At 70.5% G+C, this 113,961-nt stretch carries 108 protein-coding genes, 2 tRNA genes, 2 pseudogenes and 1 riboswitch (2 of these 113 cut by a window edge); of the genes and pseudogenes, 49 read left to right on the forward strand and 63 right to left on the reverse strand.

What is annotated here, in order from left to right; all coding sequences use genetic code 11:
• A protein-coding gene (mqnP, locus tag OHA72_RS07410) for a menaquinone biosynthesis prenyltransferase MqnP (protein ID WP_442788528.1) crosses the window boundary here: on the forward strand, positions 1-253 show its end. Its footprint begins 659 nt before the window's first position; only the last 253 of its 912 coding nucleotides appear in the window; its start codon lies off the left edge, out of view; its stop codon occupies positions 251-253.
• A 1,330-nt stretch (positions 254-1,583) separates the two neighbouring features.
• On the opposite strand, the gene ccsB is transcribed toward mqnP, so the two are convergent.
• Genes ccsB through hemL form a run of 6 tightly spaced genes read right to left on the reverse strand, consistent with a single transcriptional unit; the run spans position 1,584 to position 7,401 of the window.
• Positions 1,584-2,579 (reverse strand): c-type cytochrome biogenesis protein CcsB, encoded by a 996-nt coding sequence (ccsB, locus tag OHA72_RS07415; RefSeq protein ID WP_327007100.1) that lies wholly within the window; start codon positions 2,577-2,579, stop codon positions 1,584-1,586.
• Entirely contained in the window at positions 2,579-4,126 is a 1,548-nt protein-coding gene (gene resB / locus OHA72_RS07420; protein WP_327007101.1) for a cytochrome c biogenesis protein ResB, read from the reverse strand. Before resB ends, ccsB begins: the two co-directional genes overlap by 1 nt.
• The gene (locus OHA72_RS07425) at positions 4,126-4,878 is read right to left on the reverse strand and encodes a cytochrome c biogenesis CcdA family protein (RefSeq protein WP_327007102.1); all 753 of its coding nucleotides are present in this window, start codon (positions 4,876-4,878) and stop codon (positions 4,126-4,128) included. The genes resB and OHA72_RS07425 overlap by 1 nt, the downstream gene beginning before the upstream one ends.
• The gene (locus tag OHA72_RS07430; RefSeq protein ID WP_327007103.1) at positions 4,878-5,414 is read right to left on the reverse strand and encodes a TlpA family protein disulfide reductase; all 537 of its coding nucleotides are present in this window, start codon (positions 5,412-5,414) and stop codon (positions 4,878-4,880) included. The genes OHA72_RS07425 and OHA72_RS07430 overlap by 1 nt, the downstream gene beginning before the upstream one ends.
• On the reverse strand, positions 5,414-6,064 hold the full coding sequence (locus OHA72_RS07435) for a histidine phosphatase family protein (RefSeq protein ID WP_327007104.1): 651 nt from the start codon (positions 6,062-6,064) through the stop codon (positions 5,414-5,416). Before OHA72_RS07435 ends, OHA72_RS07430 begins: the two co-directional genes overlap by 1 nt.
• Positions 6,061-7,401 (reverse strand): glutamate-1-semialdehyde 2,1-aminomutase, encoded by a 1,341-nt coding sequence (hemL, locus tag OHA72_RS07440; protein WP_327007105.1) that lies wholly within the window; start codon positions 7,399-7,401, stop codon positions 6,061-6,063. The genes OHA72_RS07435 and hemL overlap by 4 nt, the downstream gene beginning before the upstream one ends.
• Before the next feature lie 101 nt (positions 7,402-7,502).
• On the opposite strand from hemL, the gene OHA72_RS07445 reads away from it, so the two are divergent.
• Positions 7,503-7,835 (forward strand): STAS domain-containing protein, encoded by a 333-nt coding sequence (locus OHA72_RS07445; RefSeq protein WP_327007106.1) that lies wholly within the window; start codon positions 7,503-7,505, stop codon positions 7,833-7,835.
• Here the strand turns inward: OHA72_RS07445 and OHA72_RS07450 are convergent.
• Both OHA72_RS07450 and OHA72_RS07455 read right to left on the reverse strand, forming a co-directional pair.
• Positions 7,810-8,400 carry a response regulator gene (locus OHA72_RS07450; RefSeq protein WP_327007107.1) on the reverse strand — a complete coding sequence of 197 codons (591 nt, stop codon included), beginning with the start codon at positions 8,398-8,400 and terminating at the stop codon, positions 7,810-7,812. The two genes, OHA72_RS07445 and OHA72_RS07450, sit on opposite strands and share 26 nt — an antisense overlap.
• A 33-nt stretch (positions 8,401-8,433) precedes the next feature.
• Entirely contained in the window at positions 8,434-12,801 is a 4,368-nt protein-coding gene (locus OHA72_RS07455) for a HAMP domain-containing protein (protein ID WP_327007108.1), read from the reverse strand.
• 175 nt (positions 12,802-12,976) lie between these two features.
• Here OHA72_RS07455 and OHA72_RS07460 point away from each other — a divergent pair, with 175 nt between their 5' ends.
• On the forward strand, positions 12,977-14,854 hold the full coding sequence (locus OHA72_RS07460; protein WP_327007109.1) for a SpoIIE family protein phosphatase: 1,878 nt from the start codon (positions 12,977-12,979) through the stop codon (positions 14,852-14,854).
• Between the two features lie 5 nt (positions 14,855-14,859).
• Here the strand turns inward: OHA72_RS07460 and OHA72_RS07465 are convergent, their stop codons facing one another.
• From OHA72_RS07465 to OHA72_RS07500, 8 genes are all read right to left on the reverse strand, one after another.
• Positions 14,860-15,327: a PH domain-containing protein gene (locus OHA72_RS07465; RefSeq protein ID WP_327007110.1), complete on the reverse strand. Its 468-nt coding sequence runs from the start codon at positions 15,325-15,327 to the stop codon at positions 14,860-14,862.
• A 14-nt stretch (positions 15,328-15,341) separates the two neighbouring features.
• Entirely contained in the window at positions 15,342-15,896 is a 555-nt protein-coding gene (locus OHA72_RS07470) for a hypothetical protein (RefSeq protein ID WP_327007111.1), read from the reverse strand.
• Positions 15,897-16,034: 138 nt separating this feature from the next.
• Positions 16,035-17,249, reverse strand: coding sequence for an ABC transporter permease (locus OHA72_RS07475; RefSeq protein ID WP_327007112.1), 1,215 nt, complete (start codon positions 17,247-17,249; stop codon positions 16,035-16,037).
• The gene (locus tag OHA72_RS07480; RefSeq protein ID WP_327007113.1) at positions 17,246-17,932 is read right to left on the reverse strand and encodes an ABC transporter ATP-binding protein; all 687 of its coding nucleotides are present in this window, start codon (positions 17,930-17,932) and stop codon (positions 17,246-17,248) included. The genes OHA72_RS07475 and OHA72_RS07480 overlap by 4 nt, the downstream gene beginning before the upstream one ends.
• 102 nt (positions 17,933-18,034) lie before the next feature.
• Positions 18,035-19,189, reverse strand: a complete 1,155-nt coding sequence (locus tag OHA72_RS07485; RefSeq protein ID WP_327007114.1) for an efflux RND transporter periplasmic adaptor subunit — start codon at positions 19,187-19,189, stop codon at positions 18,035-18,037.
• A gap of 81 nt (positions 19,190-19,270) precedes the next feature.
• Entirely contained in the window at positions 19,271-20,884 is a 1,614-nt protein-coding gene (locus OHA72_RS07490) for a sensor histidine kinase (protein WP_327007115.1), read from the reverse strand.
• A complete protein-coding gene (locus OHA72_RS07495; RefSeq protein ID WP_327007116.1) occupies positions 20,874-21,602 on the reverse strand; it encodes a response regulator transcription factor in 729 nt (242 codons plus the stop codon). Before OHA72_RS07495 ends, OHA72_RS07490 begins: the two co-directional genes overlap by 11 nt.
• A gap of 11 nt (positions 21,603-21,613) precedes the next feature.
• Positions 21,614-22,693, reverse strand: coding sequence for an efflux RND transporter periplasmic adaptor subunit (locus OHA72_RS07500; protein ID WP_327007117.1), 1,080 nt, complete (start codon positions 22,691-22,693; stop codon positions 21,614-21,616).
• A 121-nt stretch (positions 22,694-22,814) separates the two neighbouring features.
• Here OHA72_RS07500 and OHA72_RS07505 point away from each other — a divergent pair, with 121 nt between their 5' ends.
• From OHA72_RS07505 to OHA72_RS07525, 5 genes are all read left to right on the forward strand, one after another.
• Positions 22,815-23,390 (forward strand): hypothetical protein, encoded by a 576-nt coding sequence (locus OHA72_RS07505; RefSeq protein WP_327007118.1) that lies wholly within the window; start codon positions 22,815-22,817, stop codon positions 23,388-23,390.
• 153 nt (positions 23,391-23,543) lie between these two features.
• Positions 23,544-24,041: a hypothetical protein gene (locus OHA72_RS07510; RefSeq protein ID WP_327007119.1), complete on the forward strand. Its 498-nt coding sequence runs from the start codon at positions 23,544-23,546 to the stop codon at positions 24,039-24,041.
• Between the two features lie 237 nt (positions 24,042-24,278).
• On the forward strand, positions 24,279-24,896 hold the full coding sequence (locus tag OHA72_RS07515) for a response regulator transcription factor (RefSeq protein WP_327011492.1): 618 nt from the start codon (positions 24,279-24,281) through the stop codon (positions 24,894-24,896).
• Positions 24,889-26,232, forward strand: a complete 1,344-nt coding sequence (locus tag OHA72_RS07520; RefSeq protein ID WP_327007120.1) for a sensor histidine kinase — start codon at positions 24,889-24,891, stop codon at positions 26,230-26,232. The genes OHA72_RS07515 and OHA72_RS07520 overlap by 8 nt, the downstream gene beginning before the upstream one ends.
• Before the next feature lie 60 nt (positions 26,233-26,292).
• Entirely contained in the window at positions 26,293-26,757 is a 465-nt protein-coding gene (locus OHA72_RS07525; protein ID WP_327007121.1) for a hypothetical protein, read from the forward strand.
• 4 nt (positions 26,758-26,761) lie between these two features.
• Here OHA72_RS07525 and ddaH read toward each other — a convergent pair whose 3' ends face one another.
• Positions 26,762-27,553, reverse strand: coding sequence for a dimethylargininase (ddaH, locus tag OHA72_RS07530; RefSeq protein WP_327011493.1), 792 nt, complete (start codon positions 27,551-27,553; stop codon positions 26,762-26,764).
• Between the two features lie 110 nt (positions 27,554-27,663).
• Here ddaH and OHA72_RS07535 point away from each other — a divergent pair, with 110 nt between their 5' ends.
• Together OHA72_RS07535 and OHA72_RS07540 are read left to right on the forward strand one after the other, a co-directional pair.
• Positions 27,664-28,152, forward strand: coding sequence for an Lrp/AsnC family transcriptional regulator (locus tag OHA72_RS07535; RefSeq protein ID WP_327007122.1), 489 nt, complete (start codon positions 27,664-27,666; stop codon positions 28,150-28,152).
• 137 nt (positions 28,153-28,289) lie between these two features.
• Positions 28,290-30,062 (forward strand): beta-propeller domain-containing protein, encoded by a 1,773-nt coding sequence (locus OHA72_RS07540; protein ID WP_327007123.1) that lies wholly within the window; start codon positions 28,290-28,292, stop codon positions 30,060-30,062.
• Between the two features lie 31 nt (positions 30,063-30,093).
• On the opposite strand, the gene OHA72_RS07545 is transcribed toward OHA72_RS07540, so the two are convergent.
• Both OHA72_RS07545 and OHA72_RS07550 read right to left on the reverse strand, forming a co-directional pair.
• The gene (locus OHA72_RS07545; protein WP_327007124.1) at positions 30,094-30,270 is read right to left on the reverse strand and encodes a DUF397 domain-containing protein; all 177 of its coding nucleotides are present in this window, start codon (positions 30,268-30,270) and stop codon (positions 30,094-30,096) included.
• A 38-nt stretch (positions 30,271-30,308) separates the two neighbouring features.
• Positions 30,309-31,166: a helix-turn-helix domain-containing protein gene (locus OHA72_RS07550; RefSeq protein WP_327007125.1), complete on the reverse strand. Its 858-nt coding sequence runs from the start codon at positions 31,164-31,166 to the stop codon at positions 30,309-30,311.
• A gap of 303 nt (positions 31,167-31,469) precedes the next feature.
• Here OHA72_RS07550 and OHA72_RS07555 point away from each other — a divergent pair, with 303 nt between their 5' ends.
• Positions 31,470-31,907: a DUF6232 family protein gene (locus OHA72_RS07555; RefSeq protein ID WP_327007126.1), complete on the forward strand. Its 438-nt coding sequence runs from the start codon at positions 31,470-31,472 to the stop codon at positions 31,905-31,907.
• Here the strand turns inward: OHA72_RS07555 and OHA72_RS07560 are convergent.
• From OHA72_RS07560 to mobA, 3 genes and pseudogenes are all read right to left on the reverse strand, one after another.
• A complete protein-coding gene (locus tag OHA72_RS07560; RefSeq protein WP_327007127.1) occupies positions 31,904-32,965 on the reverse strand; it encodes a T3SS (YopN, CesT) and YbjN peptide-binding chaperone 1 in 1,062 nt (353 codons plus the stop codon). The genes OHA72_RS07555 and OHA72_RS07560 overlap by 4 nt on opposite strands.
• A 54-nt stretch (positions 32,966-33,019) precedes the next feature.
• Entirely contained in the window at positions 33,020-33,265 is a 246-nt protein-coding gene (locus tag OHA72_RS07565; protein ID WP_327007128.1) for a DUF6457 domain-containing protein, read from the reverse strand.
• 231 nt (positions 33,266-33,496) lie between these two features.
• Positions 33,497-34,081, reverse strand: a pseudogene (gene mobA / locus OHA72_RS07570) (molybdenum cofactor guanylyltransferase); the annotation flags it as partial.
• A gap of 1,715 nt (positions 34,082-35,796) precedes the next feature.
• Here mobA and fdhD point away from each other — a divergent pair.
• A complete protein-coding gene (gene fdhD / locus OHA72_RS07575) occupies positions 35,797-36,738 on the forward strand; it encodes a formate dehydrogenase accessory sulfurtransferase FdhD (RefSeq protein WP_327007129.1) in 942 nt (313 codons plus the stop codon).
• Here the strand turns inward: fdhD and OHA72_RS07580 are convergent.
• The 4 genes from OHA72_RS07580 to OHA72_RS07595 form a co-directional block, all read right to left on the reverse strand.
• Positions 36,620-37,660 (reverse strand): DUF4192 domain-containing protein, encoded by a 1,041-nt coding sequence (locus OHA72_RS07580; RefSeq protein ID WP_327007130.1) that lies wholly within the window; start codon positions 37,658-37,660, stop codon positions 36,620-36,622. The two genes, fdhD and OHA72_RS07580, sit on opposite strands and share 119 nt — an antisense overlap.
• A 149-nt stretch (positions 37,661-37,809) precedes the next feature.
• Positions 37,810-38,364, reverse strand: coding sequence for a GNAT family N-acetyltransferase (locus OHA72_RS07585; RefSeq protein WP_327007131.1), 555 nt, complete (start codon positions 38,362-38,364; stop codon positions 37,810-37,812).
• A gap of 231 nt (positions 38,365-38,595) precedes the next feature.
• Positions 38,596-38,796, reverse strand: a complete 201-nt coding sequence (locus OHA72_RS07590) for a DUF397 domain-containing protein (RefSeq protein WP_033359839.1) — start codon at positions 38,794-38,796, stop codon at positions 38,596-38,598.
• An 18-nt stretch (positions 38,797-38,814) separates the two neighbouring features.
• Positions 38,815-39,669, reverse strand: coding sequence for a helix-turn-helix domain-containing protein (locus OHA72_RS07595; RefSeq protein WP_327007132.1), 855 nt, complete (start codon positions 39,667-39,669; stop codon positions 38,815-38,817).
• A 175-nt stretch (positions 39,670-39,844) separates the two neighbouring features.
• Between OHA72_RS07595 and OHA72_RS07600 the strand changes: the two genes are divergently transcribed.
• Positions 39,845-40,102: a hypothetical protein gene (locus OHA72_RS07600; RefSeq protein WP_327007133.1), complete on the forward strand. Its 258-nt coding sequence runs from the start codon at positions 39,845-39,847 to the stop codon at positions 40,100-40,102.
• Positions 40,102-40,281, forward strand: a complete 180-nt coding sequence (locus tag OHA72_RS07605; RefSeq protein ID WP_327007134.1) for a hypothetical protein — start codon at positions 40,102-40,104, stop codon at positions 40,279-40,281. The genes OHA72_RS07600 and OHA72_RS07605 overlap by 1 nt, the downstream gene beginning before the upstream one ends.
• A gap of 27 nt (positions 40,282-40,308) precedes the next feature.
• On the opposite strand, the gene OHA72_RS07610 is transcribed toward OHA72_RS07605, so the two are convergent.
• Complete coding sequence (locus OHA72_RS07610) at positions 40,309-40,935, reverse strand: hypothetical protein (protein WP_327007135.1); 627 nt, start codon at positions 40,933-40,935, stop codon at positions 40,309-40,311.
• Between the two features lie 308 nt (positions 40,936-41,243).
• Here OHA72_RS07610 and pdhA point away from each other — a divergent pair, with 308 nt between their 5' ends.
• The 7 genes from pdhA to OHA72_RS07645 all read left to right on the forward strand — a co-directional run bounded on the left by pdhA (position 41,244) and on the right by OHA72_RS07645 (position 49,250).
• The gene (pdhA, locus tag OHA72_RS07615; protein WP_327007136.1) at positions 41,244-42,377 is read left to right on the forward strand and encodes a pyruvate dehydrogenase (acetyl-transferring) E1 component subunit alpha; all 1,134 of its coding nucleotides are present in this window, start codon (positions 41,244-41,246) and stop codon (positions 42,375-42,377) included.
• Entirely contained in the window at positions 42,374-43,354 is a 981-nt protein-coding gene (locus OHA72_RS07620) for an alpha-ketoacid dehydrogenase subunit beta (RefSeq protein ID WP_327011494.1), read from the forward strand. The genes pdhA and OHA72_RS07620 overlap by 4 nt, the downstream gene beginning before the upstream one ends.
• Positions 43,355-43,365: 11 nt before the next feature.
• On the forward strand, positions 43,366-44,772 hold the full coding sequence (locus tag OHA72_RS07625) for a dihydrolipoamide acetyltransferase family protein (RefSeq protein ID WP_327007137.1): 1,407 nt from the start codon (positions 43,366-43,368) through the stop codon (positions 44,770-44,772).
• 230 nt (positions 44,773-45,002) lie between these two features.
• Positions 45,003-45,137 (forward strand): hypothetical protein, encoded by a 135-nt coding sequence (locus OHA72_RS07630; protein ID WP_327007138.1) that lies wholly within the window; start codon positions 45,003-45,005, stop codon positions 45,135-45,137.
• A 182-nt stretch (positions 45,138-45,319) separates the two neighbouring features.
• Complete coding sequence (locus OHA72_RS07635) at positions 45,320-46,777, forward strand: hypothetical protein (protein WP_327007139.1); 1,458 nt, start codon at positions 45,320-45,322, stop codon at positions 46,775-46,777.
• Positions 46,774-47,340, forward strand: a complete 567-nt coding sequence (locus OHA72_RS07640) for an LppU/SCO3897 family protein (RefSeq protein WP_327007140.1) — start codon at positions 46,774-46,776, stop codon at positions 47,338-47,340. The genes OHA72_RS07635 and OHA72_RS07640 overlap by 4 nt, the downstream gene beginning before the upstream one ends.
• Before the next feature lie 62 nt (positions 47,341-47,402).
• Entirely contained in the window at positions 47,403-49,250 is a 1,848-nt protein-coding gene (locus tag OHA72_RS07645) for an NHL domain-containing thioredoxin family protein (RefSeq protein WP_327007141.1), read from the forward strand.
• Positions 49,251-49,326: 76 nt separating this feature from the next.
• Here OHA72_RS07645 and OHA72_RS07650 read toward each other — a convergent pair whose 3' ends face one another.
• The 3 genes from OHA72_RS07650 to OHA72_RS07660 are packed head-to-tail and all read right to left on the reverse strand — an operon-like array spanning position 49,327 to position 51,483.
• A complete protein-coding gene (locus tag OHA72_RS07650) occupies positions 49,327-50,055 on the reverse strand; it encodes a LamB/YcsF family protein (protein WP_327007142.1) in 729 nt (242 codons plus the stop codon).
• Positions 50,039-50,992 carry a 5-oxoprolinase subunit C family protein gene (locus OHA72_RS07655; RefSeq protein ID WP_442788531.1) on the reverse strand — a complete coding sequence of 318 codons (954 nt, stop codon included), beginning with the start codon at positions 50,990-50,992 and terminating at the stop codon, positions 50,039-50,041. Before OHA72_RS07655 ends, OHA72_RS07650 begins: the two co-directional genes overlap by 17 nt.
• Positions 50,890-51,483, reverse strand: coding sequence for a 5-oxoprolinase subunit B family protein (locus tag OHA72_RS07660; RefSeq protein WP_327007144.1), 594 nt, complete (start codon positions 51,481-51,483; stop codon positions 50,890-50,892). The genes OHA72_RS07655 and OHA72_RS07660 overlap by 103 nt, the downstream gene beginning before the upstream one ends.
• A 125-nt stretch (positions 51,484-51,608) precedes the next feature.
• Between OHA72_RS07660 and trhA the strand changes: the two genes are divergently transcribed.
• Positions 51,609-52,235, forward strand: coding sequence for a PAQR family membrane homeostasis protein TrhA (gene trhA / locus OHA72_RS07665; RefSeq protein ID WP_442788702.1), 627 nt, complete (start codon positions 51,609-51,611; stop codon positions 52,233-52,235).
• A gap of 20 nt (positions 52,236-52,255) precedes the next feature.
• On the opposite strand, the gene OHA72_RS07670 is transcribed toward trhA, so the two are convergent.
• The gene (locus tag OHA72_RS07670; RefSeq protein ID WP_327007146.1) at positions 52,256-52,528 is read right to left on the reverse strand and encodes a DUF6458 family protein; all 273 of its coding nucleotides are present in this window, start codon (positions 52,526-52,528) and stop codon (positions 52,256-52,258) included.
• Between the two features lie 90 nt (positions 52,529-52,618).
• Here OHA72_RS07670 and OHA72_RS07675 point away from each other — a divergent pair, with 90 nt between their 5' ends.
• Positions 52,619-53,098: a SixA phosphatase family protein gene (locus tag OHA72_RS07675; RefSeq protein WP_327007147.1), complete on the forward strand. Its 480-nt coding sequence runs from the start codon at positions 52,619-52,621 to the stop codon at positions 53,096-53,098.
• 161 nt (positions 53,099-53,259) lie between these two features.
• Here the strand turns inward: OHA72_RS07675 and OHA72_RS07680 are convergent, their stop codons facing one another.
• The 4 genes from OHA72_RS07680 to OHA72_RS07695 form a co-directional block, all read right to left on the reverse strand.
• Positions 53,260-55,107: an acyl-CoA dehydrogenase gene (locus tag OHA72_RS07680; protein WP_327007148.1), complete on the reverse strand. Its 1,848-nt coding sequence runs from the start codon at positions 55,105-55,107 to the stop codon at positions 53,260-53,262.
• 421 nt (positions 55,108-55,528) lie between these two features.
• Positions 55,529-56,638, reverse strand: coding sequence for a PP2C family protein-serine/threonine phosphatase (locus OHA72_RS07685; RefSeq protein ID WP_442788532.1), 1,110 nt, complete (start codon positions 56,636-56,638; stop codon positions 55,529-55,531).
• 66 nt (positions 56,639-56,704) lie between these two features.
• Positions 56,705-57,322: a septal ring lytic transglycosylase RlpA family protein gene (locus OHA72_RS07690; RefSeq protein ID WP_327011495.1), complete on the reverse strand. Its 618-nt coding sequence runs from the start codon at positions 57,320-57,322 to the stop codon at positions 56,705-56,707.
• A gap of 160 nt (positions 57,323-57,482) precedes the next feature.
• Positions 57,483-59,255, reverse strand: a complete 1,773-nt coding sequence (locus tag OHA72_RS07695; RefSeq protein ID WP_327007150.1) for a proline--tRNA ligase — start codon at positions 59,253-59,255, stop codon at positions 57,483-57,485.
• A gap of 75 nt (positions 59,256-59,330) precedes the next feature.
• Between OHA72_RS07695 and OHA72_RS07700 the strand changes: the two genes are divergently transcribed.
• Positions 59,331-59,498 carry a hypothetical protein gene (locus OHA72_RS07700; protein ID WP_327007151.1) on the forward strand — a complete coding sequence of 56 codons (168 nt, stop codon included), beginning with the start codon at positions 59,331-59,333 and terminating at the stop codon, positions 59,496-59,498.
• An 83-nt stretch (positions 59,499-59,581) separates the two neighbouring features.
• Here the strand turns inward: OHA72_RS07700 and OHA72_RS07705 are convergent, their stop codons facing one another.
• Positions 59,582-60,520, reverse strand: coding sequence for a hypothetical protein (locus OHA72_RS07705; RefSeq protein ID WP_327007152.1), 939 nt, complete (start codon positions 60,518-60,520; stop codon positions 59,582-59,584).
• Between the two features lie 421 nt (positions 60,521-60,941).
• Between OHA72_RS07705 and OHA72_RS07710 the strand changes: the two genes are divergently transcribed.
• The 4 genes from OHA72_RS07710 (at position 60,942) to OHA72_RS07725 (ending at position 69,075) form a co-directional block, all read left to right on the forward strand.
• Complete coding sequence (locus tag OHA72_RS07710; protein WP_327007153.1) at positions 60,942-62,939, forward strand: IPT/TIG domain-containing protein; 1,998 nt, start codon at positions 60,942-60,944, stop codon at positions 62,937-62,939.
• A gap of 195 nt (positions 62,940-63,134) precedes the next feature.
• Entirely contained in the window at positions 63,135-64,262 is a 1,128-nt protein-coding gene (locus OHA72_RS07715; RefSeq protein ID WP_327007154.1) for a hypothetical protein, read from the forward strand.
• 128 nt (positions 64,263-64,390) lie between these two features.
• Positions 64,391-66,142, forward strand: a complete 1,752-nt coding sequence (locus OHA72_RS07720; RefSeq protein WP_327007155.1) for a glycosyltransferase family 4 protein — start codon at positions 64,391-64,393, stop codon at positions 66,140-66,142.
• 155 nt (positions 66,143-66,297) lie between these two features.
• Positions 66,298-69,075 (forward strand): AfsR/SARP family transcriptional regulator, encoded by a 2,778-nt coding sequence (locus tag OHA72_RS07725; protein ID WP_327007156.1) that lies wholly within the window; start codon positions 66,298-66,300, stop codon positions 69,073-69,075.
• On the opposite strand, the gene OHA72_RS07730 is transcribed toward OHA72_RS07725, so the two are convergent.
• Positions 69,001-69,507 (reverse strand): alpha/beta hydrolase, encoded by a 507-nt coding sequence (locus tag OHA72_RS07730; protein ID WP_327007157.1) that lies wholly within the window; start codon positions 69,505-69,507, stop codon positions 69,001-69,003. The two genes, OHA72_RS07725 and OHA72_RS07730, sit on opposite strands and share 75 nt — an antisense overlap.
• Before the next feature lie 188 nt (positions 69,508-69,695).
• Between OHA72_RS07730 and OHA72_RS07735 the strand changes: the two genes are divergently transcribed.
• The 8 genes and pseudogenes from OHA72_RS07735 to OHA72_RS07770 all read left to right on the forward strand — a co-directional run bounded on the left by OHA72_RS07735 (position 69,696) and on the right by OHA72_RS07770 (position 78,292).
• The gene (locus tag OHA72_RS07735; protein WP_327007158.1) at positions 69,696-70,601 is read left to right on the forward strand and encodes an SDR family oxidoreductase; all 906 of its coding nucleotides are present in this window, start codon (positions 69,696-69,698) and stop codon (positions 70,599-70,601) included.
• 39 nt (positions 70,602-70,640) lie between these two features.
• Positions 70,641-73,853: an ATP-binding protein gene (locus OHA72_RS07740; protein ID WP_327007159.1), complete on the forward strand. Its 3,213-nt coding sequence runs from the start codon at positions 70,641-70,643 to the stop codon at positions 73,851-73,853.
• A gap of 143 nt (positions 73,854-73,996) precedes the next feature.
• On the forward strand, positions 73,997-74,887 hold the full coding sequence (locus OHA72_RS07745) for a CPBP family intramembrane glutamic endopeptidase (RefSeq protein ID WP_327007160.1): 891 nt from the start codon (positions 73,997-73,999) through the stop codon (positions 74,885-74,887).
• Positions 74,888-74,914: 27 nt separating this feature from the next.
• On the forward strand, positions 74,915-75,562 hold the full coding sequence (locus OHA72_RS07750) for a hypothetical protein (RefSeq protein WP_327007161.1): 648 nt from the start codon (positions 74,915-74,917) through the stop codon (positions 75,560-75,562).
• Positions 75,563-75,610: 48 nt separating this feature from the next.
• Entirely contained in the window at positions 75,611-76,543 is a 933-nt protein-coding gene (locus OHA72_RS07755) for a hypothetical protein (RefSeq protein WP_327007162.1), read from the forward strand.
• 32 nt (positions 76,544-76,575) lie between these two features.
• A complete protein-coding gene (locus OHA72_RS07760) occupies positions 76,576-77,007 on the forward strand; it encodes a VOC family protein (RefSeq protein WP_327007163.1) in 432 nt (143 codons plus the stop codon).
• A 342-nt stretch (positions 77,008-77,349) separates the two neighbouring features.
• Positions 77,350-77,610, forward strand: coding sequence for a hypothetical protein (locus OHA72_RS07765; RefSeq protein WP_327007164.1), 261 nt, complete (start codon positions 77,350-77,352; stop codon positions 77,608-77,610).
• Positions 77,611-78,292: pseudogene (locus tag OHA72_RS07770) on the forward strand (nucleotidyl transferase AbiEii/AbiGii toxin family protein). It begins immediately after the preceding gene.
• A 249-nt stretch (positions 78,293-78,541) separates the two neighbouring features.
• Here OHA72_RS07770 and OHA72_RS07775 read toward each other — a convergent pair.
• The 4 genes from OHA72_RS07775 to OHA72_RS07790 all read right to left on the reverse strand — a co-directional run bounded on the left by OHA72_RS07775 (position 78,542) and on the right by OHA72_RS07790 (position 79,972).
• Positions 78,542-78,841, reverse strand: a complete 300-nt coding sequence (locus tag OHA72_RS07775) for a helix-turn-helix domain-containing protein (protein ID WP_327007165.1) — start codon at positions 78,839-78,841, stop codon at positions 78,542-78,544.
• Complete coding sequence (locus tag OHA72_RS07780) at positions 78,838-79,215, reverse strand: type II toxin-antitoxin system RelE/ParE family toxin (RefSeq protein ID WP_327007166.1); 378 nt, start codon at positions 79,213-79,215, stop codon at positions 78,838-78,840. Before OHA72_RS07780 ends, OHA72_RS07775 begins: the two co-directional genes overlap by 4 nt.
• 170 nt (positions 79,216-79,385) lie before the next feature.
• Positions 79,386-79,456, reverse strand: a tRNA-Gly gene (locus OHA72_RS07785).
• Between the two features lie 9 nt (positions 79,457-79,465).
• A complete protein-coding gene (locus tag OHA72_RS07790) occupies positions 79,466-79,972 on the reverse strand; it encodes a pyridoxamine 5'-phosphate oxidase family protein (RefSeq protein WP_327007167.1) in 507 nt (168 codons plus the stop codon).
• 21 nt (positions 79,973-79,993) lie between these two features.
• On the opposite strand from OHA72_RS07790, the gene OHA72_RS07795 reads away from it, so the two are divergent.
• Complete coding sequence (locus OHA72_RS07795) at positions 79,994-80,500, forward strand: MarR family winged helix-turn-helix transcriptional regulator (RefSeq protein ID WP_327007168.1); 507 nt, start codon at positions 79,994-79,996, stop codon at positions 80,498-80,500.
• Between the two features lie 13 nt (positions 80,501-80,513).
• Positions 80,514-81,095, forward strand: a complete 582-nt coding sequence (gene dcd, locus OHA72_RS07800; RefSeq protein ID WP_327007169.1) for a dCTP deaminase — start codon at positions 80,514-80,516, stop codon at positions 81,093-81,095.
• Between the two features lie 43 nt (positions 81,096-81,138).
• On the opposite strand, the gene OHA72_RS07805 is transcribed toward dcd, so the two are convergent.
• The 4 genes from OHA72_RS07805 to OHA72_RS07820 all read right to left on the reverse strand — a co-directional run bounded on the left by OHA72_RS07805 (position 81,139) and on the right by OHA72_RS07820 (position 85,670).
• Positions 81,139-82,125 (reverse strand): C40 family peptidase, encoded by a 987-nt coding sequence (locus tag OHA72_RS07805; RefSeq protein WP_327007170.1) that lies wholly within the window; start codon positions 82,123-82,125, stop codon positions 81,139-81,141.
• An 8-nt stretch (positions 82,126-82,133) separates the two neighbouring features.
• A riboswitch (cyclic di-AMP (ydaO/yuaA leader) is annotated at positions 82,134-82,272 on the reverse strand.
• Between the two features lie 108 nt (positions 82,273-82,380).
• The gene (locus OHA72_RS07810) at positions 82,381-83,214 is read right to left on the reverse strand and encodes a LamG-like jellyroll fold domain-containing protein (RefSeq protein WP_327007171.1); all 834 of its coding nucleotides are present in this window, start codon (positions 83,212-83,214) and stop codon (positions 82,381-82,383) included.
• A 91-nt stretch (positions 83,215-83,305) separates the two neighbouring features.
• Positions 83,306-84,349 carry a hemolysin family protein gene (locus tag OHA72_RS07815; RefSeq protein ID WP_327007172.1) on the reverse strand — a complete coding sequence of 348 codons (1,044 nt, stop codon included), beginning with the start codon at positions 84,347-84,349 and terminating at the stop codon, positions 83,306-83,308.
• Complete coding sequence (locus OHA72_RS07820; RefSeq protein WP_327007173.1) at positions 84,342-85,670, reverse strand: hemolysin family protein; 1,329 nt, start codon at positions 85,668-85,670, stop codon at positions 84,342-84,344. The genes OHA72_RS07815 and OHA72_RS07820 overlap by 8 nt, the downstream gene beginning before the upstream one ends.
• A 170-nt stretch (positions 85,671-85,840) precedes the next feature.
• Between OHA72_RS07820 and OHA72_RS07825 the strand changes: the two genes are divergently transcribed.
• Positions 85,841-86,074 carry a hypothetical protein gene (locus OHA72_RS07825; protein ID WP_327007174.1) on the forward strand — a complete coding sequence of 78 codons (234 nt, stop codon included), beginning with the start codon at positions 85,841-85,843 and terminating at the stop codon, positions 86,072-86,074.
• Between the two features lie 49 nt (positions 86,075-86,123).
• Here the strand turns inward: OHA72_RS07825 and OHA72_RS07830 are convergent, their stop codons facing one another.
• The gene (locus tag OHA72_RS07830) at positions 86,124-88,268 is read right to left on the reverse strand and encodes a (Fe-S)-binding protein (protein WP_327007175.1); all 2,145 of its coding nucleotides are present in this window, start codon (positions 88,266-88,268) and stop codon (positions 86,124-86,126) included.
• 228 nt (positions 88,269-88,496) lie between these two features.
• A complete protein-coding gene (locus OHA72_RS07835) occupies positions 88,497-88,781 on the reverse strand; it encodes a cell division protein CrgA (RefSeq protein WP_203849388.1) in 285 nt (94 codons plus the stop codon).
• 130 nt (positions 88,782-88,911) lie between these two features.
• Between OHA72_RS07835 and OHA72_RS07840 the strand changes: the two genes are divergently transcribed.
• The 4 genes from OHA72_RS07840 (at position 88,912) to OHA72_RS07855 (ending at position 91,874) form a co-directional block, all read left to right on the forward strand.
• Positions 88,912-89,721 carry a DUF881 domain-containing protein gene (locus OHA72_RS07840; RefSeq protein WP_327007176.1) on the forward strand — a complete coding sequence of 270 codons (810 nt, stop codon included), beginning with the start codon at positions 88,912-88,914 and terminating at the stop codon, positions 89,719-89,721.
• A gap of 79 nt (positions 89,722-89,800) precedes the next feature.
• Positions 89,801-90,934 (forward strand): class E sortase, encoded by a 1,134-nt coding sequence (locus OHA72_RS07845; RefSeq protein WP_327007177.1) that lies wholly within the window; start codon positions 89,801-89,803, stop codon positions 90,932-90,934.
• 4 nt (positions 90,935-90,938) lie between these two features.
• Entirely contained in the window at positions 90,939-91,220 is a 282-nt protein-coding gene (locus OHA72_RS07850; RefSeq protein WP_327007178.1) for a hypothetical protein, read from the forward strand.
• Positions 91,221-91,229: 9 nt separating this feature from the next.
• The gene (locus tag OHA72_RS07855) at positions 91,230-91,874 is read left to right on the forward strand and encodes an aminodeoxychorismate/anthranilate synthase component II (RefSeq protein ID WP_327007179.1); all 645 of its coding nucleotides are present in this window, start codon (positions 91,230-91,232) and stop codon (positions 91,872-91,874) included.
• 573 nt (positions 91,875-92,447) lie between these two features.
• Here the strand turns inward: OHA72_RS07855 and pknB are convergent.
• The 7 genes from pknB to OHA72_RS07890 all read right to left on the reverse strand — a co-directional run bounded on the left by pknB (position 92,448) and on the right by OHA72_RS07890 (position 101,780).
• Positions 92,448-94,172 carry a Stk1 family PASTA domain-containing Ser/Thr kinase gene (gene pknB, locus OHA72_RS07860; protein WP_327011496.1) on the reverse strand — a complete coding sequence of 575 codons (1,725 nt, stop codon included), beginning with the start codon at positions 94,170-94,172 and terminating at the stop codon, positions 92,448-92,450.
• A gap of 65 nt (positions 94,173-94,237) precedes the next feature.
• Positions 94,238-95,962 carry a serine/threonine-protein kinase gene (locus OHA72_RS07865; protein ID WP_327007180.1) on the reverse strand — a complete coding sequence of 575 codons (1,725 nt, stop codon included), beginning with the start codon at positions 95,960-95,962 and terminating at the stop codon, positions 94,238-94,240.
• A 13-nt stretch (positions 95,963-95,975) separates the two neighbouring features.
• A complete protein-coding gene (locus OHA72_RS07870; protein ID WP_327007181.1) occupies positions 95,976-97,493 on the reverse strand; it encodes a peptidoglycan D,D-transpeptidase FtsI family protein in 1,518 nt (505 codons plus the stop codon).
• Entirely contained in the window at positions 97,490-98,992 is a 1,503-nt protein-coding gene (locus tag OHA72_RS07875; protein ID WP_442788533.1) for an FtsW/RodA/SpoVE family cell cycle protein, read from the reverse strand. The genes OHA72_RS07870 and OHA72_RS07875 overlap by 4 nt, the downstream gene beginning before the upstream one ends.
• Positions 98,993-99,034: 42 nt before the next feature.
• A complete protein-coding gene (locus OHA72_RS07880; RefSeq protein WP_327007182.1) occupies positions 99,035-100,438 on the reverse strand; it encodes a BofC C-terminal domain-containing protein in 1,404 nt (467 codons plus the stop codon).
• Positions 100,435-100,914 carry an FHA domain-containing protein FhaB/FipA gene (locus OHA72_RS07885; RefSeq protein WP_327007183.1) on the reverse strand — a complete coding sequence of 160 codons (480 nt, stop codon included), beginning with the start codon at positions 100,912-100,914 and terminating at the stop codon, positions 100,435-100,437. The genes OHA72_RS07880 and OHA72_RS07885 overlap by 4 nt, the downstream gene beginning before the upstream one ends.
• Before the next feature lie 89 nt (positions 100,915-101,003).
• A complete protein-coding gene (locus OHA72_RS07890; protein ID WP_033359881.1) occupies positions 101,004-101,780 on the reverse strand; it encodes an FHA domain-containing protein in 777 nt (258 codons plus the stop codon).
• A gap of 159 nt (positions 101,781-101,939) precedes the next feature.
• Between OHA72_RS07890 and OHA72_RS07895 the strand changes: the two genes are divergently transcribed.
• The 3 genes from OHA72_RS07895 (at position 101,940) to OHA72_RS07905 (ending at position 104,159) form a co-directional block, all read left to right on the forward strand.
• Positions 101,940-102,025: transfer RNA gene (locus tag OHA72_RS07895), tRNA-Leu, on the forward strand.
• 250 nt (positions 102,026-102,275) lie between these two features.
• The gene (locus tag OHA72_RS07900) at positions 102,276-103,349 is read left to right on the forward strand and encodes an NAD-dependent epimerase/dehydratase family protein (protein WP_327007184.1); all 1,074 of its coding nucleotides are present in this window, start codon (positions 102,276-102,278) and stop codon (positions 103,347-103,349) included.
• A 3-nt stretch (positions 103,350-103,352) separates the two neighbouring features.
• Positions 103,353-104,159, forward strand: a complete 807-nt coding sequence (locus OHA72_RS07905; RefSeq protein WP_327007185.1) for a WecB/TagA/CpsF family glycosyltransferase — start codon at positions 103,353-103,355, stop codon at positions 104,157-104,159.
• Between the two features lie 90 nt (positions 104,160-104,249).
• On the opposite strand, the gene OHA72_RS07910 is transcribed toward OHA72_RS07905, so the two are convergent.
• The 5 genes from OHA72_RS07910 to OHA72_RS07930 form a co-directional block, all read right to left on the reverse strand.
• On the reverse strand, positions 104,250-104,546 hold the full coding sequence (locus tag OHA72_RS07910) for a hypothetical protein (RefSeq protein ID WP_327007186.1): 297 nt from the start codon (positions 104,544-104,546) through the stop codon (positions 104,250-104,252).
• Between the two features lie 123 nt (positions 104,547-104,669).
• Positions 104,670-105,671, reverse strand: a complete 1,002-nt coding sequence (gene add, locus OHA72_RS07915; RefSeq protein WP_327007187.1) for an adenosine deaminase — start codon at positions 105,669-105,671, stop codon at positions 104,670-104,672.
• 113 nt (positions 105,672-105,784) lie between these two features.
• Entirely contained in the window at positions 105,785-106,273 is a 489-nt protein-coding gene (locus OHA72_RS07920; RefSeq protein ID WP_327007188.1) for a hypothetical protein, read from the reverse strand.
• Positions 106,274-106,423: 150 nt separating this feature from the next.
• The gene (locus tag OHA72_RS07925; RefSeq protein ID WP_327007189.1) at positions 106,424-106,651 is read right to left on the reverse strand and encodes a DUF397 domain-containing protein; all 228 of its coding nucleotides are present in this window, start codon (positions 106,649-106,651) and stop codon (positions 106,424-106,426) included.
• Positions 106,651-107,451, reverse strand: coding sequence for a helix-turn-helix domain-containing protein (locus tag OHA72_RS07930; protein ID WP_442788534.1), 801 nt, complete (start codon positions 107,449-107,451; stop codon positions 106,651-106,653). The genes OHA72_RS07925 and OHA72_RS07930 overlap by 1 nt, the downstream gene beginning before the upstream one ends.
• A 395-nt stretch (positions 107,452-107,846) precedes the next feature.
• Between OHA72_RS07930 and OHA72_RS07935 the strand changes: the two genes are divergently transcribed.
• The gene (locus OHA72_RS07935; protein WP_327011498.1) at positions 107,847-108,104 is read left to right on the forward strand and encodes a hypothetical protein; all 258 of its coding nucleotides are present in this window, start codon (positions 107,847-107,849) and stop codon (positions 108,102-108,104) included.
• Between the two features lie 155 nt (positions 108,105-108,259).
• Here OHA72_RS07935 and OHA72_RS07940 read toward each other — a convergent pair whose 3' ends face one another.
• Positions 108,260-109,045 carry a PASTA domain-containing protein gene (locus OHA72_RS07940; protein WP_327007191.1) on the reverse strand — a complete coding sequence of 262 codons (786 nt, stop codon included), beginning with the start codon at positions 109,043-109,045 and terminating at the stop codon, positions 108,260-108,262.
• A 307-nt stretch (positions 109,046-109,352) separates the two neighbouring features.
• Between OHA72_RS07940 and OHA72_RS07945 the strand changes: the two genes are divergently transcribed.
• Positions 109,353-110,696, forward strand: a complete 1,344-nt coding sequence (locus tag OHA72_RS07945) for a hypothetical protein (protein WP_327007192.1) — start codon at positions 109,353-109,355, stop codon at positions 110,694-110,696.
• Positions 110,697-110,728: 32 nt separating this feature from the next.
• Here OHA72_RS07945 and OHA72_RS07950 read toward each other — a convergent pair whose 3' ends face one another.
• Positions 110,729-112,204, reverse strand: a complete 1,476-nt coding sequence (locus OHA72_RS07950; RefSeq protein WP_327007193.1) for a glutamate-cysteine ligase family protein — start codon at positions 112,202-112,204, stop codon at positions 110,729-110,731.
• Between the two features lie 222 nt (positions 112,205-112,426).
• Positions 112,427-113,002, reverse strand: coding sequence for a YceI family protein (locus OHA72_RS07955; RefSeq protein ID WP_327007194.1), 576 nt, complete (start codon positions 113,000-113,002; stop codon positions 112,427-112,429).
• 96 nt (positions 113,003-113,098) lie between these two features.
• On the opposite strand from OHA72_RS07955, the gene OHA72_RS07960 reads away from it, so the two are divergent.
• Complete coding sequence (locus OHA72_RS07960; protein WP_442788535.1) at positions 113,099-113,596, forward strand: MarR family winged helix-turn-helix transcriptional regulator; 498 nt, start codon at positions 113,099-113,101, stop codon at positions 113,594-113,596.
• Positions 113,597-113,916: 320 nt separating this feature from the next.
• Here the strand turns inward: OHA72_RS07960 and OHA72_RS07965 are convergent, their stop codons facing one another.
• A protein-coding gene (locus OHA72_RS07965; RefSeq protein ID WP_327007195.1) for an ATP-binding protein crosses the window boundary here: on the reverse strand, positions 113,917-113,961 show its end. It continues 2,307 nt past the right edge of the window; the window shows 45 of its 2,352 coding nt (coding positions 2,308-2,352); the start codon falls outside the window, past its right edge — the gene reads right to left on this strand; its stop codon occupies positions 113,917-113,919.

Below are 113,961 nucleotides of genomic sequence, written 5' to 3' on the forward strand. Positions count from 1 at the left end.
CCTGTCGACCGCCGCCCACGTGGTGACGTTCGGCCTGTTCGTCTGGTTCGGCGAGCTCGTCGACCTCGGCTGGCTCTGGTGGATCGGCCTGGTCGTCACGGCCGTCGCCTTCATCTACGAGCACGCCATCGTCCGCCCCGACGACCTTTCCCGCGTGAACCGCGCCTTCTTTACGGCGAACGGGTTTGTGGGGATCGCTTTGTTCGTCTTCGCCCTCCTCGACCTGACCATCCTGGGCGGCCTCCGCCCCTGACCTCCTGCCCTTGACCTCCTGCCCTTTGACCACCTGCCTCTGGCTCTCGCGGGCGAGCGGCGCACCGCCCGCGGGGCGTCTTCGTCCCGCGTGGCGCCTTCGTCCCGCGTGGCGCCTTCGTCCCGCGTGGCGCCTTCGTCCCGCGTGGCGCCTCGTCCCGCGTGGCGTCAACACGGCACCGTGTCCGGCGCTCTCGCTTGTTGGGGCCGGGCGATCGAGGCGACCAACTGCGGACGACTTGGCGGATCCGCACCGGGGCGACCCATCTCTGGCTCCTACCGGCGGGCGGCGCACCTCGCCCACCCGGCTCCTCCGTCCACAGGACCCCCCACAGATCCGGCGCCCCGCCCGCCGGGCACCTTGGCCCACAAGGCGCCAACACGGCGCCTTGTCCGGCGCTCTCGCCCATTGAGGCCCGGGCGATCCGGCGCAACCAACTGCGGACAACTTGGCGGATCAGCGCCGGGCGACCCTCCGCATGATCCGACGACCCACCTCTGGCTCACCGGCGAGCGGCGCACCTCGCCCACCCGACTCCTCCGTCCACAGGACCCCCCCACAGATCCGGCGCCCCGCCCGCCGGGCACCTTGGCCCACAAGATGCCAACACGGCGCCTTGTCCGGCGCTGGTCCGACCCACCACGGCCCGACGACCCACCACGGCCCGACGACCCACCACGGCCCGACGACCCACCACGGCCCGACGACCCACCACGGCCCGACGACCCACCACGGCCCGACGACCCACCACGGCCCGACGACCCACCACGGCCCGACGACCCACCACGGCCCGACGACCCACCACGGCCCGACGACCCACCACGGCCCGACGACCCACCACGGCCCGACGACCCACCACGGCCCGACGACCCACCACGGCCCGACGACCCACCACGGCCCGCCACCTGCGGCGGCGTCGCCGTGTAAGAGGGTGGTAGATGGTCGGGCGATTCACTGGTCACTGCCGGCCGCTCGTCGGCGCGGGCGTTGCACACGAGCGCCGGCCTGACATCGTTGCTGAACGGTCTCGTGGGCGAGTTGCGTGATCACGGAACTTGGGTGGGCCTGGCGCACTACTGGAGAGCGACCGAAATGGACGCGCATGTCGTGAAGGGGTCCCCGACGTGACCCGGTCGCAGCCTGAACGGCCGGGTGCGAGGTTGGCGCGATCCTGTGCCGATGGTCGCCGTCTGGCGCGTGGCACTTCTCGGGACGGGCGATAGCCGCCATCGGGGTGCCTTAAATCAGCAAAGAACATCCGTGGGCGGGGCACAGCGAACCCCGGCGCCCGAGGAGTGGGGGCCGGGGTTCGGGGGTGCCGAAGCGGGGGTTAGACGCCGGCGTAGGAGTGGAGGCCGCTGGCGACGAGGTTGACGCCGAAGAGGTTGACCAGCATGGTCAGCCAGCCGACGATCGCGATCCAGGAGGTGATGCGGCGGCTGACGCTTGGGGTGGAGCGGGCGTGCAGGTAGCAGGCGTACACGACCCAGGCGATGAAGGACCAGACCTCTTTGGGGTCCCAGTTCCAGTAGCGGCCCCATGCGGCCTCGGCCCAGATGGCGCCGGCGATGACGCCGAAGGTCCAGATCGGGAAGGCGAAGGCGTGGACGCGGAACGTGACGCGCTCGAGCACGTCGGCCTGCGGGAGGCGTTCGCCGAGGCTGTAGGGGAAGTTGCGCTTGCCCTGGTTGTGGCCGAGGCGGATGAGGTGCATGGCGGCGGCCACGAAGCCGACGAGGAAGATGCCGGAGGCGATCGAGGCGGCGCCGACGTGGATGACCAGCCAGTAGGACTGCAGGGCTGGCACGAGGGGGCCGACCGGGACGTACAGCGTCATGCCGGCGATCGCGAGCAGGATCGAGGCGACGAGCGTGACGAAGAGGCCGAGGTGCCGCAGGTTGCGCCACTTGGCGAGGACGACCAGCCAGGCGGAGACGCCGACGAGGGTGGCGGTCATGACGAACTCGTACATGTTGCCCCACGGGGCGCGGTCGGCGGCGATGCCGCGGGTGACCAGTGCGCCGAGGTGGCCGAGGTAGCCGAGGACGGTGAGCGCGACGGCGGCGACGCCCGCCCAGCGCGCGCCGGAAGCATCCGGCGAAGGCGAACTATCGGAAAAGTCCGAAATGTCGGAAGGAGGGGAAGCCAGGGAAGCGGAGGAAGAGGCAGCGCCGACCGAGGCGAGGGCCGGGTCGTCGGCACCGACGAGGACCCGCTGGCCTACTAGGCTTCGGGCGCCGAACGCGTATTCAACGGCATACGCCAGCATCGCCAGCACGTAGCTGAAGATGGTGACGACCAGCAGCTGATTGGACAATCCACCCATCAAACGACCTCCTTCACGTCAGTCTGCGCCACCTGCTCGGGCACCTGCGCGGCAGGGGCCACCGCGGCGACGATGGATGCGAACTCCTCGGCAAAGCCCGGGTAGTCGCCTCGCGGCAGCCCGCCCGCCGACATGCCCGTCGGGGTGATGCGGAAGAACACCCGGCGGCGCTTGCCGGTGAGCGAGCCCAGCAGGCCGACCAGCAGCGCGGCCGCGCCGACCAGGACGATCGGCTGGCCGGGGTCGTGCCGGATCGACATGCTGATCCACTGCGCGGTGCCGACGAACTCGACGGTCGTGCCGTCGGGCAGGGTGCCCTTCTCGCCGGGCTTGAGCATGAACGGGTCGCCGAACTTGCTGAGGCGCTTGGCGTCGATCTGGCGCTGGTCCAGGGTGTACACCGACAGCGGCGCGCCGGCGTCGAAGCCGAGGACCCCACGGTAGGGCTGGAGCATGAGCCGTGGGTCCTTCTCGGCGGGGAAGGCCGAGGAGCTCACCGACGGGTCGGACGGCAGGGTCGGCAGGTACACGCCGGAGAAGCCGATCTGGGACTTCTCGTCGCGGGTGCCTGTGTCGGGGTTGAGGTTGACGTCCGGGAACGTCGCGACGCCGTCGCTGGTGAGCATCCCGTCCTTGGGCAGGAATGCCGACACGTTCTCGTGCGTCCGGCCGTACTTGTCGGTGTACCGCAGGATCGGCGCGTAGCCGTGGCCGAGCAGCGACACGTTGGCGCCGTCGAGCCGCAGCGGGTCGTTGACCTGCAGGACGTGCCGCGACGACCGGCCGTGCTGGGTGACCGTCACGTCGGCCTTGTAGGTGACCGGCTGGCCGTTGTCGAGGTAGGTCGCGGCGAACTTGTCCATGCGCACGCAGAAGCGGGGCAGGTCGCCCTCGCCGACCTGGGCGCCGAGGGCGTGCTCGTCGTAATTGAGCAGGGTGTTGCAGAACGCGAAGTCGTCGCCCTCGACCAGCAGCCGGTTGCCGTGCCACCCGAACCACGACCCGAAGGCGACGCCGAGCAGCAGCGACAGCAGGGCGAAGTGGAAGACGAGGTTGCCGGTCTCCTTCAGGTAGCCCTTCTCGGCGCTGATCTCGGTGACGTCGCCGTCCGTGCGCACGACGGTGCGGAACCGCCGGCGCCGCAGCACCGCGACGACATCATCAGGCGACCTGACGGGCAATTCGCCAGAAAACGCGGGCAAGCGGGAGAACCGTGCAGGGGCCACAGGCGGCTTGCGCAGCATCGCCGTGAAGTGGCCCCGGAAGCGGGGCACCAGGCAGCCCACGAGAGACGTGAACAGCAGCAGGTAGATCGCGGAGAACCAGGGCGAGGCGTACACGTCGAAGAAGAAGAACCGGTCGAGGGTGGGGCCCCACTCGGTGTTCTCCTGCAGGTACTGGCGGACCTTCTCCGGTGACACGTTGCGCTGCGGCAGCACTGAGCCCGGGATCGCGGCCACGGCGAGCAGGAACAGCAGCACCAACGCGGTGCGCATCGAGGTGAGCTGCCGCCAGGCACGCCGGCACACGGAGACGATCCAGCGCATCAGATCGGCACCGATCCGGGCCCGACGTTGGTGGTAAGGGCGATCATGAGGTCACTCCAGACGCCGGTGACGAGCGCGAGCCCGACGAGGACGAGCAGCGCACCGCCGATGCGGGTCACCCATCGGCTGTTGCGCCGGATGAACTTGATGACGCCGATGAGTCGCTGGAAGCCCAGCCCGACGGCGATGAACGGCAGCCCGATGCCGAGGGAGTACGCGACGGCGAGGGTCACCGCCCTGGCCTGGGAGCCGCTGGTGGAGCCGAGCGCGATCATCGCGGCGAGGGTCGGGCCGGTGCACGGCGCCCAGGACAGCGCGAAGACGACGCCGAACACGGGGGCGCCGATGAGCCCGGCGGCGGGCAGCTTCTGCACCCGCCATTGCCGCTCCAGCCCCGGCACCAGGCCCATGAAGGCCAGACCGAGGACGATGACGATCGCACCCGCAACGATCTCGACCGTCCGCCGGTGGACCATGAGCTGCATCGCGGCGCTGGTGGCGAGCACGATGAGGGTGACGAAGACGGCCGTGAACCCGGCGATGAAGAGCGAGATGCCGGCGACGACCCGGCCGCGGCGGTGCCCGGAGTCGAGGTCGGCGCCCGCGAGGCCGGTGACGTAGGAGAGGTATCCGGGCACGAGCGGCAGGATGCACGGCGACAGGAAGCTGGCCAGGCCGGCCAGGACGGCGACGGCCACGGCACCGAGCAGCGGTCCGCTGGTGGCGTAGTCGAAGGGCCCGGCGAGGAGCATCAGGCCTGCTCGGCGAGCAGCTCGCGCACGATCGGCTCGAGAAGCTTCTGGTCGACCTGCATGCGGATCACGGCGGCGATGCGGCCGGCGCGGTCGATGACCAGGGTCGCCGGGATCGAGTTGGGCGGCACCGCGAAGTCCTGCGCGATCGACGCGGAGGGGTCGAAGATGCTGCCGTAGGCCGGCTTGATGTCGGCCAGGAACGCCTTGGCCGGGTCGCGCTGGTCGTGGACGTTGACCCCGAGGAACGTCACGCCGTCCGCCTTGGTGGCGGCGTACACCTTCTCCAGCTCCGGGGCCTCGGTGCGGCACGGCGCGCAGTAGGAGGCCCAGAAGTTGACCACGACGACCTTGCCCTTCTGCTGGGCGAGGTCGAACGAGCCGCCGATGTCCATGTAGTCGCCGCGCACCACGGGCGCGGCGACCCGGTCGGAGACGGAGATCTTGCGGCTGCCGAGGGCGTTCTGCGGGGTGGTGCTGTCGCAGGCGGCCAGCAAGGCGAAAGCGACCAGAACCCCTACAATCCGGTACAACATCAGGCGCCCTTGGCGTTGCGCGCGCCTGGCGACATGGCGACCAGGTGTGCGGCGGGTTCGCTGTACGCCACTCCGACGATCTTCGTGTCCTCGAAGTGGAAGCTGGTGTAGCTGGCGAGATTGCACTCGCGCTTGCGGGGGTCGTGCCACAGGCGCTTGCGCTCCACGTGCCGGCGCAGCGTCCAGATCGGCAGCTGGTGCGAGACGCAGACGGCCTCGTGGCCCTCGGCGGCCTCCCGGGCGGCGAGCAGGGCGGCGAACATCCGCGCGGCGATCGCCGTGTAGGGCTCGCCCCACGACGGGGTCACCGGGTCGCGGAGCACCCACCAGTTGCGCGGGTCGCGCAGCGCGCCGTCGCCGGCGCCGACCCGCTTGCCCTCGAAGAAGTTGCCGCTCTCGATGAGCCGCTCGTCGACGGCGATCGGCAGGCCGAACTGGTCCGCGATCGGCGACGCGGTCTGCTGCGCGCGCTCCAGCGGGCTGGCCACCACGTAGGTGATGTCCTTCTCGGCGACGGCCTGCGCGGCGGCCTTGGCCATCTGCACACCGAGCTCGGAGAGGCGGTAGCCGGGCAGGCGGCCGTAGAGGACCTTCTCCGGGTTGTACACCTCACCGTGCCGCAGGACGTGCACGATGGTCTTGACAGTCATGACAGCCCGGCCGAGGCGACGGCCGCGGCGCGGGCGGCGTGCGGCAGCGCGGCCGAGATGACGTCCAGGGCCTCCGCGTTGATCGCGGTCGAGACGAACCACGACTCGTAGGCGCTGGGCGGCAGGTAGACCCCGCGGGACAGCATGCTGTGGAAGAACGCCTTGAACGCCGCGACGTCCTGGGTGCGCGCGTCGTCGTAGTTGTGCACCGGATCGTGCGTGAAGAAGATCGAGAACATGCTGCCGGCGGTGGCGAGCGTGTGCGGTACCCCCGCGGCGGCCAGCGCGTCCGAGGACAACTTGCCGATCGTGGCGGCGGTCGCGTCGAGCTGCGCATAGACCTCCGGGGTCGCCAGGCGCAGGGTCGCGAGGCCGGCCGCGCAGGCGAGCGGATTGCCCGACAACGTGCCGGCCTGGTAGACCGGGCCGGCCGGAGCCAGCTGCGCCATGATCTCGGCGCGGCCACCGAACGCGGCGGCGGGCAGGCCGCCGCCCATGACCTTGCCGAAGGTCCACAGGTCGGCGTCGACGGGCTCGATGCCCGCCCAGCCGGCGCTGCTGACCCGGAACCCGGTCATCACCTCGTCGAGGATGAGCAGCGCACCGTGCCGGTGGGCGATCTCGGCGAGCTTGCCGTTGAACCCGTCGCGGGGGGCGACGACGCCCATGTTGCCGCAGGCGGCCTCGGTGATGACGGCGGCGATCCGCGGGCCCTCGGCGGCGAAGGCCGCTTCGACGGCGGCGACGTCGTTGTACGGCAGGACGATGGTGTCCCCGGCGGCCGCCCCGGTGACCCCTGGCGAGTCGGGCAGCGCGAGCGTCGCGACCCCGGAGCCGGCGGCGGCGAGCAGCGCGTCGACGTGACCGTGGTAGCAGCCGGCGAACTTGACCACCTTGGGCCGGCCGGTGAAGCCCCGGGCGAGCCGCAGCGCGCTCATCGTGGCCTCGGTGCCGGAGTTGACCAGGCGGACCTGCTCGACCGGGGTGCGGGCGACGATCTCCTCGCCGAGTGCCACCTCGCCCGGTGTCGGGGTGCCGAAGCTGGTGCCGTGCGCGGCCGCGGCGGTGATCGCACCGATCACCTCGGGATGCGCGTGGCCGAGGATCAGCGGGCCCCACGAGCAGACGAGGTCGACATAGCGTCGCCCGTCGGCGTCGGTGAGCCAGCAGCCCTCGCCACTGACCATGAACCGGGGGGTGCCACCGACCGCGCGGAATGCGCGGACAGGTGAATTCACCCCACCCGGCACGATGGCCTGGGCGCGGTCGAACAGTGCCTGCGAAGCCGGAGCGTCACCCGCGTAGGGGCCGAGGCCGGCGGAGTCAATAGCTGTCACAGCCTGCCCATTCTGACAGCCTGCCCGCGACGGCGCCGAGCACCCCCGGGCGCCCTGTGCCCGACGCCACTACCGGCGCTGATCCACGTTAGGCTGTGCGGGTGGATCGACCGGATCTTTCCGTCACCGTGCGCCGTGCCCCGACCGAGACTGTGGTGGCGCTCGCCGGCGAGATCGACATGTCCACGGTCCAGCGCCTGGCGAGCGCCGTCGATGAGATCCTCGGCGGCGACACCCCGACCCGGGTCGTCCTCGACATGGGCGGCGTGACGTTCTGTGACTCGCAGGGCCTCGGCACGCTGGTCGTGCTCAGTCGCAAGGCGACCATGGCGCAGAGCTACCTGGTGCTGGTCAATGTGGGCGCGTTCCTGATCCGTGTCCTGGACATCACCGGCCTCAGGGGCGCGCTCATGATCCAGGAGACCGCTCCTTGACCAGCCTGGTCAACACGGTGATCGCCTTCTCCACCTGAGAGCGGCCGACCTCACCGCCCGCGGCGAGTCCCGCTTTGAGCAGCGCGGTGGCCTCGTCGACGGCGACGCCCACGGCCCGCATCTCGCCGTCCCGGACCTTGACCAGGTCCGACTGCGCCGCCAGTTGCTGCGTCTTCGTCCACAGCTCCACGAACACCGACACCTTCGCCCGCAGCACCCACGGGTCGAACGGCTTCGTGAGGTAGTCGACGGCGCCGGCGGCGTAACCCCGCAGCGCCAGGTGCGAGTCACGGTCCGCCGCGGTCAGGAAGATGATCGGCACGTGCCGGGTCCGCTCCCGGCGCTTGATGTGCCGGGCGGTCTCGAACCCGTCCATGGTCGGCATCTGCGCATCGAGCAGGATGAGGGCGAAGTCGTCCACCAGCAGGTGCTTGAGGGCGTCCTCGCCGCTGTCGGCGCCGACGGTCTGGACCGGCAGCCCCTGGAGGATGGCCTCCAGCGCGAGGAGGTTGTCCCTTCGGTCGTCGACGAGCAGCACCTTCGCCGGCCGGTCCGGTCCAGTCAAGGATGCGGCCCCTTTCTGACGTCATCGATCAACTTACACTGCACGGCCTTCCCCGTTTACCCAGGCGGCCATCACGTCAAGCAGCTCGTCGAGATCGACCGGCTTGGTGATGTAGTCGCTGGCCCCGGCGGCCAGGGACGACTCGCGGTCGCCGGGCATCGCCTTGGCGGTCAGGAACACCACCGGCAGCTTCGCGAAGCGCCGGTTGCGCCGGATCGCACGGGTCGTCTCGTTGCCGTCCTGATCCGGCATCATCGCGTCCATCAGCACGATGTCGACGCCGGGGTGCTCCGACAGCACGCGGACCCCGTCGGTGCCGTTGTCGGCGTACAGGACCGTCATGCCGTGCAGCTCCAGCGCGCTGGTGAGGGCGAAGACGTTGCGCACGTCGTCGTCGACGATGAGCACGGTGGCGCCGTCGAGCTGGTGCGCGGCCGCGGTCGGGTGGCGCTCCGGGGTCGGCAGCGCGCGCAGCATCGCCGGGCCCGGCGGCAGGCTACGCACCGGCGGCAAGGGCTGTGCCGGCACCGCGTGGACGGTCTGGGTGACCTCGGTCGCGATGACATCCGGCAGGTACAGGGTGAAGACGGCACCCCGCCCGACCTCCGAGGTGACACCGATCGCGCCGCCGAGCAGCCGGGCGAGCTCGCGGCTGATCGACAGGCCGAGGCCGGTGCCGCCGTACTTGCGGCTGGTCGTGCCGTCGGCCTGCTGGAACGCCTCGAAGATCAGCGCGACCTTGTCGTCGGAGATGCCGATGCCGGTGTCGCGGACCGCGAACGCGATCACCCGCCGCGCGCCCGCGAGGGTCGGCGCGGTGAACTGCAGGTCGGGCGTGGCGACGCTGATGGACAGCGTGACCGCGCCCTTCTCGGTGAACTTCACCGCGTTGGAGATCAGGTTGCGCAGGATCTGCTGGAGGCGCTGCGGGTCGGTGACGATCGCGGGCGGCAGCTCGGCGGCGGTGCTGACCGTGAAGTCCAGCCCCTTGTCGTCGGCCTGCGGCGCGAACGCCTGCTCGACGTAGGAGCGGATCTCGTCGAAGGAGACCTCGCCGGGCTCCACGTCCATGCGGCCGGCCTCGATCTTGGACAGATCGAGGATGTCGTCGATGAGTGCGAGGAGGTCGGAGCCCGCGTTGTGGATCGTCGCGGCGAACTCGATCTGCTTCGCGGTGAGGTTGGTGTCAGGGTTGTCGGCGAGCAGCCGTGACAGCAGGAGCATCGAGTTGAGCGGCGTGCGCAGCTCATGGCTCATGTTGGCGAGGAACTCCGACTTGTACTGCGAGGCCTGCGCCAGCTGCTGCGCCTTCTCCTCCAGGCCGAGGCGGGCCATCTCGATCTCGCGGTTCTGCTTCTCGATGTTGCCCTTCTGCTCCGACAGCAGCGTCGCCTTCTCCTCCAGCTCGGCGTTGGTGCGCTGCAGCTCGGCCGACTGGTCCTGCAGCTCCAGGGCGAGGCGCTGCGACTGCGACAGCAGCTCCTCGGTCCGCCGGTTGGCCAGGATCGTCTTCAGCGCGACGCCGATGGTGACCACCAGCCGGTCGAGGAACGCCAGGTGCAGCTCGGAGAACGAGGCGACGCCGGCGAACTCGATGACACCGAGCGGCTCGCCCTCGAACAGCACGGGAAGGACGACCAGGTCGGCCGGGGGTGTCGCGGCGAGCCCGGAGCGCACCTGGAGCCGGCCGTCCTGCGGGGCGGTGACCCGGATCGCGCGCCGCGACAGCGACGCCTGCCCGATCAGGCCCTCGCCGGGCGCGAAGCTGACCTCGGTGCCGGGCGCCATGTAGCCGTAGGACGCCTCCAGCCGCAGCCGCAGGCCGTTGTCGGCGTCGGTGCCGGCGAGGAAGAAGGCGCCGATCTGCGCGTCGACCAGCGGCGTCACCTCGGCCATGATCATGCGGCAGACCTCGCCGAGGTCGCGCTGGCCCTGCAGGAGACCGCCGACGCGGGCCAGGTTGGAGTCGAGCCAGCCCTGCTCGGCGTTCTTCTTCGTCGTCTCGCGCAGCGTGACGATCATCTGGTTGATGTTGTCCTTGAGCTCGGCGACCTCGCCGAGTGCCTCGACCGCGATGCGCTGGGTCAGGTCGCCGCGGGTCACGGCGGTGGACACCTGCGAGATGGCCCGCAGCTGCGTCGTCAGCGTCGAGGCGAGCTGGTTGACGTTCTCCGTCAGGTCGCGCCAGGTGCCGGAGACGCCCCGCACCTGGGCCTGGCCGCCCAGCTTGCCCTCGGAGCCGACCTCGCGGGCAACCCGCGTGACCTCGTCGGCGAACGAGGACAGCTGATCGACCATCGTGTTGACCGTCGACTTCAGCTCCAGGATCTCGCCGTGTGCGTCGACGGTGATCTTCTGCGACAGGTCACCCCGAGCCACGGCGGTGGTGACCTGGGCGATGTTGCGGACCTGGGACGTCAGGTTGGACGCCATCGAGTTGACGTTGTCGGTCAGGTCGCGCCAGGTGCCGGAGATGCCCTTCACCTGGGCCTGGCCGCCGAGCTTGCCCTCGGTGCCGACCTCGCGGGCGACACGCGTGACCTCGTCGGCGAACGACGACAGCTGATCGACCATCGTGTTGACCGTCGACTTCAGGGCCAGGATCTCACCCTGGGCGTCGACGGTGATCTTCTGCGACAGGTCACCACGGGCCACCGCCGTCGCCACCTGCGCGATGTTGCGGACCTGTGCGGTGAGGTTCGAGGCCATGAAGTTGACGTTGTCGGTCAGGTCGCGCCAGGTGCCGGCGACGCCGCGCACCTGGGCCTGGCCACCCAGCTTGCCCTCGGTGCCGACCTCACGGGCGACACGCGTGACCTCGTCGGCGAACGACGACAACTGATCCACCATCGTGTTCACCGTCGACTTCAGCTCCAGGATCTCGCCCCGGGCATCGACGGTGATCTTCTGCGACAGGTCACCACGGGCCACCGCCGTCGCCACCTGCGCGATGTTGCGGACCTGCGACGTCAGGTTCGACGCCATGAAGTTCACGTTGTCCGTCAGGTCCCGCCACGTCCCGGCGACGCCGCGCACCTGCGCCTGACCACCCAGCTTGCCCTCCGTGCCGACCTCACGGGCCACACGCGTGACCTCGTCGGCGAACGACGACAACTGATCCACCATCGTGTTCACCGTCGACTTCAGCTCCAGGATCTCGCCCCGGGCATCGACGGTGATCTTCTGCGACAGGTCACCACGGGCCACCGCCGTCGCCACCTGCGCGATGTTGCGGACCTGCGACGTCAGGTTCGACGCCATGAAGTTCACGTTGTCCGTCAGGTCCCGCCACGTCCCGGCGACGCCGGTCACCTGCGCCTGGCCACCCAGCTTGCCCTCGGTGCCGACCTCACGGGCGACACGCGTGACCTCGTCGGCGAACGACGACAGCTGATCCACCATCGTGTTGACGGTGTCCTTCAGCTCCAGGATCTCGCCCTGCGCGACAACCGTGATCTTCTGCGACAGGTCACCACGGGCCACGGCGGTGGCCACCTGCGCGATGTTGCGGACCTGGCCGGTGAGGTTGGACGCCATCGAGTTGACGTTGTCGGTGAGGTCCTTCCAGGTGCCGGCCACGCCGGGCACGTCGGCCTGGCCGCCGAGCTTGCCCTCGGTGCCGACCTCACGGGCCACGCGGGTCACCTGCTCAGCGAAGACCCGCAGCGTGTCGACGAGCGAGTTGATCGTCTCGGCGAGCTCGGCGACCTCGCCCTTCGCCGCGACGGTGATCTTCTGCGACAGGTCACCACGGGCCACGGCGGTCGCGGCGGTGGAGATCGAGCGGACCTGGCCGGTGAGGTTCGCGGCCATCGAGTTGACCGAGTCGGTGAGGTCGCGCCAGGTGCCGGCGACCCCAGTCACCTGCGCCTGACCGCCCAGTTTGCCCTCCGTGCCGACCTCACGGGCCACACGCGTGACCTCATCGGCGAACGACGACAGCTGGTCGACCATCGTGTTGACCGTGCGGCCGATGGTGAGGAACTCGCCACGCAGCGGCCGGCCGTCGATCTCCAGCGCGAGCTGCTGCGACAGGTCGCCCTCGGCGACGGCGACGATGACCCGGGCGATCTCCGTCGTGGGCCGCCCCAGGTCGTCGATCAGCGAGTTGACCGCGTGGATGCGGTCCAGCCACGCCCCCTCGAAGCCCTCTTCGTCGAGGCGCTCGGTCATGCGGCCCTCACGGCCGACGACCCGGCTGATCCGCATCACCTCGCGGGTGTGCCGCAGCTTGAGCTCGGCGAGCCGGTTGAACCGCTCGACCACCTCGCCCGGCAGCCCGTCGCGGCGGCTCAGCCGGTGCTTCAGGTCACCTGCGGCCAACCGGTCCAGTCCGACGGAGAGCTCCTCGAGCAGCAACGTCTCGGGACTCTTCTGGGTGACTTCTTCGACTGTGGTCATGGCGTCTCCACCGGTCTCGGGGGCAGGCGGCGTCCACCCATCGTCGTCTCCAGGTTGGATTGTTACCACCGTTCGGTAGAGACTGCGAGGTGTGAACGCCCCGACCGTCCGGAGGATCCGACTCCCGGCCGACCATAGCTCTCCTGGTCTGGCGCGCGAAGCGATCCGGACGATCGTGCACGAACGGGACCTGGGTGGGATCCTCGACGAGGCACTGCTCCTGGTGACGGAGCTGACGACCAACAGCGTCGTGCACGCCGGCACCGAGGTCGACGTGGAGATCACCGCCGCCGACGCCTCCCTCACGGTCACGGTGCTCGACTTCCGCCCCGGCACCGTCGTGCCCAACATCCCCACACCCGGTGCCACCACCGCCGACCTGGACGAGCGCGGCCGTGGCCTGCTGCTCGTCGACCAGCTGGCCTCGTCGTGGGGCACCCTGCACTTCGGCGGCGGCAAGGGCGTGTGGTTCCGCCTGGACCGGCCCGGCGCCGCCACCCAGGTCGCACCGCCCGCCTTCGAGGTTCCCATCGCGCCGGCGCCCGAGGCGCTCAGCGCGCTGGGCTGGTCGGGCACCGGCACCTCGCTGACCGAGGTCGCGGAGGAGCTGCTGCAGCGGCTCGTCGGAGTGATCGGCGCGGCCGGCGCCGCGCTGACCCTGGACGAGGGCGACGGCCCGCACACGATCGCCGCGGTCGGCCGCCTCACCGGATCGGTCGACAGCGGGTGGCGGGTGCCGCTGCGGGTCACCAAGCCGTGGCGGGCGGAGCTGCTGGTCGCCGGCGGTGGCGGCAATCCGTACGCGCGGCCGCTGACGTCACTGGCCGCCGACCGGCTGATGCTGCTGGTGGAGAACCACCGGCTGCGCCGCGCGGACTCGGAGCGGCGCACCTGGCTGACGTTCCTCGCCGACGCCAGCGAGCTGCTCGCCCAGTCCCTCGACGTCGAGCTGACGCTGGCGCTGATCCCCCGGCTGGTGGTGCCCCGCCTCGGCACCTGGTGCGCGATCCACGCCGCGGACGCCGGCGGGGAGCTGCGGCTGGCCGCGGCCGCGCACGCCGACGAGTCGATGCTCACCGAGCTGCTCGACGAGCTCGGGCAGGCGGCACCGCAGCTGAAGGAGGCGATGAGCACCGACGCCGTCGTCCCGCTCGGCCCGCCCCTGGAGGGGTACGTGGTCGCCCTGATCGCCCGCGGGCAGCACCTGGGCACCCTCACCGTCGGTGGCGGCCGTGACACCTGGCAGCGCAGCGAAGAGGTCGCCGTCGTCGAGGACGTCGCCCGGCGCGCCGCGCTCGCGATCGACAACGCCAACATCCACGCCGAGCGCCGCAGCATCGCCCAGGCCCTGCAGCGCTCACTGCTGCCGCCGCAGCTGCCGAAGGCCGAAGGCGTGGAGTTCGGCGCGGAATACGTACCCACCGGCGAAGGGGTCGACGTCGGCGGCGACTTCTACGACGTGGTGCCGCTGTCCGGCCGCCGCTGGCTGGTCGTCGTCGGCGACGTGTCCGGCAAGGGCGTGCAGGCCGCGACGGTCACCGGCCTGGTCCGCGACGTCACCCGCGTCCTGGTCCGCGACGGCAGGCCGCTGCCGGAGACCCTGAAGCGGATCAACGAGACGCTGCTGGAGCGCGGCGCCGGCCGCTTCTGCACGCTGTGCCTCGCGGAGATCCTGCGCCGCGCCGACGGCACCCTGGACGTGGCGCTGCACCTGGCCGGGCACGACCAGCCGGTCCTGCTGCGCGCCGACGGCCGCACCGAGCTGGCGGGCCGGTGCGGCACCGCGCTCGGCCTGCTCGACACCATCAACACCCCGCGCACGCAGATCACCCTGTATCCGGGCGACACCCTGATCTTCTACACCGACGGCGTCACCGAGCGCCGCCGCGGCACGGAGCTGTTCGGCGTCGACCGGCTGCGCGAGGAGGCGGGCCTGCTGGCCGGCTTCCCCGCCGACGTGGTGGTCGCCCGCCTGCGCGCGACGACGCTGAACTTCTCGCCCGAGTCCCCCCGCGACGACATCGCCATCTTCGCCGTCCGCAACGACGCCTGAACGCCTCAGAAGCCGCGCAGGCGCAGCAGTTCCTCGTAGACGTCGGCCGGGTGGGCGTTGAGGTCGTAGCGGCTGAGCAGGAACAGGTGCTCGCCGGCGTCGATCTCCAGCAGTTCGCTGCGCATCCCGCCGCGGGAGCGGGCGTCGACCCGCATCCGCTCCACCTGCGCCCAGGCGATCCGGCGGTGCCCTGCGTACCCGCTGACGACGGTGACCCCGTCGAGGTCGGCGGCGAGCCGGACCGGTGCGATGACGTCCCGCAACGCGTAGACGCCCAGGATGGCGGCGGCGACCAGCGCGGCGGTGAGCGTCCGGCTGTCCTCGGCGGCGAAGATGCCGGCCAGCAGGAGGCCGATCGCCGCACAGCCCTTCAGCACCGCGAAGCCGGTCGACACCCGCCAGCGCAGGCTGGTCGGCGCCGGGGTCAGGTCCGGCGCTGATGAGCTCGAGAAGGCACCGCTGCGGATGTCCATCCCACCAGCATGCGCTATTTCGTCTTCGTGATCGAGGTGGCGGTGACCGTACCGTCGGCGTTCTGTCCGACGATCGTCACGCTGGAGCCGGCGGTGAGGTCCTTCAGCGCGCCGGGCGCGGAGACGGTGGTCGTGCCGCTGGTCTTGACGATCAGCGTCTGACCGTCGGCGGTTTCCACGTAGACGGTGGTGCCGTCGACGAGCTTGACCGTGCCCGTGATCCCGCCGCGGGTCCCGGTCTGGCCGCCGGTGCCGGTGTTGCCGCCGGGGAGGGCGCCCTGCTGGCCGCGGCCGGCGAACTGGCTCGCGAGCGCGGCCGGGTTCGCGCCCGGCGCGTTCGCGGCGGCCGGCGCGGTGCCGTAGCTCTTCTGCACCTGGGCGCCGCCGACGAAGCCCGCGACCAGCAGTGCCAGGCCGGCCAGGACGAACGTGGCACGGTTGGCCAGGCGGCGCGGTGCCGCCTTCGAGATCCGCTCGTTCAGGTCGTCGTCGAGCGGCTGGGCGAGCAGATCGTCCGGCTCGGGCTCCGCAGGCACCGGATCGAGCAGCACCGTCTCCGAATTGTCCACCTCATCGAGCGATGCCGACGGTCGGCGAAAGGCGTGGCTCACTGGAATCTCCTCGTCGACTGCCGTGCGGGGTGGACCGGGTTGCGGTGCCCACGGGGGGATCGGCACCGCAACCCGGACCAGCCCGCACGAAATGACCTACTCATAACGCAGCGCTTCGATCGGGCGCAGGCCGGCGGCCCGGCTGGCCGGGTAGCTGCCGAAGAACAGCCCGATCGCGACCGAGAATCCCAGCGCCAGGAAGACCGAGCTGGGCACGATGACGGGCTTGATACTGACGATGGTGAACCGGCTGCCGATGACCGCCGCGGCGACCCCGAGCAGGCCACCGATCAGGCTCAGCACGGTCGCCTCGACCAGGAACTGGGTGAGGATCGTGCGCTTCGGCGCGCCCAGCGCCTTGCGGATGCCGATCTCGCGGGTCCGCTCGGTGACCGTGACCATCATGATGTTGGTGATGCCGATCCCGCCGACCAGCAGGCTGATCCCGGCAACCGCGCCGAGCAGCAGGGTGAAGGTCTCGGCGGTGTTCGCCCGGGTCTCCAGCAGCTGCGAGGCGTTCTGGATGCGGTACGCCGTGGTGCTCGACCCGGTGATGTTGAGCTTGGCGTTGAGGATGGCGGTCACCTCGCTCTGCGCGTCGGTGACGTCCTCCGGCGAGGTGGCCTGGATGAGCAACTGGTTGAGCGACCCGTAGCCGGTCAGCGACTCCTGCACCGCGGTGACGGGTGCGATGGCGACGTCGTTGGGGTCGGTGAAGCCGGTGCCGCCCTTGTCGGCCAGGACCCCGATGACGGTGAAGAGCCTGCCCGCGACGTTGATCTGCTTGGACAGCGGGTCGACGGTGCCGAACAGCTCCTCGGCGACGGTCTTGCCGATCACGACGACCTTGCGCGAGTCGGTGACGTCCTCGGCGGTGAAGAGCGCGCCCTTGTCGACCTTGAAGTTCGAGGCGCCGACCCAGCCCGGGTACGTACCGACGAACTGCGCGATCGTGTGGTTGGTCCCCTCGTAGGTGGCCGCCTGCGATCCGGTGACGACCGGCGAGACGCTGCGCACGTGCGGCGCCTCGTTCTTGTCCTCCAGCGCCGGCACCAGGTCCATGTTGAGCGCGGTGCTCGTCGTGGCCGCCGCGCCGCGTGCGCCGCCGCCACCGCCGGCCGTGACCGTCAGCGTGTTGGTGCCCAACGCCTCGATCTGCTGCTGGACCGCCTGCGCCGAGCCGTTGCCGACCGCGACGAGCAGGATGACCGCGGCGACGCCGATGAGGATGCCCAGCACGGTGAGGCCGGAGCGCAGCTTGTTGGCGGTGATCGCGCGCAGCGCGAAGCGGATGGTCTCGAAGAGGTTCACTTCAGCCGCTCATCCTGGACGATGTGTCCGTCGACGAGCCGGATCAGGCGCCGCGCCCGTTCGGCGACGTCCGGCTCGTGGGTGATCAGCACGATCGTCCGGCCCGACGCGCTGAGCCGGTCGAAGACGGCGAGGACGTCGTTGGTGGACTGCGTGTCGAGGTTGCCGGTGGGCTCGTCGGCCAGGACCAGGGCCGGCGCGGTGACCAGCGCCCGGGCGACCGCGACGCGCTGCTGCTGGCCGCCGGAGAGCTGGTTGGGCTCGTGGTCGGCGCGGTCGGCGAGGCCGACCATCGACAGGGCGAGGTTGGCCCGGCGGCGGCGTTCGGCGCCCTTGACCCCGGCGTAGGCGAGCGGGAGCTCGACGTTGGCGAGCGCCGTGGTCCGGGCGATGAGGTTGAACGCCTGGAACACGAAGCCGATCCGCCGGTTGCGCACCAGCGCGAGCTGCCGGTCGTTGAGGCGGCTCACGTCCACGCCGTCGAGCAGGTACTTGCCGGTGGTCGGGATGTCGAGGCAGCCGAGGATGTTCATCAGGGTCGACTTGCCGGAGCCCGACGAGCCCATGATGGCCACGTAGTCGCCGCGCTCGACGGTGAGCGACACCCCGCGCAGGGCCTGGACCTCGGTCTCGCCCTGCCCGTAGATCTTCTTGACCCGCTGAACATCCAGTACCGGGCTCATGCCGCCACCTCCGCTTCGCTCCGGCGTCGGCCTGAGCTCAACCTGCCATCCCGATGAGCGGCTTCTCCGCTCCGCTCCGGACCGCTCATGGCCGGGGCTCCATCAGTTGCCCGGGCGGGCGCCGCCGCCACCGCCGGTGAAGCCGCCGCCACCTGTGAAGCCGCCACCGCCGCCGGGGAACTGGTTGGTGGTGCCGGTCGTCGAGTTCGACGTGGTCGTGGTGATCACGACCTGCTCGCCGGCCTTGAGCCCGGACCTGATCTCCACGAACGAGCCGCCGCTGATGCCGACCTCGACCGTGCGGGTCTCCACCTGCCCGTTGACCTGCACCTGGACGGTGCGCTGCCCGCCGGCCGTGCGCAGCGCCGCGCTCGGGATGCGCACCACGTTCTGCGCCTCGGCGATCGTCACGACCGCGGTGGTGCTCTGCCCGAGCCGCACCCCCTCCGGCAGCGTGTCCAGCCCGATGACCACCGCGTAGGAGTTGACGTTGTTGCTGGTCGTCGCGGTCGGCGAGATCGTGCTGACCTTGCCCGTGGCTCGGGTGCCGCTCAGCGCGCTCCAGCTGACCTCCGCGGCCTGGCCGGCCTTGAGCTTGGTCGCGTCGGCCTCGGCGAAGCTGGCGTTGATCTGCAGCTTCGTCAGGTCGGCGAGCTGGATGAAACCGGATGAGCTGCTGCTGGTCGAGCCGGTGGCGCCGGTACTGCCGTTGCCACTGGACGAGGAGCCCGACGACGAGGAGCCGACCGCGCCGTTCACCGCGGTGACCGTGCCGGCGATCGGGGCGGTCAGGACCGTGCCGTTGACCGTCGTCTGCGCCGAGGTGACGCTGGCCTGCGCGGTGGCGACCTGCGCCTCGGCGGAGGCGATCGTGGCGTCGTCGGCGCTGTTGTTCTCCGCCCGGGTGAGCGCCGCCTTCGCCGCGGTCAGGTTGGCCTTCGCCGTGTTCAGCGACGCGTTCGCGGCGGTCGGGTCGACCTTGGCCAGGACCTGGCCCTTGGTGACCACGTCGCCGACCTTCACGCCGACCTCGGTGACGGTGCCGGAGGTGGTGAAGTTGGCGTTCGCCGTCGCCGAGCTGGCCACGGAGCCCGACGCGGACACCGTCTGCGACACCGTGCCCTGCGTGACCGCGACAGCCCGGGTCCGGGTGTTGGTCTGCGAGGCCTCGGCGACCGCCGGCCCGGAGACGATCTGGTAGGCCCAGAACGCACCGCCGACCGCGGCGACCGCGAGCGCGGCGTTGATCAGGCCCACGGAGTTCAACCGTGGTCGGCGTGGAGACGGCAGCGACAAACGCATGAGGGGAATCGTGGTGGGCGCCGCTCGGAGCGACCCTCAGCTTCCCTCGGAGTTACCTCGGAATCCGGGTTCATCGGAATCGTCGCAAAAATCGGGCTCGGGCATCGCCGGCAGCAGGACCCGGAACCGCGCGCCCTCGCCGGGGCCGGTCCACAGCTCGACCCGCCCGCCGTGCGCCTGCACGATCGCGGCCACGATGGCCAGCCCGAGCCCGGCGCCACCGTGGCGGCGTGACCGGGAGCCCTCGGCGCGGTACAGCCGCTCGAACACGCGGGCGGCGTCGCCGGGGTTCATGCCGGGCCCGGTGTCGCTGACCTCGATCGCGGCCAGGGGCACCCCGTCGGGCAGCGGTTCGCCGATGACCGCGGTCGGCGGCGGCCCGACGTCGGTGGCCCGGCCGACCCGCACGACCACCCGGGTGTCCTCCGGCGTGTGCTGCAACGCGTTGCTGACCAGGTTTGCCACGACCTGCCGGATGCGGGCCTCGTCGCCCTCGACGGTGACCGGCTCGAACGTCACCGACCGCTCGTCAAGCGCAGACAGCTGCACGAACCGCGTCGGCACCCGCACGTGGGCGTCACGCACCGAGTCGGCGGCGACGGCGAGCAGGTCCACGGGGGCCAGCTGCAGCGGCCGCTCCTCGTCCATGCGGGCGAGCGTGAGCAGGTCGTTGACGAGCAGCCGCATCCGGCTGACCTCGGCCTCGATGCACTCCATCGCCTCGTCCAGGGCCGGTCCCGGTGGCGCGCCGCCGCGCCGGTACAGCTCGGCGAAGCCCTGCACGGACGTCAGCGGGGTGCGCAGCTCGTGCGCGGCGTCGGCGAGGAACTGCCGGAGCCGCTGCTCGGACTCGGCGCTGTCGTCGACGGCCTCCTCGATGCGGGTGAGCATCGTGTTCAGCGCGATGCCGAGGCGCCCGGACTCGGTGTGCGGGTCGGCGTCCACGATGCGCCGGGACAGGTTGCCGGCGGCGATCTCGGCCGCGGCCTCCTCCATGTGGGTCAGCGGGCTCAGCCCGAGCCGCACCAGCGTCGCCGTCGCGAGCCCCACGAACCCGAGCAGCACAAGGCTGACCAGCAGCGAGTACTGCAGCATCCGGTCCCGGGTGTCCTGGATGTCGATGAGGGAGACCGCGTTCGCCCCGTACGCCGCCCCCGTCTGGGCGGGCACCGGGAACACGATCACCCGCCAGTCCTCGCCGTCCGGCGTGGTGACCGTGAACGGCTTCGGCTGCTCGGCCCGCTGCCGGATGTCCCCGAAGAGGGCGGGGTCCAGCACCACCGACAGCGGCTCCTTCAGCTTGCCGGTGCTGTCGAACCGGTAGATCTGGTACAGCGGTCCAGGCGCGAACTCGCCGTTGTACCTGTCGCGCCGGGTGCCGCTCACCGTCGCGCTCGGGTTCGGCACCGGACCGATGTTCGAGCTGGCACTCGGATTCGGGCTGGCACCCAGATTGGGGTTACGGCCGCCGAACACCCCTGGCGGGCGCACCGAATGCTCCAGCTGGTCGTCGATGCGCTGCATCAGGTACCAGTTGAGCAGCCCGACACCGATCGCGTTCGCGGCGATGAGGGCGACCCCGGCAAGGGTCACCACGGAGACGACGATCCTGGCGCGGACCGTCCAGTGGCGCCAGGGCCTAGGTCTCACTTCTGGGCAGCCTCAGCGCGTAGCCGACCCCTCGCACGGTGTGGATCAGCGGCGGGTCCCACTTGTCGACCTTGCGGCGCAGGTAGTAGACGTAGGACTCGACGATCCGGCCGTCGCCGCCGAAGTCGTAGTTCCACACCCGGTCCAGGATCTGCGCCTTGCTCACCACCCGGCCGGCGTTGGTCAGCAGGTAGCGCAGGAGATTGAACTCCGTCGGCGACAGGTCGACCCGGTGGCCGCCGCGGCGCACCTCGTGCGCGTCCTCGTCCATTTCCAGGTCCGCGTAGCGCAGCACGCCGCCGTCCACCAGTTGCTGCTGCTCGCCGAGGCTGCGCCGCAGGATCGCCCGGATCCGCAGCACGACCTCCTCGAGGCTGAACGGCTTGGCCACGTAGTCGTCGGCGCCGACCGTGAGGCCGGAGATGCGGTCCTCGACCGAGTCGCGGGCGGTCAGGAACAGCACCGGCACCGGCCGGCCGCTCGTCCGCAGCCGCTGCGCCACCTCGAAGCCGTCCAGGTCGGGCATCATCACGTCGAGCACGACCAGGTCCGGCGCGAAGTCGGCGGCGGCGGCGAGCGCTTCCCGCCCACCCCCGGCGACCTTCACGTCGAACCCGGTGAGGCGCAGCGTCGCCGACAACAGGGCGCGGATGCTCGCCTCGTCGTCCACGACGAGGACCTTGGGCTGCGGCTGCCCGCTCGCGACTTGTCCGGTCATCGGCTCCATCGTCACCGACCCGCCGTCAGGATCTCGTCGCCTTCGGCAAGTCCGCTCTTGATCTCGGTGTTGACGTCGCCGCGCAGACCCGTCTCGACGGTGCGCTCCTCGTCCCGGCCGTTGACTCTCACCACGACCTTGCCGTCGTGAACGGCGGTGGAGGGCACCGACAGCACGTCGTCCGCGGATGCGGTGACGACTGCGACAGTAGCGCTCTGCCCGTACAGCAGCGTGTCGGGCACCTTGTCGAACGAGATCAGCGCCGCGTACCGCACCAGCCGGTTCGACACGGTGCCGGCCGGGTCGATCTGGATGACCTTGCCGTCGTACCTGGCACTCGCGTTGTCCGGCAGCGTGATCCTCGCGACCTGGGCAAGCTTCAGGTGCGCCACCTCGGCCTCCGTGAACTGCGCCTTCACCACCACGTCACCGGTGCCGGCGAGCGTGACGACACCGGAGCCGGCGTTGGACCCGACGGTGCCGTTGACGGCGAGCACCTTGCCGGCGACCGGCGCGGTGATCACGGTGCCGGCGAGCTTGGCGTTGGCCTGGACGAGGCTGAGCTTGGCGTTGTTGAGCCGCTGCTGCGCGGAGAACAGGTTGTCGCTGGCGTTCTGGACGCTGCCGCCGTTCGCACCGGTGTTGGCACCGGTGTTCGTGCCGCCCTGCTGGCCGGTCTGCGCCCCGGCCGACCTGCTGGCGGTCGCCGTCGGGGTGCTGGTCGCGGCGGCCTGGGCGGTCTCGGCGCGGTCCAGGGCATCCTGCGCGCTGTCGACGCTCTCCGCGGCGGCGTCCACCGACTCCTGCGCGGCGGTCGCGTCGATCCTGGCCAGCACCGCGCCCGCGGCGACCTCGTCGCCGGGCTTCACGTTGAGCTCGGTCAGCGTGCCGCTGCCGGTGAAGCCGAGCGTGCGGCTCTGCTGCGCCTGCACCGTCCCCGACGCCGAGATCGTCGTCGTGACCGAGCCGCGGGTCACCTTCGAGGTCGCCGCCTTCGCCGGCGCGACCTTGTCGCCACCCGTCAACAGGACACCCACGACGACCGCGACCGCGAGTACGGCAGCACCTCCGGCCAGCCACCAGACCTTCATGCCTGCAAGTGGACCGGTCGCGGCTCCCCATTCGCTCGACCGGACCTCAAAGTTCCCTGGGAAGGCGTTATTACCGAATTTTGAGGTTCACCCCACGGGGCGTCGAGGTTGGCGCCGTTCCATGACGCTCGTGATGAACAAGAGGATCGGTGGCGCCGCGCTCGCGTTCGCCGCAGTGGCAATCTTCGCCACGGCCTGCGGATCGTCGGACCCCTCGACGCCGACCTCGGCCGGCTGGGCCTCCGGCGGCACCGACTACGCGTCGTGCCTGCGCGACAACGGCGTCAACCTGCCGCAGATGAACGCGTCGGGCCGCCCCACGAGCCGCCCGTCCGGCAACGCCTCGGGCCGCCCGACCGCGTTCCCGTCCGGCCAGCCGCGCCCGTCCGGCAGCGGCGGCTTCCGTGGCGGTGGCGGCGGCTTCTTCGGTACCGCGGCGCCCGACGGCGTCGACCAGCAGACGTGGGAGAAGGCGCAGAAGGCGTGCGAGTCGCTGCGCCCCACCGCGTTCCCCAACGGCGGCAACGGCAACGGCGGGGGCGGCGGCCGGGACGCGGCGTACCGCAACTGCCTCACCGAACACGGCGTCACCGTCAGCGGCCCGGTCGACCAGCTCGACACCGCCGACGCGAAGGTCGCCGCCGCCGTGACCGCCTGCGCCCCCCTCAAGCCCAGCCCTCGCCCTTCCGCGTCCTGACCGACCTTCCGGCGACGCACAGGGTGTGCGCCGATCTTGCCGGCGTGGTGGTGGCAAAAGGGACGCCATGGGAGCGTCCCGGGCACTACGCCCGCAAGATCGGCGCACGTTTACGTCAAAGGCGCGTGTCGCTGAGCAATACCCGTCGTTGGCTTGAGTATGGAGACGCTGGACACCTTCTCGTGCACCTTCCTGCCGGCCACGACACTGGCGAAGCTGTCCGCGGCGACCATCCGCCGCCACGTGCAGGTCCTGCGCGGCTGCGCCGGTGACCGAGACACCGTCGCCGTCGTCGCCCGCTGCACGTCCCGCGCCTCCCGACACAGCGTGCTGATGCTGACCCGCAACCGCCTCGTGATCACCACCGAGTCGCCCCTGCTGCGCCGCGTCTCCCTGCACCTCAACGCCGACCTGCACCAGCTCGCCGACGTCACCTGGACCCCCGAGCCGGGCCGCACCGGCATCCAGCTCGGGGCGACCGCCATCGACGGCGAGCGCGAGAACCTGTGGGTACGCCTGCCGAACAAGACCGAGATGTGGCGCCTCGACGAGGCCCTCAAGCAGGCCTTCCGCACCCCCTGGGGCGTGATCGCCCCGGCCTGCACCCCGACCGTCCCCAGGCTCGCGAAGGCAGTGCTCCGCTTCGCGTAGCCGGCTGTGCCAGCTGTTCTTCCGCGGCGGGCGCAGGCGTGATCGGTCCACCCCGCGCAGGCGCTGGCAGCCGCGGCAGGGGTGGACCGATCGATGTTCTTGTATCCGGGAAGCGCGTTCCCAAACATCACCCGAACACCGCGCCGGGGCGGGTGGCGGCAGAATGGGGCGGTGGATCAGGGCAAGGGGTTGGTGCTGGTCGTCGAGGACGAGCGGCCGATCGCCGACCTGCTGCGCATGTATCTGGCGCGCGAGGGTTTCGGGGTGCACGTCGAGCATGACGGCACGGCCGGGCTGGTCGCGGCGCGGAAGCTGCGGCCGGTCGCCTGCGTGCTGGACATCGCGCTGCCGGGGATGGACGGCACGGAGATCTGCCGGCGGTTGCGGGAGTCGGGTGACTGGACGCCGGTGCTGTTCCTGACCGCGCGGGACGACGAGGTCGACCGGATCCTCGGGCTGGAGCTGGGCGGCGACGACTACATCACCAAACCGTTCAGCCCCCGTGAGCTGGTGTCGCGGGTCAAGGCGGTGCTGCGGCGCACGCAGGGGCCGCCGGACGTCGAGCAGGTCCGCACCGTCGGGCCGGTCACGCTCGATCCGGCCAGGCGGGAGTGCCGGGTGGACGGCATACCGGTGGCGTTGACCTCGACGGAGTTCGCGCTGCTGGCGCACCTGATGAACCGGCCGGGCCGGGTCTTCACCCGGGAGGAGCTGCTCGGCTCGGTGTGGGGGTACGCGGCGCATTCGGGCACCCGGACGGTCGACGTACACGTGGCGCAGGTGCGCGGCAAGCTGGGCGACGCTGCGGTGGTGCTGCGGACGGTGCGCGGCGTCGGGTACACCGCTGATGCTTAGGTCCATCCTCGGCCGCAGTGCGCTGGTGACCTGCGTGGTCGCCGTGATCTCGGTGCTGGTGACCGCGCTCGTCGGGGCGCCGCTGGCGATCCAGGAGCAGAACAGGACCGCGAAGGCGCAGCTCGCCGACGAGGCGACGCTGACCGCGGAGCTGCTGCGGCCGCGGTTCAACACGGCCAAGAGCGAAGACGAGCAGGTGATCGTCAAGCGGCTGCGGGCCCGTGGGATCGAGGTGTACCTGATCCGGGCCGGTCAGGCGGATCGGGAAGGGCTGCCGGACGGGGTGGTCAAGACGGTCGGGGCGGGGCGGCAGGTACCGGTCCGCCGGGCGGTGATCAACAAAGAGGTGCGGCTGCTGGTGGGCCGGCCGATCGGCAACGCGGGCAACGGGGTGGTGCTGACCGAGGAGCCGCCGAGCGGGACGCTGACGCGGCTGTGGGGGCAGCTGTGGATCGCGCTGCTGGCCGGGCTCGCCGCAGGGCTGTTGGCGGGCGTGCTGCTGGCGAGGCGGATCGCGCTTCCCATTCGTACCGTGGCGGCAGCGGCGAACCGGCTCAGCGCCGGCGACCGGACGGTCACCCTCGATCCTCGCGGGCCGACGGAGGTCGCGGACCTGGCGCACGCGGTCAATGCGCTGACCGCGGCTCTTGCCACGAGCGAGGGGCGGGAGCGCGACTTCCTGCTGTCGGTGTCGCACGAGCTGCGGACCCCGCTGACGACGATCCGTGGCTACGCGGAGGCGCTCGCGGACGGGGTCGTGGGTCCCGACGGGGCGCAGCGGGCCGGGCAGACGGTGCTCGACGAGGCGGAGCGGCTGGACCGGTTGATCGCCGATCTGCTGGTGCTGGCCCGGCTGGAGGCCGCGGACCTGCCGGTCGAGGTGATCGACGTGGACCTGACGCAGTTGGTGGCCACGACCGCCGAGGCGTGGGGCGGGCGGCTGGCGGCGGCGGGATTGCTGCTGCGCACGGAGCTGCCGCCGATGCCGATCCCGGCCCGCACCGATCCCGGCCGGCTCCGGCAGATCGTCGACGGCCTGCTGGAGAACGCGCTGCGGGTCGTGCCGTCGGGTGCGCCGGTGGTGCTGGCGCTGGTGTGGCAGCAGGCGTCGGCGTCGATCGAGGTCCGTGACGGCGGGCCGGGGTTCACCGACGACGACCTGGCGGTGGCATTCGAGCGGGGCGCGTTGTCGCGCCGGTATCAGGGGGCCCGCAAGGTCGGCAGCGGGCTGGGGCTGGCGCTGGCGGCGCGGCTGGCCCGGCGGCTCGGTGGCGGGATCGCGGCGGGGCACGCACCAGAGGGTGGCGCGAGGTTCACGGTCACGGTACCCCTCTGAGTTTGGGTCGGGTGATCCGAGGTAGAGCACCCGTCAGCCCAGTTCCGAGGAGGTACCCCGATGCGACACTCACGGATTGGCTTGCTGTTCTGTGCCGTGATCCTGGTGGTGGTCGGCTCCCTGCCGGGGATCGCCCTGGCGGATCCGACGCCGTCGGGCCAGACCAGCAAGCAGGACATGCTCGCGGGTGTGCTGCACGGTGAGGGCATCGTGCAGACGAAGAAAGGCCCGGTCCGGGTCGCGATGCAGAACGGCACCGCGACGGCGGCGACGGACACGGCGCTGACGGTCCGGTCGACGGACGGCTATACGAAGACGTGGACCTTGGCCAAGAACGTCAAGGTGTTCGAAAACCACAAGAGTGTGCAGCCGGATGCGCTGCAGGCAGGCACCAGCGTGGTGGTGGGCGGCCCGATCACGGTCAACGGCGGCGCCGCGACCCCGGCGGCGACCCCCAGCACGACCTACACAGCGCAGATCGTGCTGATCCAGTCGTCACCGCCCGGCGCGCCAACCCCTTCGTAGGTCGCTACGGACGCAGCTCGGCGATACAGCACTTCACACTGCCGCCGCCCTTCTTGAGTTCGGTGAGTTCCACCGGGACCGGCACGTAGCCGGCCTGGCGGAGCTTGGCCGCGAGGGCGGTGGCATCGCTGTTGAGGACCACGTTGCGGCCGTCCGAGACGAGGTTGAGCCCGAAGGACAGCGCGTCCTGCTCGTCGGCGACGACCGCGTCCGGGAACAGCTGCGCCAGCACCGCCTGCGACGCGGCGGAGAACGCGCCCGGGTAGTAGACGATCGTGCGGTCGTCGAGGGACGCCAGGGCCACGTCCAGGTGGTAAAAGCGCGGGTCGACCAGCCGCAGCGAGATCACCGGCCGGCCGAGCACCTCCTGCGCCTCGGAGTGCGCGGCGACCTCGGTCCGGAACCCGTGCCCGGCGAGGATCACGCCGCCGCCGAGGGCGTCGGGCAGGTAGGCGAAGTCGCCCTCGCCCTCGTTGGTCTCCCCCGGCGCGACGAACGTCCAGCCCTGCTGCTGCTCGTAGAACCGCCGGTGCTCGGCGGCCTCGGCGATGCGCTGCGCGTACTTGAACCGGGCGCCGTAGACGACGCCGTCGACGCAGAACGCGCCGTTGGCCGCGTAGACCATGTCCGGCAGGCCGGGCTGCGGCGGCAGCACGTGCACCTGGTGGCCGAGCCGCACGAGCGTCTCGCGCAGGCCCTCCCACTGCTTCACGGCGAGCTCGGTGTCGACCGGCGTGGAGACGTCCATCCACGGGTTGATCGCGTACTCCACCACGAAATGCTCGGGTGGCGACATCAGGTAGGTGCGCTCTCGCGGCAGCCGCTCGACGTGGGTCACGAGATCAAACGGTAGATTTGCCGGGTCGCACAAAACAGCGAGAACAGTTGCTTTCGAGGAGGGAATCGTTGCGCCTCGACCCGATCGACCAGCAGATCATTGCGTTACTGCAGGAGGACGCCCGCTCGTCGTATGCCGACATCGGATCCGTGGTGGCGCTGTCCGCCCCGGCCGTCAAGCGCCGGGTCGACCGCCTTCGATCCAACGGAGTGATCCGCGGCTATACGGCCCTGATCGACCCCGACGCACTGGGCTGGACGACGGAGGCGTTCGTCGAGCTGTTCTGCACCGGGCGCACCTCGCCGCAGCAGATCCGGGCGGCCGCGAAGCGGCATCCGGCGGTGGTCGGGGCGTACACGATCTCCGGTGAGGCCGACGCCCTGGTCCACCTGCGGGCGCTGGACATGGCGGGCCTGGAGGAGGCGCTGGAGAAGCTGCGCGCCGAGCCGTTCGTGACGTCGACCCGCAGCATGATCGTGCTGTCCAGGCTGGTCGAACGCCTGGCGCCGAAAGTCGTCACCGAGCCGGGAACCGGATTGACACCCGCCACGTCCTAGCCTGCATGAGACGCTCGCTTGTCGCGCTGAGTGCACTGTGCGTCGCGCTTTCCGGGTGTACGGGTGGCAAGGCGCCCGCCACCGGTTCCTCCTCTGCGCAGCCGGTCGCTCCGGGTCCGGCGCCCGCGTTCAAGCTGGTGGCTTTCGACTCGTGCGAGCAGTTGCTGTCCTCGCTGCGCGACGCCGCGGCGAACGTGGTGGGGCCGTGGGGGTTCGCCAACTTCGGCGGGATGTGGCGCGGCGGCGGGGTCGTCACGGACAGCAATGCGCTGGGCCGCAGCGACCTCACCAGCGGCGGCAAGGCGGCGGCGCCGCCCGGGCAGGAGTTCTCGGGCACCAACAACCACGAGGCCGGCGTCGACGAGCCGGACCTGGTGAAGACCGACGGCAAGCGGATCGTCACGCTCGCGCACGGGTCGCTGAAGGTGGTCGACGTCGCCAGCCGCACGATCTCCGGCTCGCTCACCCTCAGCTCCGCCGACGACCCTTCGGGCAAGAGCGCCGTCAACGTCACGGAGTTGCTCCTGGCCGGCGATCGGGCGCTGGTGCTCGGGTATGACTACAAGGCCGGCATCGACGGGGTGCCCGGCGTCTCCGGCGCGCAGATGACGCTGGTCGATCTTGCCGGCGCGCCGAAGGTGATCGGCCGGTTCACGATCGAGGGCGGCCTGCTCGACGCCCGCCAGATCGGCGGCACCGCCCGGGTCGTCGTGGTGTCCCGCCCGACGGTGAAGTTCCCGGACACGTCGAAGTTCGGCAACGACGACGCCCGGATCGCGGCGAACCGCTCTGCGGTGATGGCGGCGCCGGTCGAGGCGTGGCTGCCGCACTGGACGGCGGTCGACGGCGCCGGCAAGCGCACCGAGGGGCGCGTCGACTGCGGCGCGGTGAGCCGCCCCACCACCTACTCGGCCACCTCGATGCTGACGGTGCTGACGTTCGACCTGGCCGGGGCGGCGCTCGGCGGCGGCGACCCGGTGTCGGTCGTGGCCGACGGTGACACCGTCTACGCCAACGGGCCCAGCCTGTATGTCGCAAACGACCAGCGCTGGCGGATGGCCGTCGACATGGTGCGGACCAAGAAGGCCGTCTCGCCGCCCCCGCCCCTGACGCAGGTGTTCAAGTTCGACATCAGCGGCGCCGGCCGGCCCCGGTTCGTGGCGTCGGGTGAGGTGCCCGGCTGGCTGCTCAACCAGTACTCGATGTCGGAGTGGGACGGTCACCTGCGCATCGCGACGACCACGTCGCTGGAGAACACGACGTCCTCGGCGGTGTACGTGCTACGGCTGAACGGCGGCCAGCTGACCGCCGTGGGACACGTCGACGGGCTCGGCAAGGGCGAGCGGATCTACTCGGTGCGGTTCATCGGCACCACCGGCTACGTGGTGACCTTCCGCCAGACCGATCCGCTCTACACGCTCGACCTGCGCGATCCCTCCTCGCCGAAGGTCGTCGGGGAGCTGAAGATCCCTGGGTATTCGGCGTACCTGCACCCGGCGGGCGACGGGAAGCTGCTGGGTCTGGGGCAGGACGCCAACGCGCAGGGCCGCGTGCAGGGCATGCAGGTGTCACTGTTCGACGTGCGGGACCCGGCGCATCCGGCGCGGGTGGCGCAGCATCAGGAGAAGGGCGGCCACTCGGAGGCCGAGTATGACCCGCACGCGTTCCTGTACTGGGCGCCGCTGGGCCTGCTCGCGGTGCCCGTGTGGGACGACCGGCAGCCGAGCGTGGTGGTGCTGAAGGTGAGCGACACGGCGATCACCGAGGCGGGTGCGATCACCCACCCCGGTCGCTACACGACGATTCGCCGCTCGCTGATCGTCGGTGGCACCCTGTGGACCCTCTCGGAGCAGGGACTGAAGGCCACCGACGCGTCGACCCTGGCAGAACAGGCCTGGATCGCGCTTTAAGCCGATTTTTCGGCTTCATGCTTTTCTTCGTCTAGCGCTGGATTTCGGTCACGTGCTGCACGAACGCGCGCCACGCGGCGGCGTCGACGAAGATCTCGGGGCTGTGGGAGTCCTTCGAGTCACGGATGCCCACGGCCCTGGGGTCCAGCAGCACCTCGACGCAGCCGTTTGCGCCGCTACGCGTGCTCTTACGCCACACAATACTCATGACAGATCCTTTTCTTTTCGCGGAATCTACCTTTCGGGCTATTCGTATTCGCGAATAGCCCGCTGAATGTATTCGAGCGTTTCGACGTGATTCAGCGCCACCGTGCGCAACGACTCGAACGCCATCAGGTAGCGCCGGACCTCTTCCGGGCGGGTGCGGAACACCCCGCCGGTCATCCCATCGCAATACACCAGTGGCTGCTCGGTCTCGTTGGCAAACTCCAGAATGCTGAACACGCCGTCGATCCCACGGTGCGCACCGCGCTCGAACGGGACCATCTGCAGGGTGACCGTCGGCCGGTCGGCGATCTCCAGCAGCCTCATGAGCTGCCGTTTCATCACGCTTGGGCCGCCCACCGGTCGCTTGAGGACCGCCTCGTCCAGCACGGCCCAGATCTTCGGCGGAGGGTCGCGGGTGAGCACCGCCTGCCGTGCCATCCGGACGGACACCCGCTGATTCACCACATCGGGCCGCTCGCCGGCGGAGACCGAGTTGATGATTGCACCGGCATATTCCACGGTCTGCATCAGGCCATTGAGAATGACCGCGTCATACAGGAACACGTCGGACGCCTCGGCCTCGAAACCGATGTAGGTCTCATAGGCGCCGAGTAGTGCCTCGCCATACACTTCCCACCACGCGCGCTGGCGCGATTGCGCCGCGAGCGCGGTGATGCGGCCGCGATCGACTTCAGAGGTCTTGTAAAGGTCGAAAAGCTTTGTCAGGTCCGGGTTACGGACGCTGCTGTTGGCGGTCTCGATCCGGCTGACCTTGGACTCCGACCACTTCAGCTCGGAGGCGACCTCGGCCGCCGTCTTCCGGGCAGCCTCACGCAACCGTCGCAGCTCGGCCCCGAGCTGACGGCGGAGCAGAGTCGGGCTCGGCTTCGACGACATCATGCACACCGTACCGCATCCACGCACAAATACTGAGAACTTTCGGCACAGAGTTGCACTTGCATCTCCGACAGTCTTGATGCGCAATAGAGACAGAAGCTTAGTGGTGAGGTTGCATGATCCGCCTCACCCAGCGACGGCGACGCTTGGGCTTCAACGTCCCTCTTCCCCAGAGGGCATCTGTCCCTCTTCCCCAGAGGGCATCGGACGGCGGCCGTCACCGTGGCCGGTTGCCGCCTCCTTCCTTCGTCGCGTCCGTGCCCGCGACCCGGGCGCCGACACCAGCATCAAAGGAGCGCACCCATGAGTTCCTTCGCACCCCAGTCGTTCGAGTCCCGACCGGTCGTGCACTACAACCAGCACGGGATCCTGGTGACCGACCGGGTCTTCGCCACTGACGGCGGCCGCTACGAGATCGCCGAGCTGACCCACCCGACGCACGGCACCGGCACGCTCCACCCGGGGGTGCGGGCGTGCGTGGCGGTCGGGATCGCGAACGCTGTCGTGCTCGGCGTGGCCGCGACCACCGGCTCGATCGCCGTCGTGCTGGTGGCGCTGTCCGCGCTGCTGATCAGCTGGGCCGTCGGGCTCTTCTACGCCAGGCGGTGGCCCCGGCAGCACACGCTGTGCGCCGACTACCGCGGCCAGCAGGTCACGCTGCTGCACACCCGGGACCTGGACCTGTTCGGCCGGGTGTCCCGGGCGCTGCAGCGATCGGTCGAGACCGCCCGCGGACGCTAGAGGTACATCCCGGTGCGTTCGCCTTCGACCTGCTTGGGGACGTCGTTCTCCCCGAAGAAACGCTTCCCGCCGAACTCGCCCTGCAGGCGGTCATCGAGCTCGTCCGCGAGCCCGGTCATCACCTGCACGGCGAGCATCAGGTGGGTCGCCTGGAAGTCCCTGCCGAACACGGGCACCGACGCCCACACCGTGTCGTTGGTGCAATACAGCCGGCCGATCGGCATCCGGTTGGTCAGCTCGGACAGCTTCACGTAGAGCCGCTCGGTCGGCTCGATCTCGGTCAGAATCGGCGAGAACACGTCGACCAGCGGCGGGTTGTCCCGCACCCGCACGAACACCATCGCCGACCCGGACCGGATGCCGATGTCACCGTCCGGGTCGATCGTGAGCTCCTCCGGCGTCGTCTTCATCAGCCGCGCCACGACCGTGATCACCTTGTCCTGCAGCGGCAGATCCTCGCCCTGCTCCTCATGGTTGTGCTTGACGCGCACCACGGCAACCGGCCCGTCTTCGTCGGTGTCGACGATCGACGCCAGCGACCGGGCGACCCCGAGCGACGGCAACGCCGCCACGAGCCCCTGCGCGTCATGCGCGAGATACGTCAGGAACGCGGGGTGCGGCGTGCCGTAGATGTCCCGCAACGTCCGCATAATCAGCCGGCTGAGCTGCACCGCGTCGCTCTTCGGCACCCGCAGCCCGAACGCTTCACCCGACCCCGCCACCACACCCGGCGGCGACCACCCGAGCGCCACGATCTCCGCGATCACCGTCCGCCCCAGCCGATAAGCCGGAGGCAGGTCCGCGTTGCCGACCGCAGTCGCGGCGAGCATGTCGCCGTCCTCGCCGGTCACCTGCACCGAATAGATGGCGTCACCGGTCCCGGACGCCGTCGGGTCGAGCGTCAGATCGAGCGTCGTGCCCGGGTCGAGCCGGCGCAGCGCGTCGACCAGGTGCCGCGCGAAGTCGCGCCACGCCTCGGCAACCTTCTCCTTGAGGTCCCCTCCGATGGGATCCTCATCGTCGAACAGCGCTGCCTCGTAGTCCTGATCATCCGCCATGACCGCCTCCAATCCCCCCGGGCCTCACCCTATCCAGACGATGCACCTCCTGGGTCAGCGCCCACTCACCAAAGCGACCAGCCGCGACCGCGCCTCCTCCAGATCGGCACCCCGCCCCACCGCCACCCCCAGCAGGAACGCCGTCACCGGCGCCCCCGGCCGCGCCACGTTGTGCGCCACCTCCCGGGCGAGGTCGAGGATCGCGTCCTGCTCCCCCACACTCAACGGCGCGAGCCCGAGCTCCGCACACGCCCGCACCACCCAGGCCGCCAGCTCCTCATCCGCCGAACTCCCACTCATCACCGCTCCGCTCTGTGCCGCTCGCCTGGTTGCTGCCCTGTTTGTTCACTGCTCTGCCGCTTGCGGCTCCGCCGCTTGCGGCTCTCCCGGTTGCCGCTCCGCCGGTTGCTGCTATCCCTGTTGCTGCTGTCCCCGTTGCTGCTGTCCCCGTTGCTGCTGTCCCCGTTGCTGCTCCGCCCTTTGCTGCTCCGCCCTTTGCCGCTCCGCCCTTTGCTGCTCTGCCGGTTGCTGCTCCGCCCGGCGCAGGTCCTCGTCCGTGTCGCAGTCGAAGTATGGAGCCGGCCCGTCACCCTCCCACCTGACTTCGGCCACGACCAGCCCGTCGAACACCGCCCGCATCGACTTCCCCACCGGGTCCCCGAGCCGCCCGACCCCTTCCCGCAGCGCAGCCTCCCGCCACACCCCGCACAGCAGCTGCCGCTTCCCCCGCTCGTCGACGTACACCGCCCCGTCCACCCTGGCTGCCCCAACCGCCCCGACCAGCACCCCGACCGCCTCGCCCGTGAGATACGGCAGGTCAGCCGCAAACACCCCAACCAGCCCCGCCCCGACCGCCGCAGACCCACCGCCCTCCCCGGACGTCGTCATCACGCCGAGCGCGGCCGCGGTCGCCGCGGCCGGCCCCGCACCCGGCGGATCTTCCCGAACGGTCCACACCCCCGCAGCCACCCCCGACCGCGCAGGCCCGACCACAATCCGAAGACCCGCCCCGGCAAGCGCAGCAAGCACCCGGTCCAGCATGGGCACACCACCAACGGCCAACATCGGCTTGTCCCTGCCCCCGAGCCGCGTGCCCCCACCCCCGGCAAGAACCACGGCCGTCAACCCCGGCCACCTGCTGGCTACCTGCATGCCCCGAACGGTAACCGCCCGCCCCACCGCCGTCGTGATCGAAGCCGCACGCCGGTCGCCCGGACGACCACCGGACGACTTGGATCACGACGACAGGGCAAACGACAGCCCGAACGGACCCCGCCAACCAGCACCTACGCCGGGAACTGGAGCCGGAGCCGGCCGGAGCCGGAGTCCAAGCCCGGGGCGGAAGCCGCACCTTCGGACCGGAGCGCCAGAGGTTCGCTGTGCCTGCGGAGTGGTCAGCGATTCCCGGCACGACGCACCGCGTCAAGCAGCAGGCGACCTCGGACGTGATCGAAGCACGGATCCGGCCGCACCGCCGTCGTGATCGAAGGCGCATGCCGGTCGCCCGGACGACCACCAGACGACTTGGATCACGACCACAGGGGCAAACGACAGCCCGGACAGGACCCGCGAACCGGCACCCACGCCCACGCCCGAGCCCCGAATCGGAGCGCACGCCAGAGCCCGAGCCGGAAGCTCCCGTCCGCGCCGCGAGCCCGAGCCCGAGCCGGAAGTTCGCGCCCGAGCCGCGAGCCCGAGCCGGGAGCCGGGAGCCGCACCTTCGGACCGGAGCGGCCAAAGGTGCGCCGTGCCTGCGGAGCAGGCGGCGATTCCCGGACACGACGCACCGCGTCAAGCAGGCGACCTCGCGGACGCGATCGAAGCACGGATCCCCCGCACCGCCGTCATGATCAAAGGCGCATGCCGGTCGCCCAAACGACCACCAGACGACCTTGATCACGACGACAGGGGCAAACGACAGCCCGCACAGGACCCGCCAACCAGCACCCACGCCGGGAGCCGTTGCCGTGCCTGCGGAGCGGGCGGCGATTCCCGGACACGACGCACCGCGTCAAGCAGGCGACCTCGCGGACGCGATCGAAGCACGGATCCCCCGCACCGCCGTCATGATCGAAGGCCCACGCCGGTCGCCCGGACGACCACCAGACGACTTGGATCACGACCACAGGGGCAAACGACAGCTCCGGACAGGGCCAGCGAACCGGCACCCACGCCCACGCCCGAGCCCCGAATCGGAGCGCACGCCAGAGCCCGGGCCGGAAGCTCCTGGCCGAGCCGCGAGCCCGAACCGGGAGCCCGAGTCCGGGCCGGGAGCCGCACCTTCGAAACGGAACAGGCATGGGTTCGCGGCGCCTGCGGAGCGGTCGGCGATCCCGGACACGACGCGCCGCGTCAAGCAGCAGGCGACCTCGCGGACGCGATCGGAGAACGGATCCCCCGCACCGCCGTCATGATCGAAGGCGCATGCCGGTCGCCCGGACGACCACCAGACGACTTGGATCACGACCACAGCGGCAAACGACAGCACCGGACAGGGCCAGCGAACCGGCACCCACGCCCACGCCCGAGCCCCGAATCGGAGCGCACGCCAGAGCCCGAGCTGGAAGCTCCCGGCCGAGCCGCGAACCCGAGCCCTTGCCCCAGGCCCCTTGCCCCAAGCCCCAAGCCCCGAGCCGGGAGCCGGGAGCCGGGAGCCGCAGCTTCGGCACGGAGCGGAAATGGCCGGAGGCGGGGGGAACGTCGGGCGAAGGTGAACGTGGCGCGCGGGGACGTCGGGGGCCTTGGGCGGATCGCGGAATACTTGAGCGGCGGCGCGGGACGTACCGTCGAGCGGGCAACGACCGGAACACGCTCGCATCTGGAGGTCGACCATGGGACGCGTCACGCAACGGCGGACGATTGCCCGGGTGGACGTCGGGCCGGCGGCGGCGGGTGAGGTGCGGGTTGAGGTGAAGGTTGGGCCTGACACGCTGGTGGCGGAGGAGCCGCTGGAGATCAGGGTGGGTGTGGCTGGGGCGCCGCGGCCGCCGCTGGCGGTCACGATGCGCACGCCTGGGGATGACCTGGATCTGGCGATCGGGTTTTTGTTGACCGAGGGGATCATCAGGTCGGCCGGTGATGTGCGGACGGCGCAGTTGTGCGCGGGGGATCAGGAGCCGAACACGTACAACGTCGTTGACGTGGCGCTTGCGGCCGGGGTGCCGGCGCCGGAGGTTGATCCGGCCAGGAACTTCTACACGACCTCCTCGTGTGGGGTGTGCGGGAAGGCGAGCATCGACGCGGTGCGGACGCGGTCGCTCTTCGACGTGGGTGGGGACGGGGTCCGGGTGGCGCCGGCGGTGCTGGCCGGGATGCCCGACGCGCTGCGGGAGGGGCAGCGGGCCTTCCGGACGACGGGTGGGTTGCACGCGGCGGGGCTCTTCACGGCCGGTGGGGAGCTGGTCTGCCTGCGGGAGGACGTGGGGCGGCACAACGCCGTGGACAAGATCGTGGGGTGGGCGGTGCGGCAGGGGAGGCTCCCGCTCGCCGGTCATGTGCTGATGGTGAGTGGACGGGCCAGCTTCGAGCTGTGCCAGAAGGCGTGGATGGCCGGCATCCCGGTGCTCGCGGCGGTGTCGGCGCCGAGCACGCTTGCCGTGGATCTGGCCGCGGAGGCAGGGCTGACGCTGGTGGGCTTCCTGCGGGGGCGGACCTTCAACGTCTACGCCGGCGCGCAACGCGTCGTCGGGTTGGAGCAGGCTCCCGTCGGGCCCGTCGCACGATCGGCGGGAGCGACTGCGGTGACAGGCCCCGGTCCAGGATCTCGGCCATGAGCCTGGCGGCGCTGTAGCCCGGGTCGGCGTCCAGGGCGCGCTCGACGGCGATGCGGGAGCGCACCCCGTTGCCGGAGCGCCATGCCGCATAGGCGACCAGCATCGCGGCGGGCGCGGCGAACGTCGGGGCGCAGCGGCGCAGCACGTCGCTCCACAGGCGGTCGTGCACGTCGAGGGCGGGCTCGCCGTCGCGGTCGATGCGCATCCAGGCCTCGTCGCGCAGGCGCAGGCTGTGGATGAGGAACGCGAGCCAGGCGATCTCCTCGTCGGCGAGGCGGTCGCCGTCGCGGGTGCGGCGCAGCGCCGCGTCGAGGTCGGCGATGCCGTCGGCCGGGGTGCCGGCGGAGCGGGCGAGCCGTGCCTGGGCGTGCCGGGCGGCGCGCTCGGCCGTGTCGAGGGCGGGGCCGGTCGGTGCGGCGAGGCTGCGGACGAGGGTGGCCCGGTCGGGCAGCGCGACCATGCCGATGAGCGTGGCGGTCGCCGCGACCGCCGTCGCGGTGACGTCATAGGGCAGGCCCTCCGCCGGGCAGCAGTCGGCCGAGTCGCAGATGAGGGACCGATACCGCCCCTTGTGCGCCCAGAGCATCTCGTGCACCGCGATGCCGTGGCGGCGCATCCCGGCGGTGGTGGCGCGCAGGAGCGGCTCGACGTGCTCGGGTGCGCCGTAGCCGATCAGCACGACGTGGTCGACGTGCTGGCGGCGGAACATGTCGGCATAGCTCTCGGCGAGGGCGTCGATGTCCTCACCCGGGTCGCGCAGGTCGTCGCGCATGTGGAAGCGGAGCATCCGGCCACGCACGCCGAGCGCCACGATGCTGTCGGACGGGTGGAATCCGAACAGGTAGGGCGTGCCGGCCAGGATGTCTTCGGGGGTGCGCAGCCGCAACTTGGGCTGGGCGAGGGTGGAGGTCGCGGTCGTCATGCACCCGAGCCTGGCGGTCGCCGCCGCGCACGGGAACTAGCGGTTTTCGGCTGTGGACAACGTCCGTTTCGATCCACAGCCGCGAACCGTCACTTGACAGACCGCCCACAACACGAGCGGGCACGAACGCAAGCGCGACAAGCCCCCCGCTAGTACCGGAACCGCTGCGCGTGCAGATCGATGCCGTCCTGCCAGTCCTGCCCGTCGGGGTGCAGGTCGATGGCGAGCGTGACCCTGGCAAGCGCGTCGTAACCGGCCGCGTGCAAGCACCGGATGGCGTCCACGTTGCGCGCCGCCGGCGAGATGCTCAGCTGCCCGAGCCCGCGCCGCCTGGCCTGGTCGGCGACGTGCTCCAGCAGCCCCCGGCCGATCCCCTCGCCGCGCCGGGCCGACGCCACGACCAGCGGCTCGACCTGACCGCCACGGCCGTCGAGGATGAGCCCGACCATGCCGACCGCACCGACGCCGAGGATGTCCGCGACCCACATGCCGGACAGGTCGAGCCGGGTGAGGTACTCCTCGAACGCGGCACCCGGATCACCGCTCACGGGTGACGCGGCGGGATAGAGGTGGTGATGCTCCTCGGTCAGCTCCGCCCACAGCTGGCGGCACTCTCGATGGTCCGTCGGTCGGTACGCTCGGATCGTCGGCTGCAGCGTCGCGACGCCGCCACCCACGCCGCCATCTGCGCGAACAGTCGCCATGTATCCATGCTTACTCCGGTGCGAGGCTCCGCGACACCCACATCGCGGTATTGCACCCTGGGCGGCCGAACCCTGACCGTTTCACGCCTTTTGTAGCATCACGCGGATCGCGACCAGACGGTTACTGAGCGAGCCGGTTGGCGATAACATCAGGAACGGCTCGCAGCCAGCTGAACAACGACGAAGGGACCGTCGGGTCGGGACGGTCCCTTCGCTGTTGCTGCAGACTTGTTACGGCAGGCGGAATTCGCCGTCGGTGTCGACGGCCGCGATGAAGGTCTCCCATTCGGCGCGGGTGAAGCGCACCGATCCAGCGTCGGGGGCGTTGGAGTTGCGGACCTCGACGACGCCGTCGACGAACCGCGCTTCGACGCACTGTCCGTTGTTACCGCTTCGGGTGGGCTTGTGCCACCGCTCGTTCAGCGCAGCCATCTGCGCACTCCTTCGTTGTCAGGCCGTCTCAGCGACCACGGACTCGATCAACCTGACCGACTCGAATGGGCTGAGTGCGGCGGCTCGCAGACTTTCGAACACGTCGTGATACCGCTGGACGTCTCCGGCTTCCTGGTAGATGTCGCCGGCCATGGCTTCGGCATACACGACACTTGGTGCACCTTGGAACTTGAGGATCGCGAATGATCCAGCCATGCCGGCATAGGCCCCACCGCTGAACGGAAGGATCTGGACCGTCACGTTCCTCGCCCGGCCCATCTCGGCCAGGTGCTTGAGCTGCGACCGCATGACGTCGGCACCACCGATGAGGCGCCGGATGACGCTCTCGTCGAGGACCGCGATGAACTGCAATGGATCTTCGGCCTTGGTGAGCAGCTCCTGGCGCTCACGGCGGGCGCTGACGTGCGCCTGGACGGCGTCCTCCGACTCACCCGACGGAGAGGCGGCGGCGAGCAGCGCTCGCGTGTATTCCTCCGTCTGGAGCAGCCCGGGCACCACCAGCGCCTCGTAGTCACGCATCTCGATCGCGTTGGACTCGAGGCCGATGTAACGGGAGTAGTGGCTGGGCAGGTCTCCGAAGCGGGCGAACCAGCCCCGGGTCTTGCCCTCCTTGGCGAGCGCGATCAATGTCTCCGTCAGATCGCGATCATCAACGTCGTAAATCTTGAGCAACTGTTCGAGGGTGCTCCGGCGGATGCCGACCTTCCCGCCTTCCATGCGGCTGATCGTGCTGGGTGAGCAGTCCAGTTGCAGGCCGACGTCCTCGGTGGTGAGCCTTGCCTGCTCGCGCAGTCGACGCAGTTGTTTGCCCAACTGGAAGCGGGGGAACGTGGGGCTGTGCGCGTGGGACACCGCTCACCTCCATTACTCAAGACGAGTGTGTCCGTTACCAGGTTGTCGCGCAAGCACGTCCGTCAGTGAGCGATTGGGTTGCTCTACTCAAGTTCGACGGAACGTATTGCCCCTGGAAACCTGCACATGCATTCTGAGGCGGTCAGATGGTTCCTCTGCCGGAGGGAGATCCGTCGTGATCGAAGACGACGTGATACTGCTCGAAGGCGCGCCGCGACTCTTCGGCATTGTCGCCGATCCCTTCGACGACGACCATCCGCAGGTCGTTGCCTGGGGTCATGAGCTGCCGGATCAGGCCGTGCTCACGTGGCGCCTGGGTAATGGGAAGTCCGAGATCGCCGTGTTCCGCTCCGCGGAGGCCGCGCTCGCAACCGCTCAGCAGCTGTATCCCGCCTGGATCCTGTGGACCGCACCGGCGGAGCAGGGGTTCTGATGGCCGTCATCTACGACCACGCCGTGACCGACGCCCGCCGCCTGGTGTCACGTCACCAGCCGCTGCGGATCCAGCACGTCACACGCTGCGCGGCCGGCTGCGCGCACTGGCCCTGCAAGCCGTTCTCCACCGCCTGGGCTGTGGTGACCCGCAACTCCAACACGCGCGCCGGCCGCTGACCCGCCCACACAGTGACGCGCGCCGGACTAGCAGTCCGGCAGTTCTGACTGATCGGCCGACCCCGTTCGGGACCGCTGACCGCCGGGGCGCCTGATCGCCTCCGGCTTGCCCTTGAGCTTGCCGTCCCAACCCGGCCACGCCTTGTTCTGAATGGGCGCCGCCGTCGGCGTCGGCGTCGGCTTCACAGGCGTCGGCTTCACAACAACCGGCGCCGTGACCACGGGCGCCTGGACCTCGGGAGCGGGGGTCGAGACCGGCGCTTTGCTCCCCGTACCAAGTGGAAGACCGCCACCCGATCCGCCGGAGGTGTGGGCGGTGGCGCGCGGCTTGACCACCGTGGCGGGCGGCAGCGGAGCGGTCGGCTCGGCCGCGAGCGGCGGCGCGCCGGAGCCGTGCAGCCCACTGCTGGGCGTCGGATCGAGCACCAGCGGGCCGGGCCGCGGCTCGGCGACGATCGGCGTCCGGACGGACGGCGCCGTGTCCAGCGAGGCGCTGCCGGCGGCGACCACGATCAAGGTCGGCACCGAGGTCAGCGCCACGAGCAGCGCGGAGATCAGCAGCGGCCGGCGGTTCGGCGAGAACATGCGGTGGGTACGGACGTCGGATTCCAACTTGAGCGCTCCAGTGTGCGGGGAATGCAGTACGAAGCTCATAGGACTAACTGCCACGCACCGGGCGAGGATCTGCCCGTTCCGGAGGGATTTTTCGACCTTGCGACCCGGCGGAACCCCAACTCCATGGTGTCGATCCACACGCCTTCTGCGATGCTGGACACACACCGGCAACGGGGCTGTAGCGTCCGCATACCCTGCGACTGAGCCCCAGGGCCGGCTCCCGGGCGTGATCCACTCACACCCACCGCGACGCGCCGGCCTCAACAGGGCCGCCGCGTAGCAGCCACCCCCGCTGCGCGGCAGGGTTACCCCCGCTGCCGACGCGAGACACCGACAGGGAGATACGGATGGCGAAGGGCGACGCAAAGGCCCGGACGCACACAACACGGGCCACGCCTGAACCCGCGTTCGTGCAGCTGCTCACCCCTGAGGGAGACCGGGTCGAACACCCCGACTACACGGTCGACTTCACCGATGACGAATACCGCTCGCTGTACCACGACCTCGTCGTGGTCCGGAAGCTCGACGCCGAGGCGACCGCCCTGCAGCGCCAGGGTGAGCTGGGCATCTGGGCGAGCCTGCTCGGCCAGGAGGCCGCGCAGGTCGGCTCGGGCCGGGCGCTGCGCACGCAGGACATGGCATTTCCGACCTACCGCGAGCACGGCGTGCTCTACTGCCGCGGCGTCGACCCGATCGCGCCGCTGACCTTGTTCCGCGGGGTCGACCAGGGTGCATGGGACCCGAACGAGTTCAAGTTCGGCATGTACACGATCGTCATCGGCGCGCAGACCCTGCACGCGACCGGATACGCGATGGGCGTCAGCAAGGACGGCAAGGTCGGCTCCGACGACGGCGAGGCCGTCATCGCCTACTTCGGCGACGGCGCCACCAGCCAGGGCGACGTCAACGAGGCGTTCATCTGGGCCTCGGTCTTCAACGCCCCGCTGGTGTTCTTCTGCCAGAACAACCAGTATGCGATCTCCGAGCCGCTCGAGCGGCAGACGCGCGTTCCGCTGTACCACCGCGCCAGTGGCTTCGGCTTCCCCGGCCTGCGGGTCGACGGCAACGACGTGCTCGCCTGCTACGCGGTCACCCGCAAGGCCCTCGACGACGCCCGTCACGGGCAGGGCCCCTCGCTGATCGAGGCCTACACGTACCGGATGGGCGCCCACACCACGTCGGACGACCCGACGCGCTACCGCATCGCCAGCGAGGTCGAGGCCTGGCAGGCGAAGGACCCGATCAAGCGGCTGCGGGCGTTCCTGGAGAAGCAGGGCATCGCCGGCGACGACTTCTTCGCCGCGGTCGACGAGGAGGCCCGCGTCTCCGCCGCCGAGCTGCGCGAACGCGTCCTCACCATGCCCGACCCGGACCCGCGGACCCTGTTCGACCATGTCTATCCGCACGGCTCGCCCGAGCTCGACCAGCAGCGGGAGCAGTTCAGCAAGTACATGGCGTCGTTCGAGGGGAGTGGGCACTGATGGCCGAGACCCTGACGATCGGCAAGGCGCTCAACACCGGCCTGCGCCGGTCGATGGAGCGCGACCCGAAGGTCCTCATCATGGGCGAGGACGTCGGCAAGCTCGGCGGCGTCTTCCGCATCACCGACGGCCTGCAGAAGGACTTCGGCGACGAGCGCGTCATCGACACCCCCCTGGCGGAGTCCGGCATCATCGGCACCGCCGTCGGCCTCGCGATCCGTGGCTACCGCCCGGTGTGCGAGATCCAGTTCGACGGGTTCGTCTACCCGGCCTACGACCAGATCGTGTCGCAGGTCGCGAAGATGCACTACCGCTCCCAGGGCAAGGTCCGGCTGCCGATCGTCATCCGGATCCCGTTCGGCGGCGGCATCGGCGCGGTCGAGCACCACTCCGAGTCGCCCGAGGCCTACTTCGCGCACACCGCGGGGCTGAAGGTCGTCTCGTGCTCCAACCCCGACGACGCGTACTGGATGATCCAGCAGTCGATCGAGTCCGACGACCCGATCATCTTCATGGAGCCCAAGCGCCGCTACTGGGAGAAGGGCCAGGTCAACGTCGACGCCGCGAGCGCACCGCTGCACGTCTCGCGGGTCGCGCGGGCCGGCACCGACGCCACGCTGCTCGCCTACGGGCCGATGGTCCGCACGGCGCTGGACGCCGCGACCGCCGCCGCCGAGGACGGGCGCGAGCTGGAGGTCATCGACCTGCGCACGCTCTCCCCGCTGGACATGGCTCCGGTGTACGAGTCGGTGCGCCGCACCGGCCGCGCGATCGTCGTCCACGAGGCACCCGGCAACCTGGGTCTCGGTTCGGAGATCGCCGCCCGGATCACGGAGGAGTGCTTCTACTCCCTCGAGGCGCCGGTCCTGCGCGTCACCGGGTTCGACACGCCCTACCCGGCCGCCCGCGTCGAGGAGGAGTACCTGCCCGATCTGGATCGGGTGCTCGACGCCGTCGACCGCTCGTTCGGGTTCTAGGGGGACGCGCAGTGACGGTCAAAGAGTTCAACCTTCCCGATCTCGGCGAGGGCCTCACCGAGGGCGAAATCCTGAAGTGGCTGGTCAACGTCGGCGACACCATCGAGCTCAACCAGCCGATCGTGGAGGTCGAGACCGCGAAGGCGGCGGTCGAGATCCCCGCCAAGTGGGCCGGCAAGGTCGCCACGATCTTCCACCCCGAGGGCACCATGGTCGAGGTCGGCGCCCCGATCATCGCGATCGACACCGACCCCTCAGGCAGTGCTGCCATGCCGGTGCCTTCGGCAGCATCGCTGGCCGCGGTCGACATCGCCGGCGACGCGCCGGTCGAGCCCGGCATGATCGGCGGTCCCGCGCCCGGTGGCCGCACCGCCGTGCTCGTCGGCTACGGCCCGAAGACCGCCGCCGCGAAGCGCCGGCCAAGAACAACGACAAATGCAACTGCGGCCTTGGTACAACCGGAGCCTCCCGCTCCGCCCGTAGCGCCGGCCGCGATCACGGTCGAGTCCCCGGGCGGGACGCGCCCCACGCCAGGGTCCGTGTTGGCGAAGCCCCCGGTCCGCAAGCTCGCCCGGGACCTGGGCGTGGACCTGGTCGGCATCGCCGGCAGCGGCCCCAACGGCTCGATCACGCGCGACGACGTGCTGTCCGTGTCGTCGCCCGCCGGCGCCGCGACGGCGCCGGCGGCGCCGGTCAGGGTCGGCCGCGAGGAGCGGATCCCCGTCAAGGGCGTGCGGAAGCTGACCGCCGAGAACATGGTGGCCAGCGCCTTTACCGCGCCGCGCGTCACCGAGTTCCTGACGGTCGACGTCACCCGCTCGATGAAGGCGCTCGAACGGCTCAAGGGCAAGCGCGACTGGCGCGACGTGCGGGTGTCCCCGCTGCTCATGGTCGCCAAGGCAGCCCTGGTCGCGCTCAAGCGCCACCCGATGGTCAACTCGTCGTGGCGCTCGTCCGACGGCGGCGCCCCCGCCGAGATCCTGGTCAAGCACTACGTCAACCTCGGCATCGCCGCGGCGACGGAGCGCGGCCTGATCGTGCCCAACGTGAAGGACGCCGACGCGCTCACCACCCGGGAGCTCGCCGACGCGCTCAACGCACTGGTCGCCACCGCCCGCGAGGGCAAGACGTCCCCGGCGGCGATGAGCGGCGGCACGTTCACGATCACCAGCGTCGGTGTGTTCGGCATCGACACCGGCACTCCGATCCTGCCCCCGGGCGAGTCGGCCATCCTGGTGTTCGGCGCCATCCGCGACACGCCCTGGGTCCACAAGGGCAAGATCAAGATCCGGCAGGTGACGACGCTCGGCCTGTCGTTCGACCACCGGATCATCGACGGCGAGCTGGGCTCGAAGTTCCTGCGCGACGTCGGCGCCTTCCTGGAGGACCCGGAGGGTTCGCTGCTCGCCTGGAGCTAGTTCAGACAGCAGTCCAATTCACGGCAAGTGGCCCGGCGCTGGTGCGCCGGGCCACTGTCATATGGCCGACGAACAGGGCGTTTACCCAGGCAGAACGCCTACGAATCGTCGGCGGGTGCGCCGCATCACTTGCTATTCGCTGGCTATGGATCTTCCAGTAGGCGTGTAATGAACGGGAAGCAAGTCAAGCCCTTACACGCAGTCAAGTCCCCTACACCGAGGAGCCAGCCGTGAGCACCTTCATGGAGCGTTACCGCGCCCGCCGCAACGCCGCCCGCCGCCTCGACGCGATCGAGCGCGCCATCGCCAAGAACCCGTCGAGCGCCCTGCGCGACGAACTCCACGCCATGCTCAGCCGAAGTTGAGCCTGCGCTCCACAGCCCCGGCCATCACTCTCAGCCGCCCTGGTCCGAACCCTCCCCGGACCGGGGCGGCTGCTCGTTGTTCACCTATTCTGGGGGCGCTCACCGGCGAACCTGAGCCTCCGCTCTGCCATGTACGGTTCGGGTCGACTACGGTCGCAAGGGTCTGACCCACAGGAGGCACGATGACGTCCGACCAGCCCCACCCGTCCGAAGCGGACGAGGGTGCGGCGAGCGCGCCGAGCTCACCCCCGCCCGGCACGCCACCGGCCGGCACCGTGCGAGCCACCGCGTCGGTCCCCATGCCGACCAGGCCTCCTGCCCAACCGACGTCGCCGGCCGCACCGCCCACGCCCGCGACGTACGGCACGCCCGTCCCGCCCGCGGAGCCCGCCGCCGCGCCGCCCTTCACGCCGGCCGCGGCGCCGCCGCCTCCTGCTGTTCCGTCGAACGGGGAAGCCTCCGAGGACGGCGAGCAGCCGGCCCGCCCTGGGCCGTTCCCGCCGGCCGGGCCGTTCGCGCCGCCGCTTCCGGCCCGCGTGCCGCCGCCGCCGAACACGCCGCCCGGCCCGCCCGGCAGCTTCCCCGGTTTCACCCCTGCCGCACCGGCCGCGGACACGCCACCCACGCCGCCGACCGGCAGCGCCCAGGTTCCCGTCCCGGGCACCCCACCGAGCGCGAGCAGCCCGTCCGGCTCGGCGCAGGTTCCGGTGTCCGGCGCTCCGTCCTCCGGCGCCGCCCAGGTGCCCGTCTCCGGTATGCCCTCGTCCGGCTCGGCACAGATCCCCGGCGCACAGATCCCCGGCTCGGCACAGGTCCCCGGCTCGCAGGTCCCCGGTGCCGCGCAGGTTCCCGGCTCGCAGGTTCCTGGCTCCGCGCAGGTTTCCGGCGCGCAGTACGGCAACGCCCCGGTCTCCGCAGCCCCCGTCTCCGGCAGTGCGCGGACCTACGGCACCGCCCAGGTCTCCGGCAGCGCCCAGGTCCCCGGGGGCATCCAGCCACCCCCGCCCGGCGCGCCGCAGTCACCCGGCCAGCCGTCCCCCTACGGCACCGCCCAGGTCCCCACCTCGCCCCCACCGGTGCCCGGCGTCCCGTCCTCCGCTCCCCCGGCCACCTACGGCACGCCGCAGGCGTCCACCCCGCCGGCCACGTACGGCGCCCCGACCTCGGCGCCGCCCGCCACCTACGGCGCACCGACCTCTGCACCGCCGACCTCGGCGCCACCTGCCACCTACGGCGCACCGACCTCTGCACCGCCGACCTCGGCGCCGCCCGCCACCTACGGCGCACCGACCTCTGCACCGCCGACCTCGGCGCCACCTGCCACCTACGGCGCACCGACCTCCGCGCCCCCGGCCACGTACGGCACGCCGACCTCGGCGCCGCCGGCCGGCTATGGTTCGCCGCCCGCCTCCGCGCCCCCGGCGACCTACGGCGCGCCGACCTCGGCCACGCCCGGCGGCGAGGTCCCCGCCCCGCCCAACCTGGGCAAGATCCCGCCCGCGGCGTCGTACGCGGCCCGGGCCCAGGTCCCCCGGCGAGCGCACCGCCCGCGGCCGGCCCGACCTCGGCCCCGCCCGCCACCGGTGTCTACCAGGCGTCGGCGCCGCCGGCCACGTACCCGACGTCGGCTCCACCGGTGACCGGCTTCTACCAGGCCTCCGCACCGCCCGCCTCGAACGCTCCGGCGTCGGCGCCCCCCGCGTCCGGCCCGCCCGCGACCGGCATCTACCAGGCGGCGCCGCCACCGGCGACCGGCGTGTACCAGGCCTCGGTGCCCAGTGCCGCCGCCGGACCGCACTACAGCGACCTCGTCACCATGCCGGGCGACCCTCCGCCGCAGGCGGCGGCACCGGTGGGCGGGGATCCGGCCGTACCGACGCCGCCGGCCGCTCCCAAGAGCAAGCGCGGGCTCGTCCTCGGGCTCGTCGTGGTCGTCGTCGTCTTCCTGCTCGCGGTCGCCGGCACGGGCATCGTCGTGGCGCTCAACAACGCCGGCAGCACCAGTTTCGCGGTCAACTCGTGCGTCAAGCAGGACGGCGACTCGGCGAAGAAGGCCAGTTGCTCGGACAAGGACGCGTTCACCGTCGTGCAGAAGGTCGAGAAGCCGGAGAGCTGCTCGGACGCCAGCCAGCCGTACGTGGTGCTGCAGCACAAGGGCCAGAAGGACGAGGTCCTCTGCCTGCGCCCGGCCGCCCAGAAGTGACGTAGGCGCCCCGGTCCTTCCCGGGCCGGGGCCCTCGGAGGCACTCGGGCAGACTTGGGGTCATGACCGACCCGGCGCAGTCGCCACTGCTCAAAGCCCGCGTCCGTGCTCCCGAACTCCGCGGGCGAGGATGGCTCAACACCGACGGACTCACCCTGTCCGACCTGCGGGGCAAGATCGTCGTGCTCGACTTCTGGACCTTCTGCTGCATCAACTGCCTGCACGTGCTCGACGAGCTGCGGCCGTTGGAGGAGCGCTTCGCCGACGTGCTGGTGACCATCGGCGTGCACTCGCCGAAGTTCGAGCACGAGAAGGACGCCGCGGCGCTCGCGGCGGCCGTCGAGCGGTACGGGGTCGACCACCCCGTGCTCGACGACCCCGAGATGGACATGTGGCAGCAGTACGCGGCGAAGGCCTGGCCGACGCTCACCGTCATCGACCCCGAGGGCTACGTCGTGGCGACGATGGCCGGCGAGGGCCACGCCGAAGGGCTGGCGCGGCTGGTCGAGGAGCTGGTGCGCGTCCACGACGCGAGGGGCACGCTGCGTCGCGGCGACTCGCCGCACGTCGCGCCGAAGGGCGGCGACGAGACCGTGCTGCGGTTCCCCGGCAAGGCGCTCGCCCTCGCCGACGGGCACTTCCTGGTCTCGGACTCGACGCATCAGTCGCTGGTCGAGCTCGACGCCGACAACGAGACCCTGGTCCGCCGGATCGGCACGGGGCAGCGCGGCCGCAAGGACGGCACGGACCCGGAGTTCTCCGAGCCCGGCGGGCTGTGCCTGCTGCCGCCGCACGTCGCCGGGATCGCGGGGTACGACGTCGTCGTCGCCGACACGGTCAACCATCTGCTGCGCGGCCTGAAGCTCTCCACCGGCGAGGTCACCACGGTCGCCGGCAGCGGGCGTCAGTGGCGCGGCTCCGTCGACTTCGACGCGCACGACTCTCTCGCGGTCGACCTGTCCTCGCCGTGGGACGTGGCGTGGTTCGACGACCGGGTCGTGATCGCGATGGCCGGCATCCACCAGCTGTGGTGGTTCAACCCGGTGCAGCGCACCGCCGGCATGTACGCGGGCACCACCGTCGAGGCGCTGCGCGACGGCCCCCTGCACGAGGTGTGGATGGCGCAGCCGTCCGGGCTGTCCGCGGCTCCCGACGGCACGAAGCTGTGGATCGCCGACAGCGAGTCCAGCGCGATCCGCTGGATCGAGGACGGCCACCTGTCGACCGCGGCCGGACAGGGGCTGTTCGACTTCGGCCACGTGGACGGCCCGGCCGACCAGGCGCTGCTGCAGCACCCGCTGGGCCTGCTCGCCCTCGCCGACGGCAGTGTGCTCGTCGCCGACACGTACAACGGCGCCATCCGGAAGATCGCGAACAGCGTCGTGACCACGGTCGTCGACGGCCTCAAGGAGCCGAGCGACCTGGTGCTCACCACGACGGGTGACGTCGTGGTCGTCGAGTCCGGGGCGCACCGGCTCGTCCGCCTCGCGCCCGGCACCCTCGCCGCGGCGGGTGTCGACGTCGCGGGCGTGCGGCACCGCACCGAGCGCCCGTCGACGATGCTCGCACCCGGGGAGGTCGAGCTCGACCTGATCTTCGAGCCGGCGCCGGGGCAGAAACTCGACGAGTCGTTCGGCCCGTCGACCCGTCTCGAGGTGTCGGCCTCACCGCCGGAGCTGCTGCTCGAAGGCGCGGGGGTGACGCAGAGCCTGCAGCGCCGGCTGGTCCTGTCCCCCGATGTCACCGAGGGTGTCCTGCAGGTCGTCGCCCAGGCCGCGACGTGCGACATCGACGCGGAGTTCCCCGCCTGCCACCTGACCCGGCAGGACTGGGGCGTCCCGATCCGGGTCGTCAAGGACGGCGCCGCCCGCCTGCCGCTGGTGCTGCGCGGGCTGGACAAGACCCCCTGACAGACCTGCGTGATCACGGAACTCCACGGGGCCCGGGGCACCACGGAAGTTCCGTGATCACACGCGGAGGCGGGCCTCAGGCGAACGGGGTCGGGGAGACGCCGGCGGCCAGCAGCGCCGCCCGGACCGCTGACGCCATGGCCACCGCGCCCGGGGTGTCGCCGTGCACGCACAGCGACTCGAACGGCAGCGACAGCACGGAGCCGTCCACGGCGACGACCTCGCCGTCGACGGCCATGCGGACCGCGCGTGCGGCCACCGCCTCGACATCGGTCAGGACCGCACCTTCGGCGCTGCGCGGGACGAGGCGGCCGTCGGGAAGGTAGCCGCGGTCCACGAAGCCCTCGCCGACCACCCGCAGGCCGGCCTCGTCCGCCAGCCGGGCCAGGACCGAGCCGGGTTGGCACAGCACCGGAAGCTCCCGCAGGCGGGCGGCGGCGACGACGGCCGAGGCGTGGGCGGGGTCGACGGCGGCGGTGTTGTACAGGGCGCCGTGCGGCTTGACGTAGGAGATCGGGCCGAAGGCCGACAGGGCCCCGATCTGGTAGCGCAGCTCGTCGGTCAGCGTGGCGGGGTCGACGTCGATGCGGCGGCGGCCGAAGCCGGCCAGGTCGCGGTAGCTGACCTGGGCGCCGATCCGCACGCCGAGGTCGACGGCGCGGGCGCAGACCCGGCGCATCGTGCTCGGGTCGCCGGCGTGGAAGCCGCAGGCCACGTTGGCGCTGGTGACGATCTCCAGGAGGGCGTCGTCGTCGCCGAGGGTCCAGATGCCGAAGCCTTCGCCGAGGTCACTGTTGAGGTCCACGGAAACGAACGGTATCGCCCGGGCGCGCCTGGGCGAGCAGTGGCAGATCGGCCGGGTCGACGACGGCGACGACCGGGTATCCCCCGGTGGTGGGATGGTCGGCGAGGAAGACCAGTGGCTGGCCGGAGGCGGGGACCTGCACGGCGCCGAGGACGATGCCTTCGCTCGGCAGTTCGCGCTGGTGGCCGCGGGTGAGTGCCGGGCCGCACAGGCGGGCACCGACCCGATTGCTGTCGTTGCTGATGGTGTACGAGCCGGCGAGCAGCGCCGTCACGCCGGTGAAGTAGTCGTCGCGAGGACCCCAGGTGAGGCCGAGCGTGACGGGTCCGCCGATCGCGGGACGGGGTGCCACGTCCACAGTGGACGGGTCGCCGCCCGCAGCACCGATCGCGAGCACGTCGCCGGCGCGGACGACGGGTGGACCGAGCGCTGAAAGGGTGTCGGTGGCGCGGCTTCCCAGTACCGGCGGCGCAGCGAACCCACCGGAGACGGCAAGATAGCCACGCAGGCCCGCGACCGCGCGCCCGACCTCGACGCGGTCGCCTGGGCGGAACGCGACAGGAGCGTTGATCGGCGCGGGCCGTCCACCGACGCGCAGCGGCGCCGCGGCCCCGGTGAGCGCCAGGGTGCCGGCGAACGGCAGCGTCGCGGCGAACGGGCCGAGCGTGATCTCCAGGCCGGCGCAGGTCGCGGGGTTGCCGACGAGCCGGTTGCCGAGCTGGAGGGCGGGCTGGTCGAGGGCGCCGGAGCGGGGCACGCCGAGGTGCGCGAACCCTGGCCGCCCGAGGTCCTGCAGGGTCGTCAACGGCCCGGCGACCTCGACTCGCAGTGCCCTCACGCGGCCACGAACCTGACGGTGCGGCCCGGGGTCAGCAGCGCCGGCGGGGTGCGGTCGATGTCGAACAGGACGGTGTCGGTGCGGCCGACGAGCTGCCACCCGCCGGGTGACGCGGTGGGGTAGATCCCGGCGAACTCGGCGGCGAGCGCGACCGACCCTGCCGGGACGCGGGGGCGGGGGCTGTCCAGGCGCGGCACGGACCAGGGCAGGCCGCTGAGGTAGGCGAACCCCGGTGCGAACCCGCCGAACGCCACCCGGAACGCCACGCTGGTCAGGGTGGCGACGACGGCCTCTTCGGAGGCACCGACCAGCGTCGCGACCTGGCCGAGGTCCGGCCCGTCGAAGGCGACCGGGATGTCCAGGTCGTCCGCGGCGGCGGGTACCTCTGACGGGGGTGGCCAGGAGCGCAGCGTCGCGGCCAGGCTGGTGACTGAGGACACCCCGTCGAGCAGCACGGTGTGTGCGCCGGGGACGATGTCAGTGACGTCGAGCCGGCCGGCGGTCCGCTCGGCGTCCAGCGCGGCGAACCACGCCAACGGGTCATCGACCTCGATCATCAGGGCCGACGTCCCGACGGTGCGGATCTCCATGACCGCCACCATAGACAACGGACACCATTTCTATACTTGCGAGTAACCTACGGTACCGTAACCTGGAGGGCGTGACAGTGAACACCGAGACCCGCCTGCGCCCGGTCGACCTCGGCAAACCCAGAATGCGTGGCTGGCTGCACACCTACGCGTTCGGCGTCGCCATCGTCTGTGGCATCGTGCTGTGTTCCCTCGCCGCCGCGCGGCCGGGCTGGTCGCCGTTCGTGAGCTGCCTCGTGTACAGCCTCACGGTGTGCGCCCTGTTCGGCACCAGCGCCCTCTACCACCGTCGCGTCTGGTCGCCCAAGGGCTACAAGCTGATGCGACGTCTCGACCACTCGATGATTTTCGTCTTCATCGCCGGTACGTACACGCCCTTCAGTGTGCTGCTCCTGGAAGGTCACACCGGCGACATCATCCTCGCCGTCGTGTGGGGCGGCGCCCTGCTCGGCGTCGGCATGAAGATGATCTGGCCGCACGCGCCGCGGTGGCTGTCCGCCCCGCTCTACATCGCGCTCGGATGGGTCGCCGTCGTCGTGCTGCCGGACATCCTGCACTCCGGCGGGGTCACGGCGCTGGTCCTGACGATCGTCGGCGGCGCGTTCTACACCATCGGCGCGGTCTTCTACGCGCTGCGCCGGCCCAACCCGTGGCCGACCGTGTTCGGCCACCACGAGTTCTTCCACGCGTGCACGCTGGTCGCCGCGATCCTGCACCACATCGCCATCTACTTCGCGGTGTATGCGAAATAGATGGCGATGTGGGAAGCACGTCAGTAGGTCCGGCGGCGGCGCTCCTCGATGACTTCCTCCCCCGACGGGGGGATCATCGTGCCACCGGCCGGGGGCGGCGGCGGCACCTGCCGCACCACGGTGCGCCGGCGCGAGTTCCAGAAGTACAGCGTCAGGAGCAGGCCGACCAGACCCGCGAGCTGGAAGATCCAGCCAATGGTGTCGAGGTTGAACGGCCCGAGGTCGGTGTCGTCCAGGCCGAACGTAAGGATCGCTCCGACAACGATCAGAAGGATGCTTCCGCCGATACCCATCGAGGGCCTCCAGGGCGTTGGGTTGGTAACCGTCTCTGCATGTCGGGGTTACCCACCTATGACGCGGCTCAATCGGGCACCCTGGACGGCATGACCGAGCGCACGCTGATCCTGCTCCGCCACGCCAAGTCCGTGGACCCGGATCCGTACCCGACCGATCTCGAGCGTCCCCTGAGCCCCCGCGGCCGCCGCGACGCCGCCGCGGCCGGTTCGTGGCTGCGCGACCAGGGCCTCCTGCCCGACCTGGTGCTCTGCTCGACGGCGGTGCGCACCCGGGAAACGCTGGAAGGCCTGGCGCTGGCCGAGGCTCCCGTGGTCTTCGAGCACCGCCTGTATCTGGGGCCCGCCCACGACACCCTCGACCTCCTGCGCAACGGCGCGCCGGACGTGTCGACGCTGCTGGTCATCGGCCACAACCCGACGCTGTCGATGCTGTCGGACCTGCTGGACCCGGATGCGCTGCCCGATGAGGGGCTGGCGACGAGCGGGATCGCGGTTCATTCGGTGCATGGCGCCTGGCGCGACCTGGAGACCGCCGCGCTGAAGACACACCACACTTCCCGGGGCTGATGCGGCACGGACGATGACCGCGCTACCCGGTCGCGCCGCCGAAGACTGCGCGGAACCACCAAGGCCGCAGCCGTGTCGGATTTTCTATTACGGGCATGACAAACGGGCACAGAAAAGCGGGAGGGCGCCATTGCCCTCCCGCCAGCTTCTGTTCGAAACAGCTAGAACGAGTCCTCGGACAGATCCATCGCGTCCAGGGTGGTGGCCTCGATGACCCGGCGGTCCGAGCCGGTCCGCGGCAGCACCTCGCGGGCGAAGAACTTCGCGGCCGCGATCTTGCCCTCGTAGAAGGCGGTCTCGGTGGTGCCGGCGGCCAGGGCCTTGAGCGCCACCTCGGCCTGGCGCTGCAGGAGCCAGCCGACGACGACGTCGCCGAGGGCGAGCAGGAAGCGGCGGCTGTTGAGGCCGACCTTGTACAGCGCCTGCTGGTCGCCGGCCTGGGCCTCGCCGAGCCAGCCGGTGAAGATGCCCAGCATGCTCTGCACCTCGGTGAGCGCCTTGCCCAGCGCGACCCGCTCCACCTTGAGCTGGCCGTTGCCGCCCTCGGCCTCCAGGAACTGCTGGATCTCGGCGGCGACGGTGAGCAGCGCCTTGCCCTGGTCCTTCACGATCTTGCGGAAGACCAGGTCGAGGCTCTGGATCGCGGTGGTGCCCTCGTAGAGAGTGTCGATCTTCGAGTCGCGGACGTACTGCTCCAGCGGGTAGTCCTGCAGGAAGCCGGAGCCGCCGAAGGTCTGCAGTGACTCGTGGCCGAGCAGCTCGTAGGCGCGCTCGGAGCCGACGCCCTTGACCAGGGGCAGCAGCAGGTCGTTGACCCGCTTGGCGATCTTCGCGGCGGCGGCGTCGCCGGACGCCTCGGCCAGGGCGACCTTGTCCTGCCAGGACGCCGTGTACAGCACGAGGGCGCGCAGGCCCTCGGCGTAGGACTTCTGCAGCAGCAGCGAGCGGCGCACGTCGGGGTGGTGCATGATCGTGACCCGCGGCGCGGCCTTGTCGGTGCTGGCGAGGTCGGCGCCCTGGACGCGGCTCTTGGCGTAGTCCAGCGCGTTGAGGTAGCCGGTCGAGAGGGTGGCGATGGCTTTCGTGCCGACCATCATCCGGGCGTACTCGATGATGAGGAACATCTGACGGATGCCCTCGTGCACGTCGCCGAGCAGCCAGCCCTTGGCCGGGACGCCATGGCCGCCGAAGGTGACCTCGCAGGTCGTGGAGACCTTGAGGCCCATCTTGTGCTCGACGTTGGTGACGAAGGCGCCGTTGCGGTCCTTGAGCTCGCCGGTGTCGCCGTCGAAGTGGTACTTCGGCACGACGAAGAGCGAGAGCCCCTTGGTGCCGGGGCCGCCGACGCCGGGCGTGTCGACCGGGCGGGCCAGGACGTAGTGGACGATGTTCTCGGCGAGGTCGTGCTCACCGCTGGTGATGAAGCGCTTGACGCCCTCGATGTGCCAGGAGCCGTCGGCCTGCGGGATCGCGCGGGTGCGGCCGGCGCCGACGTCGGAGCCGGCGTCGGGCTCGGTGAGCACCATCGTGGAGCCCCACTGGCGCTCGACGAAGAGCTTCGCCCACTTCTTCTGCTCCTCGGTGCCCTCGATCCGCAGCGTGTTGGCGAAGGAGGGGCCGGATGCGTACATCCAGATGGGGGCGTTGGAGCCCAGGACCATCTCGGCGAGGGCCCACCACAGCGCGCGGGGCGCGGCGGTGCCGTCGAGCTCCGGCGGCAGGTCGAGGCGCCAGAATTCGGCGGCCATGAACGCCTCGTACGACTTGCGGAACAACTCGGGCATCTTCACCGAGTAGGTCGCGGGGTCGTACACGGGCGGGTTGCGGTCGGCATCCGTGTAGCTCGCGGCGAGGTCCTCGCGGGCGAGCCGGTCGACCTCCGCGAGGATGCTGCGGGCGGTGTCGACGTCCAGGTCGCCGTAGGGGCCCTGGCCCATGACCTTGTCGACGCCGAACACCTCGAAGAGGTTGAACTCGAGGTCCCGCAGGTTGCTCTTGTAATGGCTCATCGCGGAGTGGCCCCCGTCTCTGGGTCGCTTTTGTAGATCGAGCATGGACGACCGAGGTTACCAGTCGGTAACAGGAATCTTATTACTCGACAGTAACCTCCGGCAACCCGCCCGGATGGGTGACAGCGATCACATGTCGGCTCACCTGGGCGCACGCTATCTCGGCAGGTCAGGGTGACCCGTGAGTAGCAGAGGGTGGCAGATGAGTAGCACGAGGGGAGCACGTGCGCACGACACGCCGTCACCCGCGGGTGATGTGATCGTTGACCGGTTACTCGCAGTCAGAAGGAGGGCACCGCGATGATCGTCCGGATGATGGGCTCTCTGTTCGCTCCCAAGTACCCGCGGTTCTACACCGGCCGGCACCGCGCCCCGATGCGGCGCTTCGTCCCGCGCCCGCGCGCCGTCACCGAATAGGGCCTCAGCCCACGGTCGTCGCTCCGGCGCCGCCGATCTCCCAGCTGGGGACCGTCGCCGGAGCCTTCACACCCTGGTATTCCACCAGCACCAGCGCGATGTCGTCGTCGAGCCGGCCGCGCACCCACTCCAGCAGCGCGCTCTCCAGCGAGGCCAGCCCGTCGCCGACGGTGCCGTGCCCCAGTAACCGCTGCGCCCGCTCCGCCGTCGGGAAGAACTGCCCGTCGCGGCGCGCCTCGGCCAGCCCGTCGGTGAAGAACAGCAGCCGGTCGCCCGGCTCCAGCCGCTCGACGCGCGGCTTGACCACCGGCATGAAGCCCAGCGGCGGCGCGTTGGACGGCGGGTCGAGCGGAATGACCTGGCCGCGGCGCAGCAGCAGCGGCGCGGGATGCCCGCAGTTGACGATCGTCAGCGTGCCGCCGCGCTCCTCGATCAGCGCCGCGGTCACGAAGTCCTCGTCGCCGACCGACCGGGCCACGGCGCGGTCCAGGTCCGCCACGATCGCGCGCAGGTCGGCGCGCTCGAAGGCCACGTGCCGATATGAGCCGAGGACGATGCTGGCGAGGCGGACCGCGTCCAGACCCTTGCCCCGCACGTCACCGATGATCATGCGGACGCCGTACGGGGTGTCCAGCGCCTCGTACAGGTCGCCGCCGATGTCTGCGGCGGCGCTGGCCGAGATGTAGCGGGCGGCAATCGTCAGCGGCCCAAGCTGCGGCCCGAGCGGGCGCAGGACGGCCTGCTGCGCCACGGAGGCCAGCTTCGACAGCTCCGCATACCGGGCGATCTGGCGCTGCCGGATGGCGCCGACGGCGGAGGCGATGCCGGCGGCGAGGACGACCGCGCCGAGGTTCAGCAGCATGACCAGGGTGCGGTCGCGGTGGTGCATGAGCTCGATGGAGCAGAACACCAGGGCGAGGACGGTCGAGGCGCTGCCGACCGCGAGGACCTCCGGCCACGACGCGAACGCGGCCGCGAGGAACGGGGCGGCGGCGAGGAGCCCGACGTAGTTGGCGTCGGTGCCGTCGGCGACCTCAGCGGCCAGGACCAGGCAGAGCAGCACGAAGGCCGCGCCGACTCCGGCGCGGGCTTCGGGAAGCAACGGTCGTTTCATAGGTCCGATCGACAGCATGCCACCAACGAGCCGCCGAACCGCTCAAACAAACGGCCGGGATCGCCCTTACTTGAGTACCTCGTACCGAGCGTTGATCACTCCGGCACTCACCGAAGCGATCGTGACGAACGCGCCACGGGCAAGGTCGAGGCACCGCCCGCTGACGAACGGTCCGCGGTCATTGATCCGCACGACGACGGATTTCCCGTTGGCCAGGCTGGTGACCCGGACGCGGGTGTTGAACGGCAGCTCTTTGTGCGCGGCCGTCAGTCCGTTGGGGTCGAAGCTCTCGCCGTTGGCGGTGCGCGACCCGGTGTCGTAATAGGAGGCCTTGCAGGTGCCGGTGCTCGTCACGGCGCCACCCGTGGCACCCGGCGTCTTGCTCGTCGATGGCTTCTTCGTCGGCGACTTGGTCGCCTCCGGGGACTTGCTGACCTGCGGCGATGCCGAAGGCGAGGCAGACGGGGAGGCCGACGCCGAGGTCGAGGGCCGGTCGCCGCGGTCCGCACGGTCGGCCGGGCTGCGACTGCCGTCGATCAGATCACTGGCGGCGGTCGGCTTGGTGTCATCCGATCCCATATTGACGGTCGCTACTGCGCCGCCGATAAGGGCGATCGCCGCGACGGTGCCGGCGATCAATGGGATGAGATGACGTCGGGACATTGCGGTATGTCGGCCGGACAACGTCAGCACCCTTCGTTGACAGCATGGCCGTGACCGAACGTATCGGCCCCTCCCGGGCGTCAGTCAAACCGAAGTGCCGTGTGCGTGGGGATTTGGCGGGATAGGTCCGGCCGAACGGCTGATACGACAAGGAGCCGAACGGCCGACCCTTCCCGCGCGGTCACCCAGCGCGGACGATGGCGGCGATACGCTCCGCAGCGCCTTCGACCGGAATCTCCTCTTTCTCGCCGGTCTTGCGGTCGCGGATCTCCACCAGGCCGTCGGCCAGCCGCTTGCCGACCACGACGATCGTCGGGACGCCGAGCAGCTCCGAGTCGTTGAACTTCACCCCGGGCGAGACGTCCTTGCGGTCGTCGAGCAGCACCTCGAGGCCGGTCGCGGCGATGGCGTCGGCGAGCTGCGCGGCGCCGGCCTTGATCTCCTCGGTCTTGCCGGCGGCGACCACGTGCACGTCGGCCGGCGCCAGCTCGCGGGGCCAGCACAGGCCGCGGTCGTCGGCGGTCTGCTCGGCGACCACGGCGATCGCGCGGGACACGCCGACGCCGTAGGAGCCCATCGTCACCGTGACGGCCTTGCCGTTCTGGTCGAGCACGGTGAGCCCGAGCGCCTTGGCGTACTTGCGGCCGAGCTGGAAGATGTGGCCGATCTCGATGCCGCGGGCCAGCTCCAGGACGCCGCCGTCGACGGGGCACAGGTCGCCGTCCTGGATGCGGACCGCCTCGACCGTCCCGTCGGGGGTGAAGTCCCGCCCGGCGACCAGGTGCATCACGTGCTTGCCGGGCTCGTCGGCGCCGGTGATCCAGCTGGTGCCGTCCACGACCCGGGGGTCGACCAGGTACCGGATGCCGGAGGAGCCCTTCTCCCCCAGGACGCCGGGGCCGATGTAGCCCTTCACCAGCGCGGGGTGCTGCTGGAACTCCGCCTCGGACATCGGCGCGACCTCGGCGGGTGCCACCTGGGCCTCCAACCGGCGCAGGTCGACCTCGCGGTCACCGGGCACGCCGACCGCGAGGGCCTCACGCTTGCCGTCGGGCAGCGTCAGCATGAGCATGACGTTCTTCAGCGTGTCGCCGGCGTCCCAGGCGCGGTCGTCGCGGCGCAGGTCGTCACGGTCGTTGAACAGCGCGACGAGCGTCTCGATCGTAGGCGTCTCCGGGGTGTCCACGACCTGCGCGGCGGGCTGGCCTTCGATGGCGACGGCAGCGGGCGCGGGGGTGGTGACCGCCTCGACGTTGGCGGCATAGTCGCCGTTGGTGCAGCGCACGAAGGTGTCCTCGCCGATGTCGCAGATCGCGAGGAACTCCTCGGAGGCGCTGCCGCCCATCGCGCCGCTGGTCGCGGAGCAGACGACGTAGTCCAGGCCGAACCGGTCGAAGATCTTGGCGTAGGCGGACCGGTGCCGCTGGTACGCCGCGGCCAGCCCGTCGTCGTCGACGTCGAAGGAGTAGGAGTCCTTCATGAGGAACTCACGCCCGCGCAGGATGCCGGCCCGGGGCCGCGCCTCGTCGCGGTACTTCGTCTGGATCTGGTACAGCGTGAGCGGCAGGTCCTTGTAGGAGGAGTAGAAGTCCTTCACGGCGAGCGTGAACATCTCCTCGTGGGTGGGGCCGAGCAGGTAGTCGCCGCCGCGGCGGTCCTTCAACCGGAAGAGGTTGGCGCCGTACTCCGTCCAGCGGCCCGTCGCCTCGTAGGGCTCGCGGGGCAGCAGCGCGGGGAAGGTCAGCTCCTGACCGCCGATGGCGTCCATCTCGTCGCGGATGACCCGCTCGACGTTGCGCAGCACCCGCAGGCCCATCGGCAGCAGCGTGAAGATGCCCGGGGCGACGCGGCGGACGTAGCCGGCGCGCACGAGCAGCCGGTGGCTGGTCACCTCGGCGTCCGCGGGGTCCTCACGCAGCGTCCGCACGAACAGCGTGGACATCTTCAGCACCATCAGATTCCGCCCTACTTCTCCAACAGGCACTTCTCAAACAGGCCTTCGGCGACGATACCCGCACGACTCCGGTGCGTGACTAGCGGGTTTTGCCGGGCGCACGTGACGCGGGAGGGCGTCACCCGGCTCGCCACGGCGGTCGGCGACGGCGTGCAGCGCTCGGTCAACCGCGCCCGGCTCGCCGAGCGCGACCTCACCGTCAGCGTTCCGACCCGCGCCAGATCGTCGACGTGGTCAAGGTGATCGGCGGCATCGCCGAACAGACCAACCTGCCGGCGATGACGCTCACCGGCCTGGTCGGCCGGTTCAGGCGCTGAGGCCGCGGCTCAGCCGATCCTGGCCGGGTCGAGCACCATCAACCGGTCCCCGGACGGCCACCACGCCAGCGGGTGCGTCACCTGGCTGCGGAAGGAGTTGCCGGACGCCTCGGGCGTGCCGTAGGTGCCGACCAGTCCGCTGCGCAGGTCCCAGACCGCGGGCTGCCTCGGATCGTTCGGGTGCAGCAGGTTGAGCATCGTGCCACCGACCAGCCAGCCGTCGGAGAGGGTGGTCGGGTCGAACCCGTTCGTGGTCACCTGCCACGCGCCGTCGGTGCCCTGGGCGAACCGGAGCCGGTTGTCGTCGATGCCGAGCCACGTGTCCTGGTCCGCGGCGGTCCACCACGGCGACGGCTGCGACCGGGCAACCGGCGTGCGACGCTCCCCGGTGACGAGATTCCACGCCGACGGCTGCGGCGTGCCCATCGGCCCAGCGGTGACCGCCCACGGCCGCCTGGCGATCTTGAAGCCGTCCGAGCCCGCGATTTTCGCCGGTGTACCGCCATCGAGCGGCACCCGCACGATGCCGCCGCCCGTGAGCGACGAGCCGTACATCGCCCCTGCGGCGACCACGACCCGTTCACCGGTGTCCTGGTCCGAGGTCCGGAACCGCCGCTTGCCCGTGCCGTCGGCGCGCATCGACCAGTACTCGAACGTCTGCGAGCCGTCCTTGCCGAACGCGTACGCGCTCCAGACGATCAGCCCGTCGGCGGCCGTGAACCCGCCCGGCCAGTAGCCCTGCGCGCTGGGCGGGTCGGGCAGCTCGGTGAGGATCCGTTCGGTGCCGGTGCGCAGGTCGTACGCGGCGAGCGAGGACACCTTGTCGACGCCGGTGCGGATCGCGAGCAGCATCCGGTGCTCGTCGAGCATCGTGATCGGCTCGTTGGCGCCCTTGCCGAACCGCGCCGGGACGCTGAGGACCGCCTGCGGCCAGACCGGCCCGCTCAAGGGTCGTCCTGAGCTGCTCTTCCACCATCATCGGCTCCTGACCTCGGCGGGACGGTGCGCTTCCAGCCGCGCCCGCAGCGTCTCCAGTCCGCGCGCCGCCTGGCTGCGCACCGTGCTCCTGGCGATGCCCAGCAGCACCGCGATCTCGTCGTCGTCGAGCTGCTCATCGCATCGCCTCCACTGTGTAGAGACGCACGGGCGCCGATCTGCTGCACGCGTGCCGGATTCGTGCCGCCTACAGGCACGACGGCCTCCACGCGGCCAGATCCGGCAAAGACTTCGCCGGTTGTCAGATTTGAAGAACCTTCAGTTATCGCGCTGCTACGTTGAGTAACTATCCGGGTGTTGAGCGCCTCCCATGCAGGGATTTGCGCCCACCGAGCACTCCCATCCCGTGTGGACTGACGGAGGAGAAACTCAAGTGCACGTCTACAAAAACTCGCGCAGCGGCAGGATAGCGGCGCGCGCCGGCGTCGTCCTGACGCTCACGGCGGCCAGCCTGGTCGTCACAGCCCTGCCCAGCGCCGCGGCCGTCGCAACGCCCGCCCAGAACCGCATCGCCAGCGGTGGCGGATTCACCCTGGACATCGCGAACTCCGGTATCGTCGCCCAGTCGGCCGCCAACATCCAGGTGCAGTTCCAGGTGCGGAACCCGGCCGTTCCCAGCTCGCTGACCTGCGCCGCGACGGCGGCGTCCCCTGCGGCCGTGACGGCCAGCGCCAGCAATGTCGTCCAGTCCGGTGTGGTCAACGTCGCCGCCGCCACCTCCGTTGCCGCCGGCACGGCGACTGTCACCGTCCCCGCTGGGCTCGCCCTGCCGGCGGGGGTGCCCAGCGCCGACTTCAACGTGTGCATCTACGACAACGCCGCCGCAGGCGCCCTGATCGGCGAGACCCTCACCGCAACTCCGGCATCGATCCTCACCGTTGTGACGCCGGTGACCACCACCCCGAACACGGGACCGACCACGGGCGCCAACTCACTGAGCGTCGACTCGGCGGCACCGATCTTCGCGTCGGGCAGCACCTATGTGCAGTTCCAAGAGGTCACCGCGGGGTCGGTGTGCGCCCCGACACTCACCTCGATCACCAACAGCGCTTCGCTCATCGCGCCCACGGCAGCCGCGGCACGCGTGCTCACGGACTACAAGCTGACGGTCGGCCTGCCGGCGCTCACCCTGGTGTCGGACACTGACGCGTTCCACACCTGCGTCTACAGCGGCACCACGATCGGCGGCTCCGGCAGTCCGCTGATCGGCGCCTCGGCGTTCTCCGGCGGTCGGTACACCGTCGCCCCCGGCGCGACGGTCACCGGCGTCAGCCCGATGGCGGGTCCGCCGCAGGGTAACCAGAACGTCCTGATCACCGGCACCGGCTTCCCGACCGACGGCGTCAGCCTGCTGGACGTCCGCATCGGCGGCGTGCAGCTGACGAACATCACGGTGTCCGCCGACGGCGCGAGCCTCCGCGGCAAGACCGGGGCGCACTCGGTCGGCGGCCCGTACGCCGTCACCGTGACCACCGCGGGCGGCACGTTCATCGGCCAGAAGGCCACCTACACCTACTCCAACGGCCTCACGGTCACGCCGAAGGTCGCGCCGAACGGCAAGGCCACCGCCACCGACCTCGACATCTACGGCACCGGCTTCTCGGGCATGGACTTCAGCTCGTCGACCGGCCTGGACCCCAACGCGGCCAAGGCACACGTCTACCTCGTCAAGGGCGTCTACAACCCGGCGGCGGGCAGCCCGACGACCACCAAGACCAACGGCCAGACCGCGGAGTGCACCGACGTCCTCGTCCTCAGCGACAGTGAGCTGATCTGCAGCATCTGGACCATCGGCAACTTCTACACGCCGGCCAACCGCACCACCACCGGGTGCACCGCCGCCACGGTGGTCGCCACCCTGACGATTGCCGGCGCCTGCTCGATCACCGCGGCCGACGTGGGCTCCTACGTCAGCGGCACCAACATCAAGCCGAACACCACCATCGTGTCGGTGGTGGGGACCGCGGTCACCTTGTCCCAGACGGTCAACGCGGTCGTTCCGGGCACCGACACCCTGACCATCGGTGTCGGCAAGCCGCTCACCGGCGGCACCTACGCCGCCAGTGAACTGTCGGGCGGCACCGGGCACACCTTCACCGTCGCGGACGTCGGCAAGGTCGTCACCGGCACCAACATCCCGGCGGGTACGTACATCACCGCGTTCAACGCCACCACCAGCAAGGTGTCGCTCAGCAAGGCGCCCACGGGCACCGTCGCCAACGTGCAGCTGTTCAACACGTCGCTGGTCCCGAGCGGTGTCTACACCGTGACGGTCGTCAGCAACGGCGCGATCGGCGCGCAGACGACGGTCGGCTACAGCCAGTCGATCATCACCAGCGGCTCGACCTTCACGGTCGCGGACTACAACTGACCCGCAGCCCCATCACGACGGCGGCCCGGAGCGCAGCACTGGCTCCGGGCCGCCCCGCGTAGCGGCCGGGAAAGCCGACGAACACTCGCTTTCCGGAAACTCACAGTAGCTTCAGTGTTACTTTGTGTGAGCAAACGAGGTTCATGCGGTCACCGTCAGGACTCGCGCCGCACAGTTCCGAGAGGACCATGCTCAATGTCGTATGCCCATCCCTGGCGACGTATCCGCCTCGTCGCCGCCGCCGTTGCCGGCACCCTCGCAGCCACGACCCTCGCGGTGTTCCCGGCCCACGCGGCTGCCACCGGCACGATCAGCATCACCTCGCCGGCCAGCGGCAAGCTTGCCGCGCTGACGGCGAAGCAGGTCGCGACGATCACGGTGACCGGCGCGAATGCCACCCAGCTCACCGAGGACACCGTTGCCAGCGTCGGTCTCGGGCCTACGCCGTGCAACGCGCTCACCAACTATGTGGTGTCCAGCCCGACGGTCATCTCCGTCAAGACCCCGGTCGACTGCCCCGCGGGCACCGGCGACGTGGTCATCAACTTCGTCAACGGCGACTCGCTGACCAAGTTGAACGGCGTCACCTTCGTTGCGCCTCCGTCCATCGCGCTGCTCGCCGACAAGAAGCCCGTCATCAACGACAACAGCGTGGCGCTCGCCCAGGCCGACCAGGCGCGGCGATTCTCCACCGCCGGTGGTCAGATCGTGCGGGTCAAGGCCGCCGACGACTTCACCTTCCTGCCGACCACAGGGGCGGCACTGTCCGTGTCGATGGGCGGCAAGGCCGGCACCGAGGTCAAGGTCTACGCCACCGAGGACTCGACGACCCCGCTGGCAGCGACGGGGACCGCGTCCCCGGCCAACGCGATGACCTTCAAGACCGGGGCAGGCATGACCGCGGGCGACAACACGATCACCATCACGCAGAACGGTGTGAGCAAGACCTTCCTGAGCGCCACCCACCTGGCGACGGTCGTCGCGGCGCCGACGGTGACGAGTCTCAGCGTCAAGGAGGGCAAGGCGAACGCCACCGGCATCACCACGATCATCACCGGGACCGGCTTCGGCAAGTCACTGGCGGATCTGCAGGACCCACTCAAGTGGACGGTCAAGTTCTGCGGCCTGGCGGCCACGGTTGCCGCCGACACCGCGATCACCGGCCTGGCCGTGAAGGTCACGGTGCCCGCGCTCGCCAAGGACGCCGACGGCGTGGGTGCCCTCGCGGTGTCGGGCGTCTGCCCGGTCACGGTCACCGACGTCGTGGCCTCCCAGTCGAGCGCACAGACGCCGGGCGCCTACTACACGGTGCTCAGCGAATAGCCGGCGGACCATCGCACGGCCCGGCCCCCGTCAGGGAGCCGGGCCGTTCGGCTTTCCCGGTTCCCTCAGGGAGTGCACCGACCGGCCGATGGGTAGGTGTGCTGTCGAACGACGATTCGTCCCTGCCGTTGCGTCCCGATCTGGCCGCGGCCGTCGCCGCCGCCCGGAGCGCGGAGTTCACGGCCCGCCGCGCGCTGCCGCCGCCCCCGCAGGGCGCGCGCAGATCCGCCCGCGGTGACACACCCGAGCGGCTGCGACTCTGCTATCTCGTGCCGCGTACCGACGTCGGCGGTGGCGCGCGGGTGCTGTTCGAGCACGCGAACCGGCTCCACGACCGGGGCCACGAGGTGACGGTGCTCAGCCACTTCACCCCGCCGGCGTGGTTCGGCCTGCGGGCACGGTTCCAGCAGGTGCCGTTCGGGGTCGAGCTCGCCGAGACGGTGCCGGCGTGCGACGTGATCGTCGCCGGCTACTGGGACCAGGTCCTGGCCGCCCGTACCCTCGGCGTCGCCCCGGTCGTGCACTTCGAGCAGGGCGACTTCCACCTGTTCGAGGACATCGACCAGGAGACGCGGGAGGTCGTGGCCCGCAACGTCGAGGCCGCCGACGCGACGATCATCGTGAGCGGCACCGTCGCCGCGGTGCTCCGCGACCGCTACGGCGTCGCGGCGACGGTCATCGCCAACGCCGTCGACCCGACCGTGTTCCACCCCGCGGTCGGCGGCGACCGGCAGCAGCGGCCGTACCTGCTGTTCGTGGGCTGGGACGGCACCATCTTCAAGGGCATGGCCGAGATGCGCCAGGTGTGGCAGGCGGTGGCCGGACACGGCGACGGCGTCGAGCTGGTCTGGGTCACGCCGCGGCCGCCGCGGGACCCTCTCGGCCGGGTCGTCGTCTCCCCGGACCAGGCGACGCTCGGCGCGCTGTACCGCGGCGCCGCGGCCTACGTCTGCTGCTCGCACTACGAGACGTTCCCCCTGCCGCCGCTGGAGGCGATGGCGTCGGGCACGCCGGTGGTGACGACCAGGAACACCGGCGTCCTCGAGTACGCCCGCGACGGCGAGAACGCGCTGCTTGCCGACATCCACGACGTCGACGGGCTGGCCGCGCGGGTGCGCCGGGTGCTGGACGAGCCGGACCTGGCGGCGCGGCTGCGCGACGGCGGCCTGAAGACCGCGGCCGGCTACTCGTGGGACACGATCATCACCCGGGTCGAGGAGACGTACCGCGGCGTGTGCGCGGCCTGGTCCCCCACGACCGGCGACGACTGGCGTTTCGACCTGGGCGGGCTGCGCTTCGTCGACGCCGGCGCCGAGCAGCGGCTCCGGCAGCGCGCCGCGGCCTCGGCCTCCGACGCGATCGCGGTCCCCGTCACGTTCCCGGCGTTCGAGGGGCACCGGGCGGTCCGATGGCGGATCGTCGGGCGGCGCGCCGGCAGCGATCCCGACGGCGGCGTCGTCGGTCGCGCCTACCTGCCCGTGCACGCCGACGACCTGCCGGACGACCTGCCGTACGCCGCCGCGCTGCGCGAGTTCGCCGCCGGCCGCTTCGACCGGGCCCTCGCCGGGTTCCTCGACGCCTACCGGCGCGGAAAGTCCGGCGACCGCCCCTCGGCCAGCCGGTGGATCGTGCTCACCCTGCTGGAGCTGGGCAACGACGAGCAGGCGGCGTCGGTCGTGGCCGGCGGCGTGGAGGCGTTCCCGGGCCACAGCGACTTCCACTACCTGCACGCGATGACCAGCATGCTGACCGGGCGGCCCATCGACGGCGCCGCGTACGTCGCCGTCATCGACGCGCTCGGCCCGGCCACCCACTACGACGAGTGGTTCGACGAGCCGGGCACGCTCATCCGCGAGCGTCTGCTGGCACCGGCGCGCTGACGCGTTCCGCGTACGGTGGCCGGCCATCACGCGCCGTCCACCGCACGCCCCCGTTCGGTCGACGTTGACCACCCCGAATATGCGTGCCGCCGCTTGCGCCAGGCTTGACACGCCAACGCAGATGGGATGCGGGCGAGGGGATACGGTGGGCCGCTGTGAGGTTCCGGCTTCTCGGTCCGTTCGCGATCGACACGTCAGAGGGCCCCGTCGTGCTCCGGCGGCGGCGGGAGCGCTGCCTGCTGGCCGTCCTGCTGCTGCACAACCACGTGCCGGTGCCGGTGGAACGGCTGGCGTACCTGCTCTGGGACGGCGAGCCCGTGCCGACCGCACGGCAGCAGCTGCACAGCCACGTCTCCCGGGTCCGCGCCGCGCTTGGCACCGAGGCCGCGCTGTTGAGCAGCACCGGCACGTCGTACCAGATCGACGTCGACGACGAGGCAATCGACGCGCGGCGCTTCAGCGGCATGGTCGCCGCGGCCCGGGCCCTGGCAGATCCGGCCGAGCGGGCCGAGCGGCTGCGGGCGGCGCTGGACCTGTGGCGCGGCGACGCGCTCGACGACACGGTGTCGGCCTGGCTGCGCCCGCGCCTGGTGGGCGACCTCGACGAGCTGCGGCTGGTGGTGACCGAGGAGTGGCTGGCGTGCGAGGTCGCCGCCGGGCGGCACGTCGAGGCGCTGCCGGAGCTGACCCGGCTCGCCGCCGCGCACCCGACCCGGGAAGGGCTGCTGGGCCTGTCGATGCGGGCGCTGGACGGCGCCGGGCGCAGCCTCGAGGCCCTCGCCGTGTACCGGCGCCACCAGCAGCGGCTGGCGCAGGAGTTCGGCCTCGACCCGGGGCCGGAGCTGCAACGCCTGCACCTGGCGGTGCTGCGGGGCCAACCCGCGCCGGCTCCTGCCGCACCGGCGGCGCACCCTGTGCCCGCGCAGCTGCCGCCGGCCGTGCGCGGGTTCACCGGGCGCGGCGACGCGCTCGCGCGATTGGACGCCCTCGCCGCCGGCGTCACGCCGACCTCAACGGTGATCTGCACCGTCGCGGGGACCGCGGGCGTCGGCAAGACCACCCTCGTCGTGCACTGGGCGCACCAGATCGCCGGCCGGTTCCCCGACGGGCAGCTGTACGTGAACCTGCGCGGCTTCGACCGCACCGCGCCGCCGACCGATCCGGCCGAGGCGATCCGCGGGTTCCTCGACGCGCTGGACGTCGCACCACAGCGCGTCCCGGTCGGTCTCGAGGCGCAGGTCGCGCTGTACCGCAGCCACCTCGCCGGCCGGCGGATGCTGCTGGTGCTCGACAACGCCCGAGACTCCGAGCAGGTCCGCCCGCTGCTGCCCGGCGCCGGCGGGTGCGTGGTGCTGGTCACCAGCCGCAACGAGCTGTCCGGGCTGCACACGTCGGAGGGTGCCGAGCCGCTCCTGCTCGACCTGCTGCCGCACGCCGACGCCCGGTGGCTGCTGGCCGCCCGGCTCGGCGCCGGCCGGGTCGCCGACGAGTCCGCCGCCGTCGACGAGATCGTCGACGCGTGCGCCGGCCTGCCGCTTGCCCTGGCGATCGTCGCCGCCCGTGCGGCGGGCCGCCCGTCGCTCGCGCTCGCCGACGTCGCCGCGTCCCTGCGGCAGGTCGCCGGGCGGCAGCTCGACGCGTTCACCGGCGCCGAACGCGACGTCGACGCGCGGGCCGTGCTCTCCTGGTCCTACGCCGCGCTCAGCCCGGCGGCGGCGCGCATGTTCCGCCTGCTGGGCCTGCACCCGGGGCCGGACGTGACCGCCGCGGCCGCCGCCGGTCTCGCCGGTGTCCGCGACGCCTCGCTGCTGGAGCTGGTGCGGGCCAACCTGCTCACGGAGCACGCGCCCGGCCGGTACACCTTCCACGACCTCCTGCGCGCCTACGCCACGGAGCAGGCCGAGGCCGTCGACAGCCCGGAGGAACGGCGCGCCGCCCAGCGCAGGACGCTGGATCACTACCTGCACACCGCCTACGCGGGAGCCCGGCTGCTCAGCCCGCACCGCGAGACGCTGGACCTGGACCCGACCGACGTCCGGCCCGAACCGCTGAAGGACGCCCGGCAGAGCCTCGCGTGGTTCACCGCGGAGCGGCCCGTCCTGCTCGCCGCGATCGACCAGGCCGCCCGGTCCGGGTTCGACGGGCACGCCTGGCAGCTGTCGTGGGCGCTGGCCACGTTCCTGGACCGGCAGGGCCTGTGGCGCGACTGGCTGCGCGCCGCGCAGGCCGGGCTCGCCGCCGCCGAACGCCTGACGGACCGCCCGACCGGCCGCCAGGGCGCGGCGCACAGCCACCGGCTGGTCGCGCACGTGTACCTGAAGCTCGACCGCTCCGACGACGCGCAGCGGCACGCGATCCGCGCCCTGGACCTGTACCGGGAGCTCGGCGATCACGGGCGGCAGGCGCAGGGCCACCTGAACCTGGCCGAGATCGCCGTCCACCGTGGACAGTACGAGGACGGCTTCCGCCAGGCGTCCCAAGCCCGGGACCTGTTCCGGGCCGCGGCCAGCCCCACCGGCGAGGCCAACGCGCTCAACGCGATGGGCTGGCTGCACGCCCAGCTCGGCGACCACCGCATGGCCCTGGCCACCTGCCGGCAGGCGCTCACCCTGCACCAGGAGCTGGACAACCGGCAGGGCGAAGCCGAGACCTGGGACAGCATCGGCTTCGCCCACCACCAACTCCACGAGCACGAGCCGGCGATCGCCTGCTACCAGCGGGCGCTGGCGCTCTTCGAGGACACCGGCGACCGCTGCTTCGAGGCCGACACCCTGCACCATCTCGGCGACAGCCACCTGGCGCTCGGCGACGTCAAGGCCGCCCATGACGTCTGGCGCCGGTCCCTGGACATCTTCGAGTCAGTCGAGCATCCCGACGCGGTCGAGGTCCGCGCCAAGCTGGCCGGCATCGCAGGTGGTGTCGCGGGCGGGTAGCACCCCGTCGACGAGGTAGCGCTCCACGGTGCCGTCGACGCAGGCGTTGCCCGCCACCAGGTACTGCCCGTGCGCGAACCGGCCGGGCAGCGTCACCATCCGCGAGCCGCGCAGGGCCCGGTGCATCGCCAGCTGTCCCGCGTACGGCGTGGCCGGGTCGCCGTCGGCCCCACGATCAGCGCCGGCACCGTGTTGCGGATCGTCGTCGACCCGGTGCGCCTGGATGTCGCGGAAGTACGTCTCCGGGTTCCTGGCGGCGGCGCGGTCGGCGCACAGCACGGGGATCCCGGCCCGGTCGGAGGAGTACCCGGCGCCGGTGAACAGCGCGGTGAGGAATTCCTCCATCGCCGGTGTGGGCGCCGCGCCGTGGTCGAGCACCCGCACCTCCTGCGCCAGCTCGGCGTAGCTGTCGGCCGAGTCGTCGTTGAGCATCAGGATGCCGCGGCGCCGGGCAGGGTCGCTCGCAGCTCACGGCGCGATGGTGCACGGACCGGCCGGACCGGTGGGGCGCACTGGACTTCGGCAGTAGACCTGGCTCCACCAGTTGCGTACCAGTGGCGCACCAGCCGCGGCGGCCATCGTCGGGCCGGTACCCCACACACTGGACGAAGGGCGAGATCATGACCGTGTTGGTAGCCGGGGCCACCGGCAGCATCGGCAAAGAGGTGACGGCGGCCCTGCTGGCGCGCGGCGCCGCGGTGCGGGCCCTGGTCCGAAGTCACGGGCGCGCCGCGCTGCTGCCGGCCGGCGCCGAGCCCGTCGTCGGCGACCTGCGGAACGCCGCATCGGTCGCGGCGGCGCTGCACGGCGTCACCGCGGCGTTGTACGTCTCCCCGCACGACGCCGACGAGGAGCTGATGGCGGAGCACTTCGTCGCCGCATGCGAGCGGCTCGGGGTCCGGCTGGTCTTCGCCGGGGTCGCCATGACCGGGCAGAACCCGGTGGTGCGCTGGTGCATCCAGGCGATGGTCAGCACGTTCCTGCCGCACTACAAGGGGAAGCTGCGCATCGCGCGGCGGGTGGCGACGGCCGGCCGGACCCGTCCGGTCGTGTTCTCGGTGGCGAACTACTACCAGAACGACGAGCTGGTCCGGGACGAGATCCTCGGCGGGCAGTACCCGCTGCCGGCGCACCGGGCCGGCATCAACCGGATCGACCTGCGCGACGTCGGTGAGGTGGTGGCCCGGGCCATGACCGACCCCGGATTCCCCTCCGGCGCGCACGGCCTGGTCGGCCCGGCATCGATCAGCGGCGCCGGGTCCGCGCGGATCTGGGCCGACGTGCTGGGCCGGCCCGTGCGGTACACCGGCGACCGCCTGGACTGGCAGGACCTGCTGGCCGACCGGTTGCACGGCGCGAAACTCGCCGACTACCGGCGCAGCTACGGATTCCTCGCCAAGCACGGCCTGCCGACGCCGGCCCGCGAGCTCGCGGCGACCGCGGCGCTGCTCGGCCGCCCGCCGCGCGCCTACGAGACGTACGTGCGCGACATGGCCGAACGGTGGTGCGCGCCGCGTCGGTCATGACGTGCCGGCGCCGGCCCGGGGCGCGGTACCCTCGCGGGCGTGTTGCTGGTGCGGGTGCTCGGTCCGACCGCGGTCACCGGCGCCGGCGGCGGCGACCTCGACCTCGGCGCCCGCCGCCACGCCGAGGTCCTGGCGATCCTCGCGGCGCACCACGGCCGGCAGGTGCGCATGGAGACCCTCGCGGATCTCGTCTGGCGGGGCGACCCGCCCCCGTCGGCCGCCACCACGCTGCAGGGATACATCGCCCGCCTGCGCCGGACGCTCGAGCCGGGGCGCCCCGGAACGGCGTCGTCCTGCATCGTCACCGTCGGCGACGGGTACCGGCTCGATCTGGACACCGACGCGGCGCGCTTCGACGCGGACGTCCGGCGGGCCCGCGACCTGGTCGCGACCTCCCCCGCGCAGGCCGCCGAGCTGCTGGCCGCGGCGCTGTCCACGTGGCGCGGCGCCGCGTTCGCCGACGTGCAGGACATCGAGGCCGTCGTCCCGGAGATCCAGCGCCTCGACGAGCTGCGGGTCGTGGCGCGGGAGGCGTACGCCCAGGCGCTGCTGGCCGCCGGCGAGGATGCCGAAGTGGTGCCCGACCTGCGCCGGCTCGTGGCGGAGCACCCGCTGCGTGAGCGCGGCCCGGCGCTGCTGGCGACCGCGCTCTACCGCAGCGGGCGGCAGGCGGACGCGCTGACGGTGCTCCGTGACCTGCGCCGGCGGCTCGTCGACGAGCTCGGCGTCGACCCGGGCCCGGAGATCGGCACACTGGAGAAGCGGTTGCTGAACCAGGATCCCGCCCTGCTCACCCGCCCTTCCGCGGCGCACCGGTCGCCGGGCGGCTTCGCCGGGCGCGTTCGGGAGCTCGCCGCCCTGCGTCAAGCATGGAGCCGGGCGCGCGCCGGGGCAGTGTCCACAGTGGTGCTCCGCGGCGAGGCGGGCATCGGCAAGACCCGGCTGGTCGAGGAGCTGCTCGACACCGTGGTGGCCCCGTCCGGCGGCGCGGCGCGCTGGGGCCGCTGCAGCGCCGTGCCGGGCGCGCCGGCCTACTGGCCGTGGGCGCAGGCGCTCGGTGACGTGCCGGCCCTCGACGCGGGCATGGAGGCCGGCCGGTTCGCCTTCGGCCTCGACCTCGGCCGGCGCCTGGGCGCTCTCGGCAGCGCCGCGGTGGTCCTCGACGACGCGCACTGGGCCGATCCGGACTCCCTCGTGGTGCTGGAGATCGCGCTCGACACGTTGCTCGACGCGCCCCTGCTGTTGATCCTGACCGCCCGCGACGACCCGCCGCGGGCGCCCGACGAGCTGCGCCGGGTGCTCGCCTCGCTGGCCCGCCGGCGCGGACACCTCGACCTGCGCCTCGCTGGGCTGACCCCCGCCGAGGCGACGGGCCTGCTGGCCTCGCTGGCCTCGTCGGCCCCGCTGGCCTCGTCGGCCCCGCTGGCCTCGCCGGAGCGGTTGGTCGCGCGGACGGGCGGCAACCCGTACTTCCTGCGCTCGCTGGCCGCGCTCGGCGGCACCGCCGACCTGCCCGGGGACGTGCGGGACACGGTCCGCCAGCGGGTCGGCGTCCTGCCGGACGGCGGCGCCGACCTGCTCGCGGCGCTCAGCCTGGCCGGCCGGGACCTCCCCGTCGCCGTCGCCGCGGCGGCCGCCGGGCGGTCACTGGACGCGATCGAGCAGGCCCTCGCCGCGGCGCTGCGCGGCGGGCTGGTCACCGAGTCCTCGCCCGGTCTGCTGCGGGTGGGTCACGACATCGTGCGCGAGGCCGTGGCCGCCGACGTCGGGCCGGCCACCCGCATCGCCGTGCACACCCGCCTGGCCGATGCCTTCGCCGGTATCGGCGCCGCTGGGCCGTCCGGGGCCGCCTTGGCCGGCGCCATCGCGGAGCACCGGCTCGCGGCGGCGGCCGGGTCCGCCGACGACCGTGCCTCCCGTGCCGCGCTCGACGCCGCCCGCGACGCGCTGGCCGGCGCGGCCCTCGACGACGCCGTGACGTGGGCGCGCCACGGCCTGGCCGCGGCGACCGACGACGGGGTGCGCGCCGACCTGCACCGGGTCGCCGGCACCGCCGCCCGGCGCGCCGGCAGGCTCGAGCTCAGCGAGGAGCACCTGCGGCAGGAGGCTGACATCGCGCGGCGGGCCGGCGACTGGGCGCGGTTCGCTTCGGCGGCCCTGGAGTCGGCCCCCGGCGGCATCGGCGGCTACTGGGCGCTGTTCGGTATGCCGCTGCTCGGGCACAACACCCTCCTCGAAGAGTCCCTCAACCACCTCGACGACGTCCCGGCCCCGCTGCGCGCCCGGCTCCTGGCCGCCGAGGTGACCCAACGGACCGGCACCGGCCGGCCCGGCGCACCCGAGCTGGCGTCGCGCGCCCTCGCCGAGGCCGGTACCGATCGCGACGCCCGCGCCCGCGCCCTCGTCGCGGCGCTGCTGGCAACGTGGACACCCGACACCGCGCCGCAGCGGCTCACCTGGGTCGAGGAGCTGCTCGGCCTCTGCGCGCACGACCGCGGGCTGGAGGCGACCGCCGCCCACCTCCACCGCTGCGTGCTGCTCGAACTCGGCAGGCCGGCCGAGTCGACCCGGGCGTCCCACCGGTTCACCGCCGTCGCGCAGCGCACCCAGGACCCGGACCTCGCGCTGCTGGACACCTGGTGGCAGGCCGGCCTGCACCTGCTGCGCGGCGAGTCCGAGCAGGCCCGGGCACTGGCGGAGGCGGCGGCCGGCGCGGCGACCCTGGTCTCACCGGCGGCGGCCACGCTCGACCACATGTCACGCTCCACTGTGGACGGCATCGCGGCGTGGCACGCCGGCCGGCTGACCGACCTCGTCGGCGACGCGGCCGACCTCGCGGCCGGCACCGATCCCGCGTTCCTGCTCGTGGTCGCCCTCGGCCACGCCGAGGCGGGGCACCGCGACGTGGCCCTGCCGGTCATCGACCAGCTGCTGGCCGACCCGCCGGAGGGTCAGCGCCGGGCGCCGTGGGCGGTCATGCTCACGTCGGCGCTGGTGGCGCTGGGTGACGCCCCGCGCCTCGCCGCGCTGCTGCCGACGCTGCGGTCGTTCGGGGCGCAGATCGTGGTGCTGTGGCCGGGGGTGGTCGTCCTCGGGCCGGCCCAGTTGTATCTCGGCGGCGCGCTCGCCGTGACCGGGGAGTTCGAGCAGGCGCGGGAGGTGCTCACGGCCGCGCTGGACCAGGCCCTGGCGCTCGGGGCACAACCCTTTGCGGACCGGGCCCGCCGACTGCTCGACACACTGCCCGGCTGACTCCGCACTGCACTGGCTGGCTCCGCACCGCCTGGCTGGCTCCGCACTGCACTGGCTGGCTCCGCACGGCCCGGCTGACTCCGCGCGGCCTGGCGCCAGTCGTACACCACCGCAATACCAATGCCGGTGGCGACGCTGGCGCCATGACAGCCACCACCACCATCACCGTGCCCACTCCCGCCGCGGCGCGCACCGCCCGTCGCGAGGCCGTGCGTTTCGTCGTCATCCAGGCCCTGCTCGGGCTCGCCGGCACCGCCGTCGCCGCGACCGAGGGCGTCGACGTCCGGCACATCGAGGACGCCTCCGCGCTCGGCCAGACCGTCACGTACGGCCTGGCCGTCACACCCCTGATCGCCGCCTGCCTCAGCACCTTCCGCGGGCCGCGCGGCTGGGGCTTCCGCCGGGTCGGCTGGCGCCCGCTCCTGCTGGCCTGGGCGGTCGGCCTCGTGCCGGTCCTCGCCGCCTACGCCGCCGTCTGGGCGACCGGCGCCGGCCGCTTCGACGGCGACCCCATCTCCGCCGTGCCGGCCGCGACCGCGCTGGTGCTGCCCTACGTGCTCCTCGCGCTCGCCGAGGACATCGGCTGGCGCGGGCTGCTCGTCACCCGCCTCGCGAAGATCGCCCGGCCACGGACGGTGTACCTGGTCAGCGGCGGATTCTGGAGCCTCTCGCACGTGGGGCTGCTCCTCGTCCTCGGCGGCACCCCCGAAGGCGTGTCGCCGCTGTTCGCCGTGGCGATGTTCACGATCGCGACGACGGCGCTGGGCTCGATCCTCGCGGCGATGCAGCTGCGCTGGGGGCTGTGGCCGGGCGTCCTCGCGCACGCCACGGTCAACGCGGTCCTGTACCACTTCGCCGACCCCGCGACCTCGCCGACGGGCGCCGCGACCAACTGGATCGCCACCGAGACCGGCCTGGCGTACGCGCTGGCGATGACGCTCGCCGCGCTCGCCTACTTCCGCTGGTTCAGGACTGCGGCCGGACACCAGCCGCACACCAGCGGTGCCGCCGACGCTGTGGTCTCACCTTCATAGTCTCGCCTTCATAGAGGAGTTTCGTTCATGGACACCTACACCCTGCGCCGCCTGAGCGGCCTGGCCGCCGTCGCCGCCGGCCCGCTGTGCATCATCGGCGGCCTGCTGCACCCCATCGAGGACGGACAGGGGCACAACGTCGACGCCCTCGTCGGTCCACACGCCTTCGGTTCGTCCGCCCTGCTCCTCGGTACGGTCCTGCTGCTGCTCGGCCTGCCCGGCGCGTACGGCTGGATCGCCCCCCGCCTGGGCGCCCTCGGCCTCGTCGGCTTCGTGCTCTACTTCGTCGGCAACGTGCTCAGCGCCATCCCCCACCTCGTGATCATGGGCTTCGCCGCCTCCGACATGGCCCACCACCACCCGGACATGATCTCGGAGAAGGACGTCATCATCGGCGCACCCGCGTTCGAGGCCGAGCAGATCGCCTCGGGCCTCGGCCTCGTCGCCGGCCTGCTCGTCTTCGGCATCGCCCTGCTGCGCGGCCGTGCCGTGCCCCGCTGGATCGGCTGGACCGGCGTGGCCGGCGCCGTGCTGCAACTGGTGCCGCTGCCCGCGACCCCGATGCTGACCGGCCTGCAGATCGAACTGCTCCGCGGCGCCATGCTCATCGGCCTCGGCCTGCTCGCCATCCGCTCCGTCCCGTCGCAGACCGCCCTCGCACCTGCCGCTGTGTGACACTCCGGCGAGGCCCCGGCGCGGCCGGGGCCTCGTAACCTCATCGCCATGGTCGACAGCGAGCACGATCGCCGCAGCCTGCAACGCCGGCTGGAGGTGCTCCGGCTCCCCGTCGTGCCACTGACACTCCACGGCGAGCTGCGGCCACGGCACCCCCAGGACTGGAAGTACCAACCGGAAGCCGTCGGCGTCGGCCCGGACGGCACCGCGTTCGCGGTCTGGCCGCACCGCGACGACGCCCACCGCAAACGGGTCACCTCACACGCCGGCACCAGCATCACCGCCACCATCGACATCACGACGGACCTGACGACGAGCTTCGTCCAGCCGTTGCCGGACGGCCACGTCCTCCTGGTCGCCGCCCGGACCCGACCCGGAGCCCCACCCAACGCGCAGGTGTGGACCGGCGACGGCCGCCTCGCCCGTACCGGCCATCTCGGCGACGCCATCGAAGAGGTCCTGACAACGCCGTCGGGGAGCGTCTGGGTCGGCTACTTCGACGAGGCGCTGGGCGGCAGCGGCCCGCAGGGCCATGGCCTGGCCCGCTTCACCCAGGACCTCACCCCGGACTGGCTCTACCCCTTCGACGCCGGGCTCCCCGTCATCTGCGACTGCTACACGCTCAACGTCGTCTCCGAGCGCGCGTACTGCTGCGCCTACACCGACTTCCATCTCGTCTCCGTCGAGGGCAACCAGGCCACCGACTGGGGCGCCGCGCCCTACCGGTCGGCGCACTCACTCCTCGTCCAGGACGAAGCCGGAGCCCTCATCAGCGGCCCCGGCCCCGAGTACGACCTGGTGACCCCGTTCCGCCGATCCGGCGACGACCTGGAGGCAGCCGGCCAGCAGCGGCGACTGGTCCTGCCCGACGGCCTTGAGGCCCGGCGCCTGCGCTCCACCTGCCGAGGACCTGACCTGCACGTGTTCCGCAATCGCCTGTGGTACCGAACAACCCTCGACGACCTCTTCGCTTCACCCTGAGCCCACCGCGCGAATGGTGTTCAATGCCATTCATGAGAGCCAACCGCTCCATCCCCGCCGCGACGGTGATCCCCGTCCTGACCTACCCCGACGTGCGGGAGGCGGTCTCCTGGTTGTCCGCGGCATTCGGTTTCACCGAGCAGGTCCGAATCGGCGAAAACCACCGCGCCCAGCTGCGTTTCGGCACCGGTGCCGTCATCGTCGCCGACCAGGGCGGCGACCGCCACGCACCCCGCCCAGGCGAGGTCACCCACGCCGTGATGGTGCGCGTGGAAGACGCCCACGCCCACTGCAACCAGGCCCGAGCCCACGGTGCCCGCATCCTCATGGAGCCCACCGACTTCGAGTACGGCGAACGCCAGTACAAGGCCGAGGATCCCGCCGGCCACCAGTGGACATTCTCGGAGACCCTTGCCGACATCGCCCCCGAGACCTGGGGCGGAGAGTCCATCACCCCTGCCTGACGCTCGCCCGCAAGCTCACGTAGCAACGACAAGTGATGGACACCGATGGTGGGTTTCGGGGGCTCGGACCCCCAGTCTCCTCCGTTAGCGGCACCTATGACCCTCACTGGCCGCTTGGGAACTGGACAGACAGCCTTGGCGCTCCCAGGGACTGCCGTAATGGCACGTGTGTCAGGTCCACGCCTCGCGCCGCCTCTCCTGAACGGGAGGACGGCCGTACCATCTGTGAGGTACGGACAGGAGGAAGTCTTCATGGCCGGAAGAATCGCGCCGCCTGGCTCAACGTACGCGGAGCAGCGACACTACGTAGTCCCTACGAGCCTCACCGACCTCCGTGGACCCGTGACTGGCATCGTCACCCTCGACCAGCAACTTGACTGGTCCGGCAACGGCCGATACGACCTTGACGACCCCGGTGACCTTCAGGTGATGTACCAGACGGTCTTGAATCAGGCCGGCACCGTCGGCGAGCTGGCTCGGTGGCTCAATGAGCAGGTGCTCCGCCAGATATGGCATGAGCTCTGGCTACCAGGGCGGTTGCGTGCACTGTGGCAGGCTCGTTTCCCCGAGCTGAGCGCGCCTCCAACGACGATGGCCGGCTGAGTGGGACCCGTTCACCTCCGACTGGCCGAACTCGGGCTGCAGGTAGCCGCACAGTACGGATTTGCGTTGGCCGGCGGATATGCCGTCCAAGCCCACGGCATCCTGCACAGACCCAGCGAAGACGTCGACCTGTTCACCGCCTGGGAACCCTCGCCGACTTCACCGCCGCAGTCCATGCGGTCGTGGACGCGTATACCCACCACGGCTACACCGTCGAGATCACCCAGCAATTCGAGACGTTCGCGCGGCTCGCAGTCACCGACCCCGCCGAGCCTGAACATCCCTACAAGGTCGAACTCGCCGCCAACTGGCGCGCGCAGTCGCCTGTCCAGATGGGCATCGGCCCGGTCCTGCACCCCGACGATGTTGTCGCCGGCAAAATGTCCGCGCTGTTCACCAGAGCTGAACCGCGCGACTTCCTCGACGTCGACGCCGCGATCACGTCGAGCCGCTTACCCGCCAACGCCTGTGTGAGCTTGCTGAGGAGGCCGATGCCGGCTTCGACCGGCGAATCCTTGCCGACCTCTTCGCTATGTTGGAGCGCTACCCCGATAGACGTTTCGCGTTCTACGGCGCCGATGCTGACCACCTCAGCGCCATGCGGACCCGCTTCGCCGATTGGCGCCGGCAGCTGCTCGATGACCATCCCGAGCGTTCGCAGCCCGCGTCTCAGGACAACTGACAGCGGCCGCAATGGCACGCGGTCCGTTCGAGCGGGCTGAGATACGAACGGCCCTGGCTGGACATCTGTCCTGACCAGAGCCGGAAGGCGTGGAGCGGGTGAAGGGAATCGAACCCTCACTGTCAGCTTGGGAACTGGACAGGACCCGCCGAGGCATCTAGGCGTGGCGAGTGTCGGTGACGTCCCGAGCGGCCTGGAGTGCCCTGATCGAGCCTGCAGTAATGGCACGTTCATGGCACGTGGGTGCGGTCACGCCGCGTCTGGCCGGGCGTTGAAACCGACCGACAGCTCGACCTCCAACGCGCGCGCCAGCCGTTCCAGGACGGGAAGCGTCGGCACGGTGCCACCTGCCTCGAACCGCGCAACCGCGGACTGCGTCATCGCGGCCGCGTCGGCAAGCTCGCTCTGGCTCCAACCACGGCGTTCACGAAGCTCCCGAACCGACCGGCCCAACTCGAAGGCAAGCCTCGTCGACTCGTACGCCTCGTCAGCTCCCGGCTCGGCCATGCGCCGGCTGCGAAGTTCGCTCCAATCGCCACGACTGGTCATCGCTCCACGCCTTCCTCGACGGTGTGCATCTCGTTGATGCATTGCGCCAACGCCCGCCGTGCACGGGCGACCTCGCGGGTCTCTCGGTCGCGGGTCTTCCGGAACACCGTGAGGAGAATGATGCGCTCTCCAGTAGCAATCCAGTACGTGATCCGCACCGCGTCACGCTCCAGGTGGAACCGCAGCTCGCGAAGCTTGCCGTCAAGCTGCTTCGTGTACGGCTCACCCAGCAATGGACCCTCATCGCCCAGCAGGTCGATGTAGAACGCCACCCGCGCGAACTGCACAGTCGTCAGCTCTTCGAGCCACTGTTGAACTTCAGGCTCCAACTCGACGGGTACCCCACGACATAGCATCGATGCTAAAGCGGTCATGTGGCCACCGCCGCCCCGCCGTCGCACTGCGGCACGCACATGAGAAGCCAAGTACGACCGACCACCACGGAGGGCGACCATCGATCGCGGGGTCTGGGGCTCGGGCCCCAGGGGGAATGGCGAAGGACCCCCGGTTCGCGCTTTCCGCGAACAGAGGGTCCCCAGGTCCGAGCGGGTGAAGGGAATCGAACCCTCACTGTCAGCTTGGGAAGCTGATGTTCTGCCATTGAACTACACCCGCGAGCGACGCCTACTGTACCGAATCTGCGGGCGTCGTGCACGGACCATTCCGGCGGGCTCGCGGGACTCGGGCTAAGCGGTCGCGCCAGAGGGTCTTCGTCGACGTGAGTGGGGAGTCGCGTTGGACGATCAGGGCCACCTCGACGGTGAGGGCGTAGAGCTTCCAGTCGACGCGTTGGGCGGCTCGCATCTGGAGGGCGAGTTCGGCCACGAGCAGGGGATCCATGACGGGGGTGGCGCGGCCTGAGACGTAGGCCTCGTCGGAGGTGTCCTCGGCGGGGAAGCTGTGCAGCGCGTAGCGGCCGTCGCGGTCGAGGTCGTGGCGTTTCGGGGAGGGCAGGATGAAGCAGTAGAGGCCCGTTTCGGTGATGACGGGCATCACGGGGTGGACGCGGGGTCCTCCGTCGGGGCGGATGGTGGCCAGGTAGCCCATGCCGGGGCCGTACTGGCAGATCAGGGTGCGGATGGCCGTCGCCAGGAGGGGCTCGGCCGCGGAGAATTCTGCCCACGTCGCCATGCCTCCAAGTTACTCGTACACGTGTTCGAGAAGTGTGTGATTCCTCGAATGGAGGACAATAGCCTGGTGGGTGACCCGGACGAGCTGATCGACCTGCTGCGGACGTTCAACCTTGAGGCGGACCGGTTCGTCGAGGTGTTCACGCGGGCGCACGGGCTGCACCGGACGGATCTCAACGCGGTGGCGTACATCTGGCGGGCGGCCGAGGAGCATCAGCCTCTCACGCCGGGCGGATTGGCCCGGAAGTTGCGGCTGAGCCCGGCGGCGACGACCGCGCTGCTCGACCGGCTCACGCGGGCCGGGCACGTCGAGCGGCGGCACGACACGGCCGATCGGCGTCGCGTACACCTCGTGATGCAGCCATCGGCAAGGGCCTTGGCGCAGGCGTTCTTCACGCCGCTGGGGCGGCACATGCGGGCGGCGTTCGGCGAGTTCGACGAGGGGGAGCTTGCCGCCGCCGCGCGGGTCCTGATCAAGGTCAACGAGGCGACCGCGGCCGCCGCCGATGAGGCGAACCAAACGGCGTAATAGGGTCAGGGACGTGTTGCTCTCCGACCGTGACCTGACAAAAGAGCTCGCCGACGGCCAGTTGCGGCTGGAGCCGTTCGAAAAGGACCTGGTTCAGCCGTCCAGCATCGACGTGCGGCTCGACCGGTGGTTCAGGGTCTTCAACAACCACCTGTACACCCACATCGATCCGGCCACGCAGCAGGACGATCTCACCGCGATGGTGGAGGTCGACGACGGGCAACCGTTCGTGCTGCACCCGGGCGAGTTCGTGCTCGCCTCGACGCTCGAGGTGATCAGCCTCGGCGATCAGCTGGCCGGCCGGCTGGAGGGCAAGTCCAGCCTGGGGCGGCTCGGGCTCCTCACCCATTCGACCGCGGGGTTCATCGATCCGGGGTTCTCCGGGCACGTGACGCTGGAGCTGTCCAACGTGGCCAACCTGCCGATCATGCTCTGGCCGGGGATGAAGATCGGGCAGCTGTGCATCTTCCGGCTGTCGTCGCCGTCGGAGCATCCGTATGGTTCCGCCGTGTACGGCTCCCGGTATCAGGGCCAGCGCGGGCCGACGGCGAGCCGCTCGTGGCAGAACTGGCGCACCTGGCCGACGACGACATGAAGAAGGGCGGCCCGCGCCAGCGGGCCGCCCTCCCGGAAAAGCGCTAAGCGACCCGGCCGTAGCCCGCGATCGGCCCACTGTCGATCTTCTTCATCCGGACCACGTCGCCGGAGGTCGGTGCGTGGACCATCCAGCCGCCACCGACGTAGATGCCGACGTGATGCAGATCGCTGTAGAAGAAGACCAGGTCGCCGGCCTTCAGCTCGGCACGGGTGATGCGTTTGGTGTCCTGGTACTGCCACTTGGTGTAGTGCCGCAGCGTGTGGCCGGCCTGCTTCCAGGCGTAGAGCGTCAGGCCGGAGCAGTCGAAGGTGTTGGGGCCCTCAGCCGCCCACACGTACTTCTTGCTGATCTGCTGGCAGGCGACCTGCGCGGCCTTCGCGGCGTCGCCGCCGGAGTATTCGACCGGGCAGGCGACGGGGCGCAGCTCGCCGGTCGCGCCGCTGGTCCCGTACACCTTGGTGCGCAGCTCATTGAGGGACTTGATCTCGGCGTTGATGGTGGTCTCTTTCGCCGCCATCTCGGCCTCGGCGGCCTTCTGGCTGGCGATCAGCTCGTCGAGCGGCTTCTTCTGGTCGTCGAGGACCTTCTTGCTGTCCAGGACGTCCTTGATGCCCTCGGCTTCGTCCTTGGCGAGCATGTTGAGCATGACCAGCTGCTCGGCGAACGTGTCCGGCGAGCCGGTGGTCATCAGGGCGTTGAAGCTGGAGACGCGGCCGGTCTTGTACTGCAGGACCGAGAACGCGCTCACCCGCAGCAGCGCGGTGTCGACCTGGGCCTGCAGCGGGTCGATCTGGTTCTTGAGCGTCGCCTGCTTCGCCAGGTTGGCCTTGAGCTCGCCCTTGAGCTGGTTGTGCTGCTCGATGATGGGCTCGACTTCATTCCATTTCTTGTCGATCTGCGCTTCGAGCTCGGCCGGGGTCGGCTCCGCGTGTGCGGCACCGGTGATCCCGACGGCGAGCGACAGACCGCCGAGCGTGGCGACGAGGAGTCGCGCCAGACGCTGAGGCCGCCTCGTATGGGTCTCCACCGAGGAGATGCTCCTTCTTCCAGCCGCCTACCGGGTTAGCTGACGGGTTCGGACGGGAAGTTCGTCCTACCGCGACCTCGTCGCGGATTCACCCCAGATGGCGCAGGTGGGTCCCCGGTTCAAATTTCGACTCGGCGGTGCCGTCTGGCGCACCCGTGCTGGGCGCGGACATCCATACGACCGGAAATCACGGTATGGCGAGCGCTCCCAAGGGGCAAGTCAGTGCGCGATTGTTGTCTGATTTGGCCCGAAAAGTCACGCAGGCTTCGTGACGAACACATCATCAATTGCACCGACGAACTGGTCGTTGTTCGCGCTGGTCCCCTTGCCGCCAATACAGAGTGGATCCGAGTTCACTATGGACAGTGACGAAGGAATGGTTGATCGGCCCTTGAGCTGGCCGTCCACAGCCACCGTGAGCAGCGCGTCACTGCGTGAACACTCAACCCGGTGCCACCGCCCGTCAGCCACGGTCAGCGATGCGAGTGCTACGTAAATGGTAGGTCCGGAAGTGCCGACAATCACACAACTGGGGTGCCCGGCGGCGCCATCCACCTGCAACTTGAACTGACTGTCACCAACCGAGAACCCTTTTTGGATGACATTGGCGCCCTTGGAAGTCTCATCGGGTGCGACGAGCACACTTGCGCCATACGTGAACGCACCCTGTCCCGGATTGAGGAAATCCGCGGGGCCACTCTGCAGGATGGCACGTGCACAACTCTCCGCACCGTAATGCTCACATGGCTCGGGGAATCGCACCGCGAGTCCGCCGCCGTGCGGGACGGCCGACAGCTCGCCGCCGGCCTTGCGGACCCGGAGCGGGAGCCGCCCGCCGCCGTCCAGGACCTGACCCGTGATCCCGCCGTCGAAGGTGTACCGGACGGTCACCGCCGGATGCGCACGCTGACCCGAGGCGGCGGAGGAGGGCGGCGCGGCCCCGCTCACGGCGGCGGCAGTGGACGCGGCCCCGGCGGATGGAGAAGCCGGCGACGCGTCCTCGGCGAGACCGGTGCTGTCGGTGGACGGGCCACGGTGCAGAGCCCAGCCGCCGGCCGCGACCATCGATGCGAGCGCAACAAGAAGCATGAGCCGTCGCCGGCGGGGCCACGTACGCATAACCGGACATTATGCCGAGCAGCGCACCGCGGAAGTCGGCGAAACGGGGCGCCGCAACCCGTTAGAGGGACGCCGGCGCCGCGCGATCGTCGTCGGAAAAGGCCTGGCCGACGACGGCCGTGAGGACGTCGTCCAGGGTGACCACGCCGATCGGCACGCGGCCGTCGCTGACGAGCACGATGTGCTGCCGCTCGCGGCGCATCGCGAGCAGCAGCTCGGCGAGGGTCCGCGTCGGCGGCACGATCCCGAGCGGGCGGATCAGGTCCAGCGGGATCGGGGCGCGCCGCTGCGGGCCGACGAACCCGATGACGTCCTTGACGTGCACGAAGCCCAGCACGCGCCGGGACGCCCGCTCCACGACCGGGAACCGGGACCGGTTGGTGCGGGTCGCGAGGACCTCCAGCGACGCCGGGGAGACGTCTTCGGCCACCGTGGTGATCTCCGACCAGAGGCGCAGCGCGTCCCGGGCGGTGCGCTGGCTCAGCGCGAGGGCGCCGGTGATGCGGGCGTGCTCCTCGGGCGCGAGCAGCCCCTCCGTGGTGGCCTGGGCGGCGAGCCCGGCGAGCTCCTCGGCGGTGAAGACGGTCTTGACCGAGCCGGTCGTCTCGATCCGCCACAGCGACAGGATCGTGCGGGACGCCCACTTCATGGCGACCAGGACCGGCTTCAGCGCCATGCAGAACGCCAGCATCGGCGGGCCCAGCCACAGCACCGCCCGCTCCGGCGAGGCGAGGGTCAGGTTCTTCGGGACCATCTCGCCGACCACGGTGTGCGCGAACACGACCACGCCGAGCGCCAGGATGAAGGCCACCGGATGGATCAGCTGCTCAGGGACGTGCAGGGCCTCGAACGGGCCCTCGAGCCCGTGCGCCAGGGCCGGCTCGGCCAGCGCGCCCAGGCCGAGGGAGCAGATCGTGACGCCGAGCTGGGCGCCCGCGATCATCAGGGGGATCTCGTTCATGGCCCGCAGCGCGGTGCGGGCGCGGCGGGACGTGGCGGCCATCGGCTCGATCACGGTGCGCCGCGACGCGATAAGCGCGAACTCGCTCGCGACGAAGAAGCCGTTGCCCAGCAGCAGCGCGACGGTGATCAGCAGCTCATTCATCGTAGGGCTCCGGTCGCACGACGCGGACCTGCTCGATGCGGCGCTTCTCGACCTCGACCACGGTGAACTCCCAGCCGTCCTCCTTCCAGATCTCCCCGACGGCGGGGATGCGGCCCAGGCGGGCCATCAGGAAGCCGGCAAGCGTCTCGTAGGGGCCTTCGGGCATCCGGAAGCCGGTCACCTCGGCCAGCTCGTCCTCCCGCAGCACGCCGTCGACGAGCATCGTGAGCTCGTCGCCGGGGGCGGTCAGGTCGGGCATGCCGTGCGCGGTGGTCGGCTCCTCCTCGATGTCGTGCTCGTCGACGATCTCGCCGACCAGCTCCTCGACCAGGTCCTCGACGGTGACGACGCCGTCGGTGCCGCCGTACTCGTCCACGACGATCGCGAAGTCGGAGCCGCTGCGGCGCAGTGCCTTGAGCACGCCGTCGAGGTCGAGGCTCTCCGGCACGAACACGGGCTCCCGGGCGACGGCGCCGACCTTCGTGGTGGGCCGGCGCACCGGTGGCACCCCGAGCGCGTCGGTGACCGTGACCACGCCGGTGACCTGGTCCAGCGTCTGCACGTAGACCGGGAAGCGGCTGTACCCCGTCTGCACCGACGTGGCCAGCAGGTCCGCGACCGTGGCGTCGGCGCGCAGCGAGATGACGTCGACCCGCGGGGTCATCGCCTCGGCGGCCCGCTTGTCGCCGAAGCGGATGGTGCGCTGCAGCAGCACCGCGGTCTCGCGCGGCAGCGCCCCGGCCCGCGCCGAGATCGCGGCGAGCAGGCCGAGCTCCTCGGGTGAGCGGGCGCTGGCCAGCTCCTCCTGCGGCTCGACGCCGAACCGGCGCACGACCCAGTTGGCGGAGTCGTTGAGCAGGCGGATCAGCCACGAGAACAGCTTGGAGAACATGCGCTGCGGGCCGGCGGTCGCGCGGGCGACCGGCATCGGCTTGGCGAGCGCGGCGTTCTTCGGGACCAGCTCGCCGAACAGCATCGACAGCAGCGTGGCCAGGATCAGCGCGGCGACGTGGGCCGCGCCCTTGGTCATCGTGCCGAACACCGGCTTGAGCAGCGGCTCGAAGATGTGCGCCAGGGCCGGCTCGGCGAGATATCCCGCGAGCAGCGCGGTGATGGTGATGCCGAGCTGGGCGCCGGACAGCTGGAATGACAGCTCACGCAGCGCGATCCGGACGGTCCGCGCCTTGCGGTCGCCGGCGCTGGCCTGCTGCTCGATTTCGGCCCGGTCGACCGTGACCAGGGCGAATTCGGCCGCGACGAAGCCCGCATTCGCCGCGGTGAGCAGCGCGAAGGCCAGCAGGGGCAACAGTGTGGTGAACACGCGCGCGCGACGATCCCTTCCAGGTGACAGCCGATTGTTCCACGTGAACCCACGCTCCGCCGACGGCGGCCGGTCCGGCATCGAGAGGCGTAGATCACCCTCCCTCTTTCGGGGACTTCTCGCCTCCCCGACCAGCGCGGATGCTGTGGAAACGACACAGGGAGGGCGGAATGGGAGCGGCACTGATCGGTGTCTGCATAGCAGTCATAGCCGGGTTCGCCGCCGGCAGCGCGAACACCCAGGCCAAGCGGGCCAGGCTGGACTACACCCGCACGAAGGCTCTCGTCCCGGGCGCGCGAAAGGCCGCGTGGTCGGAGAGCCTCCGAGGCTTCCGTGTGATTGCGACGGCCGCGGCGGTACTGGTAGCGCTGGCGATGGCGATGAACGTCATCGGGCAGCGCTGACTCCGACGCCTCCGAAGCTAGAGTAATAAGTCCGTTTTGTCAAAGAAAGTCACGAGGAGAGTGACCGCAGCAGCACCGACGCCACGTCCACGACCTCGACGTCGTCCGGCGCCGCACCGGCGGCCTTCTTGCCGGTGACGCCGTCGCCGAGCATCGTCAGGCAGAACGGGCACGACACGGCGACGGTCTTGGCACCGGTGGACAGCGCCTCCTCGACCCGCTCGACGTTGATGCGCTTGCCGATGCGCTCCTCCATCCACATGCGCGCGCCGCCGGCGCCGCAGCAGAACGAGCGCTCCGCGAAGCGGTCCATCTCCACCAGCCCGGCGTCCTCGGACGGCGCGGTCGAGGCGACCGCCCCGAGCACCTCGCGCGGCGGCGCGAAGACGCGGTTGTGCCGGCCCAGGTAGCAGGGGTCGTGGTAGGTGATGGAGCCTTCCAGGGGCTGCACCGGGGTCAGCTTGCCCGAGGAGACCAGCTGCGCGAGCAACTGCGTGTGGTGGATAACCTCGAAGTGCCCGCCGAGCTGGCCGTATTCGTTGGCGAGCGTGTTGAAGCAGTGCGGGCAGGTCGCGACGATCTTCTTGACGCCGGCCTCGTTGAGCGTCTCGACGTTCTGCTGCGCCAGCATCTGGAAGACGAACTCGTTGCCGATGCGGCGGGCCGGGTCACCGGTGCAGGTCTCGCCCTGGCCGAGGATCGCGAACGACACGCCGGCCTCGTTGAGCAGGGTGGCGACGGCGCGGGTCGTCTTCTTCGCGCGGTCCTCGAAGGCGCCGGCGCAGCCGACCCAGAACAGGTACTCGAAGTCGCCGCCGTCGGCCACGTTGGGCACCGTGAAGTCCAGGCCCTTGGTCCAGTCCTCGCGGGTCGACTGGGCCGCGCCCCACGGGTTGCCCTTGTTCTCCAGGTTGCGGAGCATGACCCCGGCCTCGGTCGGGAAGTTCGACTCGATGAGCACCTGGTACCGGCGCATGTCCACGATGTGGTCGACGTGCTCGATGTCGACCGGGCACTGCTCGACGCAGGCGCCGCAGGTGGTGCACGACCACAGCACGTCGGGGTCGATGACGCCGTGCTCGTCGACGCCGCCGATGAGCGGCCGGTCCTTCTCCGCGAGCGCGAGGACGTCGACCTTGGCCAGCGCCTCCTCGCTGGCCGACGAGCCGCCGGCCAGCAGGTAGGGCGCCTTGGCGTAGGCGTGGTCGCGCAGGCTGAGGATCATCAGCTTCGGCGAGAGCGGCTTGCCGGTGTTCCAGGCCGGGCACTGCGACTGGCACCGCCCGCACTCGGTGCAGGTGGAGAAGTCGAGCATGCCCTTCCACGTGAACTGCTCGACCTGCGCGACGCCGAACTGGTCCTTCTCCGGGTCGGCCTCCTCGAAGTCGAGCGGCTTGCCGTTGCTCATCATCGGGCGCAGGCCGCCGAGGCCGGAGCCGGCGCGGCCCGGGTTGCGCTTGAAATAGATGTTGAAGAACGCGAGGAAGCGGTGCCAGGCGACGCCCATCGTGATATTGCTGGCGATCACGATGACCCAGGCCATCGAGACGATGATCTTCGCCATGGCGATGAGACTGACCGCGGCGGCGCTGGCGGGCAGCACGGCGCCGAGCGCGTGGCTGACCGGCGCGGCCCACACGGGCCATTCGAGCGTGTCGTTGGCGGCTTTGAAGCCGCGGATGAAGAAGCCGCAGAGCAGGACCGCGAGGATCGTGTACTCGACGTAGTACGCCTGCCACATCGTCGACCCGGCGAATCGGGAGCGCCGGTTCGGGTTGCTGGGCAGGTTGCGCAGCCGGATGCCGATCAGGACCAGGATGCCGATGAACCCGAGCACGCCGATCCACTCGGTGACCAGGCCGTAGACGTTCCAGGCGCCGATCAGCGGCAGGCCGTGATCCGGCACGGCGACCTCGAAGTACGCCTCGAGGACCAGCGACGAGAGCGCCAGGAACGCGATCATGACGAACCAGTGCGCGGCGCCGACGACGGTCCAGCGCAGCATCCTGGTGTGGCCGAGGGTCTCGGCGAGCATGGTCTTGAGCCGCAGGCCGCGGGAGTCGCCACGGGACGGGTCGGGTTGGCCGAGCCGCACCACGGAGATCATCCGGCGCACGGTGCGCACGACAAGCACGGTGGCGACGACGGTGATCGCCGCCGCGACACTGGTCGCGATGATCTGCACTGGGCCCATGCCGATGCCTCCAACGCCGCTGGTCCTTCAGGAGACCTTAGTCCCCCCGGTTACCCATGAGTAACGTGAAGTTTGTCGCAGCAAACGCTAGGACATCCATGCGCAACACTTGCAGCTGACGCGGCAAGTTGTGACGGATTCGCGGCACCGGCAGTCGGCTGAGAGCGCCAAGAAGCCCCCTCGACACGTTGGTGCGCCGAAGGGGCCCAGGCTGTGGAGCTAGCTAGATCAACGCCACTTGGAAAGCACACCAAGCGACGCCACGAGGAACCCGAACCCGATGGCCAGGTTCCAATACTGCAGCTTGGCAACGGCGGAGAACGCATCCACGTCGAAGAAGCCCTGCGTCAGGTAGTAGGCGACCAACCACCCGATGCCGATCACGATGAAGCTCACCGCGAGGATCGGCACCCAGACCGGACTCGGACGGCGCTTGGCGGCCACCGTCTCCTGTGGGCGCAACTCCGCCGGCGGCGTGTACACCTTCTTCTTACGAACTGTCGACTTCGGCACGGCGCTCTCCTGGAGGGGTCGTCTGGCCAACACTATCCACGTGACGCCGCCACCTCCGCCAGCGTCGGCCTGAATAATGTTCTACGTCTAGCGTAGTCAAGTCGGCACGCGTCTGCGGGGAGGGGTCGTGGTGGAGTACACATCAGGCGAATCCTCATGGCCTCGCGCCCTGCGCAGGCTCGGTCGCGCTATGCTGCCACGCCGCCGCAAGGACCGGCGTTTGGGCTGGTCAGCGGCGACACCGGTGGTGTTCGGCGCGGCCGGGCTGCTCTTCTCGCTGACCGCCGCCACGGCGCACGGCACCGACCTGCGCGACGACCGCCGGCCCGAGCTGACGAATCTGATCGCTGAAAGAAAACAGGAAATTGCCACGTCCCGCGCCAGGGCCGCCCGGCTGCGCGGCGAGATCGAGGCGCAGCAGCAGGGGCAGGCCGGCGCGGACACCGCGGTCGACGAGCAGCGCCGCCGCGGCGAGAGCCAGCTGGCCGCCGCGGGCCTGACCGCCGTGCACGGCCCAGGCGTCGTCGTCGTGCTCAACGACGCACCCAGGCGGCCCGACGGCAGCCGTCCCGCCGGCGCCCGCCCCGACGACCTGGTCGTCCACCAGCAGGACGTGCAGGCGGTGGTCAACGCCCTGTGGGCCGGCGGCGCCGAGGCGATGACCCTCATGGGCGTCCGGGTGATCTCCACCAGCGCGGTACGCTGCGTTGGCAACACGCTGTTGCTCGATGGTCAGGTGTATTCACCCCCGTTCGAGATCGCCGCGATCGGCGACCAGGCGCGCCTCCAGCGCTCGCTCGACGAGACGGAGGGAGTTGCCCTGTTCAGGGACGCCGCGGACAATTTCGGCCTGGGCTACCAGGTGCGGATGGAGGCAGACGTGCAGGCGAAGGCCTATGACGGCTCCACCGCGCTGCGGTCAGCGACGACCGGTTCCTGACCATGAGCGGGCCACAGCGGAGCGAGGAGCCGCGAATCATGGGCGCAGATCGGCTCGGGCCGACGCCTGAGGCGGCGGTATGAGCAGCGACTCACACCGCCCCCGTCACCGCGCGCTGGACCAGGACGACATAGCGACCCGGGTGATTCCCCGCTTCCGCGACGACCAGCCACCCCCGCCCCTGTCCCCGTCCCCGGAGACCGGCGCCGCCCCCGCCGAAGCCCCCGCTGAGGCACATTCCGCCCCTGCGGAGACCAGCAGCGCCCCTGCCGCCTCTGCGCCCCCTGCGGCCCCTGCGGACACCACGGCCTACATCCCGCGCTTCACGGAGCAGGCCGACGCCACCACGGTGCTGCCGAAAATCCCGGCAATGCCCGAAATTCGGCCGGAAACACCCCCAATTGCCACCCTTCAGGATGAACCGGAAGCGACTCAGGAGCCTGACACCCCAAAGGGTGTCAAGGTCGTCCCGTTGCGGCCGGTCCGCACCCAGGAGGGTTATCGCAGCGTGTACTCCGAATACACGAGGACCACATTCGGCACGGTCGTGCGTGCGGTGAGCCGGGGCACCGGCGAGCTGCTCATCACGTTCGGGCTCATCGTGCTCCTCTTCGCCGGCTATGAGGTCTGGGGCAAGTCGGCGATCGTCGAGGCGCACCAGGACGAGCTCAACCGTCAGCTGGAGCAGCAGTGGGCGCAGCCCGGCTCCGACCCCACGGTGTCGCCGTCCGGCCCGCCCAGCCCCGTCGCGAAGCCCGCCAACGGCGCGGTGATCGCGTCCGTTCACATCCCGCGCCTGAAGAAGAAGTGGGCCGTCGTGCAGGGCGTGACCCCTGCGGACATCCGCTACGCACCGGGCCACTATCCCGACACCGCGCTGCCGGGGCAGATCGGCAACTTCTCGATGGCGGCGCACCGGACACCGGCGATCTGGTGGGACCTCGACCAGCTCAAGCCCAACGATCCGGTGGTCATCAAGACCGCCGACTCCTGGTACATCTACCGCGTGACCGGCCATGAGATCGTGCTGCCGACGGCGGTGCAGGTCGTCGCGCCGGTGCCGAACAAACCGGGTGTGGCACCCACGCAGGCACTGCTGACCATGACCACGTGCAACCCGAAGTTCAACAACTACCAGCGTCTGGTCGTGCACGCAGAGTTGAAGCGGACGCAGCCGGTCGCCGAGGGTGACCCCGTCGAGCTGAAGGGATAGCCGCGTGTACGCATGGATCTGGCGGCACATCCCGTTCAAGCAGTGGCAGCTCAAGGCGCTGGTCTCGCTGGTTCTCATCGGCGCGGTCGGCGCACTGCTGTGGTATCAGGTCTTCCCCGCCGTCGAGCCGGCCCTGCCGTTCGACGACGTGCAGGTGGAGACCACCGACCCGGCCGGCGGCCAGATGGAGCCGCCGTCGACCGCACCGTCGTCAACCGGCCCGTCCAAGCTGCCGTCCAAACTGCCCACCAAGACACCCTCCGCCCCCCAGGTCCTACCGAGCTAGGTGAGCCGATTGCGCGTCCTTGTCATCGACAACTACGACTCCTTCGTGTTCAACCTGGTCCAGTACCTGGGCCAGCTCGGCGTCGACTGCGACGTGCTCCGCAACGACGAGCTCACCGTCGACGAGGTCGGCGCGACGAAGCCCGCCGGCATCCTGCTCTCCCCCGGCCCGGGCACACCGGAACGCGCCGGGATCTGCATGGCCGTCATCGAGCGGTACGCGGGCCAGATCCCGATCTTCGGCGTATGCCTGGGCCATCAGGCGTTCGGTGCGGCCTTCGGCGCCACGGTGACCCGCGCACCGGAGTTGCTGCACGGGAAGACCTCCCTCGTCAGCCACGACGGCCAGGGCGTCCTGAGCGGCCTGCCGGACCCGTTCATCGCGACCCGCTACCACTCGCTCGCAGTGGTCGAGTCGACGCTGCCACCGGAGATCGAGGTGACGGGCCGCACCGAGTCCGGCGTGATCATGGCAATGCGCCACCGCGACCTGCCGATCGAGGGCGTGCAGTTCCACCCCGAATCGGTGCTGACCCAGGGCGGCCACCTGATGCTGGCAAACTGGCTGGCGGTCTGCGGCCTGCCCGCGGCCCTCGACCGCGCTCCGGAGCTCGTCGCCGAGGTAGAGGCTCGCCGCGTCGCCGCGTTCGCCTGACGCCGCTCTCGTAGCACCACGCCCCGGACGGCGATCTGCAACCCCGGCTCATGATCGAAGGACGACCGTGGCCGTCCGGACGACCATCCCGGTCCATCGATCATGCGCGGGGATGAATGGATCTTCGCGCAGGCAAGCAGGCGCTGCGATCTGGGCGATTGCCGGCGTTCGCGAAGCCAGCGACGGTGTTGTAGCACCGAATGATGCGCTCGACGGCGCTGGATCATGTGAGCGCGGACCCGGCTTGGCATCACCGCAACTACGGCACGGACGGTGACCGCGCTACCCGTCGCGCCGCCGCAGGCTGCGCGGAACCGAAGGCGTTGCTGTGGTCGCCAGCGGCGGCACCAGGCAGTCGTCAGTGAGGACCGCACGCCTGGGTGATCCCAAGTCCCTCATGGTGCCCAAGACCGCGACCGTCTGGTGCCATCTCTCGCGACCGAAGCCAAAGGGCGACAGCGAGAAGCAGACGACCCCGGTCCGGCAAGTCCCCTGTGCATAACCCTGTGGATAACTGCCGTGTTATCCACAGGGCACGCTCGGTGATTGGCCGAGAATCAACCCAAACCGGGACTAATTATTGGGTGAGGCGGTAACGCTCGGCTTCGGCGAGTTCGACGGGTTGGTCCCCGCCAGCACCCCGACCCGCAACGTGATCACGTCCGTCTTCATCAACGCCTTGCCCGTCGGCCGGTCCGCACTGATGATCAGACCGTCCTTGGACGGGTCGGTGATCTGCGTCTCCGTGGTCTTCGGCGTGGACGTGAAGCCGGCCGCCTCAAGGGCCGCCTGGGCCTGCGCGAGGGTCTTGTTCGCCACGTCGGGCATGATCGCCTGGTTGAACTTCGAGACGTACAGCGTGACCGACGAGTTCGGCTTCACCTGCTGGCCGGCCGGCGGGTCGGACTCGATGACCTCGTCCTTCGGCTGCGGGCCGTCCTTCGGCACCACGACGACCTTCAGGTTGAGGTTGGTCAGCTGCTGCTTGGCCACCTCCGCCTGCGAGCGGACCAGCGTCGGGATGGTCACCAGGGCGGGCTCGCCGCAGATGTCGTAGTCGACCTGCGTGCCCTCCTTGACCTCCTGGCCCTTCGCCGGGTGCTGCGAGATGACCGTGCCGGCCTTGCAGTTGTCGCTCGAGCCGGTGCGCGGGTCGCCCTCCAGCTTCAGCTGGCGCAGCGTCGCACCCGCCTCGGTCTGGGTCTTCCCGACCAGGTCGGGCACCGGGACCGTCGGCGCCTGGTTGGCCAGGTAGAGCCCGATCGACAGCGCCGCGATCGCGAGCAGGCTCAGCGCCGTGAGCGCGACGGCGATGCCGGTGGAGTTCTTGCGCTTCTGCCGCTGCGCGGCGCGGGCGGGCTGGCGCGAGGCCGGCGGCGGCCGGTAGGCGGTCTGTGCCGCCATCACGTTCGCCATCTCGTCCTCGGTCATGACCGGCGGCGCCGAGACCGGCCGGCCGGCGGCCGCGCGCATGACGTCGGCACGCATCTCGCCGGCGCTCTGGTAGCGGTTGAGCGGATTCTTGGCCAAGGCCTTGAGCACGACCGCGTCGATCTCGGGGGTCACGTCGCGGTTGCTGCTGCTCGGCGGCCGCGGGTCTTCCCGGACATGCTGATAGGCCACCGACACCGGGTTGTCACCGACGAACGGCGGATGGCCGCACAGCAGCTCGAAGAGCACGCAGCCGGACGCATAGACGTCACTGCGGGCGTCGACGGGCTCGCCGCGGGCCTGCTCCGGCGACAGATACTGGGCGGTGCCGATGACCGCGGAGGTCTGCGTCATCGTGGTGGCGCCGCTGGCCAGAGCCCGCGCGATGCCGAAGTCCATCACCTTGACCTGGCCGGTCTGGGTGAGCATCACGTTGCCGGGCTTGATGTCCCGGTGGATGATGCCGTGCCGGTGGCTGAACTCCAGCGCCGCGCAGATGTCGGCGGTGATCTCCAGCGCCCTGCGCGGCATGAGCCGGCCCTCGGCCGCGAGCACCTCTTTGAGGGTGCGGCCGTTGACGAACTCCATGACGATGTACGGGAGTTCCTCACCCGCCGGGCCCCGCTCGTCGCCGGTGTCATACACGGCGACGATCGCGGGGTGGTTGAGCGAGGCGGCGTTCTGTGCCTCCCGGCGGAACCTCAGCTGGAAGGTCGCGTCGCGGGCCAGGTCGTTGCGCAGGGTCTTGATCGCCACATCGCGGCCCAGGCGCAGGTCACGGCCCCGATGGACCTCGGCCATGCCGCCATAGCCAAGCAGCTCCCCGACCTGGTATCGGCCGCCGAGGAGGCGAGGCTGGGCGGTCATGTCGTGTCGTCCTTCGGTCATCGACTCTTACCTTGCCACGTCTTGCGACGAGAACCCATTCCGATCTAGCCCACCTTGACGCACTGGTTTCCGACGATCTGCGCCGGGGGTGTGCACGACGGCTTGGCGCCGGCCGCGGGCTGCGACGAGTTGCCGGTGGACGGGGACTCACCCGGGCCGGCTTCGTCCGTCGGCTCCGCGGTCGGCTGACCGGCGCCGGCCTGGTAGAACAGCGTCACGTCGCTGCCCGCGGGCACGTCGCCGCACGGCTGGACCTCCAGGACGATGCCCGGGATGCCCTTCTTGTCGTCCCGTGCGACCTGCTTGACGTTGAGCCCCTGCCGCTTGAACTGCGACACGACCTGGGCGCGGAGCTTCGGCGCGCCGCCCCACTCGCAGGACACCTTGACGGGCTTGCCGGTGCCCTTCGGCGAGGGCGCCGCGGACTGCGACGTCACCGCCACGGTCGGGCCGCCAGCGCCGGGGTCCTTCTTTTCGTCGCTGCCGCTCATGGCATACCAGATGCCGCCGACGCCGAGCAGCAGCACCAGCACCGCGGCCGCCGCACCGACACCGACCAGCACGCCGCGGTTGCCACCCTTGCCGTTGTTGGACGACGGCTGGTAGCCACCCGGCGCCTGGTAGCCACCGGTCTCGCCGGCGAAGTAGGCCGTCTCGTTGCTCGGCGGCGGGGGTACCCCTGCCGCACCGCGAGCCGCGTGCCCACCTGTGGCGACGCCCGGAGGCGGCGGGACCGCTCCGCCGGGCATGATCCGCGTGCCGCCGACGCCCGCGGCCGGAGACATGGGTGCGCCACCGGAGATCGGCGAGCCCAGCACCCCCGACATCGGTCCACCGGAGATCGGCGGGCCGGAGACCGGGGTGTACGCGACGGGCGAGCCGGGCGGGCCGACCGGTGACCCGGGCGGGCCGAGCGGCGCCGCCATCGGGATGCCGGGGCTGGCCGAGGTGCCACCGCCACCGGAGACCCTCCGCGCCGCCTGCGCGAGCGCGGCGGCACTAGGCCAGCGGGCCGCCGGGTCCTTGGCCATCGCGCGCTCGACGAGCTGCACGATCGGCTGCGGGATGTCGGCGGGCAGCGGCGGCGGCATGTCACGGACGTGCCGCATCGCGATCTGCAGCGGGTTGTCGCCCTCGAACGGACGCTGGCCGGACAGGCACTGGTAGGCGACCACGCCGAGGGCGTAGACGTCGGACAGCGGGGTCGCCTGCGCGCCGGAGGCCTGCTCGGGCGAGATGTAGGAGGCGGTGCCGAGCACCGAGCCGGCGGCGGTGAGCTGCGCGATGGCAGCCGACCGGGCGATGCCGAAGTCGGTGAGCACCAGCGTGCCGTTGGGCCGCACGAGCAGGTTGCCGGGCTTCACGTCACGGTGGACGATGCCCTTCTCGTGCGCGGCATGCAGCGCGTCGGCGGCCTGGGCGACCAGCGCCATGGCCCGTGCCGGGGTGAGCCGGCCGACCCGGGACAGGGTGCGGGAGAGCGCGTCGCCCTCCACGTACTCCATGATCAGGAAGGCGGTCCCGTTTTCGCTGCCGTAGTCATAGATGTCAACCACGCCGGGGTGGTTGATGGTGGCCATCGTGCGCGCCTCGCCGCGGAAGCGCTCGGCAAAGCCGGGCTCCTCCATCAGTGCGGACAGCAGCACCTTGATCGCGACCGTGCGGCCGAGCACCTCGTCGGTGCCACGCCACACGTCACCCATCCCACCGCCGGCGATGCGCTCGTCCAGGCGGTAGCGCCCACCCAACGTGGTGCCGGCGCTCAACATGTCGCGCACCTCATTATTTGATGCCCTTTTCGTCCGCGTATGCCTTCATGACCAGGCCGGCAATGCGAGCCGCCTCGGCGCTGCCACCCTTGCCAGCGTTCTCGAGGAAGACCGCGACCGAGATGATCGGCTTGCCGTCCTTCAGTGCGAAGCCGATGAACCAGCCGTGGTCGCCCACGTCGTCGCCGTCCTCCGCCGTTCCGGTCTTACCACCCACCTGCAAACCGGCGACGTTGGCGTTGCGGCCGGTGCCGTCACGCGAGGTGACGACACTGAACATCATCTGCTGCAGCGCAGAAGCTACATCGCCGCTGATCGGGCGGCCCAGCTCCTTCGGGTCGGTCCGGTCGGCGTTGGACAGGTCGGCGTTCTGCAGACGGTCGACGATGTAGGGCCGCATCTCGCGCCCCCCATTGGCGACCGTCGCCGCAATCATGGCGCCTTGCAGCGGAGACATCTTCACTTCCCGCTGTCCGATGCTCGACTGAGCCACGGCCGGCGGGTCGACGACGCCGTTGTCGGCGGTCATGGGGCCGGTGTGGCTGGCCGCGACGTTGCAGTAGTTCTTTTCCTGGTCCTCGATGAAGCGCGGCTGGGCCTCGAAGCCGAACGCCTGCGCCATCGACTTGAGCCTCTCCGCGCCGAGCCGCTCAACGCCCATGCGGGCGAAGACCGTGTTGCACGAGACGGTCAGCGCCTGCTTCAGTGTGATCTGCTCGGGGCAGATGCCCTCGTGGGCGTTCTTGATACGGAACGACGAGGTCTGCGGCGGCTGGTAGAACTCGCCACCCTGCACGGTCGAGTCAGGCGTCAGCGACGAGTCCGCGGACAGCGCCGCCGCCGACGTGATGACCTTGAACGTCGAACCGGGCGGGTAGATCTCCTGCACCGCACGGTTGAGCATCGGCTTGGACGGGTCTGCGTCCAGCTTGTTGTAGTTGGCGCTGGCCGCGTTGATGTCGTGCGTGCTCAGCAGGTTGGGGTCGTAGCTGGGCAGCGACACCTCGGCGAGCACCGCACCGGTCTCGGGGTTGAGGGCGACGACCGCGCCGCTCTTCGCCTTCACCTTGTTGGTGCCGAGCTGGGTGTACGCGGTCTCCTGCGTCGCCTGCGACAGCGTCAGCAGCACGTTGCCGCCGGCGACGTCCTTGCCCGTGAACAGCCCGGCGATCCGGTCGGCGGCCTGCTTGTCGGAGGTGCCGACCAGGAAGTCGTTGTTGAGCTTCTCGAGGCTCGTCGCGCCGAGGTTGACCGGCTTGAAGCCGACCACGTGCGCGTACTTGTCCTTGAGCGGATACGTGCGGAGGAACTTCAGCGTGTCGCCGGTCTCCTGGGCGTCCGCGATCGCGATGCCCTGCGCGTTGATGATCTTGCCGCGGGCACGCTCGTATTCGCTGGCCTGGACCCGCCCGTTGTGCGAGTTGGTCCTGTAGTCGTCGGCCTTGACCACCTGGCGGTAGTTCAGATTCACGAACAGCATCGCGAACAGCACCAGCGCCACGACACCGACCCGGCGCAGTGGGGCGTTCATCGCACGACCTCCGTGGGAAGCTCTTGGATCTGGACCGGCGCGCCGCCCCCACCACCGGTGGACACCCCGCCGAGCCCGATCGACGGCGCACCGCCGGCCGGGCGCCGCGACGCATCGGAGATGCGCAGCAGCAGACCGATCAGCAGCCAGTTGGCCACCAGCGACGAGCCACCCGCCGAAAGGAACGGCGTGGTCTGCCCGGTCAGCGGGATGAGCTGGCTGATGCCACCCACAATGACGAACACCTGCAACCCCAGCGTGAACGCGAGGCCGCCGGCGAACAGCTTGCCGAAGGAGTCCCGCACGTTGATCGCGGCCCGCAGGCCCCGCTCGACCAGGAGCAGGTAGATCACCAGCAGGGCGGTCAGGCCGAACAGCCCGATCTCCTCGCCCAGCCCGGAGAAGATGAAGTCGGTGCGGACCTCGGGGACCTTGTTCGGCTGGCCGGCACCCGGCCCGGCCCCGGTCAGGCCGCCGGTGCCCAGCCCGAGCAGCGACTGGACCAGCTGGTAGCCCTTGTCGTCCGCATCGGCGAACGGGTCGAGCCAGGTCGTCGCGCGCTCGGAGAAGTTGAGGAACGGCCCGCCGACGGTCTTGCCGAGGAAGTACGCGAGGAACGCGCCGCCGAGAAAGAAGCCGAGACCGATGATCAGCCAGCTGACCCGCACCGTCGCGATGTAGAGCGTCACGACGAACATGCCGAAGTACATGAGCGACGTGCCGAGGTCCTTCTCGAAGATGAGGACCATCAGCGACAGCAGCCACACGAGCACGACCGGGCCGAGGTCGCGGCCGCGCGGGAAGTCGATGCCGAGGAACCGCTTGCTCGCCATCGACAGCACCTCGCGCTTGCGCACCAGGTAGTAGGCGAAGAAGACCAGCAGGCAGATCTTGGCGAACTCGCCCGGCTGGATCGAGAAGCCGGGGAACTTGATCCACAGCTTGGCGCCGTTGATCGAGGAGAACCGGGCCGGCAGGACCGCCGGGATGAGCACCAGCACGATGCCGGCGAGTCCCAGCGTGTACGCATACCGCGACAACGACCGGTGGTCCCGCACGATCAGCATCAGGATGACCGCGCCGATGACGGCCGCGGCGGTCCACCCGAGCTGCCGGAAGCCGTCGCCGCCGAAGACACTCAGGTCGGCGCGCAGCGGCGCCTTGGTGCGGGCCAGGTCCAGCCGTCGCAGGAACGCGACGCCGATGCCGTTGATCAGCGCGACCGCCGGAAGGATCACCGGGTCCGCGTACGGAGCGAGGATGCGGATCGCGATGTGGGCCGCCGCGAAGATGATCGCGAGGATCGCGGTCTGCATCCAGAAGTCCGGGGTGACCTCGCCGATCGCGTTGCCCTCGACGACCGCCGCGTAGATGACCAGGATGACGGCGACGAACAGCAGCAGTCCCAGTTCGACGTTGCGTCGGGTGCGCGGCCGCGGCGCACCGGCCCCGTCACCCGGGTCCATGGGTGACGGGGAAGGGATGGCTGTTGCGGTCACAGCAGGATTCCTCTTGGCCTCGCGGTCTGCGTCATCGACAGATCAGCAACTGGCGGTCGGGGTCGGGGTCTCGGACGTCATCGTCGGTGGGGCCTCGGTGCTCGCCGCGGCCGACGTCGGCGCCGTGGAGCCGTTGAGGGTCGTGCCGGGCGCTGCCGCACCGGTCGAGCTCAGGCTCGGCGTCGGAGTCGGGCCACCGGTCGGGCACGCCTGCTTCCGCGACGGGTTGTCGGGATCGGTCAGCGCCGCCAGCTTGTCCTTGGCCTGCTCCAGGCTGTCGACCTGGATGCCCTGCTTGACGGTGCTCTGCGCGGCCGGGGTGAGGTCGTCGAGCTTGAGCGTGCTCTGCTCGTAGACCTCCGACAGCTCGATCCACGCGATCCTGCCCGGGACGCCCTTGAAGATCGCGACGGTGCCGTCGTCGGTCGCACCCACGTAGTAGCGCGACTGGGTGACGCTCCACCCGTACCAGAGGCCGCCGCCGAGCACGCCGAGCAGCACGACGAGCAGCAGCACGGTGCGCACGGGATGGCGCTTCGGCCGGGCGGCCTCGTCGCGGGCGTTGGCCGCGGCGCGGGCCCGCGCCTCTTCCTCCGGCTCCGGCACCGGCGGGCGCGGCGCGGCGAGCGCGGCACCCCGGGCCGAGGACATCGACTGGTCCGCGGACGTGGCCATGCCCCGGTCCTGTGCGGCCGCACCCCCGACGATCGGCCGCTCCTCGACGATGTCCTCGTCGGTGACGTCGGCGACGATCACGGTGATGTTGTCGGGGCCGCCACCGCGCAGCGCGAGCTCGATGAGCCGACCGGCGCACTGGTTGGGGTCGACGTAATCCCGCAGCGTCGACTCGATGGTCTCGGCGCTGACCACGCCGGAGAGCCCGTCGCTGCAGAGCAGGTAGCGGTCTCCCGTCTTGACCTGGCGCACCGAATACTCGGGGTCGGCGTCGCGGCCGTCGAGAGCCCGCGTCAAGAGGGAACGCTGGGGATGGCTGTTGGCCTCCTCCAGGCTGATCCGGCCCTCGTCGACGAGCATCTGGACGTAGGTGTCGTCCTTGGTCACCTGGGCGAACTCCCCGTCACGCACGATGTACGCGCGGGAGTCACCGATGTGGACCATGCCCATCTTGCTGCCGGAGAACAGCATGGCGGTGAGGGTGGTGCCCATGCCTTCCATGGCGGGGTTTTCCTCGACCGCGTCCCGGATCTGCTGGTTGGCCAGATCGACGGCGCCGCGAAGCGTGTCGATCATGGCGTTGCCGGGCACATCTTCGTCGAGTGGCGCCATGGTGGCGATGACAATGTTGCTGGCGACGTCACCGGCGGCCATGCCGCCCATGCCGTCTGCCACGGCGAGCAGCCGCGGTCCGGCGTAAACGGAGTCCTGGTTGCCACTCCGAATCAGACCGCGGTCACTGCGGGCCGCATAGCGCAAGGTGAGGGTCATGGCCGTAACTCGAGAGAAGTGCGGCCGATGCGAATCGGCACGCCGAGGGGGACGGGGGTAGGGGCGCCGACCTTGGTCTTGTCGAGGTAGGTGCCGTTGGTGGAGCCGAGATCCTCCAGATACCACTGGCCGGCGCGAGGCACGAGGCGGGCGTGCTTCGCCGACGCGTAGTCATCGGTGATCACCAGCGTCGAATCCTCGGCGCGGCCGATCGTGATGGGCGCCTCGCCGAGCGTGATCCGGGTGCCCGCCAGCGAGCCGGCGGTGACGAACAGCTGGTGTGCGGTCTTGCCGCGCTTCACCTTCGCAGGACGGCCAGGAGCCGTCGCCGCACCAACCCCCCGGGGTGCGGCGACGATCCGGCTCGTCCGTGAGCCCGCGAACAGGTCCCGCCGGATCACTCCCACCACCGTGAACACGAAGATCCACAGGAGCACGAGCAACCCGTAGCGGGCGACCGTAATGACAAATTCCATCTACGACCTATCAGGGGCCTGGTGAAGGCCCGGTCGAGCAGGTGCACTCATCCAGATCCGCCTAACGTCGACCACGTGGTGCAGTAACTTCAGCCATCCACGCGGTAGGTGAGCGTGGTCGTGCCGAGCTGGATCATGTCACCCGGATTCAGCGCGACCGCGGAGACGCGTTGCCCGTTGACCATCGTGCCGTTCGTCGAGCCGAGATCGGTGAGCACCACCTGCGCACCGTCAAAGTCGAGTCGCGCGTGACGCCGCGAGATGCCGACATCTGGCAGCCGCATGTTGGCCTGGTCGCCCCGGCCGATCACGGTCGAGCCGATCGACAGAGGGTAGCTGCGCCCGTCGCCGGACACCAGTCGTACGTTGCGGGCGGGCCCACCGGGGCCGCCGGCACCTGGCCCGTAGCCACCGCCCTGGTTGTAGCCGCCATACGGATCGGGCGCGGCCTGCGGCGCGACCTCGCCGCCCGTGTAGACCTCGGCCGTCACCCGGAACATGCCGGTGTCGAGGCCGTCACCCCGCTCGATCTCGACGATGACGTCGCCATAGACCGTCCACCCCTGCTCGCCGATGAACTCCGCCTGTGACTGGGCGAGCTCCTGGGCGAGCGCGGCGGCATACGGCGCCAGCCGACTGTGGTCATAGGGCGAAAGGTCGATCACGTAGCGATTCGGCACGAGCGTGCGCCCGCCAGCCAGAATCGCCTTGTGGGCTTCCGCCTCCCGTTGCATGGCGTTGAGGATCTCCACGGGGTGGACGACCCCCTTGAAGACCTTTGCGAAGGCCCCCTCGACCAGGCCCTCTAGGCGCTTCTCGAAGCGCTGCAGCACACTCACCGGTTCCTCCTCGGGTTCCGAGGTCATGATGGTATCCGGACGTCGCACGCCCTGTTGCAAGCTGACCGGTCAGCCCGTGCTACTCTTCCGTGGCGCCCAGGGCAGCCTAGTCCCTACCCGGTCAAAACGCCGAGTTGGGACACGCTACTCTGAGCACTGCCAGACGACAGGCTCGCCGGTCGTCAAGGGGAAGTGGCGGAATGGCAGACGCGCACGGTTCAGGTCCGTGTGCCCGAAAGGGCGTGGGGGTTCAACTCCCCCCTTCCCCACCACGTTGGACGCTCCCTGCTCACGCTGCGGGGAGCGTTCGCCGTTTACGTGGTGGATCCTCCGCGCGAGACTTCGTCTCGCGCCCCGGTGGGGGAGCTTCGCTCCACCCACACCCCCTCAAACGCGTCGGTGGTTGAGGTTCGTCCGTTCGTCTCTCGCTCCTCCTTTGGCGTTGGTACTGCGTCAAAAAGCTGACTGCACGGTGCGGGGTATGCTCGGCGCGACCTGCTGGAGTCGCAAGGAGTTCTTCTCGTGAGCGTCGTCATCGTCACCGGGTCTGCCGGGTTGATCGGGTCTGAGGCCGTTCGACATTTTGCCTCGTTGGGGCTGGATGTCGTGGGCATCGACAACGACATGCGGAAGCAGTTCTTCGGGGCTGAAGCGTCGACCGCCTGGAACGTCGTCAGGCTGGCGAGCGACCTCGGGGATGCGTACACGCACCATGACGTGGACATCCGGGACCGGGACGCGCTGGCGGCAATCTTCAAGCGGTATGCCAAGGATGTGGCGCTGGTCGTGCACACCGCGGCGCAGCCGAGCCATGACTGGGCGGTGCGGGACCCGTTCACCGACTTCGACGTGAACGCGGGCGGCACGCTCAACATGCTGCAGAACGTGCGGGAGCACTGCATCGAGGCGCCGTTCATCCACTGTTCGACCAACAAGGTGTATGGCGACCGGCCCAACAGCCTGCCGCTGGTCGAGCAGGAGACGCGGTGGGAGATCGAGGCGGGTCACCCGTACGAGAACGGGATCAAGGAGGACATGTCGATCGACGCGTGCCTCCACTCCGTCTTCGGGGCGTCCAAGGTCGCGGCCGACGTCATGGTGCAGGAATACGGGCGCTACTTCGACATGAAGACCGCGTGCTTCCGTGGCGGGACGCTGACGGGGCCGGCGCACTCGGCGACCGAGCTGCACGGCTTCCTGGCATACGTGATGCGCTGCAACATGGAGCGCCGGACCTACCGGATGTTCGGCTACAAGGGCAAGCAGGTCCGCGACGCGATCCACTCGCACGACGTGACCAGCGCGTTCGAGGCGTTCTTCCGCAGCCCGCGGTCCGCGGCGGTGTACAACCTCGGCGGCGGCCGGCACTCGAACACCTCGATGCTGGAGGCGTTCGCGGAGGCGCAGCGGATCACCGGCAACGAGATGGTCACCGAGTATCACGAGGCCAACCGGGTCGGCGACCACCAGTGGTGGATCGGGTCCAACGAGCGCTTCCAGCTGGACTACCCGGACTGGAAGCAGGTCTACGACGTGCCGATGATCTGTCAGGAGATCTACGAGGCCAATGTCGACAAGTGGACCCCGGAAGCCTGACCAGTGATCGACCAGGGCAAGCAGAACGTCCTCGGCGTGCAGGTGAGCGCCGTCGACTACGACAGCGCCGTCGACAAGGTCATGAGCGCCGCACGGGACGGCCGGTCCTTGGCCGTGACCGCGCTCGCCGTGCACGGCGTGATGACCGGCGTGCAGGACAAGGCGCACGGCGCCCGGCTCAACGCCTTCGACCTGGTCACACCCGACGGGCAGCCGGTGCGCTGGGCGCTCAACCTGCTGCACCGGGCCAGGCTCGCCGACCGGGTCTACGGGCCGGAGCTCACGCTGCGGGTCCTGCGGGCCAGCGCCGAGCAGGGCCTGCCGGTGTACCTGTACGGCTCGACCCAGCCGACGCTGGACCTGCTGGTGCAGAAGCTGCACGAGCGGTTCCCCGCGCTGAAGATCGCCGGCATGGAGGCCTCGAAGTTTCGCGCGGCGCAGCCGGGCGAGCCCGAGGAGATCGCCGCGCGGATCAAGGAGTCCGGGGCGCGCGTGGTCATGGTCGGCCTCGGCTGCCCCCGGCAGGAGGTGTTCGTCTACGGCATGCGCCACCTGGTGGACGCGCCGATGCTGGCGGTGGGCGCCGCGTTCGACTACCACGCCGGCGGGTTGAAGAACCCGCCCGCGTGGATGCAGAAGTACGCCCTGGAGTGGCTGTGGCGGCTCGGCCTGGAGCCCAAGCGGCTCTGGCGGCGCTACATCCTGCTCAACCCGGCCTATCTGGCCCGGCTCGGCGCGCAGAAGACGCGCCTGTGGCGGGCGACCCCGCCCGCACCTGCGACCGAGCAGCTCAGCACGTTCGCGGTGTGAGGCCGCGCCGGAAACGGGCGGCGTCCAGCCTTCGGAGCCAGCAAACAGCCGGCGCCCCGTGCAGGGTGCCGGCTGTTCGACGTCTGGAACTCAGCGACCGGTGATCGCGTCGACCTTGACGGTCCGGCGCTTGAAGGTGCCGCGCTTCTCCAGCGCGCGCTCGGCCGGCACCAGCATGAGCGCCAGCGGCGCGGCGATGTACCAGCGGTCGAGCATCACGTAGGCGACGATGTTCATGACGACACCGAACGCGTAGAGCGCGATCAACCAGTCGACACGCTTCTCGCCGATTCCCCGCTTGTGGTAGGCGTCAAGGACGCCGAACGCGCCGATGCTGAGGGCCAGGAGGCCGCCGCCACTCATGATTGCGAACATCAGATCAGACACGTCACTCACCCTTGCCTCCCCGTTACCACCAGCGAACCTGCCCAAAGCTAAGCGGACATTTCAAGATCGACCATCAACTTTGCGACACCGACCTAGGCCGAACGTAGCCAGCCAATCGGACATTCAGCCGATATCACTGATCTTGCTTCTCAGCAGTGCCCGGGTGACGTCGTCGCAGGCAGCGCCCGCGACACCTGCCAGATAGGCATCCCTCGCACCAAGACCGAGATCGGCAGCGACCCGGTGCTCTTGAGCCAGATCGGTGTTGAACATCGCCGGGTCATCGGTGTTGACCGTGCACGGCACACCGGCCGCCACCAGCGCGGGAAGCGGGTGTTCGGCCAGCGAGGACACCGAGCGGGTCCGGACGTTCGAGGTCGGGCACACGTCCAGGACCAGGCCACGATCGACGATTTCCGCCAGTACACCGGCATCCTCGACGGCACGGATGCCATGGCGTAGCCGGTGGGGTGCGAGGGTCAGGATCTCGCGGACCGACTCGGCGCCGGCCGACTCGCCGGCGTGCGGCACGATGGCCAGTCCGCCCTCGCGGGCCAGGTCGAACGCCTTCGCATAGGGCCCCGCGGGGCCGGCCTGCTCGTTGCCGCCCAGGCCGAGGCCGACGATGCCCCGGTCGGCGTAGCGGACGCTCCACCGCGCGACGTCCTCGGCCAGGTCCACCGGCATGCCACGGTAGAGATCCGGGGTCAGCCGGACGATCACCCCGTGCCGTTCCTGCGCCTCGACGATGCCGTCGGTGTAGCCCTCGTACAGGTCTTCCCAGGCGACACCGCGTTGTGCCCGCTCGCCGGGGGAGAAGATCGCTTCCAGGTACACCGCACCGTGCGACGCCGCCACGCCGGCGTAGTCGACCACGATCTGCCGGAAGTCGGTCGCGGTGCGCAGACAGTTCGTGGTGAGGATCCAGACCTCGACGAACTTCTTGAAGTCGGTGAACTCGTAGAGTCCCTGCACGCCTTCGACGGTGTCGACCGGCAGCGGCAGGTCGTTGCGGCGGGCGATCTCCAGCAGCGTGGCTGGTGGGATCGCCCCCTCGAGGTGCACGTGCAGCTCGATCTTGGGGAAGCTCATGGGTTTCAAAATAGCGACGGGCCCGGCGCGCACGCGCGCACCGGAGCCCGTCCGACCTCCCCAGGCCGCGTCTCCCTGCGTTTCTACGGCATGGGATCCGACCTGTCGACAGCCGAACTGGTGCGCTGGCACACGCTTGTCGGGGACTACTTGAGCCCGCGCGCCTCCTGCGAGTAGATGAGCTCCAGGATCGAGCGGGCCGCCTCGAACCAGCGGTCCAGCCACTCCTGCTGCGGCATCGTGCCCTTGGGCGGCAGCTCCAGCAGCAGCCCCCGCAGCAGCGGGTGGTCGGCCATCGAGCCGCTGGGGCCGTCCAGCCAGGAGTCCTGCAGCACGTTGGATCGGCCGAACATCGGCTCGGTCAGCGGTCCGAGGTCCGCCACCAGCGATGACTCGGGCAGCTTCGGCGGCGTCAGCGACGCGGCGATCGGGGAGTTGTCCAACGGCAGGGACGCGCGGTCCAACGGCGAGGACGGGCGGTCCAGCGGGGAGCCGTTGCGCGGCGACAGGTCATCGATCGGCCCGTCGCCGATGACGTCCCGGCGCCCGCCCGGGCGGTAGCTTCCGAGCTGCCCGGAGAAACGGTCGTCGGTCTTCGACGATCCGTTGCCGAAGTTGTCGGGGCCATTGTTCATCGGATACAAGCCTTATCTGACTCGGGTGTGTTCGGGTCTCCGGTGGAAGGTGCCTGAGCGCTCATCGAATACAACGATGACCGGCCCGGTCCGCAACGGCGGTACCACCGTCGCGGGCCGGGCCGGTCGATTTCAGACCTGGCGTTTCACTTACGAGAGGTCGAATTCCCCGTCCTTGGTGCCACCGACGAAGGCCAGCCACTCCTCCGGGGTGAACAGCAGAACCGCCCCGGCCTTGTCCTTCGAGTCCCGGAGCGCGACGGCCCCGCCGACGAACGCAACCTCGACGCAGTTGTCCGAGTACGGACCGCTACGGGTGCTCTTGCGCCAGCCCGCACCCTCGAGATTCACGCTGAAGCCCTTGGCCTCGATTTCCACTACAGCTCCTTTGTCAGCTTCACGATCATTGACACTGACTCGTCCGGACGGAGTGCGTTGGCGCGCAAGTAGTCAAAGATGAATCCGTAGCGCTGAAGCTCGTCGTCCTTCTCGAGAAAGAGACCGCCAGCCGCGTTCGAGGCGAACACGAAGTTTTGCCCAGCGGACTCGTCGTACAGCAACATCGTGAATGTCCCGTCCATCCCGGCATGTGCGCCGGCGGAGAAGGGCAGGACCTGGAGGGTCACATTCGGCCACGCGGCCGCCTCGCTCAGGTGCTCGAGCTGGCGGTGCATGACCGCTCTTCCCCCGACTGGGCGGCGCAGCACAGCCTCATCCAGCACCACCCAGAGATCAATCGGGTCATCCTGAGTGACCAACGACTGGCGGCCTATACGGACACGGACACGTTTCTCAACCTCCGTGACGCTGATGTCCGGGCGGGCCGCATGGATCATGGCCTGCGCGTACTCCTCGGTCTGGAGCAGACCGGGCACGACGAGCGCCTCGTAGGAGCGGATGTGGTCGGCGGCCGCTTCGAGGCCGACGTAGGCACCGGTGAGCACGTCACCGTAGAGCTGCCACCAACCCTTCTGGCGCGCCTCCCTGGCGATCTTCAGCAGCTGTTCGGCGTATTCGGGCTCTACGTTGTAGATGTCCAGCATGTCCCGTACGTCGCGCGGGGTGACACCGGTCTGTCCCGTTTCGATCCGGGAGATCTTGGACCCTGAGCATTCCAACCGCTCTGCGACATGATCAATAGTTACGTGCGCCGCCTCGCGGAGACGGCGCAATTCCATACCGAGCTGTCTCCGTCGCAGCGTCGGGCTGCCTCGTCGACTTGCCACGCGTCGCACCTCCGCCGGGCCACGTAATTCCGATACGTATAGATCAGCGCAACATCATGAAGCTGCGCAACCGGCTCAGGCACGACATTCTCACCATCCCCTGCTGACCCTGCCACTCGGGAGTGGCTCACTCATACGTGGGATGGATTTTCGTCATGCAAGTTGCAATGATCACTATCCTGAGGCAATCTGTGGGTGTGGCGGCGGTCACGGTCCGTTCATCATCGAGCCATCGAGACGACCTGGTCACCACCGCGGACGCAGCGACAAACGATCGAGCCGATCGGCGGTTACGGCATTGCCGTGACCGACCTTCCCCATGCCGACGGATGACGGGAGTCTTGACTGTGTTACCGAAGACCGGTGACGTGCTGCGCGTTACCAAGGCCGCGAGTGTGCAGTTCGTGCAGCCGATCCTGTTCCGGGTGATCCGCGTGCACGACTGGCAGACCTACGACGGATGGGCATGGCTGGACGGATACCAGCTCAACGCGACGGGCGATGCGGTCGAGCGCCGGTCGATCTTCGTCCAACCGCAGGGACTCCAGCCGGGATCCGTCAAAGTCACCCAGAGAGCGGTCAGCCGGGTACCGGTCCCCGCTTGACCGTTCGGATGATCCGAAGCTGACCGCAAGTGCCGTCATTGTCATGGCCGCCGCCTGCGTCGCCGCCGCCGCGCTCACCGCGCTCACTGGTTGCGGCGCAGGCCGCACGCCCGCGACGCTGACGCTGCTGGACGCCGGCCGCCGCCATGAGCTGATCAACTTGTCGGCGGTGACACCGGACTCTTCGGCGGTGCCGCGGTCGGTGCGGTCGCGACGTACAGGGTGACGGTCTCGCCGACCGCGATCACCGCTCCTGGGCCGGGGTCGGACTCCAGGACCTCGCCGGGCTGCACCGAGCCGTCGGCACGGCGCACGACCTTCACCTCGAGGCCGAGCTGCTGCAGCTTGATCGTCGCCTGGGCGAGGGTGTTGCCGCGCAGCGGCGGGATCGCGACGGCGGTCGGCGGGGCGCCCGTCGTCTCGGACGGGGCGGCGGACGACGGCGCCGCGCTCGTCGGCTGGGGAGTCGGCGACGGCTCGGCGACGCTGGTGCCGGCTGCGGTCGGCAGCTGGTCCGGCGGCGCGTTGTCCCCGTCGGCGGTCGCCTGATAGATGAGGTACAGCCCGACGCTCAACGCCCCGATCAGGACCAGCGCCACGACCCCGACGATCACGGGGGTGAACCAGGACCTGCCCTGATACGGGTCCTCCTCGATCCATTCCTCCGGGGCCGGCCGGCGCAGCGCGGGGTCACCCGGTTGGGGGACGTTGGCGCGGGCCGACCATCGGGGCGGCTCGTCGTGGCCGAGGGGACCGCCGATCCTGGTCGCACCGCTGTCGTCGGGGCGCAACGGCGAGGTGCCGCCGCCGATCCTGGTCGCGTCCGGGTCCGTCGACCAGGGGTCGACCGGCTCCGCCGGCCCGATCCTGGTCGCATCCGGGTCTTCTCCCGAGGGCCTCGGTCGGTCGAACGGGGCGGTGTCGTCCGGCTCGTCAGGCATAGGTCCCAGTTCACCACCTTGTCCGACATGTCGCGTGCCGGTGCACAGGTTGCCCACCTCAGGTCCACCCTCCGCGACCGCCGCCAGCACCGCCTGACGTTCCTCTGACATCGACTCGCCCGGGTGGACTGCTGGGCGTACGCTGCGCGGCATGGCCGCACGAAGCTGGGCAACCTCAATATTCACCGCGATCGGTGTCGCGGCGGGCGCGGGTGCCGCGCAGCTCGGTCTTGGCTACGGCCTGGGGATCATCTCCTGGCAGCCGACCGGTAACAGCGCGACCGTCTGGGTCAGCAGCCTCGCCTGGGTGGCGTGGCTCGCGGCGTCCTCGACGGTCATCGGCGCGCTGTGCGCCGACCGGCTCAGCCCGGCCGACACCCCGGTCGCCGGTGACGCCTCGACACCGGCCGCGCACGCATTGACCGCCGCCTGGCGGATCGTCATCGCGTTGTCCGCCGCCGTCGGCGCCCTGATCATCGTGCCGCTGGTCGCCGTGCCCTCCCGCACGCCCCGGCCCGACAACGTCGCGCCTTACTTCACCGCCGGCGGCTACGCCATCGCCGGGATCATCGTCGGGCTGCTGATCGCCGTCGGCGCCCTGGCCGCGCGGGCGATCGCCGCCAACGTCATCGCCTCGTCGGCGTGGCTGTGGCTGCTCGCGGTCATCGCGGTCATCGACGTGGTCCGCGCCGACGGCAACCTCGCCACCGCCGCCCAGCTCGGCACCTGGCAGTTCACCGACGGGACCTGGATCCGCGGCATGGTCAATCTGCCGGGGGCGCTGCTCATGCTCGCCATAGCGCTGGTCATCGGTGCCCTCGCGGCATGGCCCGCCGGCCGCCGCGGCGACAACCGGGTCGGCGTGGCGGTCTCCGGCGCGGCCGGCCCGCTGCTCGTCGCCCTCGCATACTTCCTCGCCGCCCCCGCCGTGGGCGAGCGGGACCAGCAGCTGTCGGCGTTCGTCATCGCGCCCTACGCGGTGCTCGCCGGCCTCGCCGGCTCGGTCATCGTGTCGGCGATCGGCCCCGCGGCTCCCGCGCGCAGGCCCGGGCCGCCCGCAAGGCCGCCGCGGCGGACCGCGACGCGCGCGCCCTCCGACATCGCCGACTGGACGCAGGCACTCGCCGACGCGGACGCCGCCGAGGCCCGCCGCCGCGCCGAGACGGGCGAGCAGCCGGACGGCGATGACCCGTGGGCCGCCGCACCGGACCGCTCCCCCGAGCCGGTCACCATCGGCGCGGGCGGCAAGAAGCCCCCCGTGACCACCGCCAAGGCGTCGACCTCGACCGGCAAGGCGACGCCCGCCCCCGCCGGCAAGGCGAGTGTCAGCGCGGGCAAGGCGAGCGTCGCCGGCAAGAGCGCCGACCTGGACTCGGCCAAGGACCTGGAGTCCGACGCCTATGCACCGGCCCGCGCCTACGGCGGCAGCGAGCCGTCCGGCCGGACCTACACGTCGGAGTCCGCGAACCGTGCGTACGCCGAGGACACCGTCACCGAAGACCCCGACGCGCAGCCCGCGAAGTCGTCCACCCCTCGCGGCTCGGTCGAGCCGCTCTGGCCGTCGGACACCGCGACGGAGTCATCGACCGAGCCGGCCAAGCCGGCCCCGGGCAGGGGCCGTGGCCGCGGTCGCGGCAGGTCCGGCGAGTAACGATCCTCGCTGCCATTCGGCATGCGGGTGGGTCAGATCGGCCAGGTGTGGACGGGCTCGTTGGCGTGCAGGCCGACGCTGTAGCGCTGGAGCATCTCGCGCAGGGCCGAGCGGCGGTCGAGATGGTGCCTGGCCTGCAGGTCGTTGACCGTTGCCGTCTGCCAGGCCGCGCCGTTGCGGCCGGTGCGGCACCGGCCTTCGATCACGCCTAACAGGCGGTCGCGGGTGCCGGGGCGCACGCCGAAGCGGTCGAGGCCGGCGGACGCCAGTGGGAGCAGCTCATCGAGCACCAGGTCTGCAACTTGCACCTCGCCGCGGTCGGGCCACCACAGGCGGGCGTCGAGTCCTTCGCGGGCGGCGGTGTGGAAATTCTCCTCCGCCGCGGAGAAGGTCATCTGGGTCCAGATCGGACGGTCCTGCTGGACCAGCTCGCCGACCAGGCCGAAGTAGAACGCCGCGTTGGCGACCTGGTCGACGACGGTCGGGCCGGCGGGCAGGACCCGGTTCTCGACGCGCAGGTGCGGGCGGCCGTTCATGATGTCGTACACCGGGCGGTTCCACCGGTAGATGGTGCCGTTGTGCAGGCGCAGCTCGCCGAGGTACGGGACGCCTCCGGCCTCCAGGACCGCGACCGGGTCCTCGTCGTCGGTGATGGGCAGCAGCGGCGGGAAGTAGCGGACGTTCTCCTCGAACAGGTCGAAGATCGAGGTGATCCAGCGCTCGCCGAACCACACCCGCGGGCGCACGCCCTGAGCCTTGAGCTCCTCCGGGCGGGTGTCGGTGGCCTGCTCGAACAGGGCGATGCGGGTCTCCGCCCAGAGCCGCTTGCCGAAGAGGTACGGCGAGTTGGCCCCGACCGCGACCTGGATGCCGGCGATCGCCTGGGACGCGTTCCAGTGCATCGCGAAGTCCTCGGGCGCGACCTGCAGGTGGAACTGGACGCTGGTGCACGCGGACTCGGCGGCGATCGAGTCGGACTCCGCCTCCAGCCGCTCCTGGCCGCGGATGTCCAGGGCGATGTCCTCACCACGCGCGTTGATGATCTGCTCGTTGAGCAACTGGTAGCGCGGGTTGTTGGACAGGTTGGCCAGCACCGTGTGCTCCTGGCGCAGCGTCGGCAGTATCCCGATGAGCACCAGTTGGGCGTCTGACTTGCGGGCGCGCTCGTCGGCGTGGACGAGGCTGGCGAGGACCTCGCGCTCGTAGACGTCGAGGCCGTCGCCCTCGATCACGCGCGGCGCGACGTTGATCTCGAGGTTGAACTGGCCGAGCTCGGTCTGAAACGACGGGTCGGCCAGGTCGGCGAGCACCTCGGCGTTGCGCATGGCCGGCTGCGCGTCGGGGTCGATGAGGTTGAGTTCTATCTCGAGCCCCGTCATCGGCCGGTCCGAGTCGAACCGGAAGTCGTTGAGCATCAGAGCAAAGACATCAAGACATCGGCGGACTTTATACCGATATCGGGCGCGGTCCTCACGCGAGAATGCGCCTCGTATGACGTCTTGCCCCATTGCGTTCCCCAAATCCCCGGCCGACCCCGTGGACCCTCCACGTTAGGAGTGGTCGGGGTGTACCGCTAGGGACAAAACGGGCGCAACCTCAGCCTAGGGTGAGCAAAACCTTGCAGAGGGTGGGAGATTTCGCCCACCCTCTGCACGATGGTCAAACTCCGGCATAAGCCATAATCGGCCCCGTCACTGGTCTTACAGTTGGCGCGGTCGGCCCTTGCCGACTCAGGCCTGGCGCACACCCTCGGCGCCGATCTCGATCTTGATCTTCTTGCCGACGAGGACGCCGCCGGTCTCGAGCGTCTGGTTCCAGGTGATGCCGAACGCCTCGCGGTCGATCTCGGTGGTGGCGCTGAACCCGATGACTTCCTGGCCCCACGGGCTCTTCGCGTGACCCTCGAACTCGACGTCGAGCTCGACCTCGCGGGTGACGTCGCGGATCGTCAGGTCGCCGACGAGCTTGAACTCGCCGCCGGAGAAGCCGACCACGCGGGTGCTCTTGAAGGTCAGCGACGGCCACTGCTCCACGTGCAGGAAGTCGGGGCTCTTCAGGTGGCCGTCACGGTCGGCCACGCCGGTGTCGATGCTGGCGGCGTCGATGTCGACCTCGACGTGCGACTGCAGCGGGTCCTCGGCGATGACGATGCTGCCGGTGGCCTTGGTGAAGCCGCCGCGGACCTTGCTCACCATGAGGTGCTTGGCGACGAAGCCGACCCGCGTGTGGGCCGGGTCGAGGTCGAACTTGCCGGCCGTGGGGATGGTGACGCCGTTGAACTCGCGGGTGGTGACCGGTGCGGTCATGATGCCCTCCAGATAAGCTGTGGCGGAGATGTTTGCTGGAGCAAATATACGCTCAGCAGACTCTCGTTTGTCAAGCTCTTCTGTTAGACTGCCACTGTGACCGACGAGATGCTGGAAGATCCGCGAATCACCGCCATGGGCCTGTTCGTCGAGGCTTTCACCGGTGTGACCGCGCGTCTCAACGTCCAGTTGGCGGAGCACGGCCTCGGCAACGTCGACTTCGAGGTGCTGGTCAGGCTGGCCCGTTCGCCGGGCGGCGAGCTGCGCATGACCGACCTCGCCGCACAGACCGGGCTGTCCACCAGCGGCGTGACCCGGGTCGTCGACCGCCTCGAGCGCGACGGCCTGGCGACCCGCCGCGCCTGCCCGACCGATCGGCGTGGGTCGTTCACCGTCGTGACGCCCGCCGGCGTGGCCAAGATGCATGAGGTCCTGCCGGATCACCTCGCCCTGATCGAGGAGTGGTTCACCGGCCGGCTGTCCCCGGAGGCGCTGGAGGCGCTCCTGTGCAGCTTTCGGACGATCCGCGACGCGGTCCGCCCCGGCGCGACGTCCGGCGCGGCCGCAGCAACGGCTGCGTCCGCCGCAGCCTGACACAGCGCAACGGAAGCAACGCAACGGAAGCAACGCAGCGACGGCGACACAGCGCAGGCGACACAGCGGAAGCAACGCAGCGGAAGACGGAGTCCCGCAGCGGAAACGGTAAAAAGCCAAGAACACGACCGGCAGGATCACCGGCAGCTTCTGCCGGTCCCTATGGTGAACAGGGTGTAAAGCCGCATTCCGGACGAAGGGCTTCGTTAATGTCCGCCCGGGGAGGCACCGCACCACGGGGCCGGCACGGACGAAGCAGGTGGGAAGGCAACATGCGCCCGGGGGGTCTTCGTCCGTGCCCTAAACCGCCGAAGCGCCGATCAGCCGCGCGACAGCAGCGAGCGCTCGCGCGGTAGCAGCGCCAG

This window comes from Dactylosporangium sp. NBC_01737 (genome assembly GCF_035963215.1).
GTDB lineage: Bacteria > Actinomycetota > Actinomycetes > Mycobacteriales > Micromonosporaceae > Dactylosporangium.

Bases quoted from the DNA above. Each gene is read 5' to 3' on its own strand.
- OHA72_RS07760 (WP_327007163.1), top strand. From the start codon at position 76,576: ATGAGAGCCAACCGCTCCATCCCCGCCGCGACGGTGATCCCCGTCCTG.
- OHA72_RS07745 (WP_327007160.1), top strand. From the start codon at position 73,997: ATGACAGCCACCACCACCATCACCGTGCCCACTCCCGCCGCGGCGCGC.
- OHA72_RS07515 (WP_327011492.1), top strand. From the start codon at position 24,279: ATGTATCTGGCGCGCGAGGGTTTCGGGGTGCACGTCGAGCATGACGGC.
- OHA72_RS07580 (WP_327007130.1), bottom strand. From the start codon at position 37,660: ATGACGACCGCGACCTCCACCCTCGCCCAGCCCAAGTTGCGGCTGCGC.
- OHA72_RS07675 (WP_327007147.1), top strand. From the start codon at position 52,619: ATGACCGAGCGCACGCTGATCCTGCTCCGCCACGCCAAGTCCGTGGAC.
- OHA72_RS07730 (WP_327007157.1), bottom strand. From the start codon at position 69,507: ATGCTCAACGACGACTCGGCCGACAGCTACGCCGAGCTGGCGCAGGAG.
- OHA72_RS07815 (WP_327007172.1), bottom strand. From the start codon at position 84,349: ATGAATGAGCTGCTGATCACCGTCGCGCTGCTGCTGGGCAACGGCTTC.
- OHA72_RS07605 (WP_327007134.1), top strand. From the start codon at position 40,102: ATGGCCGTCATCTACGACCACGCCGTGACCGACGCCCGCCGCCTGGTG.
- OHA72_RS07680 (WP_327007148.1), bottom strand. From the start codon at position 55,107: ATGAGCCATTACAAGAGCAACCTGCGGGACCTCGAGTTCAACCTCTTC.
- OHA72_RS07845 (WP_327007177.1), top strand. From the start codon at position 89,801: ATGAGCAGCGACTCACACCGCCCCCGTCACCGCGCGCTGGACCAGGAC.
- OHA72_RS07465 (WP_327007110.1), bottom strand. From the start codon at position 15,327: ATGGACATCCGCAGCGGTGCCTTCTCGAGCTCATCAGCGCCGGACCTG.
- OHA72_RS07940 (WP_327007191.1), bottom strand. From the start codon at position 109,045: ATGCCTGACGAGCCGGACGACACCGCCCCGTTCGACCGACCGAGGCCC.
- OHA72_RS07775 (WP_327007165.1), bottom strand. From the start codon at position 78,841: ATGACCAGTCGTGGCGATTGGAGCGAACTTCGCAGCCGGCGCATGGCC.
- OHA72_RS07830 (WP_327007175.1), bottom strand. From the start codon at position 88,268: ATGGGCCCAGTGCAGATCATCGCGACCAGTGTCGCGGCGGCGATCACC.
- OHA72_RS07695 (WP_327007150.1), bottom strand. From the start codon at position 59,255: ATGGTGCTGAAGATGTCCACGCTGTTCGTGCGGACGCTGCGTGAGGAC.
- OHA72_RS07560 (WP_327007127.1), bottom strand. From the start codon at position 32,965: ATGGCGGATGATCAGGACTACGAGGCAGCGCTGTTCGACGATGAGGAT.
- OHA72_RS07610 (WP_327007135.1), bottom strand. From the start codon at position 40,935: ATGAGCTTCGTACTGCATTCCCCGCACACTGGAGCGCTCAAGTTGGAA.
- resB (WP_327007101.1), bottom strand. From the start codon at position 4,126: ATGCGCTGGATCGTCTCCGTGTGCCGGCGTGCCTGGCGGCAGCTCACC.
- OHA72_RS07870 (WP_327007181.1), bottom strand. From the start codon at position 97,493: ATGAACGCCCCACTGCGCCGGGTCGGTGTCGTGGCGCTGGTGCTGTTC.
- OHA72_RS07545 (WP_327007124.1), bottom strand. From the start codon at position 30,270: ATGAGTATTGTGTGGCGTAAGAGCACGCGTAGCGGCGCAAACGGCTGC.
- OHA72_RS07505 (WP_327007118.1), top strand. From the start codon at position 22,815: ATGACGCTCGTGATGAACAAGAGGATCGGTGGCGCCGCGCTCGCGTTC.
- OHA72_RS07715 (WP_327007154.1), top strand. From the start codon at position 63,135: ATGTCGTATGCCCATCCCTGGCGACGTATCCGCCTCGTCGCCGCCGCC.
- OHA72_RS07950 (WP_327007193.1), bottom strand. From the start codon at position 112,204: ATGGGGCAAGACGTCATACGAGGCGCATTCTCGCGTGAGGACCGCGCC.
- OHA72_RS07780 (WP_327007166.1), bottom strand. From the start codon at position 79,215: ATGACCGCTTTAGCATCGATGCTATGTCGTGGGGTACCCGTCGAGTTG.
- OHA72_RS07430 (WP_327007103.1), bottom strand. From the start codon at position 5,414: ATGTTGTACCGGATTGTAGGGGTTCTGGTCGCTTTCGCCTTGCTGGCC.
- OHA72_RS07550 (WP_327007125.1), bottom strand. From the start codon at position 31,166: ATGTCGTCGAAGCCGAGCCCGACTCTGCTCCGCCGTCAGCTCGGGGCC.
- OHA72_RS07890 (WP_033359881.1), bottom strand. From the start codon at position 101,780: ATGACCTCGGAACCCGAGGAGGAACCGGTGAGTGTGCTGCAGCGCTTC.
- pdhA (WP_327007136.1), top strand. From the start codon at position 41,244: ATGGCGAAGGGCGACGCAAAGGCCCGGACGCACACAACACGGGCCACG.
- OHA72_RS07635 (WP_327007139.1), top strand. From the start codon at position 45,320: ATGACGTCCGACCAGCCCCACCCGTCCGAAGCGGACGAGGGTGCGGCG.
- pknB (WP_327011496.1), bottom strand. From the start codon at position 94,172: ATGACCGCCCAGCCTCGCCTCCTCGGCGGCCGATACCAGGTCGGGGAG.
- OHA72_RS07670 (WP_327007146.1), bottom strand. From the start codon at position 52,528: ATGGGTATCGGCGGAAGCATCCTTCTGATCGTTGTCGGAGCGATCCTT.
- OHA72_RS07865 (WP_327007180.1), bottom strand. From the start codon at position 95,962: ATGTTGAGCGCCGGCACCACGTTGGGTGGGCGCTACCGCCTGGACGAG.
- OHA72_RS07810 (WP_327007171.1), bottom strand. From the start codon at position 83,214: ATGCTTCTTGTTGCGCTCGCATCGATGGTCGCGGCCGGCGGCTGGGCT.
- OHA72_RS07590 (WP_033359839.1), bottom strand. From the start codon at position 38,796: ATGGCTGCGCTGAACGAGCGGTGGCACAAGCCCACCCGAAGCGGTAAC.
- OHA72_RS07455 (WP_327007108.1), bottom strand. From the start codon at position 12,801: ATGACCACAGTCGAAGAAGTCACCCAGAAGAGTCCCGAGACGTTGCTG.
- OHA72_RS07885 (WP_327007183.1), bottom strand. From the start codon at position 100,914: ATGGAATTTGTCATTACGGTCGCCCGCTACGGGTTGCTCGTGCTCCTG.
- OHA72_RS07880 (WP_327007182.1), bottom strand. From the start codon at position 100,438: ATGACCCTCACCTTGCGCTATGCGGCCCGCAGTGACCGCGGTCTGATT.
- OHA72_RS07660 (WP_327007144.1), bottom strand. From the start codon at position 51,483: ATGGAGATCCGCACCGTCGGGACGTCGGCCCTGATGATCGAGGTCGAT.
- OHA72_RS07495 (WP_327007116.1), bottom strand. From the start codon at position 21,602: ATGACCGGACAAGTCGCGAGCGGGCAGCCGCAGCCCAAGGTCCTCGTC.
- OHA72_RS07755 (WP_327007162.1), top strand. From the start codon at position 75,611: ATGGTCGACAGCGAGCACGATCGCCGCAGCCTGCAACGCCGGCTGGAG.
- OHA72_RS07750 (WP_327007161.1), top strand. From the start codon at position 74,915: ATGGACACCTACACCCTGCGCCGCCTGAGCGGCCTGGCCGCCGTCGCC.
- OHA72_RS07555 (WP_327007126.1), top strand. From the start codon at position 31,470: ATGAGTTCCTTCGCACCCCAGTCGTTCGAGTCCCGACCGGTCGTGCAC.
- OHA72_RS07525 (WP_327007121.1), top strand. From the start codon at position 26,293: ATGCGACACTCACGGATTGGCTTGCTGTTCTGTGCCGTGATCCTGGTG.
- OHA72_RS07735 (WP_327007158.1), top strand. From the start codon at position 69,696: ATGACCGTGTTGGTAGCCGGGGCCACCGGCAGCATCGGCAAAGAGGTG.
- OHA72_RS07500 (WP_327007117.1), bottom strand. From the start codon at position 22,693: ATGAAGGTCTGGTGGCTGGCCGGAGGTGCTGCCGTACTCGCGGTCGCG.
- trhA (WP_442788702.1), top strand. From the start codon at position 51,609: ATGCGTGGCTGGCTGCACACCTACGCGTTCGGCGTCGCCATCGTCTGT.
- ddaH (WP_327011493.1), bottom strand. From the start codon at position 27,553: ATGTCGCCACCCGAGCATTTCGTGGTGGAGTACGCGATCAACCCGTGG.
- OHA72_RS07480 (WP_327007113.1), bottom strand. From the start codon at position 17,932: ATGAGCCCGGTACTGGATGTTCAGCGGGTCAAGAAGATCTACGGGCAG.
- OHA72_RS07645 (WP_327007141.1), top strand. From the start codon at position 47,403: ATGACCGACCCGGCGCAGTCGCCACTGCTCAAAGCCCGCGTCCGTGCT.
- OHA72_RS07825 (WP_327007174.1), top strand. From the start codon at position 85,841: ATGGGAGCGGCACTGATCGGTGTCTGCATAGCAGTCATAGCCGGGTTC.
- OHA72_RS07435 (WP_327007104.1), bottom strand. From the start codon at position 6,064: ATGACTGTCAAGACCATCGTGCACGTCCTGCGGCACGGTGAGGTGTAC.
- fdhD (WP_327007129.1), top strand. From the start codon at position 35,797: ATGGGACGCGTCACGCAACGGCGGACGATTGCCCGGGTGGACGTCGGG.
- OHA72_RS07920 (WP_327007188.1), bottom strand. From the start codon at position 106,273: ATGAACAATGGCCCCGACAACTTCGGCAACGGATCGTCGAAGACCGAC.
- OHA72_RS07955 (WP_327007194.1), bottom strand. From the start codon at position 113,002: ATGACCGCACCGGTCACCACCCGCGAGTTCAACGGCGTCACCATCCCC.
- OHA72_RS07425 (WP_327007102.1), bottom strand. From the start codon at position 4,878: ATGCTCCTCGCCGGGCCCTTCGACTACGCCACCAGCGGACCGCTGCTC.
- OHA72_RS07565 (WP_327007128.1), bottom strand. From the start codon at position 33,265: ATGAGTGGGAGTTCGGCGGATGAGGAGCTGGCGGCCTGGGTGGTGCGG.
- OHA72_RS07520 (WP_327007120.1), top strand. From the start codon at position 24,889: ATGCTTAGGTCCATCCTCGGCCGCAGTGCGCTGGTGACCTGCGTGGTC.
- ccsB (WP_327007100.1), bottom strand. From the start codon at position 2,579: ATGGGTGGATTGTCCAATCAGCTGCTGGTCGTCACCATCTTCAGCTAC.
- OHA72_RS07685 (WP_442788532.1), bottom strand. From the start codon at position 56,638: ATGAAACGACCGTTGCTTCCCGAAGCCCGCGCCGGAGTCGGCGCGGCC.
- OHA72_RS07790 (WP_327007167.1), bottom strand. From the start codon at position 79,972: ATGGCGACGTGGGCAGAATTCTCCGCGGCCGAGCCCCTCCTGGCGACG.
- OHA72_RS07585 (WP_327007131.1), bottom strand. From the start codon at position 38,364: ATGGCGACTGTTCGCGCAGATGGCGGCGTGGGTGGCGGCGTCGCGACG.
- OHA72_RS07930 (WP_442788534.1), bottom strand. From the start codon at position 107,451: ATGGAATTGCGCCGTCTCCGCGAGGCGGCGCACGTAACTATTGATCAT.